Source organism: Arenicella sp. 4NH20-0111, from assembly GCF_040366405.1.
In the GTDB taxonomy this organism is placed as follows: Bacteria; Pseudomonadota; Gammaproteobacteria; order Arenicellales; family Arenicellaceae; genus Arenicella.
Map to the genome: position 1 here is coordinate 115,343 of NZ_BAABWF010000006.1, position 115,343 is coordinate 230,685.

97 protein-coding genes and 1 pseudogene (2 of these 98 running past the window's edge) are annotated in these 115,343 nt (G+C 45.5%); 69 read left to right on the plus strand and 29 right to left on the minus strand.

Going from position 1 to position 115,343, the window contains the following annotated elements:
* A protein-coding gene (gspL, locus tag ABWW54_RS13390) for a type II secretion system protein GspL (RefSeq protein WP_353412849.1) crosses the window boundary here: on the plus strand, positions 1–576 show its 3' end. It extends 594 nt beyond the left edge of the window; only the last 576 of its 1,170 coding nucleotides appear in the window; the start codon falls outside the window, past its left edge; its stop codon occupies positions 574–576.
* 11 nt (positions 577–587) lie between these two features.
* A complete protein-coding gene (locus ABWW54_RS13395) occupies positions 588–1,091 on the plus strand; it encodes a type II secretion system protein M (protein WP_353412851.1) in 504 nt (167 codons plus the stop codon).
* Between the two features lie 248 nt (positions 1,092–1,339).
* On the opposite strand, the gene ABWW54_RS13400 is transcribed toward ABWW54_RS13395, so the two are convergent.
* Positions 1,340–1,513 (minus strand): hypothetical protein, encoded by a 174-nt coding sequence (locus ABWW54_RS13400; RefSeq protein ID WP_353412852.1) that lies wholly within the window; start codon positions 1,511–1,513, stop codon positions 1,340–1,342.
* 300 nt (positions 1,514–1,813) lie between these two features.
* Here ABWW54_RS13400 and ABWW54_RS13405 point away from each other — a divergent pair, with 300 nt between their 5' ends.
* Positions 1,814–5,215: a S8 family serine peptidase gene (locus ABWW54_RS13405; RefSeq protein ID WP_353412853.1), complete on the plus strand. Its 3,402-nt coding sequence runs from the start codon at positions 1,814–1,816 to the stop codon at positions 5,213–5,215.
* 214 nt (positions 5,216–5,429) lie between these two features.
* Here the strand turns inward: ABWW54_RS13405 and dksA are convergent, their stop codons facing one another.
* A complete protein-coding gene (gene dksA / locus ABWW54_RS13410) occupies positions 5,430–5,867 on the minus strand; it encodes an RNA polymerase-binding protein DksA (RefSeq protein ID WP_353412855.1) in 438 nt (145 codons plus the stop codon).
* Positions 5,868–6,454: 587 nt separating this feature from the next.
* Here dksA and ABWW54_RS13415 point away from each other — a divergent pair.
* From ABWW54_RS13415 to ABWW54_RS13450, 8 genes are all read left to right on the plus strand, one after another.
* The gene (locus tag ABWW54_RS13415) at positions 6,455–7,123 is read left to right on the plus strand and encodes a hypothetical protein (RefSeq protein ID WP_353412856.1); all 669 of its coding nucleotides are present in this window, start codon (positions 6,455–6,457) and stop codon (positions 7,121–7,123) included.
* A 118-nt stretch (positions 7,124–7,241) separates the two neighbouring features.
* A complete protein-coding gene (locus ABWW54_RS13420) occupies positions 7,242–7,562 on the plus strand; it encodes a DUF2288 domain-containing protein (RefSeq protein ID WP_353412857.1) in 321 nt (106 codons plus the stop codon).
* Positions 7,563–7,711: 149 nt separating this feature from the next.
* Positions 7,712–8,845, plus strand: a complete 1,134-nt coding sequence (locus tag ABWW54_RS13425) for a substrate-binding domain-containing protein (RefSeq protein WP_502907818.1) — start codon at positions 7,712–7,714, stop codon at positions 8,843–8,845.
* A gap of 280 nt (positions 8,846–9,125) precedes the next feature.
* Complete coding sequence (gene pstC, locus ABWW54_RS13430) at positions 9,126–10,553, plus strand: phosphate ABC transporter permease subunit PstC (protein ID WP_353412860.1); 1,428 nt, start codon at positions 9,126–9,128, stop codon at positions 10,551–10,553.
* Positions 10,546–11,838, plus strand: coding sequence for a phosphate ABC transporter permease PstA (pstA, locus tag ABWW54_RS13435; RefSeq protein ID WP_353412861.1), 1,293 nt, complete (start codon positions 10,546–10,548; stop codon positions 11,836–11,838). Before pstC ends, pstA begins: the two co-directional genes overlap by 8 nt.
* Before the next feature lie 31 nt (positions 11,839–11,869).
* A complete protein-coding gene (gene pstB / locus ABWW54_RS13440; RefSeq protein WP_353412862.1) occupies positions 11,870–12,700 on the plus strand; it encodes a phosphate ABC transporter ATP-binding protein PstB in 831 nt (276 codons plus the stop codon).
* Positions 12,701–12,724: 24 nt separating this feature from the next.
* Positions 12,725–13,438 carry a phosphate signaling complex protein PhoU gene (phoU, locus tag ABWW54_RS13445; RefSeq protein ID WP_353412863.1) on the plus strand — a complete coding sequence of 238 codons (714 nt, stop codon included), beginning with the start codon at positions 12,725–12,727 and terminating at the stop codon, positions 13,436–13,438.
* A 101-nt stretch (positions 13,439–13,539) separates the two neighbouring features.
* Positions 13,540–15,201, plus strand: a complete 1,662-nt coding sequence (locus ABWW54_RS13450) for a DUF8508 domain-containing protein (RefSeq protein WP_353412864.1) — start codon at positions 13,540–13,542, stop codon at positions 15,199–15,201.
* Between the two features lie 208 nt (positions 15,202–15,409).
* Here the strand turns inward: ABWW54_RS13450 and ABWW54_RS13455 are convergent, their stop codons facing one another.
* The gene (locus ABWW54_RS13455; RefSeq protein ID WP_353412866.1) at positions 15,410–16,264 is read right to left on the minus strand and encodes a PDZ domain-containing protein; all 855 of its coding nucleotides are present in this window, start codon (positions 16,262–16,264) and stop codon (positions 15,410–15,412) included.
* Between the two features lie 858 nt (positions 16,265–17,122).
* On the opposite strand from ABWW54_RS13455, the gene bfr reads away from it, so the two are divergent.
* Positions 17,123–17,587 carry a bacterioferritin gene (gene bfr, locus ABWW54_RS13460; protein WP_353412867.1) on the plus strand — a complete coding sequence of 155 codons (465 nt, stop codon included), beginning with the start codon at positions 17,123–17,125 and terminating at the stop codon, positions 17,585–17,587.
* Between the two features lie 140 nt (positions 17,588–17,727).
* Here the strand turns inward: bfr and ABWW54_RS13465 are convergent, their stop codons facing one another.
* Both ABWW54_RS13465 and ABWW54_RS13470 read right to left on the minus strand, forming a co-directional pair.
* On the minus strand, positions 17,728–19,167 hold the full coding sequence (locus ABWW54_RS13465; protein WP_353412868.1) for a PepSY-associated TM helix domain-containing protein: 1,440 nt from the start codon (positions 19,165–19,167) through the stop codon (positions 17,728–17,730).
* A 10-nt stretch (positions 19,168–19,177) separates the two neighbouring features.
* On the minus strand, positions 19,178–19,732 hold the full coding sequence (locus ABWW54_RS13470) for a hypothetical protein (protein ID WP_353412869.1): 555 nt from the start codon (positions 19,730–19,732) through the stop codon (positions 19,178–19,180).
* A 90-nt stretch (positions 19,733–19,822) separates the two neighbouring features.
* Between ABWW54_RS13470 and ABWW54_RS13475 the strand changes: the two genes are divergently transcribed.
* The 9 genes from ABWW54_RS13475 (at position 19,823) to ABWW54_RS13515 (ending at position 31,846) form a co-directional block, all read left to right on the plus strand.
* Positions 19,823–21,970 carry a TonB-dependent siderophore receptor gene (locus ABWW54_RS13475; protein ID WP_353412870.1) on the plus strand — a complete coding sequence of 716 codons (2,148 nt, stop codon included), beginning with the start codon at positions 19,823–19,825 and terminating at the stop codon, positions 21,968–21,970.
* Positions 21,971–22,062: 92 nt separating this feature from the next.
* Positions 22,063–22,407 carry a hypothetical protein gene (locus ABWW54_RS13480; RefSeq protein WP_353412871.1) on the plus strand — a complete coding sequence of 115 codons (345 nt, stop codon included), beginning with the start codon at positions 22,063–22,065 and terminating at the stop codon, positions 22,405–22,407.
* Positions 22,408–22,719: 312 nt separating this feature from the next.
* The gene (locus ABWW54_RS13485; RefSeq protein WP_353412872.1) at positions 22,720–23,970 is read left to right on the plus strand and encodes an imelysin family protein; all 1,251 of its coding nucleotides are present in this window, start codon (positions 22,720–22,722) and stop codon (positions 23,968–23,970) included.
* 28 nt (positions 23,971–23,998) lie between these two features.
* Positions 23,999–25,495 (plus strand): di-heme oxidoreductase family protein, encoded by a 1,497-nt coding sequence (locus tag ABWW54_RS13490; protein WP_353412873.1) that lies wholly within the window; start codon positions 23,999–24,001, stop codon positions 25,493–25,495.
* A 403-nt stretch (positions 25,496–25,898) separates the two neighbouring features.
* A complete protein-coding gene (locus ABWW54_RS13495) occupies positions 25,899–26,270 on the plus strand; it encodes a response regulator (RefSeq protein ID WP_353412875.1) in 372 nt (123 codons plus the stop codon).
* 24 nt (positions 26,271–26,294) lie between these two features.
* Positions 26,295–28,598, plus strand: a complete 2,304-nt coding sequence (locus tag ABWW54_RS13500; RefSeq protein ID WP_353412876.1) for a response regulator — start codon at positions 26,295–26,297, stop codon at positions 28,596–28,598.
* 25 nt (positions 28,599–28,623) lie between these two features.
* Positions 28,624–30,408 (plus strand): response regulator, encoded by a 1,785-nt coding sequence (locus tag ABWW54_RS13505; protein ID WP_353412877.1) that lies wholly within the window; start codon positions 28,624–28,626, stop codon positions 30,406–30,408.
* A gap of 126 nt (positions 30,409–30,534) precedes the next feature.
* Positions 30,535–31,281 (plus strand): DNA alkylation repair protein, encoded by a 747-nt coding sequence (locus tag ABWW54_RS13510; protein WP_353412879.1) that lies wholly within the window; start codon positions 30,535–30,537, stop codon positions 31,279–31,281.
* A 160-nt stretch (positions 31,282–31,441) separates the two neighbouring features.
* Positions 31,442–31,846, plus strand: coding sequence for a hypothetical protein (locus ABWW54_RS13515; protein ID WP_353412880.1), 405 nt, complete (start codon positions 31,442–31,444; stop codon positions 31,844–31,846).
* A 305-nt stretch (positions 31,847–32,151) separates the two neighbouring features.
* Here the strand turns inward: ABWW54_RS13515 and ABWW54_RS13520 are convergent, their stop codons facing one another.
* The 5 genes from ABWW54_RS13520 to ABWW54_RS13540 are packed head-to-tail and all read right to left on the minus strand — an operon-like array spanning position 32,152 to position 36,037.
* Entirely contained in the window at positions 32,152–32,418 is a 267-nt protein-coding gene (locus tag ABWW54_RS13520; protein WP_353412881.1) for a hypothetical protein, read from the minus strand.
* Positions 32,411–33,223 carry a HugZ family pyridoxamine 5'-phosphate oxidase gene (locus ABWW54_RS13525; protein ID WP_353412882.1) on the minus strand — a complete coding sequence of 271 codons (813 nt, stop codon included), beginning with the start codon at positions 33,221–33,223 and terminating at the stop codon, positions 32,411–32,413. The genes ABWW54_RS13520 and ABWW54_RS13525 overlap by 8 nt, the downstream gene beginning before the upstream one ends.
* A 42-nt stretch (positions 33,224–33,265) precedes the next feature.
* A complete protein-coding gene (locus ABWW54_RS13530; RefSeq protein WP_353412883.1) occupies positions 33,266–34,057 on the minus strand; it encodes a heme ABC transporter ATP-binding protein in 792 nt (263 codons plus the stop codon).
* Positions 34,054–35,124, minus strand: coding sequence for a FecCD family ABC transporter permease (locus ABWW54_RS13535; protein WP_353412884.1), 1,071 nt, complete (start codon positions 35,122–35,124; stop codon positions 34,054–34,056). The genes ABWW54_RS13530 and ABWW54_RS13535 overlap by 4 nt, the downstream gene beginning before the upstream one ends.
* Positions 35,099–36,037: a heme/hemin ABC transporter substrate-binding protein gene (locus ABWW54_RS13540; RefSeq protein ID WP_353412885.1), complete on the minus strand. Its 939-nt coding sequence runs from the start codon at positions 36,035–36,037 to the stop codon at positions 35,099–35,101. Before ABWW54_RS13540 ends, ABWW54_RS13535 begins: the two co-directional genes overlap by 26 nt.
* A 153-nt stretch (positions 36,038–36,190) precedes the next feature.
* On the opposite strand from ABWW54_RS13540, the gene ABWW54_RS13545 reads away from it, so the two are divergent.
* The 3 genes from ABWW54_RS13545 (at position 36,191) to ABWW54_RS13555 (ending at position 40,493) form a co-directional block, all read left to right on the plus strand.
* Entirely contained in the window at positions 36,191–38,473 is a 2,283-nt protein-coding gene (locus tag ABWW54_RS13545) for a TonB-dependent hemoglobin/transferrin/lactoferrin family receptor (RefSeq protein ID WP_353412886.1), read from the plus strand.
* An 18-nt stretch (positions 38,474–38,491) separates the two neighbouring features.
* Complete coding sequence (locus ABWW54_RS13550; RefSeq protein ID WP_353412887.1) at positions 38,492–39,628, plus strand: DUF6607 family protein; 1,137 nt, start codon at positions 38,492–38,494, stop codon at positions 39,626–39,628.
* Between the two features lie 76 nt (positions 39,629–39,704).
* A complete protein-coding gene (locus tag ABWW54_RS13555; protein WP_353412888.1) occupies positions 39,705–40,493 on the plus strand; it encodes a fatty acid desaturase in 789 nt (262 codons plus the stop codon).
* Here the strand turns inward: ABWW54_RS13555 and ABWW54_RS13560 are convergent.
* Positions 40,477–41,508: a serine hydrolase domain-containing protein gene (locus ABWW54_RS13560; protein WP_353412890.1), complete on the minus strand. Its 1,032-nt coding sequence runs from the start codon at positions 41,506–41,508 to the stop codon at positions 40,477–40,479. The two genes, ABWW54_RS13555 and ABWW54_RS13560, sit on opposite strands and share 17 nt — an antisense overlap.
* A gap of 109 nt (positions 41,509–41,617) precedes the next feature.
* On the opposite strand from ABWW54_RS13560, the gene ABWW54_RS13565 reads away from it, so the two are divergent.
* From ABWW54_RS13565 to ABWW54_RS13575, 3 genes are all read left to right on the plus strand, one after another.
* Complete coding sequence (locus tag ABWW54_RS13565; RefSeq protein WP_353412891.1) at positions 41,618–43,003, plus strand: helix-turn-helix domain-containing protein; 1,386 nt, start codon at positions 41,618–41,620, stop codon at positions 43,001–43,003.
* Between the two features lie 123 nt (positions 43,004–43,126).
* The gene (locus ABWW54_RS13570; protein WP_353412893.1) at positions 43,127–44,101 is read left to right on the plus strand and encodes a Vgb family protein; all 975 of its coding nucleotides are present in this window, start codon (positions 43,127–43,129) and stop codon (positions 44,099–44,101) included.
* A gap of 121 nt (positions 44,102–44,222) precedes the next feature.
* Positions 44,223–45,854: a serine hydrolase domain-containing protein gene (locus ABWW54_RS13575; protein WP_353412894.1), complete on the plus strand. Its 1,632-nt coding sequence runs from the start codon at positions 44,223–44,225 to the stop codon at positions 45,852–45,854.
* A 90-nt stretch (positions 45,855–45,944) separates the two neighbouring features.
* On the opposite strand, the gene ahpF is transcribed toward ABWW54_RS13575, so the two are convergent.
* Together ahpF and ahpC are read right to left on the minus strand one after the other, a co-directional pair.
* Entirely contained in the window at positions 45,945–47,525 is a 1,581-nt protein-coding gene (gene ahpF / locus ABWW54_RS13580; protein WP_353412896.1) for an alkyl hydroperoxide reductase subunit F, read from the minus strand.
* Between the two features lie 68 nt (positions 47,526–47,593).
* A complete protein-coding gene (gene ahpC / locus ABWW54_RS13585; protein WP_353412897.1) occupies positions 47,594–48,157 on the minus strand; it encodes an alkyl hydroperoxide reductase subunit C in 564 nt (187 codons plus the stop codon).
* Positions 48,158–48,366: 209 nt separating this feature from the next.
* On the opposite strand from ahpC, the gene ABWW54_RS13590 reads away from it, so the two are divergent.
* Complete coding sequence (locus ABWW54_RS13590) at positions 48,367–49,263, plus strand: hydrogen peroxide-inducible genes activator (protein ID WP_353412899.1); 897 nt, start codon at positions 48,367–48,369, stop codon at positions 49,261–49,263.
* 129 nt (positions 49,264–49,392) lie between these two features.
* On the opposite strand, the gene ABWW54_RS13595 is transcribed toward ABWW54_RS13590, so the two are convergent.
* The 4 genes from ABWW54_RS13595 to ABWW54_RS13610 all read right to left on the minus strand — a co-directional run bounded on the left by ABWW54_RS13595 (position 49,393) and on the right by ABWW54_RS13610 (position 54,100).
* On the minus strand, positions 49,393–50,838 hold the full coding sequence (locus ABWW54_RS13595; protein WP_353412900.1) for a flavin-containing monooxygenase: 1,446 nt from the start codon (positions 50,836–50,838) through the stop codon (positions 49,393–49,395).
* An 80-nt stretch (positions 50,839–50,918) separates the two neighbouring features.
* Positions 50,919–52,142 (minus strand): kynureninase, encoded by a 1,224-nt coding sequence (kynU, locus tag ABWW54_RS13600; protein WP_353412901.1) that lies wholly within the window; start codon positions 52,140–52,142, stop codon positions 50,919–50,921.
* Between the two features lie 28 nt (positions 52,143–52,170).
* The gene (locus tag ABWW54_RS13605) at positions 52,171–53,061 is read right to left on the minus strand and encodes an alpha/beta fold hydrolase (protein WP_353412902.1); all 891 of its coding nucleotides are present in this window, start codon (positions 53,059–53,061) and stop codon (positions 52,171–52,173) included.
* Positions 53,036–54,100, minus strand: coding sequence for an AraC family transcriptional regulator (locus tag ABWW54_RS13610; RefSeq protein WP_353412904.1), 1,065 nt, complete (start codon positions 54,098–54,100; stop codon positions 53,036–53,038). The genes ABWW54_RS13605 and ABWW54_RS13610 overlap by 26 nt, the downstream gene beginning before the upstream one ends.
* A 159-nt stretch (positions 54,101–54,259) precedes the next feature.
* On the opposite strand from ABWW54_RS13610, the gene ABWW54_RS13615 reads away from it, so the two are divergent.
* The 5 genes from ABWW54_RS13615 to ABWW54_RS13635 all read left to right on the plus strand — a co-directional run bounded on the left by ABWW54_RS13615 (position 54,260) and on the right by ABWW54_RS13635 (position 60,476).
* On the plus strand, positions 54,260–56,602 hold the full coding sequence (locus ABWW54_RS13615; protein WP_353412905.1) for an enoyl-CoA hydratase-related protein: 2,343 nt from the start codon (positions 54,260–54,262) through the stop codon (positions 56,600–56,602).
* A gap of 85 nt (positions 56,603–56,687) precedes the next feature.
* Positions 56,688–58,412 carry an amidohydrolase gene (locus tag ABWW54_RS13620; RefSeq protein ID WP_353412906.1) on the plus strand — a complete coding sequence of 575 codons (1,725 nt, stop codon included), beginning with the start codon at positions 56,688–56,690 and terminating at the stop codon, positions 58,410–58,412.
* A 70-nt stretch (positions 58,413–58,482) separates the two neighbouring features.
* Entirely contained in the window at positions 58,483–59,286 is an 804-nt protein-coding gene (locus ABWW54_RS13625; RefSeq protein ID WP_353412908.1) for a sulfite exporter TauE/SafE family protein, read from the plus strand.
* 443 nt (positions 59,287–59,729) lie between these two features.
* Positions 59,730–59,972, plus strand: a complete 243-nt coding sequence (locus ABWW54_RS13630; RefSeq protein WP_353412909.1) for a TIGR02647 family protein — start codon at positions 59,730–59,732, stop codon at positions 59,970–59,972.
* 138 nt (positions 59,973–60,110) lie between these two features.
* Positions 60,111–60,476 carry a hypothetical protein gene (locus ABWW54_RS13635; protein WP_353412910.1) on the plus strand — a complete coding sequence of 122 codons (366 nt, stop codon included), beginning with the start codon at positions 60,111–60,113 and terminating at the stop codon, positions 60,474–60,476.
* Between the two features lie 50 nt (positions 60,477–60,526).
* Here ABWW54_RS13635 and ABWW54_RS13640 read toward each other — a convergent pair whose 3' ends face one another.
* The 4 genes from ABWW54_RS13640 to ABWW54_RS13655 all read right to left on the minus strand — a co-directional run bounded on the left by ABWW54_RS13640 (position 60,527) and on the right by ABWW54_RS13655 (position 66,183).
* A complete protein-coding gene (locus ABWW54_RS13640; RefSeq protein WP_353412911.1) occupies positions 60,527–61,732 on the minus strand; it encodes a M48 family metallopeptidase in 1,206 nt (401 codons plus the stop codon).
* Positions 61,701–62,918 carry a YjgN family protein gene (locus ABWW54_RS13645; RefSeq protein WP_353412912.1) on the minus strand — a complete coding sequence of 406 codons (1,218 nt, stop codon included), beginning with the start codon at positions 62,916–62,918 and terminating at the stop codon, positions 61,701–61,703. The genes ABWW54_RS13640 and ABWW54_RS13645 overlap by 32 nt, the downstream gene beginning before the upstream one ends.
* Positions 62,919–63,055: 137 nt before the next feature.
* Positions 63,056–65,176, minus strand: a complete 2,121-nt coding sequence (locus ABWW54_RS13650; RefSeq protein ID WP_353412913.1) for a molybdopterin-dependent oxidoreductase — start codon at positions 65,174–65,176, stop codon at positions 63,056–63,058.
* Between the two features lie 68 nt (positions 65,177–65,244).
* The gene (locus ABWW54_RS13655) at positions 65,245–66,183 is read right to left on the minus strand and encodes a helix-turn-helix domain-containing protein (protein WP_353412914.1); all 939 of its coding nucleotides are present in this window, start codon (positions 66,181–66,183) and stop codon (positions 65,245–65,247) included.
* Between the two features lie 104 nt (positions 66,184–66,287).
* Here ABWW54_RS13655 and ABWW54_RS13660 point away from each other — a divergent pair, with 104 nt between their 5' ends.
* Together ABWW54_RS13660 and ABWW54_RS13665 are read left to right on the plus strand one after the other, a co-directional pair.
* Complete coding sequence (locus ABWW54_RS13660; RefSeq protein WP_353412915.1) at positions 66,288–66,680, plus strand: rhodanese-like domain-containing protein; 393 nt, start codon at positions 66,288–66,290, stop codon at positions 66,678–66,680.
* A 296-nt stretch (positions 66,681–66,976) separates the two neighbouring features.
* Complete coding sequence (locus ABWW54_RS13665; protein WP_353412917.1) at positions 66,977–67,714, plus strand: 1-acyl-sn-glycerol-3-phosphate acyltransferase; 738 nt, start codon at positions 66,977–66,979, stop codon at positions 67,712–67,714.
* A 48-nt stretch (positions 67,715–67,762) separates the two neighbouring features.
* Here the strand turns inward: ABWW54_RS13665 and ABWW54_RS13670 are convergent, their stop codons facing one another.
* Genes ABWW54_RS13670 through ABWW54_RS13680 form a run of 3 tightly spaced genes read right to left on the minus strand, consistent with a single transcriptional unit; the run spans position 67,763 to position 71,835 of the window.
* Positions 67,763–68,377, minus strand: coding sequence for a histidine phosphatase family protein (locus ABWW54_RS13670; protein ID WP_353412918.1), 615 nt, complete (start codon positions 68,375–68,377; stop codon positions 67,763–67,765).
* A 10-nt stretch (positions 68,378–68,387) separates the two neighbouring features.
* Positions 68,388–70,802 (minus strand): glycosyltransferase, encoded by a 2,415-nt coding sequence (locus tag ABWW54_RS13675; protein WP_353412920.1) that lies wholly within the window; start codon positions 70,800–70,802, stop codon positions 68,388–68,390.
* Positions 70,803–70,821: 19 nt separating this feature from the next.
* Positions 70,822–71,835, minus strand: a complete 1,014-nt coding sequence (locus ABWW54_RS13680; RefSeq protein ID WP_353413028.1) for a GNAT family N-acetyltransferase — start codon at positions 71,833–71,835, stop codon at positions 70,822–70,824.
* Between the two features lie 248 nt (positions 71,836–72,083).
* On the opposite strand from ABWW54_RS13680, the gene ABWW54_RS13685 reads away from it, so the two are divergent.
* From ABWW54_RS13685 to ABWW54_RS13745, 13 genes are all read left to right on the plus strand, one after another.
* Positions 72,084–72,791, plus strand: coding sequence for a winged helix-turn-helix transcriptional regulator (locus ABWW54_RS13685; RefSeq protein WP_353412921.1), 708 nt, complete (start codon positions 72,084–72,086; stop codon positions 72,789–72,791).
* A gap of 21 nt (positions 72,792–72,812) precedes the next feature.
* Positions 72,813–73,865: a dTDP-glucose 4,6-dehydratase gene (gene rfbB, locus ABWW54_RS13690; RefSeq protein ID WP_353412922.1), complete on the plus strand. Its 1,053-nt coding sequence runs from the start codon at positions 72,813–72,815 to the stop codon at positions 73,863–73,865.
* An 87-nt stretch (positions 73,866–73,952) separates the two neighbouring features.
* A complete protein-coding gene (gene rfbA, locus ABWW54_RS13695) occupies positions 73,953–74,843 on the plus strand; it encodes a glucose-1-phosphate thymidylyltransferase RfbA (RefSeq protein WP_353412924.1) in 891 nt (296 codons plus the stop codon).
* A 40-nt stretch (positions 74,844–74,883) separates the two neighbouring features.
* Positions 74,884–75,675: an ABC transporter permease gene (locus ABWW54_RS13700; protein WP_353412925.1), complete on the plus strand. Its 792-nt coding sequence runs from the start codon at positions 74,884–74,886 to the stop codon at positions 75,673–75,675.
* A complete protein-coding gene (locus ABWW54_RS13705; protein WP_353412926.1) occupies positions 75,665–77,068 on the plus strand; it encodes an ABC transporter ATP-binding protein in 1,404 nt (467 codons plus the stop codon). The genes ABWW54_RS13700 and ABWW54_RS13705 overlap by 11 nt, the downstream gene beginning before the upstream one ends.
* Complete coding sequence (locus ABWW54_RS13710; protein WP_353412928.1) at positions 77,065–78,312, plus strand: class I SAM-dependent methyltransferase; 1,248 nt, start codon at positions 77,065–77,067, stop codon at positions 78,310–78,312. Before ABWW54_RS13705 ends, ABWW54_RS13710 begins: the two co-directional genes overlap by 4 nt.
* A gap of 9 nt (positions 78,313–78,321) precedes the next feature.
* Positions 78,322–80,349 carry a glycosyltransferase family 2 protein gene (locus ABWW54_RS13715; protein ID WP_353412930.1) on the plus strand — a complete coding sequence of 676 codons (2,028 nt, stop codon included), beginning with the start codon at positions 78,322–78,324 and terminating at the stop codon, positions 80,347–80,349.
* A gap of 90 nt (positions 80,350–80,439) precedes the next feature.
* Complete coding sequence (locus ABWW54_RS13720; protein WP_353412932.1) at positions 80,440–81,399, plus strand: glycosyltransferase family 2 protein; 960 nt, start codon at positions 80,440–80,442, stop codon at positions 81,397–81,399.
* A gap of 43 nt (positions 81,400–81,442) precedes the next feature.
* Positions 81,443–82,414, plus strand: a complete 972-nt coding sequence (locus ABWW54_RS13725; RefSeq protein WP_353412933.1) for a glycosyltransferase family 2 protein — start codon at positions 81,443–81,445, stop codon at positions 82,412–82,414.
* A gap of 10 nt (positions 82,415–82,424) precedes the next feature.
* Positions 82,425–83,315, plus strand: a complete 891-nt coding sequence (locus ABWW54_RS13730; protein ID WP_353412934.1) for a glycosyltransferase family 2 protein — start codon at positions 82,425–82,427, stop codon at positions 83,313–83,315.
* Positions 83,312–84,163 carry an NAD-dependent epimerase/dehydratase family protein gene (locus tag ABWW54_RS13735; protein ID WP_353412935.1) on the plus strand — a complete coding sequence of 284 codons (852 nt, stop codon included), beginning with the start codon at positions 83,312–83,314 and terminating at the stop codon, positions 84,161–84,163. Before ABWW54_RS13730 ends, ABWW54_RS13735 begins: the two co-directional genes overlap by 4 nt.
* Positions 84,160–85,197, plus strand: coding sequence for a glycosyltransferase family 4 protein (locus tag ABWW54_RS13740; RefSeq protein ID WP_353412937.1), 1,038 nt, complete (start codon positions 84,160–84,162; stop codon positions 85,195–85,197). The genes ABWW54_RS13735 and ABWW54_RS13740 overlap by 4 nt, the downstream gene beginning before the upstream one ends.
* Positions 85,198–85,281: 84 nt before the next feature.
* Positions 85,282–87,144 (plus strand): polysaccharide biosynthesis protein, encoded by a 1,863-nt coding sequence (locus ABWW54_RS13745; protein WP_353412938.1) that lies wholly within the window; start codon positions 85,282–85,284, stop codon positions 87,142–87,144.
* Positions 87,145–87,214: 70 nt separating this feature from the next.
* Here ABWW54_RS13745 and ABWW54_RS13750 read toward each other — a convergent pair whose 3' ends face one another.
* Complete coding sequence (locus ABWW54_RS13750; protein WP_353412939.1) at positions 87,215–88,963, minus strand: ABC transporter transmembrane domain-containing protein; 1,749 nt, start codon at positions 88,961–88,963, stop codon at positions 87,215–87,217.
* A 333-nt stretch (positions 88,964–89,296) separates the two neighbouring features.
* Between ABWW54_RS13750 and ABWW54_RS13755 the strand changes: the two genes are divergently transcribed.
* The 6 genes from ABWW54_RS13755 to ABWW54_RS13780 all read left to right on the plus strand — a co-directional run bounded on the left by ABWW54_RS13755 (position 89,297) and on the right by ABWW54_RS13780 (position 94,494).
* Entirely contained in the window at positions 89,297–89,806 is a 510-nt protein-coding gene (locus ABWW54_RS13755) for a 6-pyruvoyl trahydropterin synthase family protein (protein WP_353412941.1), read from the plus strand.
* Positions 89,796–90,566 carry a queuosine precursor transporter gene (locus tag ABWW54_RS13760; protein ID WP_502907817.1) on the plus strand — a complete coding sequence of 257 codons (771 nt, stop codon included), beginning with the start codon at positions 89,796–89,798 and terminating at the stop codon, positions 90,564–90,566. Before ABWW54_RS13755 ends, ABWW54_RS13760 begins: the two co-directional genes overlap by 11 nt.
* Complete coding sequence (locus ABWW54_RS13765) at positions 90,563–91,276, plus strand: SDR family NAD(P)-dependent oxidoreductase (RefSeq protein ID WP_353412943.1); 714 nt, start codon at positions 90,563–90,565, stop codon at positions 91,274–91,276. The genes ABWW54_RS13760 and ABWW54_RS13765 overlap by 4 nt, the downstream gene beginning before the upstream one ends.
* Positions 91,273–92,199 carry an alpha/beta fold hydrolase gene (locus ABWW54_RS13770; RefSeq protein WP_353412944.1) on the plus strand — a complete coding sequence of 309 codons (927 nt, stop codon included), beginning with the start codon at positions 91,273–91,275 and terminating at the stop codon, positions 92,197–92,199. Before ABWW54_RS13765 ends, ABWW54_RS13770 begins: the two co-directional genes overlap by 4 nt.
* Before the next feature lie 133 nt (positions 92,200–92,332).
* Positions 92,333–93,997, plus strand: coding sequence for a pyridoxal-dependent aspartate 1-decarboxylase PanP (gene panP / locus ABWW54_RS13775; protein ID WP_353412946.1), 1,665 nt, complete (start codon positions 92,333–92,335; stop codon positions 93,995–93,997).
* Between the two features lie 44 nt (positions 93,998–94,041).
* Positions 94,042–94,494, plus strand: a complete 453-nt coding sequence (locus ABWW54_RS13780) for a chemotaxis protein CheX (RefSeq protein WP_353412947.1) — start codon at positions 94,042–94,044, stop codon at positions 94,492–94,494.
* Here the strand turns inward: ABWW54_RS13780 and ABWW54_RS13785 are convergent.
* Complete coding sequence (locus tag ABWW54_RS13785; protein ID WP_353412948.1) at positions 94,491–94,979, minus strand: Lrp/AsnC family transcriptional regulator; 489 nt, start codon at positions 94,977–94,979, stop codon at positions 94,491–94,493. The two genes, ABWW54_RS13780 and ABWW54_RS13785, sit on opposite strands and share 4 nt — an antisense overlap.
* Before the next feature lie 214 nt (positions 94,980–95,193).
* Between ABWW54_RS13785 and ABWW54_RS13790 the strand changes: the two genes are divergently transcribed.
* The 11 genes from ABWW54_RS13790 to ABWW54_RS13840 all read left to right on the plus strand — a co-directional run bounded on the left by ABWW54_RS13790 (position 95,194) and on the right by ABWW54_RS13840 (position 108,682).
* Positions 95,194–96,426 (plus strand): 3-methyl-2-oxobutanoate dehydrogenase (2-methylpropanoyl-transferring) subunit alpha, encoded by a 1,233-nt coding sequence (locus ABWW54_RS13790; RefSeq protein ID WP_353412949.1) that lies wholly within the window; start codon positions 95,194–95,196, stop codon positions 96,424–96,426.
* A 2-nt stretch (positions 96,427–96,428) separates the two neighbouring features.
* The gene (locus tag ABWW54_RS13795; RefSeq protein ID WP_353412950.1) at positions 96,429–97,442 is read left to right on the plus strand and encodes an alpha-ketoacid dehydrogenase subunit beta; all 1,014 of its coding nucleotides are present in this window, start codon (positions 96,429–96,431) and stop codon (positions 97,440–97,442) included.
* A 2-nt stretch (positions 97,443–97,444) separates the two neighbouring features.
* Positions 97,445–98,767: a dihydrolipoamide acetyltransferase family protein gene (locus ABWW54_RS13800; protein WP_353412951.1), complete on the plus strand. Its 1,323-nt coding sequence runs from the start codon at positions 97,445–97,447 to the stop codon at positions 98,765–98,767.
* Positions 98,768–100,132, plus strand: a complete 1,365-nt coding sequence (gene lpdA / locus ABWW54_RS13805; protein ID WP_353412952.1) for a dihydrolipoyl dehydrogenase — start codon at positions 98,768–98,770, stop codon at positions 100,130–100,132. It abuts the gene before it with no gap.
* 15 nt (positions 100,133–100,147) lie between these two features.
* Positions 100,148–101,206: a Leu/Phe/Val dehydrogenase gene (locus tag ABWW54_RS13810; RefSeq protein ID WP_353412953.1), complete on the plus strand. Its 1,059-nt coding sequence runs from the start codon at positions 100,148–100,150 to the stop codon at positions 101,204–101,206.
* Positions 101,207–101,547: 341 nt separating this feature from the next.
* Complete coding sequence (locus ABWW54_RS13815) at positions 101,548–102,990, plus strand: rhomboid family intramembrane serine protease (RefSeq protein WP_353412954.1); 1,443 nt, start codon at positions 101,548–101,550, stop codon at positions 102,988–102,990.
* Entirely contained in the window at positions 102,987–104,336 is a 1,350-nt protein-coding gene (locus ABWW54_RS13820; RefSeq protein WP_353412955.1) for a B-box zinc finger protein, read from the plus strand. Before ABWW54_RS13815 ends, ABWW54_RS13820 begins: the two co-directional genes overlap by 4 nt.
* Before the next feature lie 198 nt (positions 104,337–104,534).
* Positions 104,535–106,436, plus strand: coding sequence for a DUF885 domain-containing protein (locus tag ABWW54_RS13825; RefSeq protein WP_353412956.1), 1,902 nt, complete (start codon positions 104,535–104,537; stop codon positions 106,434–106,436).
* Positions 106,437–106,502: 66 nt separating this feature from the next.
* On the plus strand, positions 106,503–106,916 hold the full coding sequence (locus tag ABWW54_RS13830) for a hypothetical protein (RefSeq protein ID WP_353412957.1): 414 nt from the start codon (positions 106,503–106,505) through the stop codon (positions 106,914–106,916).
* 112 nt (positions 106,917–107,028) lie between these two features.
* The gene (locus ABWW54_RS13835; protein WP_353412959.1) at positions 107,029–107,829 is read left to right on the plus strand and encodes a LytR/AlgR family response regulator transcription factor; all 801 of its coding nucleotides are present in this window, start codon (positions 107,029–107,031) and stop codon (positions 107,827–107,829) included.
* A 151-nt stretch (positions 107,830–107,980) separates the two neighbouring features.
* Positions 107,981–108,682, plus strand: a complete 702-nt coding sequence (locus tag ABWW54_RS13840; RefSeq protein WP_353412960.1) for a DJ-1/PfpI family protein — start codon at positions 107,981–107,983, stop codon at positions 108,680–108,682.
* Between the two features lie 86 nt (positions 108,683–108,768).
* On the opposite strand, the gene ABWW54_RS13845 is transcribed toward ABWW54_RS13840, so the two are convergent.
* On the minus strand, positions 108,769–110,010 hold the full coding sequence (locus ABWW54_RS13845) for a PQQ-dependent sugar dehydrogenase family protein (protein WP_353412962.1): 1,242 nt from the start codon (positions 110,008–110,010) through the stop codon (positions 108,769–108,771).
* Positions 110,011–110,129: 119 nt separating this feature from the next.
* Here ABWW54_RS13845 and ABWW54_RS13850 point away from each other — a divergent pair.
* The 3 genes and pseudogenes from ABWW54_RS13850 to ABWW54_RS13860 form a co-directional block, all read left to right on the plus strand.
* Positions 110,130–110,201 (plus strand): annotated as a pseudogene (locus tag ABWW54_RS13850) (SEC-C metal-binding domain-containing protein); the annotation flags it as partial.
* 3 nt (positions 110,202–110,204) lie between these two features.
* A complete protein-coding gene (locus ABWW54_RS13855) occupies positions 110,205–110,528 on the plus strand; it encodes a YchJ family protein (RefSeq protein WP_353413031.1) in 324 nt (107 codons plus the stop codon).
* A gap of 369 nt (positions 110,529–110,897) precedes the next feature.
* Positions 110,898–112,802, plus strand: coding sequence for a carboxylesterase/lipase family protein (locus ABWW54_RS13860; protein ID WP_353412964.1), 1,905 nt, complete (start codon positions 110,898–110,900; stop codon positions 112,800–112,802).
* A 26-nt stretch (positions 112,803–112,828) separates the two neighbouring features.
* Here the strand turns inward: ABWW54_RS13860 and chrA are convergent, their stop codons facing one another.
* The gene (gene chrA / locus ABWW54_RS13865; RefSeq protein ID WP_502907819.1) at positions 112,829–113,992 is read right to left on the minus strand and encodes a chromate efflux transporter; all 1,164 of its coding nucleotides are present in this window, start codon (positions 113,990–113,992) and stop codon (positions 112,829–112,831) included.
* A gap of 311 nt (positions 113,993–114,303) precedes the next feature.
* On the opposite strand from chrA, the gene ABWW54_RS13870 reads away from it, so the two are divergent.
* Positions 114,304–114,960 (plus strand): cyclic nucleotide-binding domain-containing protein, encoded by a 657-nt coding sequence (locus ABWW54_RS13870; RefSeq protein WP_353412968.1) that lies wholly within the window; start codon positions 114,304–114,306, stop codon positions 114,958–114,960.
* 132 nt (positions 114,961–115,092) lie between these two features.
* Here the strand turns inward: ABWW54_RS13870 and ABWW54_RS13875 are convergent, their stop codons facing one another.
* On the minus strand, positions 115,093–115,343 hold the 3' portion of the coding sequence (locus ABWW54_RS13875; protein WP_353412969.1) for an S-(hydroxymethyl)glutathione dehydrogenase/class III alcohol dehydrogenase. It continues 862 nt past the right edge of the window; 251 of the gene's 1,113 nt are visible here — the last part of the coding sequence; its start codon lies off the right edge, out of view — the gene reads right to left on this strand; the stop codon is at positions 115,093–115,095.

The following is a 115,343-nucleotide window of genomic DNA, read 5'->3' on the forward strand; positions in this document are numbered from 1 at the left end:
AGGCATTGGCCTTTTGGGGAAAAGATGCGTCATTGGCTCGAGTATGATGTAAAGTCTGCGGTAGATCTGTGGGGAGACGTTTATCGACCAAGTGTGTCTCAGTTGAGCCTTAGTACGTTAATACGCCCATTGTTCCTCGTGTTAATTGCTTTGGGCTTGTACGTCGGATACGACGTCTATCGATATTTCTCTCTTACTAAGGAAATCAACCACTTAGAAAATCAAATGGTTGAAATGCTGGGAGAAACCTTTCCAGAGGCCCAAGGAATTACCGGTGATGGTGCCAGAGGCTTTATGGAGGCCGCCATCAGTCGAGGGCAGGCTAGGGCGAACGAAAAGAGTGTGCACAGCGCCATGGCCGATGCAGCGAAAGTGTTGAAGAGCATGAGAGCATCCCTGCTGGAGATAAGCTATCAGAATGAGGAGCTAGTATTAACCTGTGTTCTTAATGACTTTTCACAGGTGGATGCCCTTTCTAGACAGTTTAATGCTCGTAAGTTCTTGAGCGCCAGCCTTCAAGGATCTAGTGCTGAAGATGGGAAAGTACTAGCTACTTACAGTATTCGACAGCGCTAGGGGACAATAAGATGAATAACACTATTAATAATTATTGGAAGTCTCTAGAACCTCGAGAGCGTTTAGTTCTAGGGTGGGGAGGCATACTCGTTTCAGTTATTTTGCTTTACGCCTTCGTTTGGGAGCCTTGGAAGTCGGCGTTGACCGATCGCGATAATGTCGTTCACCAATTGCGGCTCGATTCCGTTTGGATGAAGCAACAAACTGAAGCTCTCAAAAGAGATAGTTCCGGAGCGCGTAAGAAGCAATATCGCGGTGCTGATCAGTCACTGTTATCGGTCATTCAACAAACCGCCAAACAGATTGATGTGAATGATGCCATCCAGCAAATGGTGCCCAATCAATCCAATGATGAGGTTCGAGTGGCTTTAGAGGGAGTGGATTTTAATAAGTGGGTACGATGGGTTGATAATCTCTATAAAAACTATGGAGTAGACATTACCTCGATTAATGCTGAAAAAGACGATGAAAAACCGAATGTCGCGGAAATTCGAGTGACATTTGTCCGTTCCTAGGTGCTGTCTATTCGACTCTGAAAGCAAGCTGATTTAGACAGGTTTTGTATCGTTAAAATCTATAAGTACGCAGAGCAGCTCATGCTGCTAACGATGTTGGTCTGGTCTTAGCATCAATTTTTACTGAAATTTAACATTTCTTTTCTCACAACTTGTCTCTCAGGAGACACTAATATATGCTCGCCGAGTGAATAAGTTTTGATTATTGATTAAGGCGTTTATGCGCTATGGGTAGCGGGCCTTAATTATCACGTTGGGTAGGGGAACAAGTTGCTGGGAGCGTAGTTTCCTGCTTTGGCCAATTGCGATTTCGTGATAGGGCTCAGCTCGATGATTGCCTTCATTAACTCTATTTGCAACTTACCGTTCCCCTCACTAACGTTAATATACGTACTTATGGTTGCATCGGTAGACGCAATCATGAACAACCGACCTAAATGCGAGTGTCGTATGACCAACACTGCATGCAAAGCACAATTTTGTGCTTGTGTGTTTCAGCTTGTTGGCGTTTTGTCGCTCGTGCCAACGTCGGTTTCTTACACGCAGATAGTGCGTGCTTTGACGTTGTTTCCGTAGCCAATAGCTATCGTGATACCTTCATGACTTGCCCAGTCACACTTAGGAAAGCCTTTTCTCTACTTCCACGAAACTTAGTAGAACATTTGTAGAACAAAGGGCATATAACAAAAACAACCACCACTACCTGTGAAGGAGGCTCGTCCATGAAACGACGATTTCCCACGTTGCGCTCAACGAAAGTGTGTCTGTCTGCACTTAGCTTGAGTACGGCGTTATTAGCTGGCACTGCTGCCGCACAAAACGAAAGTTATTTTTCCACCCCTGCCAACTCCGGCAATCTAGCCAATTTTGCGGCTAAAGCCAGCGATCTTAAAAATATCTCAACTGATATCTACATCGTTGAGTTTGAAGAGAAGCCTGCGATGGAGTATGAAGGTAACCTTCAAGGTATGGCTGCGACTAAGCCATTAGAAGGCCAGAAACTCGCTATCAATAGCTCTTCAGTGAGTACGTATAAATCGTTTTTGAGTAGTCAACACGATTCAGCGTTGCGCAACTGCGGAATTGAGGGGCATCAGAAAATCTACAGTTATAATGTGGCGTTTAACGGTATGGCTGCGAGAATGACGGCTGAACAAGCCGCCTTGATGCGCACGGAGAAAAACGTTAAGTCCGTACGCAAAGATACGATGCTTCAAATGCAAACTGACAGCACTCGTGAATTCATGAAGTTAACCAAGCGAAGAGATGGTGCGTGGCGTAACGGAATAACAGGCGAAGATGTGATCATTGCGGTTTTAGACTCAGGCATACATCCTGAAAACCCAAGCTTTGCCGATGTCCCTACACCTAAAAGAGGAGATCGAGGTCGTAAAATTGCATACGGACAAGCTCCTGAAAGGTGGGTAGGTGATGAATGTGATTTTGGTAATACTGCCTTCAACCCTGAAGACGTTCCGTTTACATGTAACAACAAATTATTAGGTGCCAGAGCTTATTCTGCAGGCTTTTTGAACGGCGCTGACCCAGCTGTGAGGCTGGCAAGTGGCTCATCATTATCTGCTCGTGATGACAATGGGCACGGTTCCGCCGCCGCATCTAACGCGGCTGGTAACTACGGTGTACAAGCTGTTATTGGTGGAGAAAATGTTGGCGAAGACGTTATGTCTGGCGTCGCACCTCGCGCGCGAATAGCGGCTTATAAGGTATGTTGGGATGGTCCTTTGGTGGATGATCCAGCGACTCCTGCCAACGAAGACAATGATGACGGTTGCGCAAATTCAGATTCCATGGCCGCTATCGATCAAGCGGTTGCTGACGGCGTGGACGTTATCAACTTCTCAGTCGGTGGAGCGTCGGTCTCATTCGGCGCACCCGATGCAAGAGCGTTCTTGAACGCGGCAGGGGCGGGCGTGTTCGTTGCTTCTTCTGCTGGTAATTCAGGTCCAGATAGAGGAACAGTTGGGGCTCCCGCTGTCGCTCCTTGGATTACGTCTGTCGGTGCAGTGAATGATGATCAAAACTTTGCGTTAGCCATAGACGTAACGGCGCCAGCGAGTGTCGCTGGACAAAAAACGGCGATCGAAGGTGCCGGCCCGGTTCAGCTAGAAGATATAGCAACAATCGCTGGTAATGTCGTTGTTGCCGAACCTGCGAACGGCTGTGATGTATTAACCAACCCAGGCGACGTAGCCGGTAATATTGCCTTAGTTATTCGTGGTGGTTGTGGCTTCAACGATAAGTATCTACAAGCTGAAGCCGCTGGCGCGGTAGCCATTGTTGTTTACAATGACGGAACCGCTCCTGATCGTCTAAACCCCTTTGTAATGGGAGGCTTAGATGCTGCACGGACAATACCTGGTGTAATGATTGGTTTTACTGATGGAGATTCCTTAGCTGGTAGTGCTGGAGTTGCTGTAACAATTGACGCCGCGAATGAAGTCTCTTTAGCCAATAGGGTAGTTGATTTTTCATCACGAGGACCTAATCGTGGTGCTTTGGACATCATTAAGCCAGATGTTGTGGCCCCAGGGGTAAATATCCTAAGTGCAGAAACGCCTTTTGAGAATGCTGATGCAGGCTCAGGTGGTGAATCACAGCAGTTTATCAGCGGAACATCGTTCTCTGGACCTCACGTGGCCGGTGCACTAGCATTGATCAAGCAAGCTCACCCTGATTGGAGCCCAGCTATGGCTCGATCAGCGTTAATGACCAGCGCACGTCAAAATGTGATGACTCAGTTTGACGACGCTCAGGCAACTCCGTTTGATATGGGGGCAGGGCATATTGTTCCTAACAATTCGTTTGATCCGGGTTTGGTGTATGACATCACGTTGGATGAATACAACGCGTTCAGCTGTGAAAACAACGCTCAACAGGTGTCGGATGAAACGTGTGATGAACTCGCATCTCAAGGCTTTTCGTTTAAGGCAACTGAGCTAAATCTACCATCAATTGGTGTTGGTACATTGGTCGGTCAAGAGACGATTACTCGAACCGTAACCAGCGCTGAAATGCGTAATCCTTATCGATATTATCAAAAGCGTGCCTTCTACAAAGCTGTTATTGACGCCCCTGAAGGTGTGAATGTTACGGTCAGTCCTCGCTATTTGGCGTTACGTCCTGGTCAATCAAAAGACTATTCGGTAACGTTTGATGTGCAAGATGGTACAAAGTTTGATGAATTCACCTTTGGTTCAATTACATGGGTGGAGCTTGGCAAGCGTCGTAAGGGGCAACGTAAGAAACGTAATAAGTATCATTATGTCGTTAAGCACAATCAAAACTATGGCTATAACTCTTATGGCTATGATTATGATGATTACGACTATGGGTACGGTTATGGCCGGAATCACGGTTGGGGTCATGGAAGCTATTTCTACTTCTTCGATGATCTATTTTCGTACCTTTTCGACTACGCTCGCGAAGCGTATAGCCCTATTGCCGTTCGACCAGTAGCCTTGTCGGTTCCTGACTCGGTTAATGCGTCAAGCGATTCTATTCAACCTGGTACAGGCGAAGCATCCGTTCCTGTTACGTTTGGTTACACTGGAGATTACACGGCAGGGTTACTAGGACTGGCGCCGTCTATCGCGTTCCCGAACTCGATTACCGCGGCGGATGGCTTAAAGTTTGATTGTTTTGACCTTCCAGCTTTCGACCATCTACGTGTGGCAACTTACGATGATGAAACGTCTGCACCCGGGATCGACGATATAGACCTCAGAGTGTTTACAACTGATGACTGTGCTTCGTTTGCTAATCTTCAACAGGTCGCAGCATCCGCTAATGGAGGGTCTACTGAGTCTATTGATTTGGCTAATCCTACAGCCGGTGGCTATATTTTCGTTGTTGACTATCGAGATGCCGCTGCAAGCGATACCGTTAACTATGTGGTAAACATAACGCCAATTGTTGGTGATAGTGGTAATGCTGTTCTGGCTGCTCCTGCCTCTGCCGTTCGTGGTGAAACGCAAAACGCGATTATCAGTTACGCAGGTCTAGCTCCAGCTCGCTATACTGGAGTAGTAACTCACAGTGATGCGAATGGCGAGATCGCGCGAACTACCATCGACGTAGAGGTGCCTGTCGCGGCTACTCCGTAGATAGTTTGCTGTTTGGTCTAGGAGCCGCAATGCTGGCTCTTAGACATAGAAAAGCCAAACGTCACTTCTGCGTTTGGCTTTTTTAATGGGGATGCTGGCTGCTGCTAGCCAAAAAAAAGGAGGCTTCTAGCCTCCTTCTTTTAGCGATTTTTACGACTTTATCTAAGTGAATTAGTTCAATGTCGGATATTCTTCTGAGCCGACTTTGACTGTTCTAGATCATTTGCCGTTCTTTAATTTCGTTCAGCGTCTTACAGTCTACGCACAGCTCAGCCGTAGGGCGGGCTTCGAGTCGGCGAATGCCAATCTCGATGCCGCATCTGTCGCACCATCCATAGTCATCATTATCAACTCGAATGATAGTCTGTTCGATTTTTTTCAAAAGTTTACGTTCTCGATCTCGATTACGTAGCTCCAAAGACATGTCAGTTTCCTGGCTTGCTCTGTCATTTGGGTCGGGGTGATTGATATTTTCATCCTGCATCAAATGAATTGTGCGTGACACTTCTTCGAGCAAATTTTGCTTCCAAGCAACCAAAATATTACGAAAGTGATCAACTTGATTAGGGTTCATGTATTTTTCACGTGCCTTTTCTTGATAAGGCTCAATTCCGTGAATTAAATTGTCAGCCGAGTTATCGGCACTATTCATTGTTTTTTTCGTCACTTTTAATACCAATTCACTTAAATAGTAGATTCTTAGATTAGACTTTTGCAACCTGTAGTGCGTTAGCCGCCAAAGTCGTTCGATTAAACCATCAGTAATTTACGGTCTAATTTGCATGCTTAGAATCGTCTGAAAAATGGAGCAGCATTCTTACATGAAAGACACACTCTAATCAACATCAACGCGAACGTTAATGCGTATTACTCGTGTCAGTGAATGAGCTGATGAAAACGCCACTACTAAACTATCTGTCTATATGTATAATCGTTGTGTCAATCAGCTTAGTAACTATGTGGGTTTTACTCAGTTGAGTGACTTAACAACCTGTGAAAAGTTGGGGGTATTTTGAAAAATATCAAGCCGAAAGGGGGGCTAATTTTTCTCGACGCTTCCAACAAGTCTAGAGTGATGCCCATCGTCACTTTAAATAAGTATAAAAAATTGTGTCATAGGGGTGACAGGCCTAGTTAATTTACCTAGTCTGTTACGCTCTCAACGCAATTTTTGTATCAGACAAATAAAATTAATAAAATATGACCAACGTAAGTTGTTACGGATAAAGAGGTTCAAGTATGAAATCATCAGTAAAATTAGCAGCATCCATCGCATTAGCTCTTGGCTTAGTAGCGTGTGGCAATCAAGAAGAAGGTTCATCAATCGGTAATGCAATTGATGCGACCAAAGAAGCGGCATCGACTGCAGTAGACGCAACATCAAATGCCGTTGATTCTGCAGCGGACGCTGTGGCTGAAACAGCGGGTGATGCTGTCGATGGTGCGAAAGACATGGCTTCTGGTGCGGCGGAAGCGGTAGGCGATGCAGCCGAAGGCGCAGCAGACATGGCTAAAGATGCGGGCTCTGCCGTGGCAGAAGGTGCCAGTGACGTTGTTGATGGCGCGAAAGATATGGCTTCAGGTGCGGCGGAAGCCGTGGGTGATGCCGCTGAGGGCGCGGCTGACATGGCCAAAGATGCAGGTTCTGCTGTTGCGGAAGGTGCTGGCGACGTTGTCGACGGCGCAAAAGAAGTAGCTGGTGATGCGGTAGACGGAGCTAAGGAAATGGCGTCGGACGCTGTTGATGGCGCAAAAGAAATGGCCAGCGATGCTGTTGACGGAGCGAAAGAAATGGCAAGTGACGCTGTTGATGGTGCTAAAGATTCAGCAAAAGACGCTGTCAGTGACGCCGTTGACGAAGCAAAAGAAGAAGCCACAGAAGCGGTTAAAGACGCTGCTGAGAAGTAGGGTTAGATTAACGCTTTTGTTGTTCTGACAAAACGAGGCCCCGCTGCTCGATGAAAGCAGCGGGGCCTTTTTTGTTGTTATAGAATTAAGAATCACGTTTAAACACAGTTTGATATTTATGAATGATGAGCCCGTCACCTTCAATACAGTGACTGAAAAACTATTGTCTGAAACAGCCCTTTTCCATTGGCATGATTTGCAGAAATTTTTTGCCCAAGGTGTCGTTCTATGGGTTGATGAATCTCTTGACCTGGTTAGTGTTGCCAGCATGTTTGCAAACGATGATTCAAACCAATTGGAACCTTTACTTGAAGCATTGAAAATTCGGCAACCTACTAATGACCAGGCAAGACAATGGTACGGAGATGACGTTGAGTTATGGTCTGTGGTCGTCGCGCCGTATGTATTGGTTCAAGAGTTCGCGGAAAACAAGAAATAGGCCCAAAAATAGTGAAGGCTATCAATGACTTATTTTGGTCTGACTGTCTCTTTTAGGATTACGGAGGGTTTGTAATATTTCTGTCACAACCGGATCGTAGGATATGCACAGTTTTTAGATAACCCCCAAATCATCCTCAATAGGAGATAATTGTGAAAAAACTTGCATACGGCCTAGTGGCTGCAGCAACAGTTGCGAACATTTCAGTAGCCTCGGCTCGTGAGACAATCAGCGTTGTTGGATCTTCAACAGTATATCCTTTCGCTACTGTGGTAGCGGAACGGTTCGGTAAGTCATCAGATTTTAAAGCGCCAAAAGTCGAATCAACTGGTTCTGGTGGCGGTTTGAAGCTTTTCTGTAAAGGTGTTGGTGAAGCTAATCCTGATATCACCAATGCGTCTCGTCGTATTAAAAGCAGTGAATTTGAAAAATGCCAAAAGAATGGCGTTACGGACATCATCGAAGTTCTTATCGGTTATGACGGTATCGTTTTAGCAAACGCTAAAGGCGCGGCTCCTATGGAGCTTAGTCGTAAAGATATCTACCTAGCGTTAGCGAAAATGGTTCCTGGTCCAGATGGTAAGTTGATCGACAATCCTAACAAAACTTGGAAGGATGTTAACGCAGCACTACCAGCGACAAAGATTGAGGTATTGGGCCCACCACCAACATCCGGAACTCGTGACGCGTTTGCTGAACTGGCTCTTGAAGGCGGTGCTCGCAAAATTGAAGCAATTGCTAAGTTGCGTAAACTCAAAGCTGATCAAGGCGATGAAATCGCTGCATTGGTTAAAACCTTAGGTGCAGAGGCCGCTTGGGCAGCTGCCGTTAAGAAGAAAGGCGAAAAAGCAAAAGGTAAAGACGTCGTTAAGATCATTGGACGTTCAGTTCGTGAAGACGGTGCGTACATCGAAGCCGGTGAAAACGATAACTTGATTGTTAATAAGCTTGTTGCTAATCCAAGTGCTCTTGGTATTTTTGGTTTCAGCTTCTTGGATCAAAATTCAGATAAAGTTCAAGGCTCTGTCATTGACGGTCAAGCGCCTACGTTCGACGCCATTGCCGGCGGCGACTATAAAGTAAGCCGTCCGTTATACTTCTACGTGAAGAAAGCTCATATTGGAGTGGTTCCTGGAATCGAAGAGTATTTGAATGCTTTCGTTTCTGAAGACGCGATTGGTCCAGACGGCTACTTGGTTGACAAGGGTTTAATCCCGCTGGGCGATGAAAAGTATGAAGATATGTCTTCGTCGGCGAAAGCGCTTAAGAACCTTGAGCTGTAGAGCGTAAAATTGAAAGTGAATTACTTTCTCCTCTCGAATAGGTTTTCTGCTTAGTATCCGCTAAATTTTAACGAAAACCGGATTTGAACTTAACGGGTGAGTAAAATACTCACCCGTTTTTTTTATGTCTATTGCAATCTTACTGTAAAATCTAGCTGTTAAAGTTTATGGTATTGACGCTGTTGAGGGGTTGGTGGCGAGTTCGCTCGTATGGTCTCAATAGTTTTTGGTTTGTCAGTTCAAATCATCACCATAAAAAACAAAAACATAGAAATAGCGAATGTCATTATCTACCTTATTAATTGTTGTGTTGGCCGGTGCCGCTTCGGCGTACTTTTTAGGCCGCACAAGATCGCACCAAATTGCAAAGCCCGTGGGTGGGGTTCGCAATTTGGCCGCCTTACCGAATTACTATGCCAGTTTGATGGGGTTATGGGCGTTGTTACCTGCGTTGCTGCTTATTGGCCTGTGGTCTGTGTTCGACGGTGCCATTATCGATTCATTGGTCCAAGCCAGTCTGCCCAATGATGCAAAACAGTTGAGCAAAGAGGACTTGGGCCTGGTCATGAGCCAAGTCAGCAACGCCGCTCAAGGAATTGGTGGCGTTGGAAATCTAGGTGAGGAATACTCTCCAGCGATACAACGGCTTACGAGCCTCAATCAGGCCAGCGAAAAATACATGCCGATATTGGCCCTTATTATTCTCGTTGTCGGAGGGTTGTTAGGTTTTAGAACCATCAAGGCAGACAATAATGCGCGTTACCCTGTAGAGCGCGTGTTTAATGCCTCGCTGATAATTTGTTCGAGTATCGCTATTTTTACAACGTTTGGAATCGTCTTTTCGGTACTCTTTGAATCGATTCAATTTTTTCAGAAAGTGCCTTTCACTGAATTCCTCTTCGGTACTCATTGGAGCCCTCAGATCGCGATAAGGGCGGATCAAACTGGCGCATCTGGGTCCTTTGGGGTGATTCCACTGATCGTTGGTACCTTGCTAATTTCATTTATCGCTCTTCTGATAGCCGTTCCAGTAGGGTTGATGTCGGCAATTTATCTGTCTGAGTACGCATCTGCTCGTGTGCGAGGGGTGGTTAAGCCTGCGCTTGAGATACTTGCCGGTGTACCTACGGTTGTTTATGGTTTTTTTGCCGCGCTCACAGTCGCACCAGCGATAAGAAATATCGGTGACGCAGTAAGAGATTGGGGGGCAGAAAATGGATATACGATGTTAGCGTCTTTGAACGTTTCCTCTGAGAGTGCTTTGGCCGCTGGCATTGTTATGGGCGTGATGATCATTCCTTTTGTGTCTTCTCTGTCAGACGACGTTATTAATGCGGTGCCTCAAAGTTTACGCGACGGCTCATACGGTTTGGGTGCCACGCAATCTGAAACAATTAAAAAGGTGATTTTCCCTGCGGCCTTACCTGGCATTGTGGGAGGGATCTTACTTGCTGCATCGCGGGCCATTGGCGAGACAATGATCGTCGTCATGGCCGCAGGTCTGGCGGCGAATTTGACGGTAAATCCATTGGAAGCCGTAACAACGGTAACTGTACAAATCGTTACCTTATTAGTGGGTGACCAAGAATTCGACAGTGCTAAAACGCTCGCTGCATTCGCATTAGGGCTGTTTTTATTCGTAATCACATTAGCGCTTAACGTCATTGCGTTGCGTGTTGTTAAGAAATACAGAGAACAATATGACTAATTCTAAAAGCACCGCTGAACGTCGTTCGGCGCAACTGGCAAAGCGGCATAGAGCTGAGTCAAGATTTAAATGGTTTGGACGCATTTCGATAGGCTTTGGCTTAGCGTGTGTGCTCTTTCTTTTTACCGATATTATCAGTAAGGGTATCGGCGCTTTTACGCAAACCTACATCAATATCGAAATCCCATTTGATGAAACTCAGTTGGGTTTGAATCAGAACAGTACTGAAAAAGAGATTAAGGCTGCATCATTTAACTCATTCTTTCGAAAGGTTTTACGTACGCAAAACCCTGAAGTGACAGGTCGCAAAGATAAGCGAGCGCTTTACGCTTTGTTTACCAGTGACGCCCCCCTTATCTTAAGAAACATGGTGTTGGCCGACCCTTCAATTTTGGGTACCACGCAAAAAATTTCGATCGTGGCTGATGATGACTTTGACACGTACTATAAGCACAGCTATGGGCGTGATTTGGCTGAAGGTGAGGTCATCGGTAGATTAAGTGACTCTCAAATAGCGTTGGTCGATAAGTTTGTTCAAGCGGGTAATGTAGAGAAACGTTTTAACACTATATTGTTTAGTAATGCGGATTCGCGTGAGCCAGAACTGGCGGGAATAAAAGGGGCGATCATGGGGTCATTGTTGACTTTGTTCGTGACGTTAATTCTTTCCTTTCCAATTGCCGTGGCCACCGCTATTTATTTAGAAGAATTTGCTCCTAAAAATAAAATCACTGATTTCATTGAAGTAAATATTAACAACCTTGCGGCCGTCCCATCGGTAATCTTTGGTTTGCTTGGTCTCGCTGTGTTTATTAACTTCTTTGGAATGCCAAGGTCAGTGCCTCTTATCGGTGGCTTCGTTCTCACCCTAATGACATTGCCGACCATTATTATTTCGAGTCGGGCTGCTATTAAGGCAGTTCCGCCCTCAATAAGAGATGCGGCGCTGGGTATGGGCGCATCTAAAATGCAAACAGTGGTTCATCATGTACTACCATTGGCTATGCCTGGGATGTTGACCGGTACCATTATTGGGATGGCCCAAGCTCTTGGAGAAACGGCTCCATTGTTGATGATAGGCATGGTAGCCTTTATTGTAGATGCACCCGCGAGCATTACTGACTCCGCTACGGTGTTACCAGTACAGATCTTTTTATGGTCTGATAGCCCAGAACGTGCCTTCGTAGAAAAAACCTCTGCGGCAATTATGGTACTACTGGCTTTTCTAATCTTTATGAACAGTTTGGCGGTGTGGTTGCGAAAGCGACTTGAACGCCGCTGGTAACCCGCAAATAATGTCTCTTGGATAAATATAAATGAACACTGCACACAATCCTATGTCTGAAATTGCAAAAGAAACTTACGAAACGGTCGGTCAGCCATTGTTGAAAGACCCCAAAATGCACGTTCGAAATACCAATGTATTTTACGGTGAAAAGCAGGCGATTTTCGATGTGAATTTGGATATCGGACGGAACCAGGTGATATCTATGATCGGGCCATCCGGTTGCGGAAAATCAACTTTCTTGCGTTGTCTTAATCGAATGAATGACACCATAGATATTTGTCGCGTTGATGGCGAATTGAAGTTAGGTGATCTGGACATCTATGATAAAAAAATTGATGTCGTCGAGCTAAGAGCGCGTGTTGGAATGGTTTTCCAGAAGCCTAATCCATTTCCAAAATCGATCTATGAAAATGTGGCATACGGAGCGCGTATTCACGGTTTAACTGACAATAAAGTTGAGCTAGACGAATTGGTAGAAAAGAGTTTGCTTAGATGCGGTTTGTGGAAAGAGGTTAAAGATCGATTAGATGAGCCAGCGACGGGCTTATCTGGTGGGCAACAGCAACGCCTTTGTATTGCGCGTGCCATTGCGGTAAACCCGGAGGTTATTCTGATGGATGAACCTTGTTCGGCGTTAGACCCTATTGCCACGGCAACAGTAGAAGAACTGATTCACGAACTGAGCGAGAATTTTACAATATGTATTGTGACTCACTCGATGCAGCAAGCAGCTCGTGTTTCAAAGCGTACGGCGTATTTTCATCTGGGTAAACTCATCGAAGTCAATGACACTTCAACGGTGTTTACTAACCCTCAACATAAATTGACAGAAGAATATATTACTGGCCGGATCGGCTAGGGATAATTAGATTCGGAATAAGATATGAATAATAATATTAAAGTCGGCGGTCATATTTCCCGCCAGTTCGATGAAGAACTTGATGAGATTCGTTCCCGCGTGTTGAAAATGGGAGGTCTTGTTGAAGTTCAGTTAGACAAGGTATTGGATGCCTTGCGCGACGGAGATAGTGCCGCAATTGTTGATGTTGAGACATTGGATGATGAAATCAATGATCTTGAAATGCAGATTGATGAAGAGTGTACTCAGATTCTAGCTAGGCGGCATCCTGCGGCTGGGGACCTTAGACTCATCATCGCAACAACCAAGTCCGTCCGAGACCTTGAAAGAATTGGCGATGAAGCTGAGCGTGTGGCAAATATGATTCGTCATGCCATGGATCATGACGCGTCAAAGAAAGCATTTAAAGGTCTTCAGTCCCTGACTGAGCATGTGAAAGAATTGCTTCATGAAACACTTAATGCATACGCCCGCATTAAAACCAGGAGCGCCGTAAAATTGATGCGCAAAGACCAAGAGATCGACGATGAATACTCTCGGGTTGTTGTTAGGCTCATCGAGTTCATGAAAAAAGATCCCAATAATATTGCAGATGGGCTTGATGTTATGTGGGCTGCACGATCGTTAGAAAGGATTGGAGACCACTGCATTAATATTTGCGAGAACGTAATCTATCTGGTCGAAGGCCAAGATATTCGTCACATTGATTTGGATGAGGTTAGTGAGCAACTGTCCTAGTTAGTAGTTAGTCGAATTTATAAGGCTAATCGATTCACGTCGATTAGCCTTTTTTCGTTATACTCATGGCATTAAGAAAATCATTGTTATGAGGATTTCAGGTGGTCAGTATTCGAGAAATACAAGGTGATTCGCTGAACTCACCTTACGCAGGGCAACCAGTTGTTACCAGGGGTGTTGTTACAGGGATTGTCAGAAAGGGGTTTTTTATCCAAACCCCAAATAAGGAATGGGATGGAAAAGGGTCAGATGCGATCTTTGTGTACAGTCCTGACTATACGACCACAGTCGGTGCTGATGTAGAAGTGTCAGGTACCTGTGTGGACTTCTTAAAGGACGATGATGCGAAGCCGGTTACTCAAATACACCTCGAATCGCTGAAAGTTAATCGGTTGTCTGGTGAGAAAATCACACCGATTGAATTCACCTCAGAGTTATTGAAAGTCACCAATCTAACGCTGTCTCTGACCTTGAACAGTATGGAGGGAATGCTGATGACGATAAAGAGCGGAAGTACTTTCATCGCTCCCAGCAACGCTTATGGGGACTATGTTTTAGCGCTGCCGGAACAACTGCAGGAGGCAGATGTCATCACAACCGACGATGGCGGTGTGATTGTCGAAGGTTCAAATCCATTGCGCTGGTTCCCTGGGTTCAGGGTTACTAGGTATGATTTCGCAAGGCGAGTGAATCTGGGTTCAACCCTCAGAACATCGGTGACTGGTCCGCTAAACTACAGAGTTGGCGCCTACCAAATGGCAGTGAGTCAGGACTTTGAGTTTGATCAAAATTATGTTGATATAACGAAATCCAACTTGGTGCCAGAATCAGATTCTATAACGGTAATGACACTTAATTGTTTTAACCTAGATCCGCATGTTGAGTCTGAGAAGAGCGTCACAAACCCTAGACAAGATGTGGACGACGACTGGGGAGAAGGTCGGTTTCACACCTTAGCTCAAGCAGTAGCACTGCAAGCTAATGTGCCTGACATCGTTGCGTTACAGGAAATTCAAGACAACGATGGCGCTGAGCTAACGGAAATTACAGCCGCGAACGAAACCTATGAATTGCTCATAAAAACGATTGAGCAGTTGTCTGGAGTGGAATATCACTGGGTTGATGTTAATCCTGAGCTGGGTATGGATGGAGGGCAGCCGGGCGGAAATATTCGAAATGGTTTTCTTTATAATCCAAATAGAATCGAGTTGTTGGCTCATAGCACTAGAGTATTGGGGAAAGATAACGCCAGCTACGAGGACTCTAGAAAACCGCTTGTGTGCGAATTCATTGAGAAAGGGACGGACAATCATCTCACCATCATTAATGTTCACTTGGCTTCTAAGCGGCATCAATCGAGTATTTTTTCTCCATCAAACCCAGGTGTGGATGGCAAACTGAGTGTTCGTACCGAGCAGGCACGAGTGATCTTGGAGGAAACGATTAGAATCGGTCAGCGAGGGCAAGACTATTACGTAACCGGAGATTTTAATGACGGTGAGAACAGTGAGCCATTGCGCATACTGGTTGGAGAAAGCAGTCACAATCTTGTCTTTGACTTAGATCCGCAAGAACGATATGACTATAATCACCGCGGAAAACTCCAGGTATTAATGCACGGCGTTGTTTCTAAAGAAATGCATGTAAAGGACAGAGCAGAATACGAGATTATTCATGGCAATGAGCTGATCGGTATAGAACCAGGCACCGAGACGGATAAACCCAGTGATCACGCCTACGTTATTGCGAAGATATCGTTTTAGACATTCAGTTTGATTTGTCGGCTCTATCCAGCGCGCAGTCGTAGATTAGGTCTTTTCTCTTAGTTGGTGAATACGTTTCTGGGGAGGCTCATCAGGGTTGTGACCGCCGCTAGATGCCGCGCTTAAAAGGCGTTAAACACAACGAGTCAAAGATGCTTTCGAATTGCAATATGGCCGCTAATCGTCTCTGCTTCTTTTTGTCTGTTTGTTAAAATCGACCGCGTCGACTGGTAATACCAATGGGGCCTCTGGGGATTGTGATTTGTTGCGGATTACCGTTACGTTCTATTTCCAATAATACACTTTGACCCTGATCACCCAAAATCGTCATTTGATTGAGTTCTCGAATGTTAAACACTCTGTTTCCGTTGTAGGACAAGATTCTGTCTCCTGCTTTTAAACCAGAATTGAACCCAGGCGAACCCTCAAGGACGGAAGACACGCCCACCGACGTTGGTAAGCCATTTGCTTCAAGATACCGCTCATAATAATCCACTCCCAATGCTTCTTGCAGTTGCTGAGCCTGGCTCTTCTGCAATGTTCCTTCTGCTTGCTGACGCAAAGCTTGTTTTCGCCTCGCATCATATTGAGCTTGAAGCGAATCCAGTTGCACTTGGCTTTCGGCTTGGAGAACCCAGTTTGCTTCATCCTCAGCGAAACCGTTTTGCAGTAAATGCTGCTTCCTCGGGTTGGATCCTCTGCTAACTTGAATTTGCTCACGAAACGCTCGAGCTTGTTCTGCCCGAGCATTGTCTTCTAGCAATTCGTTGGGAGATTGATCCTCAGCGGTTACGGTCGGTGCGTGCTGTGTGGTTTGTGACATTGGCAAGGGCGTGATGCTTAGGGCTAAAGACTCCAATTTTTGCTCAAGCTCTCTTCTTGCTTGAGTTTCACCTCCCAGCCTTTCTGTTAGGTTATCAAGCTCTTCGATGAGCTGTGCGTTCGATTTATAACCATCACCATTAGTGCCGATCCCTGAAAACTGGCTTGATAATCCAATAGTTAAAATGCTCGCAAACAATGCCGCTAAAAAAGCTATCACAGTAGTCTGTTTTTCTAGCATGCTCTTCCTCCAGGAAATAGTGACTTTCTTGACTATTGTAGACCAGAAAGTGTGGCGTTCGATTACAGTGACAACATAGTTAAGAGGAGGATGTAGGAAGCTGTGCTTGCATTCGTGCCTGAGGTAAACATTCGGCGAAGTTAAATCAAAACCCCATGCTGTAATCGAGCGTGAACCTCTTTTCTTCTCTCTCTTTTTAATGCCGGCGATACTCATTGATCTGTCCATATTGTAGTCGCGATAGCACCGTCTGGCTGATGTGTTTTTACTCCAATTCCCTCCAACCCATATTGACGCTTTTAGTCCAGACAGAGGGTTGACTTGAGAGGCTTGTGCGTGGCGAAATTTTCCTCAATCCTTTTAATGTCTGAGCAGCTCTGAAGTTTGAGTAGCATTTATTCTTTGGGCTTGCCAAGATCGAGCCAAAGCTGATGGTCGGAGTTTTACTTACACCCTTTACAGTTGACGGCTGGATCCATTGTATTTCCTTTTTAGGAGAAGCAGCACGCCCGTAACAATCACGATAGCGATGGAGATCTCGCTCACAAGAGCTTTCAAGCAATGCATTTTTCGGCTTGTTCTTTTCCCGTTCAAATAACGAGGTAACCGTTTCAACCCCTTTTGACGTTGTTGATGACCATTTTATGCTCGGCGTTGTAGCCCGATTTATTGCTTATTTAAATAAGAGTAATTCTTATTGGTGCCATTATTAGCATTTACAGTCGTGAATGCTAACGGGAATGAGAATTGTTGTATTTAAAAATACACTTAAAAAACAATGGCTTATGGATATTTTTGTGGTTTTTCAAGACAATTTCATGTATTCTTCAGTTTTAGAATTTCCATATAGAGAAGGCCATGAAAGCGCAAGAAGGCGTTATTGAACTGTTAAATCAGGCACTTAAGCTAGAGCTCACTGCAATTAACCAATATTTTTTGCACGCTCGGATGTATAAGAACTGGGGCTTGGAAAAGCTTAACGAGAAGGAGTACGAAGAATCTATCGATGAAATGAAGCATGCTGATATGTTGATAGAGCGTATTCTGATGATAGAAGGGTTGCCTAATCTTCAGGATCTTGGGAAGTTGTACATAGGCCAAAACGTATTAGAGATGTTGGAGTGTGATTTACGTTTAGAGGCAGAGGCGATTCCGGTGTATCGTGATGCGGTTGAGCACTGTGAAAAAGTTCGTGACTACGTCACACGAGATCTTTTCGCTTCTATTTTGGATAACGAAGAAGAGCATTATGATTGGTTAGAGACTCAAATTGAGCTTTATCACAAAGTGGGTGAACAGAATTATTTGCAGTCGATGATGTAATTCTAATCAGCGAATTTGATATTAAGGGCGACGGTGATTAACCGTCGCCTTTTTTTATGGTGATGTGTAAAAACATAGGACGCTATTCCTATGTTTTCTTCAATAGGGTCATTTTTGCTGGCTTAAGGATAAGCTCCCTTTTAACTCACTATCGAGTTACTGTTTAGTCTTCCCTTTGCGACCTTAAAGGCAATCGCAGCAACTAATGAAGTCACTAGAACGTAAGTTACATTTAGAGAACTGGCATTATTGAATGACTCTTGAGCGTAGGAAAAATAGGCGGCTAGTAAACCTAGAATGCTAATAAATAAAGCGGCTTTTAGTGTCATTGATACTTTCGATTCATTTTTAACAACAAGCCCGTAGCTGCAACACGCGACAATAGTGGCCCAGAAAATCCAGTTTTCAATATAGCCAAATGCGAATCGTGAAATCCCGGCTACGGCGATGCCCATGGGCGCTCCCCAGACGAATCCAGGCCAGATAAAATTGAGGCTGTCGACGTGTTTGCGTTTGGCTAACCAGATATTTATGCCGGACACGGAGATCACAGTGAGCGCGAGTCCGAGAAGCGCATAGAGAACCTTAACACCCCAGCCACCAAAGTGACCAAAATGTAGACGATACATAGAGTAGACAACCTGTTTGCTGAAATCACCCTCGGAAAAATTGCGGCTGCTTAAAAATTCGCCTGAAGGGGAAAATACAAAATTGTCTGAATAAATAAGTCTATTTGGGTACTGAGTAAATACTTCGGCAAATTGTTTTGGTGTACCTGCGTCATGAACGATCACAAAAAGAGGTTTCGTACCAGGAGCTAACTCTGGCATTTGTTCTAACATTGAGCCGATTGCAATTCCGTTGACGGGTAGATTCAACTCGGGTTCGCTGCCAAACACTTGCTTGGTTAAATCGTTGACATCGCCATCGTTAAATAATTGGCTGTAAGCGACAAGCACGATCATGGCCAGGCCAAAATAGGCGCCTGTAATCGCAATCATAATGTGGAATGGAGCTCCCCATACGCTCAGTCGGTTGTGTAAATCCGTTTGTTCTAATTGCTTGCTGCCAAATATACGAAACTTGAAGGCGTCCTTGACAATGGTCCTGTGAGAACAAAGCCCTGAAATAATTAACCCAAGTAGCATCGCGCCAAGCGCGCTGACCACAATTACACCCCACGCTTCTGGTAGGTGTAGATAAATGTGTAAATCAGTGATGAGGTCTGTAAAGGGGTGTGCTGTAGAAGATCCCGTACTACCGTCTTTATTGAGGTACCAGCCTTGCTGCTCGGTTGAAATGCCCGCTCTGGGCACAACGTCGGTTGGGAGAGTCAGATACATGTGCGGCGTGACGAGCTCGTTCTGTTCGATGAGAAAGCGATTGAACGCTTCATCGAGCACACGCGGATCGTAATCTAGGTATTCTTCGGCGTGAGGCTGTTCCCAGCGTTCGAGCTCTTCGAAATAGACGGCGAGAGTCCCGCTCAAGCATATGAGGTACATTAATGCTCCTACAAGGAGGCCTAGCCATTTGTGTGCATTAAGAGACTGACTAAAAAAACGTTTGGCGACTGACATGACTTTCCTTTTACTGTATGTATGCGGTGGCGATGAATAGACTAGATAATGTGGTGAGGGCGGCTGATGCAAGGTTGCGTTTTCGACCTTCTAGCATCAAAAAGACGTAGGCTAACGTTCCCCAAAGGATCGGGAAGATGATAATGATACTTGCTAGCTGAGCAACGGTGCCTTGAATGAAAAAGTGAGTGGCATAGATGGTGACGAATAGAGAGCTGGTTAAGCACATTAAGATAACCACAACAAAATTCCACGAATGATGCATCGCGCTTTTTAGTGATGGGTTTACGGTGTGTATGTCCTTTGGTATCACTCGCTGGACCGTCTTAAGTTGGGTGTTTAAAGCTACTATCGTGAGCGCCAAAGCTGACGCAATTAAAAAAAAGTAGATAACTCCGAATTCAACGCCGTATTCTCGGATGGCTAAATAGCTACTTGATAGAAGTAGACCGAAGATAGCGGCTGTGATCCGCAATGATGAGCGAATTTTCTGTCGCCAAAGGCCGAAAACCAAGTAAATGGCTATGCCCACTAGCAATGAAATTAAAGTGAGTGTTAGTATCATGTGTAAATATAAATGAGAATTGTTTGCATTTGCATTTATAGTTTACTATATTTCTGCGCGTCATGTTACATATTCAATTATTAGGTAGTTATGAAATTAATTAAAACACCACGCGCAATGCGCAGTATCTCGATGAGCGTTGTTGCGCTGTTGAGCGCATCACAGTTAGGTACTGTTAATGCGCAGGAAAAAAGTAGTGAAGATTTAGAGGAAATAACAGTCGTTGCTAAAACGTCTGCCTATTCGGTGATTAAAACTGATACGCCAATACTCGAAACTGCGCGCTCGATTTCAATCGAAACCGAGCAAGATTTGCTTAACATGGGGGCATTGGAACTGGCGGATGCTTACACTTACAGTGCTGGCGTCACAGGTGAAACGTTTGGATTCGCTACTCGGGGCGACTATGTCCGAGTTCGTGGTCTTGATGTTCCGCAATATCAAGACAGTTTGCAGTCCTTGTTTGGAAACTTTAACAACACGCGGCCAGAGGTGTACACACTAGAACAAGTCGAAATTCTTAAGGGGCCCGCATCCGTTCTGTATGGGCAAGGGTCGCCTGGCGGCATCGTAAATGTTGTCTCAAAATTGCCGGTAAATCATGAAAAGAATGAGATAGTGGCGTCATTTGGAAGTCATGATTATCAGCAATTGGGCGTTGATCTTGGTGGCGCGATTGATCAAGCTGGTCATTGGTTATATCGATTCGTTGGTCTTAAACGAGAAACCGACACGCAGGTTGACTACATAAGCGACGATGCGTTGGTCATTGCTCCGTCTTTGACGTATGCACCGTCAGAGGACACTCAAATCACCGTACTTTTAAACTATCAAGATTCAAAGGCTGATCCTGGCGCGCAGTTTTTGCCCGTAGTGGGAACCTTGTTACCGGCCCAAAACGGTCAGTTTATTGATAGCGACTTCTTCGCAGGCGAGCCTGGGTTTAACAATTATGATGGTAAGACGGAATCTATTACGCTGTTAGCCGACCATCAGATTAATGATGTCTGGGGAATGCAATTGACGGCGCGTCATACTGAAGGCGAGCGCGATTATGAGCAAGCTTGGGTATCGTTTAGCTTTAGTGCTGATCGATTTGTGAGAAATGCGGATGGCAGTCTGTACGAAGGTGGCAGTGTCCCTCGCAGTTTTTATCAGAGTGCAGCAACGTCAGAACAAGATGCCATCGATTTGCGCTTTAGAGCCTCGTTTGACACCGGTGCGGTAGAGCATCAGTTAATGATGGGTGCGCAGTTGCAGGACGTAACTACCGATGATGATTTCACTTACCTTTATGGCATTGGTTACGACTTCACCACGGGTGGGCCTGATGCCACGGTAGGAGACACTTTTTGGATTAATGTCTTTGATCCGTCTTACGGAGCGGTGCCTCCACAGTCGGTCTTCGATGCTAACTTAGTCGATGGGCAGGAGGTCAATATAAAGGACTTAGGACTTTATATTAACGATCAAATGACACTAGGAGCATTGCATTTAAACTTAGGTCTTAGAATAGATGATACGGAAAACCGTGTAGGTACTTCGTTACAGGAAGATGATGCTACGAGTATTGCCGCTGGGCTTTTGTATCAGTTTGAAAATGGTTTGTCTCCTTATATAAGTTACGCTGAATCGTTTGAGCCAATTGTCGGTATTGATGCCGTGACCGGAGCCTCTTTTAAACCACAAGAAGGAGAACAGGTAGAAGCGGGTATTAAATACGAATTACCGGGCTCTGTTGGACTTATCACCATGGCGTATTTTGATATCGAGCAATCGAACCTGCTCACTTCCACACCTATTGGCCAAACCCAGATTGGTGGTATTGATACAGTCAAAGGCTGGGAGCTTGAAGCAAAGTTCAGATTTTCAGAGTTTAGCTTAGAGGCCAATATCAGTGATTTAGAAACTGAGACTGATGCAGGCTTTCAGTTTCCCTCCGTTCCCGAATCACAGGCTTCTGCCTGGCTGGGGTACGGTCAATATCGTGAGACTGGCTTTCGTGCTGGGTTAGGTGCTCGGTACGTTGGAGAGTCTTTTGGTGGCGCAGATACTATCGAAACGCCGTCTTACACGCTATTAGACGCAATGATAGGTTTCAAAATGGAAAACTGGATGTTTCAGCTAAACGCTAGAAATTTAGCGGATGAAGAATATCAAGCCACTTGTCTCATTCGAGGCGATTGCTTCCAAGGCGAACGAAGAACCATCGTGGGAACCGCTCGCTACAATTTTTGAAACCAGGATGTGTAACTTTATTCTGATTTAGCACGAGTGTGCGCTCAATAGGGTCCTTATCGTATTGAGCGTAACTCACTCTGGGGGAAAAAATGCTTAAAAATGCACTTCGTGACTATCCGCTTAGCCAGGCCGTAAGGCATGGCAAGTGTGGAACATGCCCGAAGATACTTACTCGTTTTATTAGAGCGGCGAACAGTGCGGCTCAAACTTTGTCACGCGAACAAAATCGTCGTGTGCAAATAGAAATACTCGAAGTTATCTCTGACACAGTTTGTGATCCATTGATAGCAAGTTGTTGGCGAGGTTGGTGTTTAGATAACTGCTACCTGCCTCTCAGTAAAATCAGAGAGTTGTCGTGGACCCAGCAAGAGAAGCGCGAGCTTCATCGATTGGAAAGCGAGTTGAGAACGTTGACTCATTATTACTTAAAGTGAGTTGTTCCCTCACGCATCACGCCCGTGGATATAGCGTAAACAAAGCCCCAGCGTCATGTGATCAAAGGATAAATAGGAATCGCCTTATCAGTGAAGTTAGCGGTATTGCGCCCGAGTGAGCAAGGCCCGCACTTTCTTATAAGCTCGGTGTCAAATTAAAATATAGTGTTATGTCAAAGTGATCTATTATTGGCTTAATAATCCCACAAACCCTCTTTTCTGTTTTCCCTTATTCCCATGCCAAAGTTAGCCATCGTTTCAATTCTCTTGTGCTCTATACTTCTTTTTTCATGCCAGACACTCGAGCAATCAGTGCTCGAGCAAAAAACAAGTGTAGCCGACTCTGAAGTCTCTAACCTTCAGGTGGTTATTCAATACGGGACGATCGCAGCGCAAGTGTACGAAGACAGCTTGATACGCGCGAGAGAGCTTGACCGATCGATCCAAAACTTGTTGGAAAACCCGACAGAAACAGCATTAAACGACGCACGTCGTATGTGGGTCAGAGCGCGGGAACCTTACCAGCAAAGCGAAGTATTTCGGTTTGCTAACCCAATTGTCGATGCGTGGGAAGGTCGGGTGAATGCATGGCCTCTGGATGAAGGATTGATCGATTATGTTGATGTAGGTTCATACGGCACTGGCACTGACGATAATGCGCTGTATGACGCGAACATAATCAGTAATAGTTCAATTACGGTCGGTGGTCGCCTGCTCGATGTCTCTGTGTTGAGCAAAGAATTACTTTCTGATTCACTGCATGAAATCGCTGGTATAGAAGCGAATGTGGCGACTGGTTATCACGCTATCGAATTTCTGTTGTGGGGGCAAGATCTTAACGGTACTGGTCCAGGAGCCGGTAATCGACCTGTGACAGATTTCGATCTTCAAAACTGCACCCATGGTTTTTGCGAGCGCCGCAGAAAGTACCTTGCGCTGTCATCAAAGATATTGATAGACGATCTGACCTGGATGGTTTCTCAATGGCGCGATCATCAAGGCAAAATTGGCCCAGCTTTTCAGCGGTTGATAGAGGATCCAGACAGTGCTATCAGGGATATGTTGACGGGAATGGGCAGCCTTTCGTACGGTGAGCTTGCCGGAGAACGAATTAAGCTGGGCTTAATGTTGAATGATCCCGAGGAAGAGCATGACTGCTTTAGTGATAACACTCATAACTCTCATTACCATAACATCGTAGGAATCCAAAATGTCTATTTAGGCACTTACGAAGCAATCAACGGCAATACGTTGAAAGGCCCAAGTATTCAGGATTTATTGGCGCAGAGAAACTCACAAACTTCCGAAGAGCTCTCGCGAGCAATTGGTGCGTCCTTGGCGATGGCAAAGAAAATGGTTGAATCCGCCGAGAGCAATGGAACGTCATTTGACCAATTGATAGCGAAGGGAAATGTTGATGGCAACGCGCTGGTTTCTTCTTTGGTGGAAGCGCTTTTAAATCAAACTCAAGCAATTCAAGCGGCGTCTGCTGCGCTGACGTCGAATCAAATTAATGTGCAGGGCGCTGATTCCTTAGATTCTCCTGATGCAGTATTCCAATAGTATATCGACATTCTGTTAGGCACCCTAAATGAAGTTCTCTAATTTAATTGTAGTAGTGGCAGTTTTAAGTATTGGGCAATCTTTCGCTTCTGACCTGAGCCCTAATTCAACAGAGCGTCAAACGCCAGAGCAAAGACTTGTAGCACCGACACTCGATTTTGTTCGCGCTGAGCAATACGAAAATAACCCCGGCGGCGCCACAACGCATGACCGGGTTATTAATGCCGATGCTTTCTCGTTCCCGTCTCGGAACATGTCTTTTGACCGGCAGTTAGATTTTCAGATAGGCAATTCGATTTTCACCAGGCTCTGGGTAACCGCGCCTTCGTCAACGAAAACGAATGACGGCTTAGGTCCATTGTTTAATGCCAGAGGGTGCCAATCATGTCATGTGAAAGATGGCCGGGGACATCCGCCTGAAGGTGAGCACGATGACCGAGTATCGATGCTTTTTCGACTGAGCATTCCGCCTAAAACCGCAGAGCATCGCAGGCTTCTTAGTCAAAAGCTCGTCAACAGTATCAATGAACCCACCTATGGAGGACAGCTCCAAGATGTCTCCGTACCTGGGCTTAAGCCAGAGGCCAGGGTTCAAATCGATTACGACGAAACAGAAATAGCGTTAAATGGCGGGGACGTAGCAGTATTACGCAGGCCAACTTATAGGATTACCGACCTGAGCTATGGCGAGATAGATGAAAAGGTGATGATATCTCCGCGGATAGCTCCCCAAATGATTGGACTCGGGCTGCTTGAGTCCATTGATGCGAATGACATCATTCGGCAGGCAGACCCTCACGATAAAAACGGCGATGGCATCTCAGGAAAAGCGAATGTGGTCTGGAATTCCGAAACCAACAGCATAGCGTTAGGCCGCTTCGGACTTAAAGCGGGTGTGGCGACGCTCAACCTACAAAACCAAGGTGCGTTTAACGGCGACATCGGATTATCCACACCGTTGGTGCTAAACCACCATGGCGACTGTACTGATAATCAACCCGATTGTTTGAAAATGCCCACCGGACAAGAAGCAAACGAACCAGAGATCAGCCAAGAGCTTGTTTCGGCGTTGCTTCATTACACAAGAAACTTGGCCGTGCCCAAACGCCGAGGTGTGAGCGATCCCGATGTATTAGAGGGTAAGAAACTCTTTTATCAAAGTGGGTGTATTGGGTGTCATACTCCTAAGTACATCACGGCAACTAACGACGACTTGCCAGAGCTGAGTCACCAGCTTATTTGGCCCTATACCGACATGCTACTGCACGATATGGGCGAAGGCTTAGCCGATAATCGTCCCGAGTCGTTAGCGAACGGGAGAGAGTGGCGTACGCCGCCGTTGTGGGGTGTTGGTTTAACCGAAGTGGTAAACGGGCATACCTATTTTCTTCATGATGGTCGCGCTAGAAGTATTTTAGAGGCAATTTTGTGGCACGGTGGCGAGGCCGAGCAGGCCAAGGATAAAGTCGTTCAAATGACGCCCGATCAACGTAAAAAGTTACTCACGTTCGTCAACTCTTTGTAGCGTTTTACAGCACTACTCTGTGAGTCATTAGGGCCTGCGGGAACGTTTAGGTGGTCTTTTTTCAATTCATTGTTGTCTATCGCATTACGTTATTGAACGCGAGAACGTGATCGAATTCTCCATTTGGACTATATCGAGAAATTTGATTGCGAGGCTATAATGTTAAATAATGTTACAAAGCCCGTCTTTGGGTCGAATAATAATTAAAAAGTTGCTGCTACCCTTTCTTATTTTCCTGTGTTGTAACGTTTGCTAACTGATTCTGTTTCATTGAAATTGGTTGGTGATACGTCTGTATATTTCGGATGAGGTCAAATATGAAGGTTAACTGGTTTTATTGGGGAAAGATCTATTCGGCAATGGAATAAAGATTAACTGCCTTTCTAGGAGAGCTGTAAGGGTTATGACTAAGATTTTATTGGTTGAAGATAATGAAATGAATCGAGACATGCTATCTCGGCGATTACTTCGAAAAGGCTTTGAGATGGTAATAGCCGTCGATGGTGCTCAAGGCGTTGAGATGGCGAATAGTGAACGCCCTGATCTGATTTTGATGGATATGAGTCTGCCGGAGATAGATGGCTGGGAAGCGACTAGATTAATCAAATCTAACGATCACTTAAAACACACACCCATTATAGCGCTTACTGCACACGCCATGCCATCGGATAAACAAAATGCATTGGATGCTGGTTGCGATGATTATGATACCAAGCCCGTCGAGCTTCCTAGGTTGTTAGATAAGATGGCGCAGCTGCTGAATGCGAATGACTAATTTGACTTGGGAGTTGGGTGCGCAATGATTGACGCGAATGAAGCATTGAAGAATGAGGGGCTCGAATCATTAACGAAGTCGTTGCAACTATTGTTGTCAGGGCTGGAACTTATGCAATTCGGGTTTGCGGTTTTTGATCAAGATCTGAAACTGGTTGCGTCCAATAAGCGATTTTCGGAAGTGCAGGGTTTCGATACGTCTTTTTGCAAACCGGGGGCGTGTCTAGAGGAATTGTTTCGCTTTCGTGCAAAGAGAGGAGACTTTGATGTTGAGAACGATGATGTGGAAGCATTGATCGCAGAGCGTCTTGATCGTATTGCCAAACTTGAGCAGCATGAAGTGGAGCACAAATTTGCCGACAATACTCACATTGTTTACCGCTATGAGCCGATTTCACAGGGTGGTGTTTTATGCACGTTAAACGACATCTCAGAAATTAGGAGAGCAGAGACGCGAATTCGCCAGTTAGCGAGAATGCCCGAGGAAAACCCTAATCCAGTATTAAGGTTTACCAGAGATGGCACGATGGAGTACGCAAATCAGGCGAGTGAAGTGCTCCGCGCCAGTATTAATTGTCAATTAGGTGAAAAGGGGCCGAAAGACTTACAAAAATTGTTCGTCTATGTGCTGAAAACCAATGAGCATGTGGAGTTTGAATACGATCATGCTGGTCGTACCTACGCCATCATGTTGGCTCCTGTGGTGGATGAAGATATCGTTAACGTCTATTGCCGGGACATCAGTCAACAGAAGCAAGCACAAGCAGAAACAACCAGAGCCCGCGAAAAAGCAGAAGAAGCAAGTAATGCAAAAAGCACGTTTTTGGCGAATATGAGCCATGAACTTCGCACGCCGTTAAATGCCGTGATTGGCTATAGTGAACTCCTGCAGGATGAAGCGCTGGAGCTTCCTGATATTAGTGATATTTTTGTTCCAGATTTGGAGAAAATCCACAGTGCCGGTCGACATTTGTTGGATCTGATCAATGGTGTTTTAGACATTTCTAAGATCGAATCTGGCAAAATGGAAACGTATTGTGAGTCTTTCGATGTCTATAAAATGATCGAAGAAATTCCAGCAACGGTTGCCCCTCTGGTAGATAAAAATAACAACACTCTTCGAGTTCGTTGTGATCAAAATATAGGCACTATGCACTCAGACTTACTGAAGATACGTCAGTCTATATTTAATTTTTTGAGCAATGCTGCCAAATTCACGGAGCAAGGCAATATAGAGCTCCGTGTAGAACGAGGGCAACTTAATGGCGAGCAAGCCATGGTGTTTACGATAAGCGATACTGGTATAGGAATGACACCAGAGCAACAAGAGAGAGTTTTCGACCCCTTTAGTCAAGCCGATGTCTCTACCACCAGAAAGTACGGTGGAACGGGGTTGGGGTTGAGTATCACACAGCAATTTTGCCATTTGCTTGGGGGCGAGATTGAAGTAGAAAGTCAGCCGCAAAAAGGAACTTCATTTGTGATGCGCTTACCGGTTTTCTATCAGCAGCAAGATGCTTCGAGTGAGGATCAGCTGGTTGCTGACGAGTTGCATCCAGTTCAAGTTGACAATAATGCGCGCAAAGTCATGGTCGTGGACGATGATCCGGTTGCTAGGGATTTGTTAAAGCGGCATTTGGAAAAAGACGGTTACAACGTGACGACGGTGGCCGATGGAAATGACGTTATCGACATTGCGTTGGACTGGCAGCCAGACATTATTACGCTGGATGTGCTGATGGCTAATGTGGACGGATGGACCGTTTTAAGCCAAGTGAAAAATGATGACAGAGTGTGTCATATCCCAGTGATCATGGTCAGTATTGTTGATGAAAAGAAAATGGGTTATACCCTAGGCGCAGCCGATTACATTTCAAAACCGGTGCAACAAAGTATACTCAGAGAGGTTGTGGCCAAACATATTCCTGAGAGTAGCGCGGCGCAGTTCGAACTGTTGGTCATTGACGATGACGAAGCAACTCGAACGGTGGTGCGGCACACCTTTGAAAAGCTCGATTGTAATGTGACCGAAGCCATTAACGGGCAGGCAGGTTGGGAGCGTATCGAACAATTGATTCCAGACATCATTTTACTTGACCTTATGATGCCTGAAGTTGATGGTTTTGAGTTTCTTGATAGAGTCAAGAAGACACCTGAGTGGAAGGACATTCCAGTTATCGTGTTAACGGCCAAGACTCTCACTAAAGCGGACTATGCGAAGTTACAAGGGAGGGTCGAAAATATTTATGAAAAATCTGAAGCACCTCTTACTCAAATATTGGGTTCAGTCAGTGAGCAAATCCGATCAAACTTAGTCGCTCCTTCTTAGATTTGGACACGTTGATGATTGAGCAATGTTAGACAGTCGAATTCAGCGGACAAGGCTCGCTAACATTAGGCAGCAGCTTTCTGCTCCGGTTCAAGCTTTGGTGGAATACAGTGATATTTTGCACGAGCAGGCACGGACTCTGGGCGCCGATGACATGATTGATGACCTTTCTAGGATATCTATTGCGGCCAATCAAATGACCTCGGTGGTGGACACATTACTTGGTGGCACTACGATTAAAGGTTCTAAGTATTCAGATGCCAGTACCGAACAGATGATTCGGCATGATCTGCGAACCCCGATTAACGCCATTAAAGGATACGGGGAAATGCTCGTTGAAGACCTAGCGGATTTTGGAGCAGAATCGCTATTGCCCGACTTTGAAAAACTGTTAGGTCTTGCGAACCAGCTCTTGAAGGACATAAACAAGTACGTAAGCTTTTCTGAGGCAGATGAGTTCGATAGTGAGAGCGACACGGTAAGTGCGGAACTCTCAAATGATATAGTGAGCAGTATCCAGGCTCTTGATTCAGGCGAAAGTCAAGCCTCATTGGAGTCCAATGATAGAGGTATTACTGGGCACATACTTGTTGTCGATGACATTGAAAGTAATCGAGACTTGTTGGCAAGACGACTGCGTCAGCAGGGCCATGCGGTCTCGTGCGCAGAGGGCGGCTTTGAAGCGCTTGAGCGCTTGAGGATTGGAGATTTTGACTTAGTCTTGCTTGATTTGATGATGCCTGAAATTAATGGCTACGAAGTATTGCTTGAGATTCGAGAAGATAAACATTTACGAACTATTCCGGTCATTATGATATCGGCCTTAGAGGAAGCCGATAGTGTAATCCGGTGTATTGAGGCTGGTGCAACGGACTATTTGCAAAAACCCTTTAATCCTATTTTACTCAAGGCTCGAATTAATTCTGGGTTGCGAAACAAGCAGTGGTCTGATGATGAGCGTAATCAGCGACGCTTTATAAAGCAGGCTTTTTCTAGGTTTGTTTCGCCAGCGGTCGTGAACCAGTTATTGGAAGAGCCGGAGAAGCTTAGGCTCGGTGGAGAGCGCGTTGAATTGAGTTGTGTTTTTACCGATTTAGCGGGTTTCACGTCGGCAATTGAAGGCGCAGAGCCTTCGGAAATAATGCCTGTGCTCAATCAATACTTGAGTGGATTATGCGATATCGCAATTAAACACGATGGAACCATCGATAAAATTATCGGTGATGCGGTTTATGTTTTCTTTAACGCGCCGTTGTCTCGAGATGATCACGCAGAGGCTGCCGTTAGGTGTGCTGCCGCCATGCACCGCTGGTCTCAGGAGTTTTCAAACTCTGCAGATGCGAAAAGGTTTAACTTTGGAAGAACTAGAATAGGCGTTCATACAGGCACTGCCATCGTGGGTAATTTTGGAGGAGATTCTTTCTTTAATTATACAGCCTACGGAGACACAGTTAATACAACGGCCAGGTTGGAGGGCGCTAATAAATACTTAGGCAGCGATATCTGTGTTTCTGGTGAAACGGCAATGCGTTGTTCGTCGTTTAGTTTTAGGCGAATTGGTCCGCTTTTGTTGAAAGGCAAAGTTCAAGCTGTTGATACCTATGAGCTTGTAGATCATGATCGCTATGCTCTGGAATACCTTGCTCAGTATTCTCACGCAATTGAGAGTATGATGGACGGTAATTCAGAGGCCGAAAATCTGTTTCAACTCTTGATCGCAATGGAGCCCGATGACCCTCTGACCAACTTTCATCTAAAGCGCCTTAGGTCAGGAAAAGCCTCTCAAATTATTGTTTTTGAAGATAAATAGTGATTCAAGAGCACTGCGCAACGACTTTAGAAATAATACGCGCCGTGTGTAGCCTTTATATTAGATAGTGCTGTATTTCTAGTGTGGATCAGGCGTAAGTGAGAACGACTAAAATGGTTTCCGTCCATGCAGAAATATGTGCAAACATTGAAAGCTGATCTTCGTTTGCTTAGCTCCCAACAGAAGGCTGAGGCATCTCAGCGATATTTCCCAGAAGGCGTCAAATGTCTGGGTGTAACGGCAGCGGATATTCGAGGGGTGACAGAGACCTTCCTAAACGCCAGAGTAGAAATGCGCCCGGAAGAGGTGCTTATGCTTACTGAAAAAATGTTGGAACATGCCGAGTTCAGTGAAGAAGTTATGGTTGCTTTTGGTTTAATCAATAAGCTGGTAAAGCGACACTATGATGAAACATTACTGCAGAGATTTGAGTTCTGGTTAGAGAACTATTGCACTAATTGGGCATTGGTAGATGATCTTTGTATTAAGACGGCCTACCAGTATCTGTTAGCCAGACCACATTTAATCGAACAGACGCAGCATTGGTCTCATTCTGAAATACCGTGGTGTCGTCGAGCGAGTAACGTCGTATGGGTCAAATTTGTTAAGCGAAAAATTGGTCGAACCACCTACTACCTTGATAAGAAACGGTTATACGAAAACTTTGAAACACTAAAGTCAGATCCAGACCCCTATGTACAAAAAAGCGTTGGATGGCTGCTCAAGGCGACTTCTGTTGTTTATCCGACGGATGTCGTAAGGTATGTGCAACAAAATGCGCATCATTTGCCTCGTTCGACGATACGATACGCGCTTGAAAAAGTTGATCCTACGGTGCGAAAAAGGCTCTACGCGGAAATCAACGGCTGCTAAATATTTGTACTTGCTTTTTGGATAACTGGGGTAAACGCAAGTACTAAATTTGAGCGATGCTGGTAAACGAATGTTAACCATAGCGATGTATTATTTTACTTTTTGATAACTTTAGTTAATATCATGTATGGTCAAAAAGAATATCAGGGTTGGGTTGATAATGAAGTTCTATAAAGTTTTATCACTGTTGTTTGTTATTACGTTGTCTCAAGTGGTGTTGGCGCAAGGTCAGCTTGACGATGAAATACAATATCAAGAGGTAGTAGGGTATTGGCAAAAAGAGGGCAGTTCCACGATTTTGGAGTTAAAGCGTGCTGAAGATGTTATCCAGGGCGTAATTACTCGTGCTGACTGGGAGCCCAACCTGATCGGAAAGACCTACATTCGAGAGTTGAGCGCCGATAAAAAGCCTAAGACTTGGGTTGGTGAGGGATATGATCAGAAGAAAGATCGTTATCGTAAAGTGTCGATCTCGGTTAAAGAAGTTAATGTTATTAAAATAAAGATCAAAGGCAGACGATCTGCACTTTGGCGCAGGGTGGAATCCAAAGATAAAGTAATGTAGGAAAAAAAGGCAGGGAGTGCCGTCCTGCCTTATATCAATTGCCGAGAATATTATTATTGTTATTAGGTTTATAGCTTTTAAACTTTATTGAGCGAATCCAGTACTGATTGGGTTTTGCCACGATAAGTCATTTGCGAATTTCGCGTTAAGTGACTAATTCACAAAATACAAATAAGAATCATTCCCGTTTGCATTATTTGAATATACGGGTAAATTGGTCGATTATCAAGAGTTAGGATGCTATTGAGTCATTTATTGAGAAAATCGTGGAATTCATTTGAGGACAATAAGCTAATCGGTTCAACTTAATGTCTTGTGACATTATTCTTTATTTTTGCTGATCGCCTTCGATCTAAGGATTCTAAGCCGCACTCGTGCAGTCGAGCGGTCTGGACCCAATGAAGAGAGAGTTTAGTAATGGCTTGCTTATAGTCAGCTGACCGAGTTCCATTTTCGTTGCTAATCAAGGTGAATAAGCCGGCAATTCGATTGGCTAAAATTAAGCTCGGGCAATCATGATAGCGTGTTAGGGATTGAAGCAGCTCAATTAGGTATGAGTCATTTTTAAACATGCTTAACCGCTCTATCAATTCCTAAGGCGGTGCGCGCAATGGAGGTTTGTTCCACTAATATTTTACGAACATCGACGCTCTCTATCGCTTTACGAGGGAATGCAATGAACACGGGTTTATCTTTATTGCACTGATAAAATGCGCCATCCGGATTTATAGCCAGCATTCTGACAGTTGAGGTTTTTACGCCCGTAAAGTAAGTGCAGATTGCTTGCATGGCATCGACGTGATCGCTATTCATGTGGTGGATCATGCTTTGTTCTGAAGAACTCCAAACCGGTGTGGTCATTCGCCAATCATCTTCGTTTATCCAATGTATATCGCCAAAGCCTCCGATAAATCGTACTCGCTCCGTATGCATTTTATAGAAGGCAAAGTCATGCGCATTCTGATATTTACGACTGTCTGGGTACAGGTTAAAGAATCTCTCGGAAATAGCAGGCTCGAGTTCACGTTGCACGGGTTGGATTTGTCCCAAAAGGCTAAGACGAGCTCCGGCGTTTGGGTCTTTGAAATCTTTCGGTCGAACGCTTGGCGACGTGTCCTGATTGGCTTTGAGCAATCCACCGCCATAGGGTGGAAAAACAGTTAAGCACATTTTTTGATTATGAGAGAAGTTCTTCGTGTGTTGTGCCAGATCACTGACGTAGAAAATGACGTCACCTTCGTGAGTGCTCATGTAAGTGGATACTGATCCGAAAGGGTAGCCGTCACAGGCCTTAGAATGGGTGGATAGTACGCCAAGTTCACAGGTGCGAAGTAGTAGTCGCGCGTTGTCTATTGATTGTTGCTTTGCAGGTTTCATAGATGAGTTTGTATGTAATATTTGACGAGGTGCTTTAATCAATTAAAGCAGTCGAGGTGTTAAAAATGGGGTGCGGGTGTCAGGGTGCAATGCGATATCGACATCGATATCAAACGCCTGATTGATTGTGTTTGTTGTTATCACTTCGTGCGGAGTGCCCTGAGTGAGCAGCGTGCCTTCCTTTAATATGATGAGGTGGTCGCAAAACATCGACGCCAAGTTTAGGTCATGAAGAATAACGACAACGCCAATTCCATCTTTAGTTAGCTCACGAATGTGTCTCATTGTTTTAAACTGTTGATGTAAATCTAAGGCAGAGATTGGCTCATCAAGTAATAGAAACTGATCATCAGTGCGCTCATTCGATGAGTGACACTTTAGTTGTGCCAAAACCCTTGCAAGTTGTATTCGTTGTTTTTCGCCCCCGGAGAGGTTTGGATAACTTCGATCAGCAAGATGTGATACGCCGAACTGATTCAAGCAACGCATTAGTAATGCATCCTGCTTTTGGTGGGGATATGACGCCATACTGAGTGCCAGCCGAACGACCTCAATGGCGTTGAGCGGAAAAGACAGATCGCTGCTCTGAGGCAGCACGGCCCGCCGTGATGCAAGCTCGGTCAAACTGTAGCGTGACATAAGGTGATCACTTAAGGTTACTCTGCCTGCATCGGGCACGTTAGCCCCAGATAGCGAATTCAAAACGGTACTTTTTCCTGCACCGTTTTCGCCAAGAATTCCAACGACGCTCCCCGTTTCACATTCCATTGAGATGTTTGAGATTAGCCTTACGCCTGAAGCGTAAACACTGACTGAACTCATTTTGAGAGTCATAAGTGAAACCCCATATTGCGTTTTTGCTTTATCAAAAGTGCGATAAAAAAGGGCGCTCCAATCAAGGAAGTAAGTATGCCTATTGGTAATTCCGCTGGTGCAACTGCGAGCCTTGAAACCAGATCTGCGAGCACGAGCAGCGCGGCTCCTAACAGGGCGGAATTAATGATTAGATAGCGATAGTTGGTATCAGAGTAAATACGCAGAATGTGAGGCACGACGAGACCGATGAAGGCGATAATGCCGCTGAATGCGACGGCAACGCCAACGATCAGAGCGTTTATCCAGAGAAGCTCCAGTTTTATTTTGTCAACATCCACGCCTGAAAAGCGGGCGTTTGCTTCGCCCAATAAGAGTAAATTAATTGCGTGCCTTCGTTTGAAAATCACCCACAGAGCGAAAGAAAGAGCGGGTGCTAAGATTGAGACAGTCTTCCAGCTTGCGCCGCCTAAACTTCCCATCAACCAGAATGTGATCAACCTTAGAGCTTGATCGTCGGCCAGGTAATTAAAAGCCCCAATAATAGCGACCCCTAACGCGTTTATTGCTACGCCGGCAAGTAACAAGGTTGGTATTTGTAGTTGCCCATCAACTTGAGCCAAATGGTACACCGCGAAAGCGGTGATTGCTGCACCGGCAATGGCTGAGATAGAAATGCCATAGGTCCCAAAGAATGAAAGGCTAGGAAAGTGTTGGGACAGCAATATCATCGCAACCGCGCCAACGGCGGCCCCAGAAGAAATACCTAAAAGACCTGGGTCGGCCAAAGGGTTTCGGCAGACTCCTTGGAGACTGGCTCCGCTGACGGCCAATGCCGCCCCAACCAGAACGGCCATCATGACTCGTGGTGCTCTAATATTAGCCACGATGTTCTCTATACCCGACATCTGCGTTGGAGATAATATCCCCATGAGTGTTTGGAAAGGAAGCCATAAATCCACGCTCGCTGCACCGAAAGAAGCTCCGATCCAAAGTGAGGTAAGAAGAATGATTCCTAGGCTAGACACCAGAATCAGTCTTTTACTCTGTAAAGCCTCAGTATTAATTGTCATGGTGATGAATTTCATTCGCTTGATCAATCAACTCTTTGACTGCTTGGTCAATTCTTGCTCCCAAGCCAAGTAGCAGAAGCGCATCCATAGTGTAAACATGACATTTCTCAGCGGTTGCGTACGCGATAGACCTGTTCGCACAAACGCCTTCTTTACCACCCATGGCCTCAATCGTGTGATGTGGAACCAAAATCAGATCGATTTTTTGAGATGCCAACGACTCTTGGCTAAAGGGCTTATAGCCATCTATGTTCGAGGCAAGGTTTTTTACCTCCGCGAGTTCAAAGAGAAAGTCGGGCATGGTGTTTTTGCCGGCCGCGGTTAGCCCTCTTTGGCCGGAATTGAGTAATGCGATTGCGTTAAGGGAATTCGGCTGGTAGCGCCTGCTCTTACGATGTGCCTGAATGTTCGAGATGGTTTTTTTTATCAGAGTTTTTGCCGCCGGAACAGTGTTAAAAAACTCACCTATTTCCATGACCAGGTCTCGCCAAGAATCAAGAGTGTAAATTGACTGTTCGAACTGCTTCACTTCGACGCCCACATTTGCGATCTGTTGTAGCACCTTCTCTGGTCCAGCCCCTCGTGCGGCAACCAAAAGATCTGGGTTCAATGAGAGTACACCTTCAGCGCCAAGACTCCTGAAATACCCTACTTGAGGTAATGATTGGGCTTTTAAAGGGTAAAGGCTGGAGCTATCGACTGCGATGACTCGATCTATGAGTCCCAGAGCATGAATGATTTCGGTAATGCTACCGCCAGCAGAAACGATGCGCTCGAACGAACCGCCAACGGAGGGTTGTTCTTTAATGCTCAGGTGAATCGGCGCTGGACTATTTGAGTCATTAGCTAACGCGATGAAAGAGGTGAATGATAGGCCGACAATCACGACCTGGCGTATATAGGCTTTTACTGACGTTACTGAAATCATGAGAATGTGTGAACGATGTGTTTTTAAGAATGATAATGAGAATGATTTGCATTTGCAAGAAATGTTGTTATATTTGCTTCGATCTTCATCAATGAGCCCAATTATGTGCCGTGTTGGGGTGGGCTTGTTACACACTTAATTGGTTGAACTATTATGTTTTCTAAAAAAAATACACCTTCTTTGCAAGGTTTTACTGGGCTTTCTTTAACCGCCGTTGCGTTTTCCACACTGTTGTGCGTGGATGCAGTAGCGAAGGAGGCGGTCTCTGCAAGCGCTCGCGATGATCTGGATACATTGATCGTGACGGCGACCCGAACTGAAAAAGCGCTGTCGGATGTTCCTGCGACGGTATCTGTGATCGACGCCGATCAAATTGAACATCAAATTTCAAATAATATACGTGATCTGGTTCGTTACGAACCCGGTGTATCGGTAGCTGGTGGCGGCCGTTTTGGGTTGAGTGGGTTTACAATAAGAGGAATCGGGGGTGACCGGGTCCTCACTTTAGTCGACAGCACTCCAACAGCAGATGAATTTTCATTTGGACCGTTTCTATCATCACGACGCAATTCAGTTGATGTCGACGCTTTAAAATCGGTGGAGATTGTTCGAGGCCCAAGCTCGAGTAGTTTTGGTAGCAATGCTATCGGTGGAGTGGTGAATTTTGTCACCAAGGATCCCATTGATTATTTGAATGGTAAGTCGTTTGCTGGGTCTGCAAAAGCGAATTACAGTTCCGTAGACGATGGCAGCAACGTAACGGTGTTGGGTGCGATGGGTAACGCTAAGTTGTCTGCGATGTTTGTTGTGACACAGAGAGAATTTTCGGAAACTGAGACCTACTTCAGTGACGACCGTCTAGGGTCTGATCGCCAATCACAAAACCCTCTTGATGGTGACAATACCAATCTGTTTGCTAAAATGGTTTACAGTCCTTCAGACCGGCAAACACTCTCCTTGGTTGCTGAACGTTTTACTGGAAAGTCCGACACGGAAGTTTTAAGCGCAGCAAACACGTTTTCACGTGGTGTACTGACGCAATCTCAGCAGGGGCTAGACGACAGAACCCGCGAACGGGTGAGTCTGGATTATCGTATTAGATGGGATCAAGGTCTATTTGATGAATTTTCAGTGCTGGGGTATCTCCAAAATAGTGATGCTGAGCAACTCACGTTAACTGAAAGAGTCTCGCCTTCGTCTGGCATTCAAGATCGAGAACGCAGTTCACTTTATTCCCAAGAGAATGTCGGTTTACGATTGCAGTTTGATAAAAAATTCGAACTTGGTAGTAGCCAGCACCTTGTTAGCTATGGCCTAGACTATGATAGGAGTGATTCTGAAACGCGGCGCGATGGCAGCACTGTTAACCGAGCAACAGGGGGGCAAGCTATCGAGTTCAGTAACTTTCCGACCCGTGATTTCCCGATATCGGAATACACCAGTCAGGGTTTTTTCATTCAAGACGATATTAGCTTGATGCACGGACGATTGAGCGTCATTCCTGCTTTACGATACGACAGTTTCGAGTTGGAGCCAGAAGCTGATGCGATCTATCTTGCCGGAAACCCCGGTTCGCCAACCCCTGAAGGGTTTGATGAGTCTGAGGTGTCCCTGAAACTCGGTTTGCTGTACAACCTGACGGATTCTTGGTCGGCATTTGCTCAGTATTCTGAAGGATTTCGAGCTCCCTCTCTGGACGCTGTAAACGTGGGTTTTACTAACTTCGCTGGAGGTTATACCGCGATTCCTAACCCGGACCTTAAACCTGAAAAAGGCGAGGGAGTTGAAGTTGGATTCCGCCACAATGGAGAGTTTGTGAAATTCGATGCGGTGATTTATCAAAATAAATACACCGATTTTATTGAGTCTCTGTCAGTACGTGGATTTAACCCCGTTACTCGACTCCTAGAATTTCAAGCTCGGAATCTACCCGAGGCGGAAATAGAAGGATTGGAACTTAAGCTATTAGCCGATCTGTCGGCAATTTCAGATAGATTGCGCGGTTTCCAGGCACGAGCGGCATTTGCCTATGCGAGCGGAGAAAACACAGAAGAAGACAATCCAATAAACTCAATAGATCCTCAACAACTAGTCTTTGGCGTAGCGTATTCTGCTATCAATGATCGATGGGGCCTGGAGGGTATTTTGACGGCATCGGGGCGTAAGGATTCATCGGACATTGACGCTAGTTCTCTACAAATTGCAGGTGAGACGCCTGTGTCTCCGTTTGAAACTCCGGGCTACACAACGTTCGATATGCTTGGTTATTATAACGTCAGTGAATCATTGAGGCTAAATTGGGGCATATTCAATGCGACCGATAAGCGCTACTTTTCCTGGAGTGAGGAGTTCGTACAAGATCCTCGGACGGCTAACTTCGATCGTTTGAGCGAGGTTGGCCGTAACTATTCAGTCTCTGTAAAGTACACATTTTAGACACCGATGAGATTAATAATGAGTATTGTAAAAAACACGCTGACCGGTTTGGTCAGCGTGATGCTATTGAGTTCGGTCAATGCCTATGAATCAAAGCAAGATTGTGAAGCGGGCGATGCAGAACAATTCACCTTCAGCTGGCCAATCGACGCAGATTGTGACAGCAAGCCGAGAGGGGGGACCAGCCGTGGCGTAGAGGTTACTTTGGCCGAGGAACCTTCACAATTTTGGTTGGCTTTACAAGAAAGCAATTTGAGTAAGTTTGAGCAAGACCGGCGGGCTATCCTTGCAATGCAAGGTGGCTACAAGGTTAACTTTGATTTCCTGGAAACCATCGGCTTCAGTGACCGGTTTGAGCGTGATCGACCGTATCAATCTTGGGGAACCGAATACGTTTACGTGGTTGAAGACACACCGACGTTTATCAGTCTACAGCATGTCATGGTTATGTTCTTTCAAAAGGAAGATGGCGGTGTGTCTGACCCGATGGTCATGAAGCATTGGCGTCAGGATTGGACGTATGAAGATACGAATCTACTTGAGTATAACCATGAACGCTCATGGGTTAATCGGCCTATCGAACTTTCACTAATGCGCGGCAGGTGGAGTCAAGCCGTGTTTCAGGTTGATGACTCACCGCGTTATGAGTCTATTGGCGAATGGGAGCACAACAGCAGTTTTTCCAGCTGGAAAAGCGCCAAAACACGTCGTCCGTTGCCCAGACGCGAATACAGCATCAGACAAGATTATGACGTGCTGGAGGGCTTTAATACGCATGTTGTTAACCGCCATGGCTGGGTACAGGTAGAAGAGAACTGGAAGCTTGTGACTGACAGTGACGGTCATCCTGATCGAAAACAGCCCTACGTGTCGAAGGAACAAGGCGTGGCTAGGTATCAGCCAGTGGTTGGGTTTGATTTCTCTGCAGGCGATGATTATATGGCGCGCTCAGCTCAATTCTGGCGCGATGTCAGATCAATATGGACGATGAGGACATCGGCAACCAAAACGCTCACCTTGAATGATAAGGTCGAGGGAAAACCGCTCTTTATGAGTTTGTTTTCTTATGCCAGCAACATCGCTGACAATAAGGCTTACAATTCACAAGACGGTAAAAGGTTTGCCTCTTCAGAAATCGATAAGTATATTCAATGATGTATTAAAGCAAAGGGCTTCAACTGCGCGTTGTTGATTGCTCACGTATACGAGAGCAATCGGGACTCAAAGCACGATGAAACTGCCTGCAAGCAAAGAGATTATCAAGCAATACCCAGCTGAGCAGGCAAGCAAATACGATCGGGCGGCATTGGGATGGTCGATCGTATTCTACTTAACTGTACTACTAACGGCGGGTGGATCGTTACCCATCAGCGTCTTTATCGTTGTTGGCTTCTTAGCGTTGATTCGTAACTTTAATGCGTTGCATGAAGCTTTTCATGCTGATGAGCGAGGGCAGAGCCTATGGAGGTTGGGGCGATTTTTGCCAATCGTTGTCGCTCCGTGGCAGCTCGGTTATTACGAGTTGAAAAATAACCATATATATCATCATCGTTTTGAAGGTGAGAGCGGTGACCCGGACCGATATCTCATCAAAGGCACAGGGGCTTGGACGCTGTTAATGGCATTTACTCAGCCAGAGCAATCCGTGATTCGTTACCTTAAGCGAAAGGGGCTAGACATCCGTTTGGCGTGTATTTTGACAATGAATGCTGTAATTTGGGCGCTGTTGCTACTCATCTTGCCTTGGCACGTTTTTATTATCTATACGCTGGTGGCGCGTTTTGCAAATGCGGCCGTTTGGTGGATATTTGACTACTGGTTACATCATGAATTGGCTTATCGGATTCCTAGCGCGGTACGCTTCAACAGAGTAGCGGAACTGATTTGGAGTGGCTTGTTTAGTCAATCAAATTTCCAAGGTGTGGCGCACCACAAGTTGCACCATAAATATCCGTTTGTACCGGATAGTAAATTGAGAGAGTTAGAGCGCGAACTCTCTGACTTTAGGTCATTGAGCTAGCTTTCTCTAGTAGGCTGATGGCGAAGCTTTCGCTGATTTTAATGTCAGGATCATTGGCCGTGACGGCTATGACCGTATTTGATCTAGGAATGATTCCAAGGAACGCATACCACATTGTATTTGAACCGTTATGCCAGAGTATTCCATTGTCATTGAGGACCCACCCGCATGCATAAGATTCCAAGCTTGCTTGGTGCAGTATTTTGTAAGTGCCTTTTTTGAGAAGGCGGCCGTTACCATGTTGACCACTAAGGTGTTCATGACCGAATTGGGCTAAATCATGTAGATTCATATGCACGCATCCAGCGGGAGCCATTATGGCGGTATTATCAGTGTCTGCTGGAACGCTTGTTTTACCTCTTCTTAGAAAACGATATTTGTGGCCATGTGGTTGATTGGGCTCGTTTGGTGCTCCAAACCCGGCGCTATGAAGATTTAACGGATCAAACACTTCTTCTTGAACAAGACTTTCCCAACTTTTCCCAGCGACGGTTTCTGCCGCCAGTCCAGCTATTGTATAGCCGACATTTGAGTACAAAAAACGGGTCATTGAGGAGCTCAACGGGGGCTTCTGGAGTTGCTTGTAGACTGCATTTTGTCGGGTGCTCAGTATTTCTTTCTCTTGCGTAGGTCTCTTTAGTAAAACAGAAAGAGGGAAGTTGGCTTTAGCGCCAGACGTGTGAGTCAGTAAATCTAAAATCGTGGTTTTCTTCCAGTCGTCATGAAGTTCTTCGTGGCGTTGAAAAATGGTTCCTAAGTTCGTGTCCCAATTTAGTAAGCCTTTTTCTATCAGACGTCCGATCATGGTTGCGGTTATTGATTTAGTGATCGAACCTATGTGCCATTTATCATCGCTCTCAATCAGTGAACCGGTAGATCGTTCTCGTTCCCCCGCCACACCGTGGTCACTCAGTTTGCCGTTTTTCCAAATTGTCGCGCCTAAGCCTGCCAATCCGTTATCCGATTGGAAGGTCGACAACTCGGCTTGGAAGCCCTGCGGGTTTTCTTTGGTCATACTGATGGCTTTCTCGAATTAAATTTTATGCGCGAACAACGGCAAATATAGCGGGATTGGGTTGGTGACACTGATACCGTATCAAAGCTTAAGTTCCTAAATATATTTGTTGTGGTCAGGTTTTCAAGGGTGTGCGGCTAAAATATCATGCGGCGATGGCGATGGCGATGGCGATGGCGATGGCGATGGCGATGGCGATGGCGGTGCACGGAGGACGCCTCGCATCATCCCGTCCTATTATTGCGTATTCAAAGCAAGTAGACTCAGGTCATTCAATGCTTGCGGTATAACCTGTAGATTAATGGCGACATTCAGCTTATTTGACCTTTTTCTCTTACTTGGAATCTCCCAAGGGTTACTCATCGCGGGTGCATTGCTACTGGGTAACAGACAGCGCTTTTATCAACACGGATTGTTCGCCGTTGTTATGTTGTTGGCCGTGATTATGTTGGTGGGGCGTATGGGCTACGTTCGTTATTACGAATCTGCACATGTATTTCGTCTTGCTACTATGGTAGACAGCGTCGTCTTCCTTTTTGGACCTTTGCTATTTACTTATAACCGCCGGCTTTTGTTAGCGGGGTATGAGTCCTTTAGATTAAGTTGGCGGCACTATATACCGGCGGTTTTACACTTTACGTTTGTGCTGTCGACGTTTCAATACAGTATCTCGGACTATCAACGATTGTCATTGTCAGGAGAATTTAGGCTTCACTATTTTGCCATTGAAATAGGAGGGCTAGTCAGCAATACGTGTTACTGGTTGATGTCGCTAACGTCATTAAATGAGTTTGATTTTAGACAACGCGCAGAAAACTCGTTTGAACAACCTGGTCCTAAGTTTATTCGGTTTGTGTTTTGGCTTTATGGGTTAATTTTAGCGGCGTGGTTACTTTCCATTTCATTGACTTATGGTTTAAACCATTATTCTCGCCTCTTTAACTACGATGTCGTGTGGGTTGCCATTCCGCTCTCTATGTATGTAATTGGTTTTTACATACTAATGTCGCCTGTGCTAATTCAGTCGTTGCCAGATAGTACCCAGCCTTATAGCGAGCCTAATAGCGAGCCTAACAAAAATGAAAAAGGTCAACGTGGTGACCAAAGGGCAAGACTGTCTCAAGACAGGGTCGAATTACTCGCTAAGAGCCTAGAGAAGGTGATGCTTACTCAAAGGCCGTACTTGCAAAGTAATTTGAAACTTAAGGACTTAGCTGACTTGGTTAACAGTTCCCAGAATGATCTGTCCTGGTTTCTTAATAACCATCTTAAAACCACTTTTTATGAGTTCATTAATCGAGCGCGCGTTGAAGAGTTTGTTCTAAGGTTGAAAACTGGGGCGCTTGAATCGCGAACCATATTAGAGCTGTCCTATGAGGTGGGTTTCAATTCAAAGTCGAGTTTCAATAAAGTGTTTAAACATGAAATGGGATGCACTCCTAACCTGTTTGTTAAAACGCTTGAGTCAAGACGGCAACCCAAGAAAGTCAACTAGGGAAACGGTGAACAGGGTTAATACATCTAAATTTTACTAGGATTGGTGCGTTTGGTCCCAAAAAGTCGACCATGAGCTGATGGATCGCTAGATTTCAGTTTTGAAAATCACTTGGACCCACTTATGAACAACCGTACCATCCTCTTAATCATACTTTTTATCGTAGGCGGATTTTATTCAAACTCACTCTACGCCAACCTTGAAAATTTATCCGCGAGTCAGCTTGATGATACCAACCGATCAGTATTGGTAAAGTCGCCGGGGAAAACCGTGAGTAGCTTTCGCGAAAAATTTCCTGCAAACGGGGCCATTTCTATTGGGGTAGACGGGACTGTATTTATTTCTGAATACGGTAGTTATAGCCAAGGCAGAGGTACGGGAACCAGGCTCTTCATTCTTGGTAAAGACGGCAAGGTTGCAAAGACCCTTAAAGGGCTATCAGGGCCAATGGGGTCAGTCTCAGATCGAAAGGGTAATCTATTTGTCGTTGACGCTAACAACGGCAAGAGCGGTAACATCGTCAAATTCGATCAATTTGAAAACAAACAGATTTTGGCAAGCCTTCCTGGTTGGCCTTCTGGCATGGCCATGGGAGCGGATAATCACCTGTATGTCACTAATTATAACTCCCCAGTTATACACCGAGTCAGCCCGAGTGGCGACGTCAGTGTTTATGCGCAAGACGAGCGGTTAAATGGGTGTGTGGGCATTGATTTTGATAGCGCTGGAAACCTCATAGTCGGGAATTTTTATACGGCCAAATTATTGTCGATTTCTGAGGATGGAACCGTTAGTGAGATTGCAACAGTCCCAAACGTTGTTGTTCAAGGCTGGGGTCTTGGCTATTTGACCGTATTCGATGACACCATTTATACGACCGCAATTGCAAAAAATAAAATATACAAAGTTGAGCTCAATGGCAATGTCAGTGTGTTAGCGGGTACGGGTGAGTTTGGCTCCGACAATGGTGAGCTGGGCAACGCCATGTTTAGAAATCCAAATGGTATCGCTGTTGATAAGCGTAATCGTATTATTTATGTGTCTGAATTCGGTGCGGACGGAGGCATTCGTGCAATCGACCTGAGTTCCGGTCAATGATCTCAATGCCTTCATTTTTCTAAATTAATGATGACCGTTATTTTTAAACGAAAACCGGCTGCTTAGCGTCTTAGTTGAGCAAGTATTTGAATATTAACCCAAACACATCTTGAGTGAGTTCATGAAAGAGTTTCATAAGATAGCAAGAACCGTTCGCGTGCCTTATATGTTGGCATTGTTGGTCTTTTTCCTAGATTCGACGTATGCCGACGATGTAAATGATCGATTGGAGTTAAATGAAAGATTATCTAAAGTAATCAGTAACTCCGGTGTGCGTACTGCTGCGATAGGAGTGATTAAAAATCACGAATTGGCTTGGTCTAGTTACTATGGGCTTCAGTCTCCTGAAGTGCCGGCCAATAAAGACACTTTGTTTAATGTGGCTTCGATCGCTAAAGTTTTCACAACGGAGCTTACTCTCAAACTTGTCAGTCTTGGAAAGATAAGCCTAGATGAGTCAATGTCCAGTCACTGGGTTGACCCAGATATTCGTAGTGATGAACGGCATAAACGGTTGACACCCAGAATGGTTTTAAACCACACAACGGGGTTTCCGAACTGGCGATTTGAGCGACCTGATGGAAGGCTTTCGTTTGAGACGGAGCCGGGAGTTGCGTACGGATATTCTGGCGAGGGATTTCAGTATTTGGCTCGCTTTCTGGAGCAGAAACTAGGGGCTGGGTTTGAAGACTTAATGCAAGAGTACCTGCTGAAACCCAATGGCATACAGGACGCGTGGTTTTCTCCACGATCAGAAAATCACCAAAGTTTGGCTCAACCACATAATGAGGATGGTCTGTTTATCGGTCACTATTGCCGGCCTAATGGGTGGTGTCAACGAGAGGGGGTATGGTCGGCCGCTGATGATCTGGCGATCACACTCACGGGGTTGGTGACGTTTACAATCTCGTCGAGTTTGGCTCGCGGTTTGAGTCGCAAAATCATACAAGATCGAAAGCGAATTTTGTATGACTTTGGGTCTTCGATTGTTTGCGCAGAGAATACGGATGCAGAAAAAGAGCAAGCGGCGTGTCCCCTTAAGGCGGGCTTTGGCTTAGGATGGGAAGTATACGATTATGGTAATGATTCTGTACTCGCTCACGGAGGTAACGATTGGTCGGAGTTTGCGCAAGTATATTTCAATCCGCTTACGGGTGATGGGGTAGTGGTCGTGCTTAATGCGCTACCCGAATCCGGGTTGAGAGCCATGGTCGGGATTCTAAATGAAATTGATGCTGAGTCGCCTCTGGCTCAATCACATAGAAAGTCGTTCAATGATATGACTGCAGAGCTCGAACAAAAGAGGGCGTCTTTAAGACGCAAAGGGATGAACATCAGTGAATTGTCCGATGAACAATTAACTCAGCTAATTCTGGATGCCGATCGTAAACTATTTGATAAGGGTTTCAATGGCTGCTCGTTTGATCATTGGAACGAATCATTGTCGGCAGATTTAGAGTTCTACGATGACAGGACAGGTCTGAATAGGGACCGAAGCAAAGAAGTCCGCATGTTTAAGAATAAGTGTGCAGCTAAAGATAAGCTGACCAGAAAACTCATCGATTCTAGTGTCAATCGATTGGGTAATTATGGAGCGTTTCAGTTAGGCCTGCATGCCTTTTATCTCAATGAACGGCTTGTGGGTAAAGCAAAGTTTGCGAATGTGTGGGCACTAGGCGTTGGTAATCGTTGGGAGATCACGAGAGCAATCAGTTACGCACATGAATCAACAACAGAAAAAAGTGCAAATTGAAAAGGTTTTTCTCAATTATGATTACGCATTCGCGTAACAAAGCCGCACTCGGTTTACGATTGCGGCTCTGTTTTTCGCGTCACTGACTAGTCAAGCGGCTAACTCTTCCTCACCTTCAACGACATGCGTTAAAAGGTATTCAAAAGCAGCCAGCGATGCTTTTGACCCTTCACCCATGGATATCACGATTTGTTTGTAGGGAACCGTAGTAACGTCGCCACACGCGTAGATACCGTGTTCGGATGTTCTGCAGCGCTCATCTATTTCTATTTCGCCGTACTTGCTCAGGTTTACTACGCCTTCAGCGAACTGGCTGTTTGGGACCAAACCAATTTGAACAAACACTCCACTTAGCTCAAGGGTTGAAATCTCTTCGCTGTCTCGGTCTGTGTATTCAATTGAGCTCACTTTTCCGTTTGTTGCATGAATTTCGTTTGTCGCAACGTTCTTCACAATGGTGATGTTGTCACGTTTCTGGACTTGGTCGATCAATACTTGATCGGCTTTTAGGGTTGGCATGAATTCGAATACGGTCACTGATTTTACGATGCCCGCCAAATCCAGAGCCGCTTCGATACCCGAGTTTCCTCCACCGATCACCGCCACGTCTTTGCCTTTGAAAAATGGGCCATCACAATGCGGGCAATAGGCAACGCCGTTCCCTATGTTTTCTTTTTCGCCTGGCACGCCTAACTCACGCCAGCGCGCTCCGGTGGCAATGATGACTGTTTTTGTGTTTATGGTTTCGCCTGATGAAAGGGTCAATGTTTTGATATTGCCTTTCTCAATATTGTCTACTCTAACGTGTTCTTTAATGGTTATTTCGTAGTCGTCTAAGTGAGCCTGCATATTACCAACAAGCTCTGGCCCGGTGGTTTTTGAGACCGAAATTAGGTTTTCAATTCCCATCGTGTCTTTGACTTGGCCACCGAGCCTGTCTGCGACCATTGTGACAGCAAGCCCTTTGCGAGCGCTGTAAATTGCCGCCGCGACACCCGCGGGACCGCCACCGATGATGGTCACGTCCTGCAAGGGCAGTTGAGGCGCTTTAGTGCCTTGATTGAGCTCTGGAAAGCGTTCGATTAGGGTTTCTACCATGGTGCTGATATCAACTTTGCCATTCGCGAACTTCTCGCCGTTCAGGTAAACGCTTGGTACACCTTGGATATCTCGTTTCTCGATCATTGAGCGGAATAAACCGCCATCGATCATTTCAGTGGTAATGTCGGGGTTGATTAATGCGAATTGGTTTAGTGCTTGAACCACGTCGGGGCAATTATGGCAATCCAGGCTTATGAAAACTTCGAAATGTAATTTTGAAGTGAGTGGCGTTGCAAGCATGGACTTTAGGTTGGCATCGAGTTTCGTCTCAGTGCCTGATGCCCATAATACTGACAGAATCAGGCTATTGAATTCATGACCGCTCGGGATGCCTGAAAATTGAACGCCTGATGCTGAGCCATCAATCTCTAACTCAAAGGAAATGGGGCTTCGCAGTTCTGCGTTACGCTCCTCAAGCTGTAAGTGCTCGGAAACAGACGCCACTTGCGAAAGGAAGTCAACCAGCTCTGCTCGCTTTGAATGTTCACCTGTTTGTAAAACAAAGGTGACTTTGTTTTGCATGTTGGCTGTATAGCCTTTTAGTGCATTTAAAATGTCAGGAGTTAACATCGTGATTTCCTCTTTCGTTGATTTGGTGTTGGCCGAACCACGTGTTCGACCAACGAATGATTTAGGGCTTAAATTTTGCCAACTAGATCGAGTGACGGAGCAAGTGTTGCCTCGCCTTCTTTCCATTTAGCTGGGCAAACTTCACCCGGATTGTTTCGAACGTATTGAGCAGCTTTAACCTTACGTAAAAGATCGTCTGCGTCGCGCCCAATGCCTTCTGCTGTAATTTCCATAGCTTGAATAACGCCATCTGGGTCAACAATAAATGTAGCGCGATCTGCTAGGCCAACACCGGGACGCATTACTTCGAAGTTATTGGTGATCGTGCCATTTTGATCGCCAAGCATGTTGTATTCAATTTTTCCGATTGTCTCAGAAGTGTCATGCCAAGCTTTATGAGAGAAATGCGTGTCAGTGGATACTGAGTACACGTCTACGCCCATGCTTTGAAGTTCTGCGTACTTGTCTTGGAGGTCCCCTAACTCAGTAGGGCATACGAATGTGAAGTCGGCAGGGTAGAAAAAGAAGATCGCCCATTTGCCTTCTAAGTCTTTCTCTGACACTTCGCGGAATTCGCCGTTCTGAAAAGCTTGTGTGGTAAAAGGTTTAACTTGGGTGTTGATAACAGCCATGATATTTCTCCGGGAAAAAGTTATTGTTTAACGTTAAATTTGGTTTAGTGTTGGGCACTTTTAAATACCGTCACACTGATCGATGACGGGATAATACGTCAGCAAGCGATTTTAATAAATTAGATTGATTTGATCACTATGTTCTATTTTTTCGAATATACTTATCTGATCGATGAAGACCTGTTCAACTTAAATCCTAGCAAGGCTATATGATCTCACTTAAACAAATACGCTACGCCCTAGCCGTGGAAAAGCAGCTGCATTTTAGAAAAGCGGCTGAAGACTGCTCAGTCTCTCAATCCGCCTTAAGCACGGCGTTATCAGAGATGGAGCGCCAATTGGGATTCTCGGTGTTTGAGCGCGACAACAAGAAAGTTCTGGTAACTCCAGTTGGGCAACAGTTCTTAGACAAAGCCAAAAGCGTACAGCTTCAAGTTGACGATTTAATGAAGCTTTCTCAAACTCAGGGTGCGGTATTAAGTTACCCAATGGCAGTTGGAATTATCCCCACCATTTGTCCCTATATTTTACCCAAGGTCTTGCCGGCGTTGAATGATGAATATCCCAACTTTGAATTTAATGTTATTGAAGAACAATCAGCGCATTTATTGGACATGGTGCGTAGCGGAGAAATCGATACGGCGATATTGGCTTTGCCTTACCCAACTGAAGGGCTTTTGACTTTTGAGTTTTGGGAGGAAGACTTGTTTTGGATAAGCCATCAGGAAGAAGACTTAGCGGACGCTGATGTTGTCACGGCTAAAGAGTTAGAAAACAAGAAACTCATGTTGCTAAAAGATGGCCATTGTCTAAAAGACCAAGCGCTTAGTGCCTGCGGGATGGCAAGCGAAAAGGCCCAAAGTCTCAGCGCAACAAGCTTAAGCACACTAATACAATTGGTTATAGGTCGCGTCGGATCAACACTCATACCCGCCATGGCTTTAGAGCAGTTACTTACGCACAGCTCAGAGCTCCGCGCTAAAAGATTGAGTGAACCCGGGCCGCATCGGAGGATAGCGTTTGTTGTGCGGCCCAATTACACCAATTTAGGTAATATTGAGGCGTTAATGTCTTTGTTTAAAGAACGGTTAGCTAAGTCGGTTTGAAAAGCATGTTGATTAGAGCTAGGACGAGAGAATTACGGTGCGACATTAGGCCGATTCCGGTCCGTTACTTACTCAATGTGGCCTAAATAGAGCCGTTCTAATACGCATGAATCGTAGCGCACCATACCCTTAATCATGAGAAAAATTGTAAGCACTGCTATGACTGGCGTCCAACCTTCTTCGATATTCCCATGTACTGCCGGCCCAATTGTTCGTAATCTTGCCATTATCCATATACCAACTGGTTTCAATCGCGCTGAACACCATGCGGTTTAAACGGTCTTGGACCTCTGCATTGTAGGCGCATTCGGCCTCATGTTTAACGTCGACAGATGATTGACCTTGCTTATCTAATTGCCGAATGATTTTGCATATGTAGTTGGCTTGGGCTTCGATCATTATGATGATTGAATTGTGCCCTAGGTTTGTATTTGGGCCGTACATCATGTGTAGGTTAGGAAAGCCATTTGTATGCATGCCCAGATACGCTTGTGCGCCATTTTTCCAAGCCTGTGCAAGCGTTTGTGATTCGCCTTTGACTTCAATGCTTTTAAAGAAAGGGTTTGTAATGAAGCCCGTTGCGTAGACAATCACATCAGTCTCAATGCATTGACCTGTTTCAGTGTGTATTGAGTTGGCGTCAATTCCGCTAATTGGTTCGGTTTGCAGATCCACATTGCTGCGACTTAACGCATTGTAAAACGTGTGTGAAAACAGAATTCGCTTTGCCCCAATGGCGTAGTCCGGTGTTAGTTTGGACTTAAGGACTGGGTCTTTGATGTGCTTATTCAAATTGCGCTTTACTTTAAATTTAACAAACCAAGCGGCCACTTTGTTTCCCTTTAATGCAGGGTACAATACGCCATCAGCGAGTAAGTAGAGCAAGCCTCGATAGAGTTTGTTGAAAAACGGGACAGTCGCACTTAACCATCGTTCGAAACGAGTGTAGGAGCGATTGGGCTTTTCCATCATCCAATTCGGAGTGCGTTGGAACACCGTTAGGTGTTTGGCTATTTTTGCAACTTCAGGAATTAACTGAACAGCACTCGCGGCTGCTCCAATGACTGAAACACGTTTGTCACTCAGATCAACGCTATGATCCCATTTAGCGGCGTGAAATTGGTGCCCATTAAACTTATCAGACCCTTTAAATTGGGGTGTGGAAAGTTCATGCAGCTGGCCAATTGCTGAAATAAAGTGCTGAGCTTCGTGTGTGCCTGACTGTGTTTGAATGAGCCATTGTTTGCCTTTCCATTCGGCGGACTTAACGGTTTGCTCGAATCTAAAATGCGGCATCAAGTTATATTTATTGGCCACGTCCAGTTGATACTGAAATATTTGCTCTCTTTTGGACCAGACATGTTTCCATTCTGGATTCGGTTCAAACGAATAGCTGTAGAGTGCTGATGGAATATCGCATTCGGCCCCTGGGTAAGAATTCTCTCTCCATGTGCCGCCTAACTTTGACGCTTTCTCTAAAATAATGAAGTCATGGATGCCGGCTTTCTTAAGTTTTATACCGATGCAAATACCAGAAAAACCAGAACCAATAATGACTATTTTGTGTTTATTCATCGATCACTCCGTGGGGTGATCTTCATCATAATGGGTGCTAACTGCGGTGTTAATGTCTATTCAGGACAAAGTTTGTGTGATTAGGTCACCTTATTACGAGTTTGGTATTTGGCATTAAGGTAACTCCCGTCTTGAACAATATTGCGTAGTGTTTTTGCTGCCTTCTCGACCTCAGCGTGGCTTAAATAGAGTGGAGTAAATCCAAGCCGTAAGATATCCGGAGCTCTGAAGTCGACAATGATTTGCTTGTCGATCAGTGCCTGTGCGATTGCGTAGGAATGTGGGTGGCTAAAACTTAATTGGCTTCCCTGTCTCTCTTCATCTTCTGGTGTGACCAGTTTTAGATCTGGGTTTGTCTGAAGAATCTCGGTCACGGTCGCGAGAAAATGAAGCTTAAGCGAATTTGATTGAGCTCTGACTTGCATCATGTCTAATCCCTCAAATGCATTTAATGCGCCATCTAGGGCCGCAAATGAGAGGATGGGAGGCGTGCCGCACAGCGCTTTTTCGATACCTTCAGCTGGACTGTATTCAGGCTCAAAACTAAATGGAGAGGCGTGCCCCATCCAGCCAGTGAGTGGTTGCTTTAAATGCCTTAGGTGTCGTTTTGAAACGTACATAAAGGCGGGAGAGCCTGGACCTCCATTTAGATATTTGTAACCACAACCAACGGCAAAATCCACGTTCCATCTGTCTAACTCCAATGGTACGGCTCCAGCGCTATGGGCTAGATCCCACAGAACCAAAACCCCATGTTGATGAGCTAGCTTAGTGATTCTTTCCATAGAGAGCATTTCACCCGTTCGAAAATCAACGTGGGTCAACATTAAAATGGCTACTTCGTCGTTTAGAGCATCTTCGATTTCATGTTTTTCAACCTGTTTCAACTCGCATTTATCTTTTCCAAGTAATTCAGAAAGTCCTTGAGCTATATACAGATCAGTCGGAAAATTTTTTTGCTCACTGACTATTATTTTTCGCTCATCGTTTATCTTAAGACCCGCGCTGAGTAACTTAAACAGGTTAACCGAAATGGAGTCACAAGCAATCACCTGGTCGGGCGCCGCTCCCAAAATGGGGGCAATTTTTGAGCCTACTTTCTTGGGCAGATCGATCCATGAATGAACGTTCCAGCTCTTTATAAGATCTTGTTCCCATTGATTATTTAATACGTCTTGGGTTGCTTTGTTGGATGCTAATGAACTGGGGCCAAGGGAATTACCATCCATGTAAATAGTACCTTTGGGAAGCAAAAAGTCGGATCGGCGAAGGATATTTGGATCGTCCAAAGGTGTATTAGTCATGTCAGCTTAGGTGTGAATGGTTTTGATATCAAAACAATGTTGCCAATTGTCTTAGTAGCGCCTGAAAACTCTCGGTTCCAGGGTGAATCATGTCGAAATGGCCCGCTCCAGTGATTGTAACGCTAGACGCAGAGGGTAAATATGAAGAGTGGGCAATGGGGACGATGTTGTCTTTAGAGCCATGAATTAGAATGGTGTTGTGATGATTTTTCTTTTGTGCAGGGTTGGCTAACTTGTAAGTATTGGGGGCGTCACTTGGCATGGCGTCAAAGAACTTAGAAGTTGCTGTTTGACAGCTGTTATTTCCTCTAGCGTATTTTGTTACATCGGTAATGGCAGCGAGACCGATAACGCCTTTGATTGAGGGGGTATCAGTCAGGGAGGAACCGGCCAACAGAGCTAAATGCCCTCCGGCAGAGTGGCCAACTAACGCTACATTGGTGGCGTCGAAGTCTGCGCTCTTGATGTTCATGATGTAAGATATGGCTTTCTCTATATCTCTTAGGCTTCCAGGCCATCCACCTCCGTCATCTCCTGTACGCCGGTATTCTATCGACCAAACGGCGTAACCCACGTGCGCCAATGCCGTACTAAGGGCATGGGTATGATTGATGTTATATGTATTGAGCCAGCATCCGCCGTGGATCAGTACTACCAGTGGTGAGGCACCGGGGTGTTGGTTTTTAGGCAACCAGAGCTCACCGAATTGCAACGCATTATCGCCATACTCCAGAATCTTCGAGGGGCGTTGCACCGGCAGTTCGATTACGTCTGCGTAAGCGACATTTTGTTCCGTTGGTAGATAGCAAAAGTTCGCTGTTTCAGCACCAATGGCACTGCGTGTGCAAAGAGTAACTATTTGAACGACGAACAGTAATACAACCACTCTGGTTTTATAGGACATTGGTGTGATTTTCATTGTTTCTAAAATGAGAGGGAGACACGCCAGACCAGCGCTTGAATGCATGAGAAAAATTCGCTGCTTCGCTGTAACCTAAAAGTTCTGCGATTCGTTCAATACTCATATTCGATGCTAAATACTCTTGTGCAAGTTGTTGGCGAATCTCGTCTAAGAGACCTTGGAAATTGCAGCCCTCTTTAGTTAAATTTCTGCGCAAGGTGCGAATTGACATATTTAGCTGGCTGGCCGTTTCTTCAATACTGGGAAAGCTCCCAGGCCGAGCGACCAATATCTTTCGGACTTGCTCAACTAAGCCGCCTTGTAACCCAAATTTACTTAAAAGTCTTTTGCATTGGGCTTGGCAATATTCGGAAGCTAACCTGTCTCGTTGAGGAGAGCGGTGATCTAATATTGATCTGTCGACCAAGATCTCATTTCGATGATGACCAAATTCCACAGGGCAATTGAAGTATTGTTCATATCTATGTCGATTGCGATCATCGGTATGCATCAAGCGCACAATGGTGTTTCGGGCATTGAACTCGATGCCAGATGTTTTCACACCTGTAAAAGCAGCCTCTAAGTCACGGTCGCAATAGAGTTGAAGTAAGTCTGGCGCTAGCTCGTACTTTAATGTGTAGGCAACGCCCGCGGCCTCATCGCTATCCAACAATCGGATGGTAAAGTGAGTGAAAGTGAGAACTGAAAAATCAGCCGCAATGGCAATGGTATCTCTGAGCGTTTGCGCGCTCATCATTGCGTAACCTAGTAAGCCATACGATTCATACCGGAACGCTTCACCAATTTTCAACCCTATTAGGGGATCCTTTGAAATGTTGAGTAAGTTACGATAGAAACTAAATTCTTGATCAAGGCTAATGACCTTCTCGTTCTTATTGGCGACCGCTTCGCTCACGGAGGAGTCTTCGAGCATGTGTGCTTGAATGCCTGTTCCTTGAAGACAATCTTCATCGTTATAGCCTAAAGAACGCATGATCCTAAGAGCACCGCGAATGCCAACGAGATGGTGGTTAAGCAGAGGCTTTATTTGGGGCATTGGGTGCTCACGATATCTGGCCGAAAATCACAGGATTGAGCACCAGTGTACCTCAAAACTGCTTTGGCCGAAAATGACAAAAGTGACCTCGAAGAGCATTTGGTGTAACGATAATTGTCTATATACTCATCTCAAATAATATCAAATAACAATTTTGTAATGGACCTAGCACCTAATACTCCGATTATCGTCGGAGTCGCTGATCGAACTCAGCCCACTCCTACGACTATCGAAGACGCTAAATCTCCTGTGGACTTAGCGGCTCAAGCGTCTGAGCTTGCATTGGCCGATGCAGGTCTCAGCGCTGACAGTGTCTCAGCGCTGGTTGTCGTTCGAACCTCAACGGATTCCGTTCCAATGGCCCAGCCGCCACTTGGGACAAGTAACAATCCTCCAGCAAGCGTTGCGAATAGAATTGGAGCGAGTCCAGCTGTGCTGATACATTCGCCGAGCGGAGGCAATACACCTCAACAGCTTGTCAACCAATGGGCTGAAAAACTAGCGGACGGGTTTGCCGGCTGTGTGTTGTTGACCGGAGCAGAAGCATTGGCAACGGTGAAAGCAGCACCACAATTAGAGGGAGCCTTGGACTGGAACGAAAACTTGGGAGCATCATGTGAAGATCACGGATCTGAAATTGAAGGCATGATAGCAGTAGACGATATGCGTCATGGGATGAGTAAACCAACCACGCAGTATGCAATTGCGGAGAATGCCCGTCGATCTGAGTTAAAACTAAGTTACAAAGAGCATGCATTAGCTGTGGGTAAATTACTCGCACCGTTCTCAGCCGTCGCACAAGAGAACGAGTATGCAGTATTCAGTAGAGCGTATTCGCCTGACGAGATAGCGACTTTAAGTGAGCGTAATCGCTATGTGGACTTTCCGTATACGTTTCGGATGATCGCAAAGGACACCGTTAACCAAGCCGCCGCCGTTATTATGACGACTGTTGGTCGAGCACAAGAATTGGGCATTTCTAAAAGCAAGTGGGTGTTTTTGCATTCCTATGCTCAAGCTAAGGATCTGCCAATACTTAAAAGACAAAAGTTAGGCCAGTCTAAGGCGCTAACCCTTACGTACGCAAAAGCTCTCAAAGACTCTGGTTTGAACATTGACGACATATCAATTTTTGATCTGTACAGCTGCTTTCCGATCGTCGTGGAGTTAGCTAAATCCGCCTTGGGTTTAGGGGACGACGTACAATTAACGCAGACTGGGGGGCTTCCCTATTTTGGAGGGCCTGGTAATAACTATTCCATGCATGGAATTACGGCCGTTGTTCGTAAGTTGCGCGAACGGCCGGATCAATACGCATTGGTTGGAGCAAATGGAGGCATGATAAATAAACACGCGGTCGGAATATATTCGTGTATTCCTGGCTGGAAAAAGTGTGACTCCCGAAACATACAAGCGGAGGCGCTTCTCCAAGACGCCCCTAAGATTGACCGAGCGCCTCGTGGCGAAGCGAGCATTGAATCCTATACCGTTAGTTATTCCAAAGGCCGGCCTGTGCATGCAGTAATCATTGCTCGGCTAGCGTTCAGTGGTGATCGTTTCGTCGCCTGCAGTGCGCCCGGAGACAGTCAGCTGATTAGACGCTTGTTGGCTGAAGATTGCATTGGACTAACGGTTTTCGTTGCGCCAACCCCAAAGGCTAATATTGTTGTTTTAGAGGAACATCAGTTGAGTCAACTTATTCATGAGCCGGAAACTCAGTTTCGTTTGAAGTATCAATTTTGCAGCTTGGAGATTAATCAGAGTGTCCTCGAGATTACGATAGATCGCCCTGATTGTTTTAATGCATTGCATCCACCTGCGAATGATGAGCTGGCGCAGATCTTTGATGTCTATATGAAGAGAAATGACCTTCGAGTCGCGATCATCACCGGCAGTGGGCAGAGCGCGTTTTGTGCCGGAAATGACTTGAAGTACTCTGCCAGTGGCAAACCGTTTTGGGTTCCAAAGTCGGGATTTGCCGGTATTACCTCTAGAGAAGGTAGAAACAAGCCGATTATTGCTGCAGTCAATGGTGTTGCCGCGGGAGGAGGCTTCGAGGTCGCGATGGCGTCAGACATTGTGGTTGCAGGTAGTCATTCGGAGTTTTCACTACCTGAAGTTAAGCGTGGGCTTATTGCCGCGGCCGGTGGGGCAGTTCGGTTGCCTAGACAAATCCCTGAAAAGTTGGCGATGGAAATGATACTTACTGGCGAAAGTGTGAGTGCGGAAAGGGCATTAAGGCTTGGTATTGTTAATCACGTTGTTGCCCCAGAAAACGTAATGAGTAAAGCTCGAGCGATAGCGAAAAAGATTGCGGCTAACTCTCCGACCTCAGTCAGACTTACGTTGGAAATGCAGTCAGAGATGGCTAATCAAGGCGATGCAAATATAGCATCAGGGGGCATTCCCGAGGTGCTAGACAAGCTAATTTGTAGTGAAGATTTTTACGAAGGCCCTAACGCTTTTTCCGAGAAGCGAGAGCCGAAATGGACGGGAAATTAAGCCACGCGCAAATTACCTGTTAAATTGTGATAAAAAAGGTACATTGTCGGTATTAGAGTGAGGGAGATAATAGTTCGAGGTTCATTTGAAGAGGTTGTTAAAGGTAGGGCGGTTTTTGTTATTGCCGGTGATGATTGCGGTTGGGCTTTTGTATTGGAAGTTTCAGGCCCCTGAACCACCGGAGTTACAGGCGTTTATCAATGGAAATGTTCTTACTGTCAATTCGACTAATGACAGAGCCGAAGCGTTACTTGTCGAAGGTGAAAAAATCATTGCCGTTGGAACGACGGTAGAGATTACTTCCTTGATTCAAGCTCATGAATCGAAACGAACCGTTGTGGTGCATGACCTGGCTGGAAAAACACTCGCTCCAGGGATCATTGACGCGCATTCGCATTTCCCAGGGTCTGGAGTGTATCAATTTGCAGCGGACCTAAATGCACCGCCAATTGGCGATATCGCTAGCATCGATGAAATGCTGGCGGTTTTACGGCAATTGGATTCGACGACAGAGGAAGGGCAGTGGCTGTTTGGGCTAGGCTATGACGATTCACAAATGGCGGATGGGAGGCATCCCTTTCGTGAAGAGCTTGACGCTATTTCGACCACTCGGCCTATTTTCATCTTACACATATCTGGCCATATGGGAGTCGCAAACAGCTTGGCAATGGAAAGGATGGGGATTGCGAAAGACACGCTTGCTCCGAGTGGTGGCGACTATGTTAAGAACTCTGAGGGCGAATTGACTGGGCTGATATTGGAAACCGCCGTCTTCCCATTTTTACACAAAGCCACGGATTTTTCCGTGTCGGAAATATGGGACGTGATTACTACAGCTTCACTCGATTATGCTCGCCAAGGGATTACCACGGCTCAAAATGGAGCGGCTGATAAACGATATGCGACTGGACTAAAGTGGGCGTCAAGATTGGGTGCGGTTTCACAACGCTTAATTATCTGGCCTCTCCATGATGCATTGAGCCCGTCCTTGCTGCGGAGTTTGAAGAAAGATACGACGGATCGGTATGAAGTGGGTGCGTTAAAAATAGTGGCTGATGGCAGCATTCAAGGGTACACAGGGTATTTAAAAGAGCCATATCATGTGACGCCGGATGGGCAAGAGTCAAACTTCAGAGGTCACCCAGTTATCGCTAAAGGGGAGCTCGAAGCGCTGGTTAAACGTTATTTTTCAGCAGGCCAGACACTCGCAATTCATGGTAACGGTGATGCGTCAATCGATGATATTTTGTTTGCGGTGGAGTCAGCCCAAACACAATACCCCGATAAACAACGAAGGACGGTTTTGATTCACGCGCAAATGGCGCGTAAAGATCAATTACTAAAGATGAAAGAATTAGGCGTAACTCCTTCGTTTTTTAGCGCTCACACTTACTATTGGGGGGATCGGCATAGAGATCTTTTCATGGGATTGGAGCGAGCTCAAGGAATGAGTCCAGCCCGCAGCGCGCAAAAATTGGGGTTGCGATACAGCCTACATTTGGATACGCCTGTGGTACCTATGAATACTATGCGTTTACTTTGGTCGGCCGTAAATAGAACCACATCCTCTGGGCGTACCTTGGGGAGGAGCGAACGAATTTCCAGAGAACACGCTTTGAGAGCAATAACTATTGATGCGGCATACCAAATCTACAAAGAAAAAGAGTTAGGGTCGATAGAAGAGGGGAAACTTGCAGATCTGGTGATCTTTAATCAAGATCCAACCGATAAATCCGTTGAACTGTTAGATACTCAAGTGGTTGCCACTTACGTGGGGGGGATCGAAATTTATCCAAATCGACGTCTTTAGAGTAAATTTGATGGATAATTTGCTGGATATTTATTAATGTCGCCGAACTTTAACTTACCTCTTTTCAGTTTTGATTGATTTAGATTTTTGGCCATTTTTCTTTCTGGCCATATTTGGTGCCATCGTGGCCAATGCAACGGGTGCGGGCGGCGGTGTTGTTTTTGTACCCGCGTTCAATCTACTGGGCATCGGGAGTGACTCAATCATTGCGACCAGTTTTGCGATTCAGTGCTTTGGTATGACGGCAGGGTCAATTGCTTGGAGAAGACACGCTAACAATCAACTCCAGATTAGCAAGGGTGCACTGCAGCAGGCGTGGGAGCAGTATGCAAATTTGATATTGCTGTTTAGCGTTCCGGCGTTAATTGGCATCTGTTTTGGCCAGTATGTGTTGGTTCTCGATCAGGCCAGCGAAGTGAAAGCCATATTCAAAGGTTTTTCCGCTCTATTTGGTGTTTCTATATTAGCCACCAGCATTTTTATGGCACGCCGCGGTTCGCTTTTACTGGACCCCGTTGCCTTTAATGGTTTTGGCCGAGGCTTGGCTGTGATAGTCGCCTTAATTGGTGGAATGATCACAGCATGGCTTTCGATTGGGGTGGGTGAGTTGATTGCTGTTATGTTGATTTTGATGCGTTACCCGGTACGCCTAGCGATTGGCGTGGCGGTCAGCGTAAGCGCGATATGTGTTTGGGCTGGCGCTCAAAAATATCTGTGGATAGAGCCTCATATAAGTTATGACGTGCTCGTATTTGCGGCTCCTGCTGCAATCATTGGAGGCACTGTCGCCCGTCACATTGTTTCTATTTTTAGTCCTCTTCAGGTGAAAGTATTTATTGCTGTTTGGATTCTAATCAGTGCACTAGCAATGTAAGGACGATTGTCTTGTGCTGTTAAATGCCGTGGCAAAGGCTTGGCGCTATGACCTCGAAATCGAGGTTTTATGGCTGATTAAATTTTAATCAATGGGGCCAAAAGTAGTAATAATCCTGTCATATTTGATTTATACACAAAGTTATCCACAGGAATTGTGTGTAACTTTTCTCATTGTTTATTCTCGATCGTGAATTGAGCTTTCGGACATCTAACTGACCCTACGCTTTTGCCTAATATTCACGGAACCTTGGGGTATTTTGCTTATCCTTGAGTCAGTATTTGATTCAAGGACGCAGACCACCCGCTAGGTTTTTGCTTAGACTGCTAATGAAAACTATTTAAACATGGGTGTGAACTAGTATGGCTCATGGCCAGTCTTTTGCAGTCCGTTAATAATTGTGCTTAACTGGAGGCAACAACCAACCTTACTCATGGAGTAAAATGCCATACACAACTGATGTAGTCGAAGAGCTTAAAATTCTTTCTCTTTTTAATTTGGATACCGGGCAAGAGGGCATTAAAGTGCACTCCACCGCCGCTCCAGAGGCGATTTCTGCAGCGCAACGTTTGCACACCAAGGGTTTGATATCGCAAAGCGATGGAGGCTATTTGACTAGCTTGGGGAGAACAGCATCCGAGCACGCCCAGGATCTGTTGCGTATACTTGATGCGGATACAGCTTAAGTGAGGGTTGGGTTTGTATTTTTAGTGTTTGTCAGCTCGTTAGTTAATGCTAACGAAGATCTTAATAAATGCGATGGTGCTGACCATAAAGCGTTTGATTTTTGGCTATGACGCTGGAAGGTAACTGAAAACGGAAAGTTGGCGGGCACAAACCATATTCAGAAGGTCCAAGGCGGTTGTGCGATTCAAGAGACGTGGGTAAGTGCGACGTCTAATTTTACTGGTACTAGCTACAACTTCTTTAATTCAGAGTCTGGGCAGTGGCAGCAACTTTGGCTTGATAATCAAGGAAAAAATTTGCAATTGTCTGGGAACTTGATTGGATCCCAAATGGTGTTGAAAACTCATCAATCGGTTGACGGCAACGGGATGCCTGTCGTTAATCAAATTACTTGGTCTCTTAACGAAGATGGCACGGTTAATCAGCGTTGGCAATTGTTAAGTAATGGCCGTGTTGAAAAAACGTTGTTTAACGGCTTGTATCAACGGGTCGAACCGAAATAGGCCACCGCGAAGTGTGGTTCAAGACACACTGCGCGGCATTTAGGGCAAATCTAGAGGCAGTGACGATTGATGTGAGTCTCAAAGAACTGCTTTCTGTTTTCAGACAAGGGATGTGTGCTTAGGAATCGCGACAGGTTCGAGTGGTTTTTATTCTTTGGTGTTTTCTCAGAGCCAGTGCCTGAATTGGATTGGGTGCCGGGCGTGCTTTTCGATTGCTCAGGTTTTTGCTCGTGGGCTTCAGTTTTGACCGGTAATGACTCCAGGTTTTCAGTATTTCGAGTGTCAAATGAGCCAAAAAAAGCGGCCATTTGATCAAGCCCTTCAATATCGCATTCAAAATACCTTAGCGCGTATCCGTCTGCATCGCTTTCGAATTCGCGGGAGTATTGAAGTTCCATGAGAAGGGCTGGCGCGCTCAATATGGCGGTTGAAGCACCAGAGACGTCGCCCAATATAAAAGCAATAGCCAGTGAGAAAATTGAGCCTCGGACCATTTGTCGAAGGCTGTGTTGTTCGGCAATGTGGCCAATTTCGTGAGCGATTATTCCCGACAATTGCTTGTCTGAAGTCACGACTTTGGTTAATTGGTCTGTTATAACAATGGTTCCTGAAGGAAATGCGAGAGCGTTAGCGCCTATGTCGTCGTTGCCTTTTCTTATTTTCAACTGAGTTTGGACATCGTCAAGCTCAAGCTTCTTTAGAACGCCATTATAAATGGATAAGATTTCTTGTTGTCGTTGCTCCGGTAGTTCGCTCGGTTGAAACATTTCTGATTCGAGATGTTCGAGTAACTTTCGCTCTATGAAATCAGACGTTTTTTTAGGAAGTGCATCCACAATCGTGTCCGCTGCTTTGGGAACACCGTAGACCGAGAAGGCCCAAATAAAGGCTATCGTAACGATGCTCGCCATTACTATCAGCCAAAGATTGGACTCCAATTTGTGCGGGAAACCTTGTTCGGTGTTTTTGCCTAACATTCCGAGAAGTGAATCTACACCCTCGTTGTCTCTGGTCTCAAACCTTCCGTGGCCTTCTATTGATATGTATCTTGCCGAATTGCCAATTCGGGAGCTTGGCTCAATAGAATCAATGGTGAGATTGAAGGTGGAGTTTTGTGTCCGCAATAACAGGGTGTTGTCGACACCCACCTGCAATTCGGCTGGACTCAGCTTACTCGAGTTACCATCAGAAATGACCCCATCTATCGTCAGCATGCTTTGCTTGCTATAAGGCAATGTCAAGGTCAAATACTTCACCGATTTGCTCGCCAACCGCGCTTTGATATTCGTCTTGTGTGGCAACGAAGCTAGAGAGATCTCCAAATACTTGAAGGGCCGTATTATTCGCGAAAAAGTGCGCGGTACGAACCTTTGCCCATGGTATGAATAATCCGAGGGTGAGAGCGATGCCCAGTGTGTTGGTGAGGTACAACATGGTGAGATCAGTGGCCTTCAATTTCGCTCTTAATTTGTGGTTTCCAACCATTGTCTTTTGGTAGATCAAATTGTAAGTACGAGCTTTTACGAACGCAATGATGAACGCGTAAAGGCAACCGATAGCAAGATAGACCAATAAGATCGAGAGTAACCCTTTAGTTCCAGTGGTTGACGCGTTTCCTGACTGAATTGCCTCAAAATCGAACCCGGTACCCAGTACCGCCGCTGATATTAAGCCTGCGAGGAACATACAAGCCACACCGAGACCGAGCGCTTTTAGGTAGATGGTAAAAACGGGCGTAGGAGAATATAGCCGTAACTTGAAATCTTGGTTGCCGAACGCGTGATTACCAACCACATAGCGGTTGGCAACGTAGACCATGTAGGGGTACGCCAAGAACAGTAAAATTAGGAATGCGGCGTAGCCTACAAAGAAAAACATAATATTGCCTGATTGATCCGAACCCTTATTTTCAAGGAAGAACATGGTGCCAAATAACACTAAGATTGCGGGCAAAATGGCAAGTATCGGAACAATGAGAAACGTCTTTATCGAGTCGACAATGTTTTGATGAAAAGTAAAATGGATATTTCGGTAATAGCTATAATGAGCATTGAAAGCGAGCGATTTCATAATTATCCATGGCGATGCAATAAATAATAGAATCGCTAAAATAAACCCTATGGTCGGCAGAAAGCTTGATGCAAATAGGTATACAGCGAAGAGTACGATGGCAACGAGTCTTCCGCGCAAAATTTGCCATGGTGTGGCTTTGTATTCGAACGATGCGCCATCTAAATAAGTGTTTCCATAGAAGTATTGCTTGTTTCGAACTTTAGCCCACGCTGAATAAATGCCTAAGGTTACGATGGTGAGAAGAATATTGACTATCCAAATCCCAAAATATTCACCGCCCTTGCCAGTGAATTTAAAGCGTTCAATATGTGGCTTTATTGATGCGTTTGAAGACTCAACTTGCGACGCATCGAACGATTCCGAATCCATTTAAACCCCTGTATTTTATTTATTATTCTTCAGCTTCTTACGATTGCAGAGCTGTGGTGGGTAATGATACTCGAATTTTCTGGCTGTGGAAAATGGATCGCCTGTTGTGCATCCCTTCGCAACAGGCTTTCGTCTAACTAGGCTGCTTCAACGGTTACCGGAACACCATTAAGCGCGGCATTCCCACAAAGCTGATCTATGAACTTATCATCTGTGAGTTCATTGCAATTAACCCCTTGTTGTTGAACAGCGATATTTAGTTTCACTCCCTTTTTGTTGTGCCCCCATCCGTGCGGTAAACTGACTACTCCAGGCATCAGCTCGTCCGTTGCGATGACGATGGTTTTGACTTCCCCGACTCTGGATTTAATGATGACCTCGGATTGATCGTCAAGCCCTCTCGAGGCCAAGTCGTCTGGGTGCATCATGAGCTGCCAGCGCGGTTTTCCTTTTACCAGACGGTGATAGTTGTGCATCCATGAGTTGTTGCTTCTGATGTGTCGTCGGCCTATCAATAGTAGATCATTTTTACCCGTGACGACGTTGCGATCAGCGAGACGGTTAAGGTCGTTAATAAGAAACCCAGGAGCGCAATCAATCAACCCATCTTTTGTTGCAATTCTCGTGGTTAAGCTGGGTTTCAATGGCCCGAGGTCGATCCCATGTGGGGCCGCTTTAACTTTAGCCATGGTGAGCGACATAGTTGGGTTTTGGGCTGGACCATAAACGTCATTTTGAATCCCATGGTCAACAAGATCTGCGGGGGCGGGGAGGGGTTTAAAGTCGATGTTCTTTAGCTCAGCGAGTCGTTTGCCAACTAGATTAAACGCTTCCCAATCATGTAGATGGCCCTTTTGGGGTTCAAAAATCGCTGGATTTAGTCGAACGCTGTTGTGCACCGCAAAGCGTAAGAACGCAATATCAAAATGGTCATGCTCTAGTGGGCTGGTGGGCGGTAGAATTAGGTTCGCGTGCCTGGTGGTCGCATTAATGTAAAAGTCAAAAGCGACGTAAAAGTCCAAACTTTCAAACGCTCTTTCCATGTCACTTGAATTTGCGCTGGAAATAACAGGGTTTCCCGCGATGGTGACCATTGCCTTAATCTGACCATCTCCCGGAGTTAAAATTTCCTCAGCCAGCGTGACTGCGGGTAATTCTCCGGAAAACTCTGGTAGGCCGCTGACCCTAGATTTAAATCGGTCGAAATGGCCCGCACCCGGAGCGCCATTTGTTACGTAAGCGAAAGCCGGAGAGGTGAGCATGGCTCCGCCAACAGAATCTGTTGCGCCGATAAGAATGTTAATGACTTGTATCGCCCACTGACATAAAGCACCAAACTCCTGTACCGATACCCCCATTCTTCCATACAGTACGGCCTTATCGGTGTTCGCCAGTTCTTCCGTCAAATTTTGTATTTGCTTGACCGAAATTCCGGATTCCGCCTCGGCACGCTCAAGAGTAAACCCGGATACCGCAGCACGAACTGTATCCAGCCCTTTTGTGTAATCGCTTAGGTGAGTCTCCTTTACTAGCTCGTTCGTGAACAGCGTATTGATCATCGCCATCAACACATAAGCGTCAGCCCCAGGTTTAATGAATAAGTGTTGGCTGGCAATATTCGCGGTTTCTGTGCGCCGCGGATCAATAACCACCAGTTTTCCACCTCGATCTTTAATTGCCTTTAACCTTTTGGGGGCGTTTGGCATGGTCATAATACTGCCATTAGATGCCAGGGGATTGCCTCCCATGATGACCATCATTTGTGTCTGATCTACATCCGGAATGGGGAGCGCGAACTGATGCCCATACATTGCCCATGAGGTCAGTTGGTGCGGGAGCTGATCGAGTGAGGTTGCAGAAAAATGGTTCTTCGTTCTTACGACACGTCGGAATGCGGGACCGTGGGTTAAGTTTCCGTAGTTATGAACGCCTGGATTTCCTCCAAAAAATCCCACGGCGTCGTTACCGTGTTCCTGTTGAATGCTGGCTATGTTTTGGGCCGCGATTTCTATGGCTTCGTCCCAAGTTATTTCGAGCCACTTGTCTCCTTCTCTCTTGTGCGGCATTCGCAAACGGTCTGGGTCGTTGTGGATGTCAGCGATAGCCGTTGCCTTTGGACAGATAAATCCGTGACTAACGGGGTCATTTTTATCTCCTTTAATGGAGATAATGTCATCCCCTTGGGTTTTTATTTCCAACCCACAAATTGCCTCACACAGATGGCAGGCGCGGAAATGAGTTTGAATTGAATCTGACATAGTTTCTCCAGTCGTAAAATTGGGCGCTTCGTAATCAGCGTTCAGGTTACCTTATGAAATTTTACTTGTCAGTGGCAAAAATTATCGCGGTATTGACGTGGAGATACGCCTAAGTGTTTTCGAAAATGGTGGCGTAAGTTACCAGCGCTGGAAAACCCTGTTCTACTCGCCACTTCTTCTATGTTTGCTCCGGACTCTTCTATTAATCGCCGGGCTAAGACTATTCGTTGTGAAATGAGCCATTCTTGAGGGCTGACGCCAAGCTGTTTGCGAAACGTGCGGTCAAAGTTACGTCGCGACATCGTTGCTTGGTCAGCCATAGAATCAATGCTGATTTCTCCATCAAGTTTTGCCAGCGCCCACTCAATCGCATCAGACACGCGGTTTGGTCTCACTTCCACTGGCGTCTCGACGAATTGTGATTGTCCGCCTTTACGATGCCCAGAGAGCACCAGTCTGCGGGCGATGCTGTTGGCTCTAGCACTGCCATAATCTTCTCTTATTACAGCTAGACCTAGGTCGATGGCTGCGGAGCTCCCTGCAGAACAGCCGAGGTGTTGGTCTAGGGTATACAACACATTGGGTGCGTAATGAGTGGAAGGGAAGATTGACCTGAACACACTCTCGTATCGCCAGTGCGTGGTGGCCATTCGGTTGTTCAATAATCCTAAATAACCGAGTAAAAATGAACCAGAGCAGAATGAAAGTATGCGTTTTTTCATTTGCTCAGACTCTTTAATCGCCTTTGCTAATGTGGCGGGGATTTGCGATTTTTGAACAGGCCAAGATGGAATTACTAACATATCAAACTCTTCTAAAGTTGTGATTTGTCTAGCCGTTATCTGAACGCCAGCGATTGTTTTAAAGGGGCCTGATTCAAAACATACCACCTCGGCCGAATAGCCGTCACTAAACTCCGGTCGGTGCAATCCAAAAAGTTCGGTAGCGCAGCCTAATTCAAACAAAGCGATATCTGGGTGAGCCAAGATGGCGACTTTTACATTCATGGCTGGATATTATCGTAAACTGTCCTTTAAGCCAATTGTCGAATCTAGGTAAATGCAACAAACTGGTACTCGTACTAACCAATTCATCATCACCGGAGTAAATCATGGTATCAGCTGTAGCAAGACCGCCAGCGGCGGCAAGTAAAGAAGCACTGGAATATTTTAGTAAGTTATTGGAATTCGAGACAGATTGTTGGGACACGCATCATGCGATCACTAATGATAGAAAAGACTTTGTGTTAATGGACGTTAGGGGGGAAGAATTGTTTGCATCTGGTCACCTTCCGTCTTCGATTAACCTTCCGCATAGCCGTATGAATAAAGCCTCGTTGGCTTCATTCAGTGAAGACACACTCTTCGTGGTTTACTGCGCTGGCCCACATTGCAATGGCGCAGACAAGGCGGCCATTAAACTGGCCAAATTGGGGCGGCCAGTTAAAAAAATGATTGGTGGAGTAACTGGGTGGATTGATGAAGGGTTCGAACTGGCGACGTGACCGTCTTTTGGTTTGATATCGAGCTGGTTGGCGAGAATCGGCATTCAACTCAAAAGGCTATCTCCGATGCAAATCCATCGTCTACTGTAATATACTTCTCAGCCTAGGAGGGTGTGGTAAGTTAGGTTGTTCATAGGGTTTGCTATGATCACCATCAACACCGAGTGTCTCAGCGGTTAGATTATAAGCAGTAGACAAGCTGCAAATTAAAGGGGGAGTGGGTTCTGAACATAGTCATCAGTATCGTATCGGCTGTATGGGTCACCGTAAATCTGCTTGTTGGGTTTATTATTCTATTGCCTATTGCCATCATTGGCGCTTTGTTCCCGTTGGCAATGGTTTCCCAGTTTTGCACATGGGCAGTAGATCGAATTTATCGAAATGCCGTAAACCTGAATAGCTTCTGGATGCAAAAAGTTGTCGGTATTGAGCTGGATATTCAAGGAGATGTGGAGTTTAGTCGCTCACCGGTCGTTATCTGCAATCATCAATCATGGTTTGATATTCCATTGGTCCAAGATATCGTGACTCGAGATGGTCCGATAGTGAAATTTTTGGTAAAGCGTGAAATTATTTGGATACCTATTATCGGATGGATATGTCTGGCTCTAAATTTCCCTAGGCTTTATCGAAACAAAGGAGGCGCGACGAGAGAGAATGATTTTTCGATCATTCAAAAGGCTTCTAAGGAGCATGGAGACGAATCTGGTGCGCTATTGATCTTTCCTGAAGGCACTCGATTTACTGAAGCGAAAAAGCAAAAGCAGAACGTCGGCTACGATCATTTAGTGAGGCCACGATCTGGAGGGCTCAAAATGATTCAAAACTTCGTCAGCGCGGATACACCTCTCGTGGATATCACAATCGATTATCATCAAAGCAACGTTAATATTTTGCGATGCTTGCATGGGGATCCTCGAAAAATAACCATCACCTTAAAACAGTACGTGTTTTCTGAAATAGACAATGTTGAAGATTGGTTAAACAGGCGTTGGAGTGAAAAAGATAAGCTTCTTTCAAAAGGGGCGAGATAGTTTTTATCACTAACCCACCCCAGTCATGCCGGTTGTTCGCTGTTTGAGTTAGGCCGCAGGTTTGCGCGAGGCAAGTTCAAGCTTGGATAAGCTGCGGATATCAGCGTTGCCGATACTGGATAGGCTTCGATGAAATCTTGGGTTTATGTTTTGATGGTGTGATAACAGTATCTGCAATACGTCACCATGACCGACGAGCAGTATGGTTTGGTTTCTGTGGGTTTTCTCGAGTGATTCAATCGTTGCTAAACCTCGTTTTAGCACATTTTCAACGGTTTCGACTCCGTTGATGCTCTCATCCGGGTTTGTTACGTCGTTTTGCCATACCGTCTCGTAGTTTGAATGGTCGGATAACTCATAAGCTCCGAAATCTCTTTCTCGCATTCGAGTATCAATAAGAACGTCATTTGAACAACTCAATACACTGCTCATAATTTCTGCCGACTCTCTTGCGCGTTTGTAGTCAGAGGTGATGATGGTGATGTTGGCACTGAGTCTGGTGTTTAGAGCTGAGGCCATGACTTGATCGGCCCCTTTGCTGGTAAGCCCATAATCATTGAGAGCATTATCTGGTGCACTAACGATGAGGCCTCGACGGTTAGCCAGGCTCTCCCCGTGTCGCATCAAATAATATTGGTTGTTGCTTCGCGTAAATGCTTTCATAAATTTTTAACTATGCTGCTTGTAGAGTGGTAGGGTCAGAGGAATGTTGATGGGGCAGTAGGCATTGAGAGCCTAGTACCGAATCAAATATTGGTTGCCAGTTGTTTTGTTGCTTAACGTGATCAAAGCAGGCCGACTGCATGGTGGAGTACTGATCGGGTAGGTGTTGCTTCATCTTATGGTACTCAATTATATGATTGAGCCAATTTTCCGCGCTGTCATCGTCCACGATGCTGCCTGTTTCATTGGCAATAATGATCTCCTTTGGGCCTCCGCTTGTTGTCACCAGGCAGGGTAGGCCGCAAGCCTGAGCCTCCAAAACCACCATTCCAAATGTGTCTGTATGGCTTGGAAATACAAATAGGTCCGCAGATCGATAGCATTCGACTAACTCTTTTGCGTCTATACGCCCTGTAAAATGAACATTACTGACAGTGCCCATTGATTCTTTGAAAGAAGTTAGGTCAGGGCCGTCACCGGCAATGATCCAGTTAAACCTCCCTTTGTGAGTTCGTTCGGCAAGCCTTGCTACGTTAGTAAGTAAGGTTAGGTTTTTATCTGCTGAGATTCGACCCGCAAACATCAATGTAAACTCGCCGTGTAATTGCTTGCGACGAGCCACGGAACAAGTGGCGGATTTAGGATGATATAGGTCGAGATCGAGACCGCGTGGAAAGATCGCTAATTTTCGATCATCAATGCCAGCTTTAGATAGTTTTTTGATGTAGCTATTACTGGGTACAAATACTTGATCTGCTTGCTTATAGAAAGCATTTACCAGCCCATCTGAGAGCTTCGCGAGCATGGGTTCATTGGTCATTCGAATGATTTGCTCAGCAAAGTCAGTGTGGTAAACCATTTTGACTGGGAGATCCATTAATTTCGCACACAGCAGCGCACCCAACCCTAGCGGCCCTGGAGTTGAAATGATGATTTGGTCTGGTTGTTCTAGGCTTATTTTTCTCATCATCGACAATAGCGAAGGAAATCCAACTGTCTGTTGTTCGTATCCAGGCACTTGCACTTCTTTGATGGGAGGTAAATTGAGTGTGTTTTTTGGTAATGCTGTCTTTAGGCTTGCTTGGTCTACGCAAGTCACAAGTTTGAGTAAATAGCCGCGATTTGCTCCATGAGTTGCGATCTGCCGTAGAGAGACGGAAACGCCATTTAAGTCGTCGATGGTGTCGGTAAACCAAAGCGCTTTTTCAGTGTAGTGCTGCTTAGTACCCTCTAGTAAACGACGTTTAATGTTTGATTTTAGGACTTGATGGCGCATCGAGCCGATGAAGGGCGCCGCCAATAGCGTCATGGGGAACAGTGTAGCGAGTCTTTGGAAGCCCTTGAAAATATCACCGCCGGGTAGGTGTTTGGTCAATGCAGTGACAACCGATGAAAACATCTCATCATGCAATTCGTTGATGTGAACGTAAGCATTAGGAATCTTACGTGCCATGTCATGATCTGCGTCTTGGCTAATCTGTTTGAGTAGACGATGCAGTGCATTGTGAGTCTTGTTGTTTTTCTTTTTAAGGTATCTCAGGGACTGACTTTTTTTAAATCGCTTCATTAAGTTTCCCTCTTTGCCTGAGTAAAAAAGGTCAAGGAAATCACTCATTTTTGTGCTCGAGTAACGTTTGTCTCTAGCAAGTCGATAGTCATGAATGTGCTTAATTACCCCAGTAGCGTACGTTTCAAAGCTTCCATGCATTCCGTTACCTAGGCTTTTCTTATTTCGAATGGATTCTAGAAACGTATCCGGACTGTCACTCACACTTTGAGTATAGGCACTGCCAATCAGTATCCCACAGTGGTCGTCAGATCCACCAGTAAAACCCTTAATCCAAGGGTCACTACTCATTGGTTCTAAACCGTGTTTTGATTGTAATTCGTTGAATGAAGATTGACTTAGGTTTTGCAAGTAACGATGCAGTAGAAGGTTGTTCTGAGAATCAGATCCGCCATTAATTATTTCGAATACGTCGAATAATATGACCAGTTTTTCAATATGCTCAAAGCCTAATTTACCATCTTGATCGTAGGTTGCATGAGCGACAGAATAGGCTAGATTTTGCTCTAATATGTAATCTCTTAGCCGGTAGATGTTCATGCGGATGTCCATGATTTCTAGGTATTGCTCTTCATCTAGCCCGTAAACAAGCACGTGAACCTTACAATTATCTTCTGGGAAGAAGGTGGTAACCTCGCAGGACATGAACGTGTCGTTTGGGTACGACTGAGTCAGCTCAAGTGAGCCTCGAATATCATCATGATCGGTCAACGTGACAAAATCCATGCCTCGGCGTTTTGCTTGCCGATACACCGTCTCAACCTCAGTGAAACTTTCCGGCGATTGGTAGACCTTGTGGCCCCATGTGCTGGGGTGGTCTGAATACTTGGAGTGAACGTGTAGATCTGCTTTGGCCATTTTGATATTAGCCTATTGGCTATGCATTAGGGGTTAGGTAGCGACGTTTCTTTGAGTCTTTTATTTTTGTTAGGTCGACTAGGATTAGTCCGTCGATACAATAAGAGAACTCAGGGTCAATATTGAAATCCATGAATTTGACTCCGTCGGAATGACATAGGCTAACGTAATGTTTGAATAGGGTGGGAATACTAAGATCTTGACTCGCGAGCTCTAAGCTCAGTTCTCTTTGAGCTTGATCGAATGTCTTCCCGCGATAGACTTCCGTAACGGCTCTGTTGCACTGATAAGGCATGCGTGATGAGGCATACTCAGCGGCGTTTTCGGGTCTAAAGAAATATCGATATAGACCGATGATTTGTTGTTTAGCAAGCTCTGGGTAGTCATTTGACAGGCTGACTCCACCAAATAGATAGCGGACATGAGGATGCATTCGTAGGTAAGCACCAATCCCTTGCCATAATAGATCCAATCCGCGTTTGCTCCAGTATTTTGGTTGAATGAAGCTTCTACCAAGCTCGATTCCGTACGGGTAAATTTCAGAAAACTGGTTTTCGTACTTGAATAATTCATGAGTGTAAAGTGAGGCAGGTGTTTTGTGCTCCTTCAGTCGAAATGCTTCTCCAATGCGGTATGCCCCCACAATTTCTTGGGCACGTTCATTCCATAGCACGATGTGGCGATAAGTTTTATCGTAACTGTCTATGTCTCTGGGCTTATGGGTACCTTCTCCAACCGCCCTAAAGGTAAGTTCTCGTAATCTGCCAAGTTCCCGTATTACACTGGAATTGATGTGATAGTCGAACAGGAATATTTGTTGGCCGTTATTCGTGGTGCCCAGAAGCTTGGATTTATTCAGTTCCTTTTGTAATGCCGATGGATGTTCAGGAAAGGCGATCATTTTCGGCTTTTCTGTTTTTCGAGCGGTGTGACAATGATGCGCGTAATGTAAACGCGCAGCTAAGTAACGAAGTCTACCCAGAGGCGCGGATGGCAGTTCTGTTGATGCATAGGTTTTTTGCGCATATCCCATATTCAAAAGCCTCTCTTGAATTACTCAGTTTATGTTTTGCTGAGAGTAGGGTTGTATTGTTACTACTCTGTTACTCCTTTGTTATGGTTTCATGACAGACTTATCAGAGCGGCGATGATTCGATCATTGCGTTTTATAAACTGCGGTTTCCCGGTCATCCGTATTTGACTCATTAATTGCTATAAGGAGCCAGAAATCTTGAAAAAATCTTTGACGTTCCTAGACTGACTCACTATAGTGTTCACCCCATGAACGCTACTCCCAAAAAACACCAGGCAGAGGCTGCTGCTCAAAGCAAAGAAAGCCAATTGACCTTGGAATTATTGCAAGCTATTGAGTCCCGTGATGACATAAGTCAGCGGCATTTAGCGCAACAGATGGGTGTCGCACTTGGTTTGGCAAATTCTTATTTAAAGCGTTGTGTGAAAAAGGGGTGGATTAAGGTGTCTTCGGCGCCGGCTAATCGTTACTTTTACTACCTTACTCCCAACGGTTTTGCAGAAAAAGCCAGGTTGACCGCGGCGTTCTTTAGCACCTCGTTTGCCTTGTTTCGTCAAGCTGGCGATGAATATACATTACTCTTACAACAATTAGCTGAGCATCAAAACCCGCGGTTAGTCTTTGTCGGCTTGTCTGATTTAACGGAGATCGCTTTATTACGTGCGTTACAAGCTAACCTGTCAGTAATAAGTATCTACCAACCAAACGCTTCTCGTGAGGAGTTTTTTGGTGTTTCAACCGTCGATAATTTGCCATCGCTAGATGAATTTGATGTGGCGGTGTTCACGTCTATGGAACAAACAACAATATTATTAGAAGAGGTCGAGGCCGTACTGCCGTCTTCTTCTATTTTGGTGCCGCCGATGTTGTTAAAAATGAAGTTTCGTGAACCTGAGCCGCTGTTTGAGCAAGGTCAAGAAAAATCTTTACTCGAGAAGCGAACAAAAGCCTCGTAAACTTATTTTGAAAACGTAAATATGAAAAAGACAGTACTTCTCACTGGCGGAGCTGGTTTTATCGGCTCAGCCCTAGTCCGGTATTTAATTAACGAAACCGATGCAACCGTTATCAATATTGATAAATTAACTTACGCAGGAAGTTTACATTCACTGGGTGGGGCGGATGCCAATGAAAGGCATCATTTTCATCAAGAAGATATCGTAGATGTCGACGCTATGCGTCGTTTAGTTAACCAGTATCAACCTGATCTAATCATGCATTTAGCGGCTGAGTCGCATGTTGATCGTTCGATTGATGGGCCTGGAGAATTCATTCAGACTAATATTATCGGAACATACAACCTATTGGAGGTTGCGCGTGAATACTATGAAGGATTGGATGGAGAAAAGAGAGAGTCATTTAAATTCCATCATATCTCGACCGATGAAGTTTACGGCAGTTTAGGTGAGTCTGGTTTGTTTACCGAAACCACACGATACAAACCCAACTCGCCGTACTCCGCGAGTAAAGCGAGTTCTGATCATCTTGTAAGGGCTTGGAATAAAACCTACAAGTTACCGGTTGTTATCTCAAACTGTTCTAATAATTATGGGCCCTTTCAGTTCCCGGAAAAATTGATTCCTTTGGTGATTCAGAAAGCAATTTCAGGAGAGCCACTACCCATTTATGGAAAAGGCGATAATGTTCGTGACTGGCTTTTCGTTGATGATCATGTCAAAGCTTTATGGCAGATTGTAACCACCGGTGAAAACGGTCAGGTGTACAACGTGGGTGGGCATAATGAAAAAACCAATATTGATGTGGTTAAGACGATTTGCGGCATTCTTGATGACGTAAAGCCGAGAGAAGATGGCGTGCCGTATGAGCAGCAAATAACGTTTGTTGCTGATCGGCCTGGGCACGATCGACGCTATGCTATCGACGCCGCTAAAATTGAAAAAGAGCTTGGATGGACGCCGGAGGAGACCTTTGAGACTGGTATTCGTAAGACCGTTGAATGGTACTTAAGCAGTGCTGAGTGGGTGGCGAAAGTGTCTGGTGAGTACGACGGTGGCCGCTTAGGGGGTTAATAACCCTTTGCTCACATCAGTGTATAACTCACTTAATGTTGTTTCGTTTTTGAACAAGTTATCTTATATAGATAAAGGATAAGAAAAATGCGTGGAATTATTCTTGCAGGCGGGTCGGGCACTAGGCTTCACCCCGTTACTCAAGCCGTATCAAAACAGTTATTGCCTGTGTACGACAAGCCCATGATTTACTATCCTCTGTCTTCGCTTATGCTGGCGGGGATAAAGGATATTTTGATCATCTCAACACCTCAAGACACTCCTCGTTTTCAGCAATTAATGAAGGATGGCTCGCAATGGGGAATTAACATTTCTTATGCCGTGCAACCGTCTCCTGACGGCCTTGCCCAAGCGTTTATTATAGGATCAGAGTTTATCGGTAACGACGATTGTGCTTTGGTGTTAGGCGATAACGTGTTTCATGGTGCTGACCTAAGCAAGAGTCTCAAGGCGGCGGGTGAGTCTAAGAAAGGGGCTACTGTATTTGCTTACCCCGTTCATGATCCAGAACGTTACGGTGTTGTTGAATTTAACGACAAATGGCAAGCTATTAGCTTAGAAGAAAAGCCCGAGCAGCCTAAGTCTAATTACGCCGTTACCGGACTGTATTTTTACGATAATCGCGTTGTAGATGTTGCTAAGTCTATTAAACCTTCACCGCGAGGCGAGCTGGAAATCACCGACGTTAATAAACAGTATTTGGAATGGGGTGATCTCTCGGTCCAGGTATTTGGGCGCGGTCTAGCTTGGTTGGACATGGGAACTCACGAGTCGTTGTTACAAGCATCCATGTTTATCGAAACGATTGAGAATCGCCAAGGATTGAAGGTTGCCTGCTTAGAAGAGATTGCCTACCGTCAAGGATACATTGGCGACGAAGAATTAGCTAAGGCGGCAAGTCAGTACAAGAAAAGTGGCTATGGTAAGTATCTTCAAATGATTCTGGATAATAAACATCAGTTCCCAGAAATCGATTAATCAAACCTAGAATACAACCGTATTCCCATTAGATTCAATTATGTTATCCGATCTATTAAGTCACAAGTATCTGTTTTTGCAGATGTTAAAGCGTGACATACAACAACGTTATCGTGGGTCCCAACTTGGTTTTCTTTGGGCATTTGTGTACCCCATTCTAATGTTGATGGTCTACACCTTTGTGTTTGGCTTCGTCATGAAGGCAAAATGGGGGGTTGCGGGTCAAGATAATTTGGCTTTTGGGGTGATTTTGTTTGCAGGCCTGCTTTGCCACACCTTATTGGCCGAAGTAATGGTCGGCGCGGTTGGGTTGATTACCGGTAATTCTCAATACGTGAAAAAGGTGGTGTTCCCGCTGGAAATTCTGAGCGTGGTTAGCTTAGCTAACGCTCTGTTTCATTTGTTACTCGGGCTGATTATTTTGGTTGCAATCAATCTGCTTACGGGAAACCAGCTCTATTGGACCATACTACTCGTGCCCGTGGTTTTGGCCCCTCTTGCGATATTTTTGCTGGGTGCCTCGTGGTTCATATCGGTGCTGGGTGTTTACGTGAGGGATCTCGGTCAAGTCATGGGTGTGTTCATGACCGTATTATTATTCATGGGGCCGATTGTGTATCCGCTGAGTCTGATCCCAGAACCGATGCAGCCGTATGTTTATTGGTTGAATCCGTTAACGGTGGTGGTCGAGCAATTTAGAGCCGTTGTTTTACTTGGTCAAATGCCGAATTGGACTGACCTTGGAATATACACGTTTTTTGCCTTCCTAATGCTTTTTGTCGGGCAATGGTTTTTTAAACGAACTCGAGAGGGCTTTGCTGATGTCATCTAGTAAATTAGGCCCCGTCGAGAACCCAAAAAACATCGAGGCGAGGTCGTTTGGAGAGTCCAACTCTGCCGTGAGTAAGTTTGCGGATTCTGAGCCTGTGATCAACGTTTCCCAAGTCACGAAATGTTATCAAACCTATAAAAAACCAATTCACCGACTATGGCAGAGCTTTAATAGCGATAAGCAATATTATCAAGAGTTCTGGGCTTTGAAAGGCGTGGATTTGGTTGTTCGTAAAGGCGAGACCGTGGGCATTGTCGGAAAAAATGGATCTGGAAAATCCACGTTATTGCAGATTATCGCTGGGATCTTGCAGGCGACTTCTGGTGAATTCCAGACTCATGGCCGTATCTCCGCTCTTTTAGAATTAGGCGCCGGATTTAACCCTGAGTTTACGGGAATGGAAAACGCTCGGCTTAACGCTTCCATTATGGGGCTTACGCGCGATGAGTTTCATGAAAAGCTTCCTGATATCGTTGAATTTTGTGGGCTCGGAGAGTTTTTGCATCGCCCCGTTAAAACCTATTCGAGTGGTATGTTCGTTAGGCTTGCATTTGCCGTGGCAATCAACATGAATCCCGACATACTTATTGTCGATGAAGCGTTGGCGGTGGGTGATGTGCGGTTTCAACAGAAGTGCTTTCGCCGACTGGACCAATTGAAAGAACAAGGGGTGTCAATTTTGTTTGTAACCCATTCAACTGAAAGCGTATTAAAGTATTGTGATAGAGCGATCATGCTCGATGGCGGCGAGCTTAAGTTAACGGGCTCACCCAAACAGGTTGTACAAGCCTATTTGGAAATGATGTTTGAGTCTGATGCCGTCGTTAAAGAGTCGATATCGATTGATGCCCAATCCTACAGTGTTGAATTTGACCCAACCGTCGATAATTGCGTTTCTCAACCTACTTACAATGTGAACGAACACCGTTGGGGCGACGCTCGTGCAAAGATATGTAATTACGAGGTGCTACAAAACGGCGCCATAACCAGCGGTCTTATGCAGCGCGGAGATGAGATGGTCGTGCGTGCGTCGGTTTTGTTTGAGCACGACATTGATGATTTGATTTACGGCATTACCGTCAAAATGAATGACGGTAATCAGATTTACGGGACTAATTCTCGACTGAAAGGAAATTTGGCTACCTCCCAGAAGGCGGGAGATCTAGTGTCACTAGAATTTAAATTAACCCTGAATCTGCTTGCCGGAGACTATTTCGTTTCACTGGGTGTGGCTCAGGATCACAGCGTCAAAGACAACATTGCCATTGATCGACGTTACGACATGATTCACATTCATGTTAGCGAAACTCTAGATGCCTTTGGCGTGGTAGATCTGAATGGAGAACTTGCGTTAATCGATAACACGGACGGTGAGTCCGAAGAGAGTAAATGATGAGTCGAAATTCGATCTCAGTAGCCGCTTATAACGAGTTTGTTGAGAACTCTCAAGGTGTTTATCAGCGATCCAGTGATGCGCGCGATTTTAATTACTCTGATGGTGAAAGTTCTGAGCGGATGCTAGATGACATTCTCGAGGTCGCACAAGACCTGAGCAGCGAGTCGACTGAACTTCAAAAGCACATTGTAGATTGGCCTACTGAATACCATTTGTCATCCACCAGAGCTAATTTACTGCGCGCTCTGAACCTTGATGGCGTGACTCGGGTACTAGAGTTAGGGTGTGGTTGTGGTTCAATTACGCGTTACCTTGGAGAGCAGGAGGGCATGCGGGTGGATGCAATCGAGGGTAGTCCTGTTCGCGCGGCCTTAGCTAAAAAGAGATGTCGTGATTTGGATAACGTTGAAATTTGCAGCGCGAATTTTAATGATATTGAGCTTCCGAAAGATGAGTATGACTTGGTGTTGTTTGTTGGCGTCACCGAATACGCGGGTCGATTTTCGTCTGCCGAGACAGATGAAGAGGCGTTACATGACCTATTGGCTATGGGCAAAGCAGCGTGTACCGAGAACGGCGTTGTTTTAGTTGCGATCGAAAATCGTTTAGGAATGAAGTACGCGCTCGGCGCCAACGAAGATCATTATGCTGTTCCGTTCATTGGATTGGATAATTATCCTAATTCAACTGGGATCAAAACATACAGTAAGCACGATTGGCTGACCTATATTCGCGACGCCGGTTTTGATAATCATTCTCTTTTATTGCCCTTCCCAGACTACAAAATTCCTCATTTGGTCATGCACGAGTCGTGCGATGACGAGCAAGTCGGTAACGCGCTAAAAGAGGTGACGTCGCGAGATTATAATCGCCCGTTTTCTTTAGGAGAAAATGAGCACCGCTTATGGGAGTCTCTACTGCAGGCGGGCACTTTGCCAGAACACAGTAATTCCTTTTTATGGTTGTTGGGCAGCGGTGAGAATGCATTACAAAAGATGGTTAAAAAGACTTGTACGTCGTTTGATATCCCCCAATTGACCTATGATCTACCTTCTGAACCAAAGCCTGTAGAGGTGATGAGAGAGCAAGATGTGAAGCTTGTTGAGCATCTTAACGCTCAAATTACCCAGCTACAGACTCATTCAACAAATTTGGAAAATAAAGTGCAGTTAATGAGTAACTCGATTGGTTGGAGGATCTTAAATGGTCTACGGCGCTTGCTTCGAAAAAACACACTTTGATCCGTTTTTATGAATATTTTAAAAACGCTTGTTAAATTGAATAACAAGCTAGAAGCAACGTGGTCCAAGGTCGATTTTTTGAAGATACCAGTCGAAATACGGACTGGGTGGTACGTTTGTGAATTCACCGTTCCGGGAACCTTAGACCATTTGCCTCGTTTGGTGGTCACCAACGATGAAGGTAAAGAAGTCAGTAGACATTTAGTTGGTGTACACGCTGGCAGAAATCGGATGATGTTTTATTTGCCTGAAGGCAATTTAACTGCGCATAGCCGCTCTATAAATTTTGAACGTTTGGCTCGTGTGTCGAACATCGAAGCTCGATGTCGAACATGGCTGATTTGCGCTCGTTATTTACGTGACTTTTTTAGTATACGCTCAGCCCTGAAAATGATTGCGCTCCAGTTTCAGGCGCCGTTTGAACGGTCAAACAGTCTTTTACGATTCTATGCACCGGATGCAGGCACACAACACTATCTTGAAAATGTCAGTTCATGGAATCGTTTTAAAGGCTTTAGCCCACGACTCTTTGCTCCATTTGTAGGGAGCGCCAAAATTGCAGTTCTAATCGAAGATCAATGCCAGCGAGAGTCACTTGACCTACAAATAATCAGTCCAGATTGGATTCTCTGCCTGAATGAAGATAACGTTATTCCGCAAAACGCAGATTACATTTTGCCATTGCGAAAGTCCGAAATCCTTCAACCGGCCGCCATCCTAATGCTTAAGCGAGCGATAAAAAAGGCACCTGAATCACCTGATTTAATCTACACGGATCATGACTATGCACCCAGAGATATTGCTAATGAGATAGAAGGTCAGACGCAGATAAGTGCCCCCTTGCCTCCTGTGTTTAAGCCACAACCGAGCCGGGTCTATTTAGCTTGTTTTAATTATCTAGGAGCCAGCACGCTTTACTCAATTGACGCCGTCTCAGGTAGATTACTTTCCGAATTATTAAATGATGAGCACCGCTACTTCCTGGCATTGGAGTTGTTTAAAGACCGATCTAAAGTGATGCATATTCCTGAGGCGTTGTTTCGAAGCGATAGGGTAACCGAGGAGCTCACGCCTGAACCGAGGTCGAGTGAGTCTGCGTGGCCTGGTATGCAATGGCTGCGCCGACATAATTACAATGTTCTGGTTGCGGCGCCAGACGCCAATGAAGGACCTTCGGTTGACTTGGTCATTCCCACACGTGACGGGTTATCTGTGCTCAAGCCCTGTATTGATGGAATCCTTGAGAAGACCGAATATCGTAATTTCAAGGTTATTGTTGTCGATAACGGCAGTGAGAAGTCTGAAACGTTTGACTATTTCAAATTGATCGAAAAAGACCCTAGAGTGACCGTCGTTACCTATCCTGGGGAATTTAATTACTCAGCGATTAATAATTTTGCGGTCGAGCATGGTGATTCCAAATATGTGGGCTTGATTAACAACGATATTGAGGTCATTAAGGGTGATTGGTTGACTCAAATGATGGGATGGGCTCAGCAACCTGAAGTGGGTATTGTCGGAGCGAAGCTCTTGTTCTCAGACGGACGCGTACAGCACGCCGGCGTTACAATAGGCATGGGGAACGCGGCAGGGCATATTCATCGCTTAGAAGACGGGCAATCGCCGGGTTATCAGATGCGTTGCTTGGCCACTCAGAATATGATGGCGGTGACGGCGGCTTGTTTGATTACGCCGAGAGATCTGTTTGAGAAGATTGGAGGGTTGGATGCCCAAGCGTTTAAAGTTGCGTATAACGATATAGACTATTGTCTTAAGGTCGAAGCAAGCGGTAAAGACGTAATTTGGACTCCTGAAGCGATTTTGTATCACCACGAATCGGTGAGCCGCGGAGACGATATGTCGGCGCCGCATGTGGAGCGGTATTTCCGAGAATTAGGGACACTGCAAAGCCGTTGGAAAACGAAAGGCTTTGTCGATAAGTACTACAGTAAGCACCTTAGAGTGGGTGACGAAGGGGTTTACCCAAAGGTTGAAGCTGAGCAATCAGATCAATTGATTTATCTCTCCGAGCAATAGCGCGTCGAATCTCGTATAATTCGCCGATCAACATGAAAATGGCGTATTCGCCTTTAATAAAACTTATTTCAGCTAAATCAGGGTAATCCGATGGACGTTTCAATTGTCATTCCATTTTTGAATGAAGAACCAAATTTAAAGCCATTGTGCGAAGAGATAAAGGGTGCAATGGACACCACTGATAAGAGCTACGAAGTTCTTTTTATCGATGATGGAAGCACCGACGGCGGGGTTAAGGTATTAGAGGACTTTCGCAGTGAAATGCCTCAAATTAAAGTAGTGAGCTTTCGCCGCAACTTTGGGCAGACCGCCGCCATGGTGGCAGGCCTAGACTACGCTGAAGGTGATATTGTGGTTACCTTAGATGCTGACCGACAAAATGATCCAGCTGACATTCCTAAGATGGTGGCTAAAATCGAGGAAGGGTATGATATGGCGTGCGGTTGGCGTTTTGACCGTCAAGATACTTACCTATCCCGTAAGCTGCCATCTATGCTGGCGAATCGATTGATCTCGAAAATAACCGATGTCAGCTTGCATGATTATGGTTGTACCTTGAAAGCAATGCGCAAGGAGTTAGCCAAACGTGTCACTCTATATGGTGAGATGCACCGATTTATTCCAGCCGTTGCCAGCGGTGTTGGAGCGAAAATTGCCGAAGTGAAAGTGAATCATCGGGCGCGTACAGCCGGTGAATCTAAATATGGAATATCCAGAACATTCAGAGTGGTTCTGGATTTAATTACGGTGAAGTTCTTGCTTCGTTACCATGCTAGGCCTTTGCATTTCTTTGGCATGCCTGGGCTGGCTCTAGGAGGCGTTGGCGGTTTGATGCTTACGTATTTAACGGTAGAAAGGTTGTTTTTTGGCGTTCCTTTGGGCGACAGGCCGCTTCTTATTTTTGCCTTTTTGCTTATTGTAATTGGGGTTCAGTTTATCTTATTTGGATTGATAGGCGAGATGCAGACGCGAACCTATTACGAAAGTCAGAATAAGCCAATTTATCACGTCCGACGAACGGTTGGGATTGACGCTAACGAAATCACCTGAGTCACCTTAGGCTTCGCCGATTGCGTGACATTTGATACCGACCATGACAAAAACGAGTGCCGTCAAAGACCGTTCGACGAAGGAGGTTTCAACGTCATCAGATAGTTCACGGCAAGTGTTGGCGGTGATAGTCACGTTTAATCCTGATCTTTCGGCACTGTCAAACCTCGTCAGCGTCTTAAAGTCTCAGGAATGCGAGATTCTGATTGTAGATAATGGTTCCTCAAATCAGGTCAATATTATTGACGCTGGATTTGACGTCAATCTAATTTGTAATGTCGAGAATTTGGGGCTTGGTGCTGCGCATAATCAGGGTATCGACTTTTGTGAGCAAGCCGGTTGCCCGTATCTATTGATACTCGACCAAGACAGCGTTCCGCTTGATTCTATGGTGCAAAAACTGATTGTTGTTCATCAAGAGAAGTCTAAAGAGGCTAAGGTGAGTGCTGTTGGCGCTTGTTATCTTAATAGTCAGAATAATAGCGAATCGTTCTTTGTTCGATTTGGTTGGCTAAAGTTTCAGCGTGAGTACGCTTTGAGGCCCATCGTACCGGCCGATTTTTTAATATCGTCCGGTAGCTTGTTCAGTATTGATACATTGCATTTGGTTGGACGGATGGATGAAAGCCTGTTCATTGACCATGTTGATACCGAGTGGTTTCTAAGAGCGGCAAGTAAAGGTTATCAGGCGTTTGGTGCGAGCGAAGCACGCATGAGCCATGGTCTAGGAGAGCAAACTCATCGAGTCAAAGTGGGCGGGCGTGAGCGAAACGTTCCTCAACATAAGCCGTTTCGTTATTATTATATTTTTAGAAACAGTGTCTGTTTGTATCGACGGCGATACGCCTCATCGCTCTGGAAGTGGAATGATCTGCAACGGCTTGCGATGATTTTTGTTATGTTCGGCCTATTGAGGACTCCTCGTTGGGCTAATTTGAAGATGATGTTTCTTGGGGCATGGCATGGTTTTAGCGGAAAATCCGGAAGAACGGACTTTTCGGAACCCCATAATTAGGCAACCATCGATGTTAACAACGCACATTATTATCGTTAATTATAATTCCGGTGATTGGTTGCAGCGGTCTATCGCTTCCGCACTTGCGCATAGCGATGCATCAATTTCAGTGGTGGATAATGACTCCAGTGATCTAAGTATGGAAAATGCCCAGCGCAACATCGCGTCTGAGCGCGTTGAATGGATTTATAATAACGAGAATGTTGGTTTTGCAGCCGCCAATAATCAAGTGTTGAAGTCAGTAGATCATGATTACGTTGTCCTGATGAATCCTGACTGCGAGTTGACCGAGGGCGCATTGAGGCAAATAATCCAAGCCTTCAGTGACAACGACGCCATTGGAATTGCCAGTTGTCGAATTCTCAATGAAGATGGATCTCTGCAAAAGACCTGCCGTCGTCGGTTTCCGACGCCTTGGTCTGCGTTGGTGAGGATGCTTATGCTGAATAGAATCTTTCCGAATAGTGCTATGTTCGCAGATTTTGATTACGGGGAAAACGTAGAGCCGAGCGAGTCGCCGCAGGCCGTCGAAGCCATTTCAGGGGCCTTTATGGTCGTCAAGCGAGATGCATTGACAGAAGTAGGTTTCCTGGATGAAGGGTACTTTATGCATTGTGAAGACCTTGATTGGTGCAAGCGATTTGCGTTGGCAGGTTTGCAGGTTGGTTTCGTTCCGGCCGCTGAGGTTGTGCATGCCAAAGGGGTGAGTACTAAGAGCCGCCCGCTTGGCGTGATGTGGACCTTACACAAGGGTATGATTCGTTTTTTCGATAAGTTTTATCATGATGACTACGCATGGCCTGTTCGATATTCGATTAAACTGGGCATACTGTTGAGTTTTTCTGCAAAGGCCGTTGGGTCGTTGATCAAGTCAGGATTGGGAGTGTTTAATCGGTCATGATATTGGTTACTGGTGCCAATGGCGTTGTCGGCCGACCTCTTGTTTTAAAGTTGGCTGAGCTAAACACGAATTATTTGAGTGTGTCACGAAAGCAGCTCGAAAATCATCTTCAATGGGATTTAGGCTCAGACCTCAATGCTGAACAACGAGCCGGTTTAATTGGCTGTACCGAGTTGCTTCATTGTGCACCAATCTGGCTTTTACCAAGACATTTACCCGTCTTGTACGACAGAGGAGTACGCCGGGTGGTTGCTTTCAGTTCAACCAGCGTCATTAGTAAACGAGAATCGAGTAGCCCTGAAGAACAGTGTCTCGTATCACGGTTAAGTGAGGCAGAATCAGACTTAAAGAGATTTTGTTCCGAGCATGAGGTTCAGTTGACGATACTAAGGCCAAGTATGATTTATGGATATGGGCAAGATCAAAATGTGTCGCACATAGCAAGATTCATTAAGCGGCGCGGGTTCATGGTGTTAATTGGGGGCGCGTATGGGTTACGCCAGCCTGTCCATGCGGACGATTTGGTTTTCGCTATGTTGGCCGTTAGAGATAATCGCGCGTGTTTCGGTAAGACCTATAATTTAGCGGGGGGAGAGGCGTTGACATACAGAGAAATGGTTAAGAGAATCTTTTCAGGATTAAATCGCCGAGCCAAGTTTATTTTGGTCCCGCTTTGGTTTTTACGAATAGCGTTGAGAGCAGCTCGCTGGTTTAAGGTCTTTGATTACACGCCTGAAATGGCGGATAGAATGAATCAAGATCTATCCTATTCAAACGAGGCCGCTGAAAAAGACTTTTCATACCATCCCCAAGCATTTTTAGTAAACCCAAACAGAGATCTTCCATGAACGATCCGTTGTCGATACACATCATCATGATTGTGGTTGTGGCTTTGTTGGGCTTTATCACAAGCTGGTGTGGTATCCGATACTTAATCGATTATCTGATTCGTAACGACATCGTTGATAGGCCAAATGATCGAAGTATGCATAAAGGTGAAGTGCCTCGCGGTGGGGGCTTGGTCATTGTCGCTATCATTATCATCACACTTCTTGGTTTAGCCGCGACCACGTCTCGCCCCACATTTTTCCTAGCGCTGATGGCTTGTGTATTTTCATGGGCGCTCTTAAGTTGGTGTGATGATAAATTAGATCTCAGTCCAAAATTGCGGTTTATTGTGCAAGGGGTAATTGGGGTTTTCTCCGTGGCAATGTTTGGCTGGGTCGGATCTTTTCTACGAGTTGAGTTATTGTGGGCTGGCCCCATCCTGACTGTGATAGGCATTGTTTGGATGGCTAATTTGTATAACTTCATGGATGGTATGGACGGGCTTGCGTGTTCTCAGGCCATCGTTGGCAGCCTAACTCTAGGGGGGTGGTTTCTCTATTTGGGAGACCATGAGCTTGCGATTTTATGCGGTGCTATAGCTTCCTCTAGCTATGGATTTTTATTGTGGAATTGGCAGCCAGCTAAAATTTTCATGGGCGATGTTGGGAGTATTACTCTGGGCGGAGTGTTCGCTACCCTGATCGTTATTGCTGAAAATAGGCACAATATACCCATTTTGAGCTTGATATTGGTTTTCAGTGTGTTTGTTTCCGACGCGACGTTTACTATTTTGAATAGAGTCCGAAAAGGTGAGCCTTTTTGGCTTCCACATCGATCACATTTTTATCAACGTGCTGGATTAGCTGGATTAGAGCATAGTAAGGTTGTGTTTGTGGCAATAATATTGATGGTGTTATGTGCTTTGATTGCCACGCTCAGTATTCTATACCGTGATATTATTGCTCTATTAGTGATATCAGTTCTTGCATTGCTGATGTTGGCAGCCTGTTTGGTGAAGAGGCAAGAGCGCGGAGCTGACGCTAAGGAGTTGTAATGCTCAATAGCGTGTATCTGAAATTAGGGTTGGTCCTAAACTTCATATCGAAGAAATGTATATATTTGGTTGTGGCACACAGTAATGATTAGAGCTTTAACAACACTCCTGTATCGATGGAGAATCGTCTTGCATGATCTGCTTGCGATACCAGCTGCTTGGTTGCTGGCTTATTGGTTACGCTATAACTTAGAAGTTATTCCAGATATTTTTCTGACCAGCGCTATCTATGCGTTGCCTGTTGTGATTACGGTACAGATCGTGGTCAATTTGTTTATGGGCGTGCATAGAGGAGAGTGGCGGTTTGTGTCATTACCTGACCTGTCGCTAATTGTTAGATCTGTCTCTATTGGTACCGCCGCGGTGGCGTTGACGTTGTTTTTAGTTGCAGACCGATTGACCTACGTTCCGAGGTCGGTTTTTATTCTTTATGCGCTGGTGCTATTAACGATTATGGCCGGTTCGAGATTGTTGTACCGCCTGTATAAGGATAGACATTTCTCTACGCGTTCTGGTCGTAAAGTTGTCATATTTGGCGCTGGTGCAGCCGGAGAACAGCTGCTAAGAGACTTAACGAGAAACCATCCTAATCGATATAACATCGTTGCCTTCTTGGATGATGATCCACATAAAATTGGCCGGCAAATTCATCGGATTCCAGTGGTTGCTTCTCCCGATGTCCTGCAAGACCTAATTTATCGATGGGACATAGATTTGGTGTTGATAGCCGTCCCTTCGGCAAATGAAGATCAAATGCAACGTCTAGTGGGCATATGTGAGGCCTCGGGTGTTGAGTTTCGAACCTTGCCTGGAGCTCATGAGTTGGTGAGCGGGCGAGTTCGATTGTCTGATCTTAGGGAAGTCAGGATTGACGACTTACTCGGGCGCGATCCGGTCAAGCTCGATTGGCATCGAATTAAGCACAGCTTGTGTGATAAAACGGTACTAGTCACCGGTGCGGGTGGTTCTATTGGGTCAGAATTGTGCCGTCAATTAGCATCCGTGTGCTCAGCTCACTTGGTGCTATTCGACCAAAGTGAATACAATTTGTATCGTATTCAAGAAGAAATGTCCGAACGTTTCCCAGACAGTAAAATTACCGCTGTCTTGGGTGATATTTGTGACTCGGCAGCCACGTTGAATGTTTTTCAACGTTTTACTCCTGCCGCTGTTTTTCATGCTGCTGCTTACAAGCACGTGCCTCTACTCGAAGGGCAAGTCAGAGAGGTAGTCAAAAATAATGCCATGGGCACTAAAAATATCGCCGATTTGGCGCATAAGTTTGGGGCTGAAAAATTTGTTCTCATCTCTACTGATAAAGCGGTAAATCCAAGCAGCCTTATGGGGGCTTGTAAACGGGTGGCGGAAATTTATTGTCAGCAACTAGCGAGTCAGAGCCAGACGAAATTTATTACAGTGCGATTTGGGAATGTACTTGGCTCTGCCGGCAGCGTGGTTCCTAAATTTCAAAAACAAATTAAAAAAGGCGGCCCCGTCACGGTTACTCACCCTGAAATGACGCGCTATTTCATGACCATCACTGAAGCGACACAGCTAATCCTTGAAGCCAGTGCGATGGGCGAAGATGGTCGTATTTACGTACTGGAAATGGGGCAGCCTGTGTTGATTTCAGAGCTTGCCGAAAAGCTGGTTCGTTTATCTGGCATGGAACCACACGAAGACATCAAGATTGTCTACACGGGGCTTAGAAAAGGTGAAAAATTACACGAGGAATTATTTCATACTGACGAGAGCCTCTCGGATACTGAGTATGAAAAAATTCAGTTGGCCGCGACTCGCTTTGTAGAGCCAGATAAAGTCAACGCGGTGTTTGATCAGATACAAATAAAGCTAGACACATTCGATGAAAGTTTATCTCATTGTCTCGAAGAATTAGTGCCGGAGTACAGTTCAATCGCAAAAGTTACTAAACAGCTTTCAGCTTAACTTTCTAGTATTTTTGAGACGTCATTCAGCGTTTGACTGATCGGTATTTAATGCTTGATAGCTTGTTAATCTAGCTGGCTTTTTGAAATTGAAGCTCAGAAAGTCGGCGGTACAATGGACTCTGCTCTAGTAGTTCGTTGTGGCGCCCTTGGGCGAGTAACTTACCGTTTTCTAGCACCGCTATTTGATCGGCTTGCCTGATGGTGGCTAAGCGATGAGCGATAATGATCGTTGTTCTGCCTTTCATCAGGTGTTCAAGTGCCGATTGAACTCGGTGTTCGCTTTCCGCATCCAGAGCCGATGTGGCTTCATCTAAAAGTAAGATGCTTGGGTCTTTTAGTATGGCTCTTGCGATTGCAATTCTTTGTTTTTGACCGCCGGAAAGCCTGACTCCATGCTCACCCAGATAACTGTGATAGCCATCAGGTAGGTCATTAATAAAGTCATGAGCGTTCGCTGCTTCAGCGGCGGCATACACTTGTTCATCAGAGGCATCTGGGTTGCCATAGCGAATATTGTGCATCACATCTGCGCTGAAAAGCGTGGGTTGTTGTGCAACGACGGCCACTCTTGAGCGTAAATCTTGCGGCGACAAGTCTCTGATATCGGTGCCATCGTAGGTAATGGTGCCGCTTTGGGGGTCATAAAAGCGTTGGATTAGTTCAAAAACGGTGGACTTTCCGGCGCCAGAAGGGCCCACTAAGGCTAGGCTTTTTCCTTCGGGAATTGTTAAATCCAGGTTTTCCAGAGCCGGCAGATCAGGACGAGATGGGTAGTGAAAAGTAACGTCCTTAAGCTGCATAGTGGGCGCATTTCCTGCCGTTGAGCTTGCTTGAGAAGGTGACGTAATTAGGCTTTCTATACTCAACAATTCAAATAAACGCTCTGCGGCACCGACGGCCCGCTGTACATCGCCTATTACCTCAGAAATAGTAGCAACGGATCCAGCGACAATGATCGCGTAGAAGACAAAAGCGCCCAGATCACCCGCGCTCATAGTGCCATTAAGCACGTCATTGCCTCCAACCCAAAGCATAGTGGCTATCGCACTAAAAATGAGCGTGATAACCACCGCAATGAGTGTGGCTCGTTGAGTAATGCGACTTTTTGCCACATCGAAAGCCCCCTCAACGTAGCGTCGAAAAGCGGCGCTTTCCCTAGGTTCCTGAGTGTAACTTTGAACCGTTTTAATTTGCTGAATGATCTCGCCTGCGTGCGTGCCAACCTCAGCGATGCTGTCTTGGCTTTTGCGTGAGAGAGTTCTCACTCGTCGCCCAAATAACATTATTGGGATTAATACTAAAGGAACGCCCATGAGGACCATTAAACTGAGTTTTAGGTTGGTCACCAACAATAAAATCAAACCGCCAATGAACGTTAAAAATGAACGCAAAGCCATCGACGCAGATGACCCGATCACCGTCTGCAGTAGTGTGGTGTCCGTTGTTAGACGAGACATTATTTCGCCACTGCGGTTCTCCTCAAAGTAGTTCGGGTGCAAGGTTAAAAGGTGGTTGAAGACAGTTAGTCGAATGTCCGCAGAAACGCGTTCTCCGAGCCAGGAGACCAAATAGAAACGCATGAATGTCCCGACGGACATCAGTAGAGCTAAAGCAATGATAAACAACGCTGCTTGATTGAGTTTTTCAGGCGACCCGGCCACAAAACCGTCGTCAATCAGTATTCGAACGCCTTGGCCAAGAGCTAACGTTACGCCGGCGGTAAAAATCAAGGCGACGGATGCTGCAAACAGCGTCTTCTTGTATGCCGCTAAAAAAGAGAGCAGTTTTAGTAGGACAGTTCGGTTTTTTACTTCCATAATTCCGGAGTTGCTAACGCATCATTGTGAGGTGAAGCCTAATAAAGTCTTATGGTTTGATCTTGAGTTGACCTCTGCACAAGTAAGAAAAAAGGCTTATTTTCTATCATTGAGGTGCGTCCTTTGAGTGGTTATTCAAGAGGCGGGCTGAAATTAAAGTGCGTTGAGGTTCCATAGATCTGAAATGCTTAGAGTAGAGGGGGTAAGGATTGTCGTCCTTACTAGTGCCTAAATATAGGCGGGATCAATTTTTGCTCTTCGCAACACTATTGCGCTTACTTGATTATAATAGCCAATCAAATAATCTCTTAAGCCTACTGGTTTATCGAATTTATGGCTCAATTAGCATCCATTGACATCGAAAAGTCATACCTACACTTTTCCGCTGCTCACTTTACTATTTTTTCCGCCACCAACCGGGAGCGCTTACACGGCCATAATTGGCGAATTGCAGTTCAAATCACGGGAGAAGTGGATGAGAACGGTCTCCTTTTTGACTACGCAATTTTCAAAAAAATACTCAAGGATCTGTGTGCAAGGTACGATGAATACACCTTGATTGCCGAGGAGTCACCTTACTTGAACATTGAAAGTGATGAGCAGTATCATTTTATTACCCACAATCGAATTACTCAGCCGCTATTAAAAACTGATACGATCTTACTTCCGGTAAAGAACGTCACTATTGAGTCACTCGCGCACTTTTTGCTTGACCAAGTTGTTGGCGACGAAAGTCGCTTAATCGAGTTGGGGATTACCGAATTCGAAATGAGAGTATCATCCGGCCCTAATCAGTGGGGAATTGCCAGATGGAAAAAAGGGGGGACGTCGTTTGATAAATAATCATCTGGCTATCACCGATAGCCAGCTCCAGGAAAGGCGCGAAAGAGTGTTTTTGGTTCTTGCTGGATTTTTCCTGTGTGCCATGACGCTTTTGAATGTGATCGGAATCACGAGATTTATTCAACTTGGCCCAATGCAGCTGGCGATAGGCGTGCTGGCGTATCCTCTTACTTTCTTGTGCACAGATTTGATTAGCGAACTCTATGGTAAGGCGCGCGCTAATTTCATGGTGTCGGTTGGCTTGTTATTGAATGGATTTATATTGCTGGTGATGTGGCTTGGCAATACATTGCCAGCGGTCGACCCAATAGCCCAGCCGCCTTGGCAAACGTTACAATTGGCCCAAGAAGTGGGGCTACCCAGTGGCGAGACAGTGGTGGGTTCAGTAGAGCTTTTCTATCTGCTTTACGCGAACACATCAGGCGCTGTGTTCGCGTCGATGCTAGCTTACGTGTTTGCTCAGTATGTGGATGTTTATCTATTTCACTGGATTAAAAATAAAACTGGCGGCAAACATCTTTGGCTTAGAAACAATGGAAGTACCATTGTCAGTCAGCTTGTCGACTCAATTACGGTGATAGGCGTTACGTTTGGCGCCGCAGTCATGGCGGGAAGTATGACGTTAACCGTGGCATTAGGACTTCTCATTAGTAATTATCTGTTTAAATTAGTATCCGCATTGGTGGATACTCCGATTATCTATATTTTAATAGCGAAACTTAGGCCTTACTTGGGCCTGACGGATGCGAGGTCACAGTGAAGAAACTACTGATTGTTACTGGAGCAAGTAAAGGCATTGGCTTGGCAGCGGCCAAAAAATTTCTTGAGAGTGGGTATGAGGTACTAAATTTATCTCGATCATCGTGTGAGTTGGCTGGTGTGAATAATATCTCTCTGGATTTATCGTCTCCTGAATGGAGGGCTAAATCCGAAAAACACGTTCTTGATGGCGTGCGTCGCTTTGGCGAGCTGGAGAGTGTAGTGCTCCTTCACAACGCAGCGATGATGACTAAAGACTCTGTGGTCGATATTGAGGGAGACAGTCTGCGCTCAGTGATGCAGCTAAATGTTGTGGCAGCGGCAGAGTTAAACACACTGCTAATTCCATTTATGAAGCCGGGCTCGTCCATTTTGTACGTCAGTTCTACTTTAGGAAAAAAAGCCGTTAAGAACACCTATGCGTATGTCATCTCGAAGCATGCCGTTATTGGACAAATGAGAGCCACATGTCAAGACTTAGCGGGAACTTTAATTCACACGGCTGCTGTTTGCCCTGGTTTCACTGAGACAGAGATGTTAGGGGAGCACTTAGGTGCAAATCCTGAGATCTATCAACAGATAACACAGGGTATAGCTCATAAACGCCTTGCCCAGCCTTCTGAAATAGCCGATACGATTTTATTCTGTGCTCGAACGCCGGTTATAAATGGCACCGTAATCGATGCTAACTTAGGGCAAATTGAAACATGAGGCTGAGCCCGGAATTAGAGCATTGGAACAAACTCGGGCAATATTTTCAGGTTGCTCCTCTCGCCTGTAACGTGTTCGCGATAGATCTGGGAGATTGCCATGCATCGAGTAAGGACACGTGCTTGCTGATTCACGGGTTCCCAGAATCGTCTTTTTCATTTCATAAGGTGGTTCACGGTCTATTGGGGCAGTTCAAACGATTAGTGTTGATAGATTTGCCAGGTTACGGGTTTAGCGACAAGCCTGAGGATGACCACAGTTACTCACTTGTCGCTCAGGCCGATGCAATGCTTAGCGTTTGGCATCAAATGGGCGTTCAGGGAGGGCACATTATTTGTCATGATATGGGCACGAGTGTCGCCACCGAATTGTTGGCGCGTTCAGTGAATAAGCTACTACCGCATTGGATTCAAGGCGGTATTAACAGCGTTACTTTTACCAATGGCAGTATGGTCCTCCGATTTGCCAAGCTTAGGCTTATGCAAAAATTACTATTAAATAAAACATTGGGTCCTACGATCAGTTCTCTGGCAGGTTCGGCCGCCTTCAAAAGGACCGTGTTAAGCGCTCATGGCGCCAGTGGTGAACACGCTCTCGATGAGCAAGATGTTCGATTATTGTGGGAAAGTTGCTGTTTACAACGTGGTGAGAAGAAAAATCACCACTTGATTCGCTACCTTAACGACCGTCGACGTTTCGAGTCAACGCGCTGGCTTCCTAGTCTAAAAATCGCTTCTCGAATTATCCCGACGCATTTCTGCTGGGGGGATGCTGACCAAGTTGCAACCATAGAAATGGCGAGACACCTGCAAGAGGAAATCTGCCCCGATTCTCTGCTGACTGAAATGAAAGGCGCAGGACATTTTTGCCAATTGGGTAGCCCCGAGCTATGGTTAGACAGTGTTGGCCCTTTTTACGATTGATCGAACACTAGAAACTACATTCTAAGCGATTTGTCCACTAAGGGGCTGTCACTTATAATCCGCTTGTCGTGGTGACCGTTCAAGTAGACGAAGCGCCATGTGTCAAGCCACGCTTTTTTAATTAGGTTTAGATTTGAAAAATACTAACGCAGTAAATCAACACGATGACGACTCTCAGTTGCTCGCCACGGCCAGTTTAGAGAATCTCTATCGAATCTTTACTGTACCTGAGGCCCCTAACAGTACACTGGGGTCAATTGATAAGGAAATTTCGGCTAACCTGATGGGCTTTTTGACTGATCGAATTGTTGCTAGGGAAAAGTCACTCCCGGCTATTGAACAGGATTTTTCTGATTCTCAGGTGCCAGAAGTTCCTCAGTTTGTGTCTGATTACACTGATTTTGTAATGAAAAAATTGGTGGCACACTCAGTACACACAGCGGCTCCTGGGTTTATCGGGCATATGGCGACCCCTCTGCCGCATTTTATGCTACCTCTCTCCAGGATTATGGTGGCGTTGAACCAAAATTTGGTAAAAATAGAGACATCGAAAGCGTTTACTCCTTTGGAACGTCAGGTATTGGGAATGCTACATAACTTAGTTTATGAGCAAACCAATGAGTTTTATCAAGAAAACCTTCACAATGCTCGAAGAGCTCTCGGCACGTTTTGCTCTGGAGGCACGACAGCCAATATAACGGCTCTTTGGGTGGCTCGAAATCAAATGTTCGCCCCCAAAGAGGGGTTTTTAGGTTTAGCCCAAGAAGGGTTGCCTGCTGCTTTAGCGAGTTATGGTTACGCGGGTATCGCCATCTTGGTTTCTGAACGTGGTCACTACTCGCTTGGCAAAGCGGTTGATGTATTGGGCATTGGGAGAGCCAATTTAATATCGGTTGCCACCGATGAAAAATCAAAAATCAAAATTGACGAGCTCAGAAAAAAATGTGAAGAGTTGAAAGCGAAGAATATCGCGATCATGTCAATTGTAGGGATCGCTGGAGCGACAGAGACGGGTCAGGTTGACCCGTTGGATTCGATGGCTGACATAGCCCGTCGATACAATGCGCATTTTCACGTTGATGCAGCATGGGGTGGTCCGACGCTACTTTCAAATACTCACAAGTCCATACTTAAAGGTATAGAGCTTGCCGATTCGGTGACGATTGATGCACATAAGCAGTTATACGTTCCTCAAGGCGCAGGTATGGTGATTTTTAAGAGTCCATCCATGCTTGGCGCAGTTGAGCATCATGCGGAATACATACTAAGGGCTGGTTCTAAAGATTTGGGGCAGTATTCGATTGAAGGTAGCCGACCTGGAATGGCGATGTTGGTTCATGCCGCGTTTCATATTATTGGTCGAAGTGGCTATGAAATTTTGATTGATCAAAACATAGAAAAGGCGCAAACGTTTGCTTCTATGATCGACGCGCACCCCGATTTCGAATTGGTGACTTACCCTGAGCTAAATATACTTACCTATCGATATGTGCCTGAAGAGCTGCAGTTGATTCTTAACGTGACAGACCCAAAGACCCAGTTCAAGATCAATGAAAAATTGGATCAAATCACTAAGCGTATGCAAAAACAACAACGAGCCGCCGGTAAGACATTTGTTTCCAGAACACGCTTTTCGCAACATAAGTATGGTGGAAATCCAATATCCATGTTTCGCGTCGTTTTGGCAAACCCCATGACCACATTAGAAACGCTTGGGTCTATTCTAGCGGAACAAGTTAAGCTGGCTGAACGAGAGGGAACACAGAGTATACTTCGTGAAATAAATGATTTATTGTAAAGAGGGGTTGTAATCAGGGGTTGAGTTGGTGAGTAGGTCGTACTATGGACGAAGGAAAATTAGCTCTATTTGTTGAAGTAACGCAACGTTACTTTGAGAAGATGGGCGAATACAATGTTGAAACTGACACACCGTATTTAACGCGTGATATTAATGCCAACCTGTATGAATATACGGGCATGATACATATTTCGGGAAATCATACTGGCGTCGTTTTCTTTTCCACTATGGCGCTGACGGCGATCAGGTTGTTGCATGACATGGATGTGCCGTCATCTGATCCCGAAAAGTTATTGGACTTGGTGGGAGAAATTTCTAACACAATTGCCGGAAACACGAGAGTTAAGTTTGGCAAAGATTTCTTGCTAAAGCCTCCGGTGTTGATTCATGGTGAATACCATCATGTTGAACCGTCAGTCGTTGTAGATACTTACGTTGTCCCTCTCTCTTGGGCAAAATACAAGTCTAACCTTATTGTTCAGTTAAATACGGCTTAGCTTGATTTTTCGAGCTGAGATTTTAGCGGTAGCTTAGTAGAATTCTTGATCTCGGTTACCGCCATATGAGAATGAATTTCACCGATATTGGGGACTTTTGCTAACAGTTGATTTCGCACGAAGATTTCGTATTGTCTGATGTCTTTGACAACCACTTTCAGCATATAGTCCCACGCGCCAGTCATGGTGTAGCACTCCATAACTTCATCTAGTTGGATTACGGCGGCCTCGAAGTTTTCCATGTTCTTTCTGCCTGCCTGGCTTAAATTGATGGTCGTGAACGCGACTAAATCCATTCCGATGGCTTCTCTGTTAACCAAGGCAACGGTATTTGTAATTAGCCCGTCTTGCTGAAGTCTGTTAATACGTCGCCAGCAAGGCGATTGACTCATGTTCAATTTTTCAGCTATTTCATTAGTGCTTCTTGACGCGTCTTGTTGCAGGAGTTCAAGTATCTTTACGTCTTGCGGATCTAAGTCGATCATTTTATTCTAAATTTAATCTATTTGGGTCTAATTTAGACTAATAATGTCCTTGAAGCGAGGGGCAAAGCATAAATTTTGCGTTTTATCATGGATATAATTTAGAAATTAAAATAAAGAAGTGAACGCGATAGTCAGTTTGGTAATACGCCCGAATCTGAAACTAGAAAATCGTGAGCTTCAAACTAAAAACTTGCCACTGAGGAGATCCAATCGCATGACTACGATACGCCCGTTAAGTCTTAATGTGCCTGAGCCCGAATGTCGTCCCGGCGATGAGCCAGACTTTTCTGATTTCGTTATACCCAAGGCTGGCGAGGTCGCTCGCCCCCCAATCGATGCTGATCCAAATGACATCACGGATATGGCCTTTTCAATTATCCGTGTTCTAAACGCAAACGATGAAGCCGTAGGACCCTGGGCAGATACTTTAAACAATGATGAGTTAATAGAAGGGCTGCGGCACATGATCACGTTAAGAACGTTTGATGCTCGCATGATGACGGCTCAACGCCAAGGTAAGACAAGTTTTTATATCCAACATCTGGGTGAAGAGGCAATCGGATGCGCCTTCAGAGTGGCTTTGCGTGATGGAGATATGAATTTTCCAACGTATCGGCAGGCGGGGTTACTGATTGCCGGTGGCTATCCGATGATTGAAATGATGAATCAGATATATTCGAATTCTCAAGATCCTCTTCATGGAAGACAGCTCCCAATAATGTACTCATCTAAGGAGCATGGCTTTTTTAGCATTTCTGGAAATTTAGGAACTCAGTTCATGCAATCGGTAGGCTGGGCAATGGGCTCGGCCATATCTGGCGACACAAAAATTGCGACCGGATGGATCGGTGACGGTTCGACTGCAGAAAGTGATTTTCACGCCGCCATGGTGTTTGCCTCGACATACAAGCCGCCGGTTGTTTTAAACATTGTAAACAACCAATGGGCGATATCTACCTTTCAAGGAATCGCTCGTGGCGGAGTAGGAACCTTTGCTGCCCGTGGCCATGGTTTTGGAATTCCATCAGTCCGGGTGGATGGTAATGATTATTTGGCCGTACATGCAGTAGCAAAGTGGGCAAGTGAGAGAGCTCGCGCAGGACACGGCCCGACATTAATTGAGCACGTTACCTATCGAGCGGGTGGGCACTCTTCGTCTGATGATCCATCCGCCTATCGGGCGAAGGAAGAAAGTGCCGCTTGGCCATTGGGCGACCCAATTGAGCGCTTAAAGAAGCACTTGATTGGCCTGGGAATTTGGTCCGAAGAAATACATGCGAAAGAGCAACAGGCGATCTTAGATCAAGTGATTGCAGTCCAAAAAGAAGCCGAAGCCATAGGTACGCTCGGCGCTGGAAAAATGCCATCGCCACGCGACATGTTCGAAGGTGTTTATGAGACTATGCCTCCGCATCTAGTTAGGCAACGTCAGGAAGCGGGGTACTAATCATGACTAGAATGACAATGATCGAAGCCATTCGAGATGCTCACGATGTGGCTATGGAGCGCGACGATAGGGTCGTGGTCTTTGGTGAGGACGTGGGGTATTTTGGTGGCGTATTTCGATGTACAGCTGGTCTTCAAGAAAAATACGGAAAAACGCGTTGTTTCGACGCTCCCATAAGTGAACTAGGCATCGTTGGCGCCGCGGTTGGCATGGCTGCCTATGGGCTAAGACCGGTGATTGAGATTCAATTTGCTGATTACGTCTATCCAGCCATAGATCAAATTGCGTCAGAAGCCGCGAGATTAAGGTATCGTTCAGCGGGTGATTTTACATGCCCCCTTGTTATTCGAATGCCCACTGGCGGCGGTATTTTTGGCGGTCAAACACACAGTCAATCTCCCGAAGCTTTTTTTACTCACGTAGCGGGTTTAAAGACGGTGATGCCGTCTAGCCCGCAAGACGCCAAAGGTTTGTTGTTGGCGGCGATAGAAGATCCTGACCCGGTCATCTTTTTGGAGCCTAAGCGATTGTATAACGGCCCTTTCGATGGTCATCACGATAAGCCGATCGTACCTTGGAAAAAACATGAACTGGGTGACGTAGATGAAGGCTACTATTCGACAGACCTGGGTAAGGCAGTGATTCGCCGAGAAGGAGCGGATGTCACGATTTTATCTTATGGAACCATGGTGTACGTCGCTGAGGCCGCGGCTGAAGAAGCAGGAGTAGACGCCGAAATTATCGATTTAAGAACCTTGTTACCTTTGGATTTAGAGACAATAAAGGCGTCAGTAGAAAAAACGGGACGCTGCCTTGTCGTGCACGAAGCAACGAAAACGAGCGGCTTCGGTGCAGAGCTAATGTCGCAAGTACAGGAAACGTGCTTCTATCACCTTGAGACACCCATTGTGCGTGTTACGGGTTGGGATACTCCCTATCCTCACGCACAAGAGTGGGACTATTTTCCTGGACCGAGTCGGGTGATTGACGCGTTACATCAAATGATGGAGAACTAATTATGGGTATTTTTACGATTAGATTGCCTGATATCGGTGAAGGCATAGCTGAGGCCGAGTTGGTTGAGTGGCATGTGCAATTAGGCGATCATGTTAAAGAAGATGATTTGGTTGCGGTGGTCATGACTGATAAAGCGGCCGTCGACGTACCAAGCTCTGTGAATGGGACGGTGACGTGGTTAGGGGGAGAGATCGGAGATCATATTGCGGTGGGCGAAAGACTCATTCAAATTGAAGTAGAGGGTGAGGGTAATGACTCCCCCGTCTCTGAAAATGAGACGGACTCGGCTGAGGTGGTCGAAAATGAAGAAGGCGACGTGGAGACCAGCAAACCCAGTGAAAATACCATTGGCGCTAAAAATGTGGCCCCAACAGTAGATACCCGTAGTGCTAATGTTCGAACGCGTTCAGAATTTAAGGCCAACCCTAAAAATATGGCCTCGCGCGTAAATGGAGCTAAACCGTTGGCGGCGCCTTCTGTACGAGCTCGCGCTAAAGAGGAAGGGATTGACCTGAGGAATGTAGCTGGTACAGGCCCCGCCGGGCGTGTCAGCCATGCCGATCTTAATGATTTCATAGAGAGCGGAGGGATGGTTCATCGTCGTGGTGCGCACTCCAAAAACACTAAAATTAAGGACGTTAAGGTTATTGGGATGCGACGAAAAATCGCCGAGAAAATGGCCTTATCCAAGTCGCGAATACCTCACATTACGATTGTCGAAGAAGTCGACATGACCGAGTTGGAGGAGTTAAGAGCTGCATTGAACAAAAAGCACAATGGCACTCGAGTAAAGCTAACCTTATTGCCCTTCATGATGCGTGCGATTGTCGAGGCTGTGAGAGAACAACCTGAGCTCAATGCTCGATATGATGATGATGCTGGAATCGTCCACCAGTTTGGATCCGTGAACATAGGAATAGCCACTCAGACCGACAACGGATTGAATGTGACTGTTGTGCAACACGCAGAAGCTGCAAATCTATGGGACAACGCGGAAAAAGTGACTGAGTTAGCTGAGGCCGCACGCGATGGCACGATCAGGCTTGAGGATTTGACCGGAGGTACTATTACGATCACTTCACTGGGCGCACTGGGTGCGATCGCGACGACGCCGATTATTAACCATCCTGAGGTTGCCATTGTGGGAATAAACAAGATGCAAACGAGACCGATGTGGGATGGGCAACAGTTTCAGCCCTGCAAGATGATGAATATTTCGTGTTCGTTTGATCACAGAGTGATCGATGGTTGGGACGCTGCCGTATTTGTACAGAAAATCAAATCATTGCTCGAAAGCCCAGCAATGCTTTTTGTGGAGGGTTAAATGTCTGATTTAGAGTGTAAGTTATTAATTATTGGTGCCGGGCCTGGCGGTTATGTGTGTGCCATCCGCGCGGGCCAATTGGGTTTAGATACCATTATTGTAGACCCTCAAGCTCCGGGCGGTACCTGCCTTAATGTAGGCTGCATTCCCTCCAAAGCACTTATTCATGCCGCTGACGAGTTTCACAAAATGGCGTACGCGAGCCGTGGCCCCTTAGGCATTAGCAATGATAACCCCAGTATCGACTTGGCAAAAACCGTGGTTTGGAAAGACGGCATTGTCAAACGATTAAACGACGGCGTCTCTGGTTTAATAAAAAAAGCCAAAACTAAGCTTGTTGTTGGAGAGGCGCGCTTTATCGATGGTAAGAATGTGTCTGTAAGGACCCCTGACGGAGAGAGGAATATCCGTGCTCAAAACATCGTCATTGCCACCGGCTCCGCGCCAGTAGAGCTACCATTTTTACCGTTTGGCGGTGACATATTGTCATCGACTGAAGCCTTATCGTTGGGATCTGTACCGGATTCTCTGGCGGTAGTGGGCGGTGGGTACATAGGTCTGGAAATTGGGACAGCGTTTGCCAAATTGGGCTCTAAAGTGACCATTATTGAAGCGACTGAAGCCATTTTGCCTCAATACGATCAAGCATTAACAAAGCCGATCTCAAACCGTCTTGCTGAACTTGGCGTTCAGGTGATGCTCGAAACCAAAGCAGAAGGTTTTCAAAACGGCGTGTTAACCACAGACCAAGGCGAGGTTGTTGCCGAGAAAGTGCTGGTTACCGTAGGGCGTCGCCCTCGCACTAGCGAGGTGGGAGTCAAAGACCTGATGTTGACAATGGATGACGACTTTATCCGTGTTAACGACTGTTGCCAAACATCAATGAAAGGAATATATGCGATCGGAGATGTGACCGGAGAGCCGATGCTTGCACACCGTGCCATGGCGCAAGGCGAAATGGTCGCGGAGCACGTTGCTGGGCATAAAGTTGCGTGGGATAAGCGTTGCATACCTGCTGTGTGTTTTACAGATCCTGAGATCGTAATCTGTGGCTTGCTACCGTCGGAAGTTAAACCTAATACCGCTTTGGTTTCGGAATTCCCATTTGCTGCTAATGGTCGCGCCATGACGACCGAGCGCGAAGACGGGTTTGTACGAATCGTCGCTCGAAAAGAGGATCACGCTGTGATTGGAATTCAAGCCGTGGGTGTTGGCGTATCCGAATTGTCAGCCGCGTTCTCTCTGGCTATCGAGATGGGCGCAACGTTAGAAGACATTGCGGCGACGGTTCATGCGCACCCAACACAATCTGAAGGTTTTCAGGAAGCGGCACTTCGTGCCCTTGGTAAAGCGCTACATATTTAAATTGAGGTACAGATAATGAATTTCAAAGATTCTAAGTCGTTCGACAATCATGAGGTAGTCGAGTTTTGCAATGATCCTGAGACTGGATTAAAAGCAATCATAGCGGTTCATAATACGAACCTCGGTCCAGCCGTGGGCGGATGTCGAATGTATCCTTATGCCGATGAGGGGCAAGCTTTGGAGGACGTTTTAAGACTAAGTCGAGGAATGACCTACAAATCGGCAGTGGCTGGATTGCCAATGGGTGGAGGAAAGGCGGTGATTATTGGTGATCCCGCTAAAGATAAATCACCCGAGCTGTTTGAGAGGATGGGGAAGTTTATTGAATCCTTTAATGGTAGGTACGTAACGGCAGAAGATTCGGGAACGAGTGTCAGTGACTTAAAACAAGTGGCCTCCCAGACTGCCCATGTACTGGGTGTGAACGAAGCACAAGAGTTTGGTGGTGACCCATCACCCCTCACTGCCTATGGTGTTTTTTGCGGTATCGAGTCCGCTGTGAACTACCAGCTCGGGCGAGATAACTTGTCCGGTGTCAGGGTGGCGGTCCAAGGGGCAGGGGCTGTTGGACGTTACCTTATCAAGCTATTGCATGAGGCCGGAGCTAAAACATCAGTTTGCGATGTAAATCTGGATAATTTGAATAGAGCTCGCGATTTGGGATCGGATATTGTGGACGTTAATTCCATTATTTCTGCCGAGGCCGACGTGTTTGCACCTTGCGCGATGGGTGCAATTCTCAATGACGACTCCATATCTCAACTAAAAGCGACCATTGTCGCTGGTGGCGCTAATAATCAATTGGCCCATTTGTCTCACGCCACAACGCTGAAAAATAGAGGTATTTTGTACGCGCCCGATTTTGTAATTAATGCTGGTGGCATCATTGAAATCTGTCGGCAATTACACGACGACCCCGTTTCAGAAACAAAGGAAAAAATCAGCCATATTGGGGCAACCTTAACCGAGATCTTTACTCAGAGTCATGCTTCTGGCTTAACCACGGCGCAGGTAGCCGAGCGGCTGGCTGAACAACGTTTTTTGTCGAAACAAGATTCATCAAATGTGGCCTAGAGCGCAGCGTGTGAGGTCAAAAAGGAATAGACCTCCTTTTTCTTTGCCTTAGATGAGTAGGGCAATGCGTGTTTTAAGCGCTTTGAGTTAACGCAAGTTCGAGTCATTATTTGTGCGCAGTTAGATGAAATATATGGCCATGATTTACATCCAGCACTGGTGTGTGTGATACCAATAAGCTAACATCTCGAGTTGGTGACGGAGTTCCTCATTAACCAGGATGGTAAAAGCCGTTTAGGGCGCTTCTGAGTAAGTTGAACCTTAGTTTGACTAGAGGGTTTAGTGTTTATAGTTAAGCTTGTGTTTATTAAAGTGGTGGGTATCCGCGCATGGATTGCTAAATGATTGTAGTACCTGTAGAAAAGAAGATTGATTGGCGTAGGCCCCCGGTCGTATTGATAATGTTGGTGATCATCAATGTATTGGTGTTTGCTTTTTATCAAAGCAACGATCAGACGCTGATTGAGTCCGCGGTGAAGCACTATCAGCAGCATCGTATGTTAGACACCGAATGGCGCGCCTATAAAGCTTACTCTGAGGCTTCAAATTCCCCTTATGAAATGCATCGAAACACAGAGTACATTTCACACTATATTGTTACCGATCCGTCGTTCGATCGATTTATGGCGGAGCGCGGAGATCAATATATTCCTAAGCCCAAACGCGATCGTTGGCGACAATCAAGAGATCAGCTTGAAGATATTTCCGGAAAGATAAGCAGTACTGCATTTGGGTTTCACGCGAATAGTATTTCCCCAGTGCAATTAGTTACGTCACAGTTTTTGCACGGTGATTTAATGCATTTGATTGGCAATCTTGTGTTCTTGGTACTGGTTGGTTTCGCGGTTGAGGCCGCTTTAGGCAGTGGATTGTTTCTGTTCTTTTATTTAGTGTCTGGAACCGCTGGCGGGTTATTTTTTGCCATTTTTGCGAGTGATTCTTCAATGAGTTTGATTGGGGCCTCAGGTTCTATATCAGGCGTTATGGCAATGTATGTCGTTTTGTTTGGCATGCGTAAGATTCAATTTTTTTACTGGGCGTTTATTTTCACAGGCTACTTCAGGGCTGCTGCGATCATCATGCTGCCAGTTTACCTACTTATGGAAATCTACGGAATGATCAGCAATGAGGGCTCCAACGTCGCCTTTACCGCTCATATTGGAGGTTTTATAGGTGGGGCAGCGCTTGTTTATTTAACCCAGAAGTTTCGAACCCAAGCGATCGATCAACATTACTTGGATGACCAGCCCAGAGAGGTGGATCCTACGGCCAGTATCTTACAGAGAGCCTACGATGAAATGGCGAAGTGCGAATTCGATAAAGCTTGGACGGTACTCAAGCCGCTAAGGCGGCGTAGCCCTATTCGTGCTGATGTTGTTGAGCTTGAATATAATTTGGTGCGAGCGCTTCATCCCCAAAAATTAACCGACTATCTCATTCATCGAATGGATAAGGCGGGCAATTCTCAGAGCCTTCAGCATGCTCAGCTTCAATACTGGAACAAGCTAGCTCCTGAGCATCAAGATGAGTTGAGTAAGCGAAAAAAAGAGGTGCTGCTACAGAATGCGCTTGAAAACGACGCCTTAAACGTGGCTGAGCAAGTTTTTGATAGCCTCCGTGCTTCTACTACGGATGACACCGAGATGGCAATTTGTGCGAGACAGATTTCCTTTTACTGTACGCAAAACAATAAAGCAGATAAGGCGCAAAAATATCAGGAATTAGCTCAGCGGCTAGCGGACGCAAAGCCGTTTAGTGATTTTCAAGGTCGGGAGGCGTTGTGAATTGCCGGTTTCACCCCGTTAAATCCGCACAGTATCATTGTCACTATTGCCAAATCCCTGTTTGCAGTGAATGTTGTGATGAGTCTTTATCCACTCGGCAGGGTTCCGTCATTGCTCGTTGTTTTGTGTGTGAGGGGGAAGTAGATGCCCTGGGCGATGCTACTCAGATTGAACCATTTTGGTCACGTATTCAGGAAGTGTACACCTACCCACTTAGCACACAGGCGTTGTTATCGATTTTTATCATTGCGATGTTGAGCGTAATGCTGGACGGGTTTGGGCTTTTGGGACTACTCCCGGTGTTTGCTATCGCGCTTTATGCGTTTTCTTGCTTAAGGCACACGTCTCGCGGGGAGCAACAGGCTCCAGGCGTTGAAGCGTGTTTTGAGGGCTCAATTGGGCCCGTATTCTATGTTGGTATCAGCATGTTTTTAGCAACACTTCTCGCGTCTTTGTCTTTCGCGAAGTTTGGGTACGGTGTCGGTATTCTTGTTGGGTTGAGCTTGTCTCTCGTTGTACCTGCGATCATCATCATTATTGCGATCGAAGAAGAACTTACACCCGCACTAAACCCTTCTAATCTGTTGAATATAGTGTCAACCACTGGGTCGTCGTACTTTGTAATGGTTCTGTTTATTGTTGTCATGCTGTCTTCGATGGAGGTATTGGCCGGCTTTATCGGTAACACGAACTTCAGAGGACTTAGCGTATTTATATCTTCGATAATCGCCAACTATTACATCATTGTGATTTACCACATTATGGGGTACTTGGTGTATCAAAATCACGCTGCGCTAGGCTACAAGGTGACCGGCACTCTAGGCGTTAAAGATCAACGTAAAAGAGCGAGTTTGGGTGATACACAGAACGCTAAATTGGACGTGTTGATTAAAGCTGGTAAGTTTGATGCCGCACGCGAAATAGTACGCCAACGGTTGCAGGCGGAGACACCCATTTGGGAATGGAAACGAGCATTTATGCTGTTTTGTGCAGGCGTACCAAGTAAGGACGTAGGGTCGTATTTTGAACGTTACGTTTCTAAACTTGACGAGCGAGGTGATACCATTGCCATTGCTCAAGCGTATGCTGTGATACGGCGCTGCTCACCCTCCTATGAACTAGAAGATGATGTGAGAAAGTTAATGGTGGCGGGCGCGCTAAATGATGCGGGAAAATACACCGCTTCGGTTGGGCTAATCGGGAAGTTAGCGAAAGAATCTACTGATTCAGCGCATGTGATCTCAGCGCTCAACTTATTGATTAGCGGGTTTCAAAATATTCCTAATGGCGAGAAATACGTAGCACATTATCGAAAGCTTCTTAACAGGGAGAGCCAACGGCGATAGCGAAGTCTGTGTGTGGGCTTGACGGGCTTCTCGAACGGCTTCTCGAACGGCTTCTCGAATGGCTTCTCGAATGGCTTCTCGAATGGCTTCTCGAATGGCTTCTCGAATGGCTTCTCGAATGGCTAGCCGAATGGCTTGCTACTCCTTCGTGCAGGCACTATCATCTCGGTACGATTAATTAAATGACCGAGGACCGCTATGCGTCACACCCTAATTGCCCTAAGTATCGGGCTAACGCTTACTGCCTGTGGTGAGCAATCCGTTGCTCCTGAAACCACTAATACACAAGCCAAAGAAGCTGCGGTAGAGCAGGTAACGCAAGAGGCTGTAAAGTCTGAGAGCGAAAAGCTTAACGAGTGGTTCGAAGTTAAGTACGAAGAGCAGGTCATGATGAGTCCGATTCAATTGACGTTCTTGGGTCGAAAGGAGCGCTTTGATGAGTTGGATGATATGAGCGAGGCTTCAGACTTAAAACAGTTTGAGTGGAAAAAGCAGACCGTCGAGGAAATGAAAGCGTCGTTTGATTACGCAAAGTTGGATGACGCTGCGAAGTTGTCATACGATCTATGGGAATATCAATACAGTCGAATGGAAGCGGGTAGAAAATTTATTCGACACGCCTATATCTTTGAGCAAATGAACGGTACGCATTCCTTTTTGCCAACCTTAATGATGCAATTTCATAAGGTTGAAGAAGAGTCAGATATGACGGCTTACGTGTCAAGGTTAGAGGCGATCGGCCGTGGAATGAATCAATTGATTGATCGAGCAAAGGTGATTGCTGAAGGTGGAGTCAGACCCCCGAAGTTTGCTTATGAAATTGTAACTAAAGAAGCAAAAGAAATTATTTCTGGCAAGCCATTTGATGACAGCGAAGAAGACTCGTCGTTGTTGAAAGATGCAAAAACAAAAGCCGCGGCATTAGTTGAGTCTGGAAAAATTGATCAAGCGCGAGCGGATGAATTGATCTCGGCGGCTAGAGAAGCGCTTACAAAGAGCTTTGGTCCTAGTTATCAAAATTTAATTACCTATTTAGAGTCGGACATCAAAAATACTTCTGAGACTCCGAATGGAGTACACGCTTTACCGAGCGGCGGTGATTTGTATTCTTACTTGTTAAAGCAAAATACAACGACATCGATGACCGCTGATGAAATCCATGAGTTAGGCTTGTCCGAAGTAAAACGGATTCGCACCTTAATGGAAAAAATTAAAGAGAAGGATGAGTTTAAAGGCACGCTGCAGGAATACTTCGCCTACATTCGCGATAGCAAAGACAACAGTAAATTTTATTTCGAAAATACCGATGAGGGTCGTCAAGGGTATATTGATGAGGCCACCGCGGCGATCGAGAACATCAAAGAAGAGCTGCCAAACTATTTTGGAATATTGCCGAAGGCTGATTTGGAAGTAAAACGGGTTGAGTCGTTTAGGGAACAGGATGGCGCCCCACAACATTATTACCCTGGAACTCCTGACGGTTCTCGTCCTGGTATTTATTACGCGCACCTTTCGGACATGAGTACGATGCCGAAAAATGAACTTGAAGTGATTGCGTATCACGAGGGGTTGCCTGGTCACCATATGCAAATAGCAATTGCCCAGGAACTGGAGGGCATTCCTACTTTTCGAACACAAGCCGGGTTTACCGCCTATGCCGAAGGTTGGGCGTTGTACAGTGAAGCATTGGCTAAAGAAATGCCGGGTACCTTTACAAGCCTTAATTCCGATTTTGGTCGTTTAGGCAGTGAAATATGGCGAGCTATTCGCTTAGTCGTAGACACCGGCATGCACCACAAAGGGTGGAGCATGGAGCAAGCAGTGGAGTTTTTCTCGGCGAATTCGCCAGCGCCACTCGAAACCATTAAAACCGAGATACGTCGATATCTTGTTATCCCTGGGCAGGCGACATCTTATAAAGTGGGTATGATTGATATTCAAAGATTGCGAAAGCTGGCTGAAACGGAGTTGGCGGAGAAATTTGATATTCGAGAATTTCATGACACCGTCTTAGGTGGTGGAGCTTTGCCTTTAAGTCTTCTTGAACGAAAAGTGAAGACTTGGATTTCAGAGAAAAAGGCAGCAAAAAAAGCAGCATAGTGAGTAATTGCGATTGAGTGAAAGAGGCTGATACCTTGGGTGTCGGCCTTTTTTATTGGAGAAAGTATGATTAATTTTCGTTGGAGGTCTGCTGATCAAATCATCGGCCAACGTTATCTAAAACGATGGCATTTGATTCGTAAACCAGGCATTCGCAACCTGTATTTGCATTTGTATTTAGGAAGTGATGATGATCGAGCTTTGCACGATCATCCATGGCCATCCATGAGTATTTTGCTTTGGGGGCATTTAATAGAAGTGACAGATCAAGGCGAGAGGCGTATCTGGCCACTGATTCCCAAGGTTCGATCTGCGGAATATAGTCACCGTTTGATTCTAAAAAGCAAGCGAGCCCTGACCTTGTTTTACACTGGAAAGAAATGCCGAGAATGGGGATTTCATTGCCCCAAAGGTTGGGTACACTGGACTGAATTTACAGACTCTGCCGGCAATCAAACCGGAGCCGGTTGCGGCGACTAGGGCGCTTTAGGCGTTATTGCAGTAGTATTGGTGTTTTTGGGCACTCGGTGAGGCATCAAATTGATAGGTGCCTTGTCGTATATTAGGTATATCGATCTATAAGGTTCTAACGATGATAATCACGAGTCAAGAGTTCAATCAACGAACCAAATTACCGGAATTTAGATTTGCAGCGTTTTGTTGGTTAGGATATCTCTCGTATGCTTTTTTCTATTGTTTATTGTACCAGCATTGGGTTCTTGGAAATAGTTACGCGTTGATCGAGTCATTGATTTGGGTCGCTAAAGAGTGGGGAAGTTGGCTAATCATCACGCCATTAGTTGTTGGCTGGATGATGAGTAACGGACACCTCAAAAGCAGCATTCTCATAAATCTGTATTTAGTAGCTGCGCTGACTGCTGCCGGCACGATCGGGCGAACTGGGTTAGAGATCTTTTGGGAAAATGCAACTCTGTTAACTAGTGCGGTAAAATTTGTGACACCAAATTTGGCCGCCTCCGTGATTACGCTTTTGGTATGGCACCTTATTTCAAAGCCTGTTAAGCAGGAGCACGAATCAACGCTTGATTATACGCGCCGAAGTACCAAAAAATCGATTTTAGTGTTCAAAGGTAGCACTAAGTTTATCGTCGATGTAGTGACGATAGATTACCTTAAATCCGCAGGTAATTACGTTGAAGTGCATGCTGGAGGAGAAGAATATATTGTTCGCAGCTCCATCGTCAGTTTATTAAGCAGGCTGCCTACAGGCGTGTTTATTCAGGTTCACCGCTCTTACGCCATAAACATTCATTCTTTGGAACGGGTTACGCCCAACAATTCGGGCAATGCCACGCTCACCCTCACTAATGGGGTTGACGTTCCATTGAGCCGAGGTAAGCGCAAACAGTTCGATGCCCATTTCGTGAATTGAGTCGTATCCATTCATAACAGTATTTGTTCATTCATCCCCGACTGGCTTACGCAGACTTCTCCTTAGGCTAAATTACCTAGATCAAAGCGGTCTGCGAGACCCGTATCTTGTCAGTCAGTTAGAATGAATTAGGTTACTTGAGGGAATAGATATGAATAGAAAATTGTTTCGATACAAGCTTAGAGCTATGTTGATATTGCTGGGCTTTACGGCATTTAGTTCGGCCAGTGCAGTTGGCGCTAAGATTGGTATTATTGTATTTGATGGTTTTCTCACCAGTGACGTGACGGCCGCCGTTGAAGTATTTGGAGCAGCGTCTAAAAAGGCTTGGTTTTCGTCCTACGAAGTATTGCTTGTTTCAAGTGAGGGAAAGCGGCAAGTCACCTCAGAGGAGGGTTTAACCATTGTGGCTGACGCGCTGATAGATAAGACAATTGAGTTCGATGCACTGATCGTTCCCAGTGCTTACAAAATGAAACCACATCTGCGTAATACAGCGCTGATTGACTTCATTAAAAGACAGCATAAGCATGGTGCCTGGATGTCGAGCAATTGTTCTGGTGCTCTGCTTCTAGGTGAAGCTGGTGTGCTTGATAATAAACGAGCGACTACATGGGCCGGAGGCGAGAAAAAACTTGCTCGGTTATACAAAAAGGTAAAGGTCGTGGTCGACCAAAACGTGGTTGTCGATGAAAAATTGGTTACCACTAACGGTGGCCCTGTAAGCTATCAAGGCGCCTTAACTTTGCTAGCAAAACTGAGCTCCTATGACTATGCATTAGAAGTAGCCGATGCTATTCAGTTTTCGCGCCTAACTCCGTTTGTAAACTCTGAGTTCGAGCCAGAGGGTTAGCTCAGTTCTTGACAACCAATCTAAAAACGTCCGCTCAAACGACACGATGTGAACGGTGTAAAAACGGCGATCTACTTGCAGCCGTATTAGATTTTTTCGTTTAATATGATTTTGATCAAAAGATGATTCCAATCATCAGTAAACAATAACTCCTTGTTGTTCAAGGCAGCGATTCCAAATGGTCGACTTATCTGATTGTTTGCATAAACCCATTTAATGAACTCTTTCGGATTGTTTGAGGTTTCCCGAGTGTGATCCATTTCTAGCCTGATTGTTTTACGGCCATTGAGGCCTGGCCCATGCAAGTTTACCAACACCGTATTGTTTATGCTTATCAGGGCCAGAGGAGCACTGTGCGCAGGCAACTCAGAATAGGGTTTTGAATAGCCATCACAGTTTGAAATATATTTTGCGTAGGGCGGGCTTACTGTATTCTGGTTGTAACAGTATGGCCAGCCGTAGTGTTTGGGGCTTCTGGAAGAGCTTGACTCTAAGTCGATGACATTAAGTTCATCAGATGGAGTAGTTTGGTAGTCGAGACTATCTGTTTCTAGAGCAACGTTATCCCAGCCATTGTCACTGACCAGCAAATGCTCGCCTTGATTGATCGAAGTCATTCCCGATGACGACCTTAATCCATTAGCAATGGTTTTGAATTCTTGATTGACCTCTCCTTGAGTAATAGTGTGAACTCTAATAGAGGCGGTACCGTTTGATGACTCCGGGCAAGGGAAGTGCACGCTGTTTATGTCCGTTGAGGATTCACAATGATCGGATGCAGATGGGATGTGCACGAACAAAGAATCGCTAAAGATATGCATTGATACTAGTTTGTGCCAACCGTTGGTTGGAAGGTTTGTGAGCACGGCTTCGGTAACGATGTCCGTCAGCGAGGACGATGCTTTGAATCGAAAAACTCCTGTTCGGGCGGTAAAATAGATCCAAATCTGCCCGTTGTCATCCGTATGAGAATCTATGTCGTTAGGATCATCCAATTGTTCTATTATGGTTTCTCTATAATACAATCCCCCTTCCCGCTTATAGCGGTGGATTGCACCAGATCGTTCTCCGTATGTGAATAGGTCGGAGCCTTTGTCGATAACATAAATATCTTGATCGATAACAAGAATATTTCTTGGAAACTTAAGGTCATCATCAAGCAAAATGGCGCATTTAATTATGGGGTTGTTTTGCTCTAGCAATGGAAACCTAGTCCCATCACAGTCGTTTCCATGAGTAAGCTTTGAATTGCCGAATACCATTATCAGTACCCAGAAACACCGTGACCAAGGAATTACTCTGCGATGTACCTTCTTAGATGCTGCCATTTTTATTGCGATACCGATAAACTCAGAATGAATTATTAATATGTGGGGTATGTGTGTACTCTTAGTGACTTTATTGTTGCCAAGTATTATCCAACATTACCCTGTGGTTTATAGACCCGATGAAGCGAGCTATCCATACCAAAATTTGTCCATGCGGAACGGGCAAGCAATTTGAAAATTGCTGCGAACGTTTTTTGAGTAAACGTGAGATTCCTGATAGTCCTCTATTGTTAATGCGTTCACGTTACAGTGCCTTCGCTTTAGGGGGGTATGGGGACTATTTAGTAGAGACTTGGATACCTCGTCTACACGCAGGTTTGAGTTCAGCAGAACTGTCTGTCCGAGACGTAAATTGGGTCGGATTGACAATTCACTCACATCGGAGTTCAGCTGACCTTGGCGAAGTAGAGTTTAGCGCTTACTTCACCGACTTAGAACATAATGTCCAAGAGCATAGAGAGCTTTCCTCTTTCTGCCGTGAAAACGGGCGTTGGTTTTACGTAGAGGCATTGCGGTGAAGTGAGTTCCAAATTAATTGAAAGATCAATCGTCATCCATCGTTCTTAAGTTGTAGAGTTGCAATAAGGTTTTGGTGGCCTAGCAACTTAGTCGGTGCGGCGTTTTGGTGAGTCGCCAGGACACTCAATGGTGGTTGTTGTAAATTGTAGGTGGTTGGGCAATTTATGTCGGTTTAGCGGCCTTTGGTGTGATTGCGAGCAAAATAATGTTTAGGTGTTTTTTGTGCGGCCGACGTTTTTCTCAAATTATTTGTTCATGATCGACAATATTGTCTTTTCTGGTTTCACTTTATGTTGGATGACACTCGTTATACTTCAGCGCTTGTTTCCTGATTCCATCAGGCGACTCTTTATCTAAGAGACACATCAATGATTAAAAAGGTTTTTCTAGGCGCTATGTGCCTGTTGCTGTTGTTGGGCTTAGCCGGGTTTAGTATTTATCAATACAACAAGTCGCCGACTATTTTTGAAGCCAGTAATGCGGGATTGTATCAAAAACACGTTCGAGCCCCTTCATTGGCGTCTACTCGAATCATACAGTCTGGTAAGTTGGTTGGGTTCGATGATAGCTACGAAACGCACGCTTGGTTGGGAATTCCCTACGCTGAGCCTCCGATTGGGGTCATGAGATGGCGTGCTCCTCAACAAGCGAGCCCTTGGAAAAGCACATTCAAAGCCTTGAATTATGGTGAGCCTTGCGTTCAATATTGGGGAGTCCTAGCTGGCGTCGAAGGTTCCGCCGGAGAGTTGGTCGGAAATGAGGACTGTTTGACATTGAATATTTGGGCGCCTAAAAGTGCATCCAAGGATCGAAAAGTACCAACGATGGTTTGGATACACGGAGGCGGCAACGATTCAGGAAATAGCGCAATCTATCAAGGGCATCACTTGGCTGGGTCGCAAGATGTTGTCATCGTCACCATTAACTACAGACTCGGTTTTTTGGGGTGGTTTAGTCACGACGCAATCAGATCAACCGCTGGATCAGCTGAAGACGCATCCGGAAATTTCGGCACGTTGGATATCATTCATGCGTTAAAGTGGGTCAAAGATAATATTGAAGAATTTGGTGGTGATCCCAATAATGTCACGATCTTTGGTGAGTCGGCAGGGGCAAAGAACGTTTACTCGATGATCGCGTCACCGTTAGCTAAAGGGCTGTTTCATAAAGCGATTGCCCAAAGTGGAACCGTGGATACCACCTTGCTGACCTTGGCCGAGGATTTTCCTGAACAGCCCAACATCAAAGCTGTTGCAGGTCTTAGGAACAGCTCCAATGGATTGATAGAGTTAGTATTGAAAGACCAAGCCCCTTTACAAAGCTCAGATCAAATACGTGACCGAATGGCTTCCTTAAACGGCTCGGAATTGTTGAGTATTTTGAAGGCAGTACCGCCCCAAAAGCTCATGACACTGGCATCAGAAAACAGCGGGTCTGACTTGAGTTATATCCGAGTTGCCAGAGTACTCCGAGATGGGTACGTGATTCCCAAAGAGTCCTTATTGACTTTGTTTAAAGACCCGAGCCGATACAATAGCGTGCCTTTAATGACTGGGACCAATCGAGATGAGCAAAAGGTGTTCATGGTGCGAAATCCAGAATACGTCGAGATGAAGTTTGGTGTCTTACCGAGGATCAAAGATCCAGAGCGATATCAGGTGGTTTCTGATTACGTTTCTAAAAACTGGAAAGCGGGGTCAGTAGACGAGCCTGCGAAAGTTATCTCGAGAAATGGCGGTGAATCGGTATTTGCTTACCGTTTTGATTGGGATGACATGATGTCAAATTTCATTGCAGACATTAAAGGAGGGCTAGGTGCAGCCCATGGCATGGAGATTAATTATGTGTTTGGTGACTTTCAGGGTGGCCCACCGTTTCATATAGCCTACAACCGAAAGAACTCGGAAGGTAGACGGCAGTTAGCCAAAGCGATGATGAGTTATTGGGGAGCGTTCGCACATTCATCGTCACCCGGGTCTGGAAAGAATAAGGACTTGGTCAACTGGAAACCATGGCAATCTCAAGGGAATAATATATTGATCCTTGATGAAGTACAGGACGGTGGAATTCGAATGGAAGAAGTAAGAACAAACGTTGTTGATCTAAAGGAGGAATTGTACCAAGACGACATTATTTCCAGTCTTAAGGATAAATGTCAGGCCTACGCCTCCTTGTTTCTACATGGCTATCAAACCAGTGACTTTTGGGATGAAGAAGAGTACGAAAGCCTTGGCTGCACGTCTTTTCCCGTTGGCGCCTTTAGGCAAGGATAATAATATGCTTGTATTTCAGGTTGCCATCAATTCAGAAATGGCACGATCACTACTCCGTGGATAAGGAAAGCAAGAATTATGGCAATCAGCGGAATTTTGGTCAGGCGCAATGCGCTTAGCCCAGCCGCACAAAATATTAAGTCATACCAATTGCTCACGGCATTGGTGAGAACGGGCTGATAGAACGCTGCAATTAGCAGGCCTACTACGCAGGCGTTAACTCCAAATGTCGCGCCGTAGAATCCAGGCCTAGTGAGAAGTTTCCCCCAACTGTGTTGAAACGCTAGAATCAAGAGAAATCCTGGCAAAAATATAGCCAGTGTCGCCGTTATTGCTCCGCCCCACTGTGGTTCGCTTAAGCTTGCACCTAAGTATGTGGCCAGTGTAAACATTGGTCCAGGAACCGCCTGTGCAGCCGCGTATCCGGCAAGAAATTGATCGGCACTCAAATCTTGCCCCGCGGTATGTTGAAGTAGAGGCAATACGACGTGGCCTCCACCAAACACCAAGCTGCCAGCATGGTAAAAGTCGCTGAATAGATTCAAATTTTTTGATGCGCCTGCGATCACAGGCAAGCACACAAATAGGCAAGCAAATAGTATGAGTGCAGGCCAATTTATCTGAGTTGTTTCGGCTGGCCGTCCCTGTTTTGCTGACGATAGGTTTGATCTGTCGGCAAAGGCGCTCCCGAGCAGCGCAGCGCAGATAAGCGTAACTGTTTGTACGAGTATGCTTGGGGCGAGAATGAGTGAGGCAGCGCTCAAGACCATAATTAACTTGGTCAGCTTATCCATGCAAAAGGTCTTGAACATGGTGATTATGGCATCCGCGACCACCACAACAGCAACTAATTTAAGGCTGCTTATGACATGTTGTGTAAGCTGGTTGGGTTGTTCGTGGTCCAAATTCAAAGCAAGAGAGATCATGATGAAGAACGAGGGCAGCGTGAATCCTAAAAACGCGGCTATGCCACCGGCCAAGCCTGCTTTTTGCAGTCCAATCGCAAACCCCAATTGACTGGAACCCGGCCCAGGAAGAAACTGACTTAATGCCGTAAGTTGAGCGAATTTTTCCTGCGTGAGCCATTGCAGTCTTTCAACGAATGTCGTTTGAAAGTATCCGATATGTGCCGCCGGCCCGCCAAAACTAAGGCAGCCTAAAATTATAAAGCGCCAAAAGACTTCCAGAATGTTAACCATGGATTTGTGAGCTCAGTACAACGATTATTTCGATATGAAAAAGGTTCATATAGAGAGGAGTGGCTTATTGATCAGTGTGTGGAAAGTTGTCAAAAACAACCTTCCCAGTAAGAGGCCCTAATAGTAATATGAATCTTCACTTTAAGGAATTTAGACACAGTGTTATTTTCTTCTTACAGTCAGCGCGCGGCAAGCGAATTAGAGTACGACGTTTCTATGCGTATTTAAAAATTTGCTATATCGACGGTTCTCTGGCAGATTGAAGCGGGATAATACAATTTAACTAGAGGATGGCGATAAGAATGAATTCCCTGTCAACGCTAGCATTTATTTTAATTAACTTGGGATGCTTATCTGCATTTGTTGGCCTGTTGATTAAAGATGAGGTCAAAATGCGCTTAGCTCTGATGATTGGGGCTGTATTGTTTTTAGTAGGGTATTTGGATAGTAGTCCTACATTAGAACCTTATGGAACTGGCTGGGCGGCACTATTTGCATTGCTTAACTTAGTGTTTTTCATTAAGTTAAACATGGCAAATTCCACGGCAAAGTTTACTCAACGGGAGAAATTTCTGTATTCCGCATTTAGAGGAATGGAACCGGATGAGTTTAAGGAGCTGCTAGCAATAACCCAATGGCATGAAGCAACCGAACACGTCAAACTGACTTCTGAGGACCAAGTTTGCACTAACCTTTACTATGTTCTTCAAGGGAAAATTGAAGTAAGTAAAGACGAAAGCATGTTTACGCTCAATTCGAATACCTTTATCGGCGAAGTGGGGTACTTCTTACGGTCTGGAGCGAGCGCAACGACGATCGTTGAAAAGGGCGCTCTTTACGTTTCGTGGAAGGCGAAGGAGTTGAGAGAACTGGAAGCTAATGTGCCAGGGTTTCGAGCTACAATATATGAGCTGCTAAACAAGGATATGGCATTGAAGGTTGCTGCAAGTATGCGGTAACACAACAATGGCGCGCTAGGTAGCGTAGCAACTCCCTTACTAATACCTAAGCCAGCAGTATGATTCTAGCTGGCTTAGTGTTTTCAATTTTGTTAGTTCTGAATTTTATTTACCGTGGTCAGGTAAGAAGCCTTAAGTTGAATAATCGACTACGCTTCGAATGCTGGCTCCTTCATGCATTAGATCGAACGCGCTATTGATTTCAGTCAAAGGCATTTTGTGTGTGATAAGGTCGTCAATGTTTATTTTTCCGTCCATATACCAATCCACTATTTTGGGTACGTCGGTTCGGCCTCTTGCACCACCGAATGCCGTTCCTCTCCAGACTCTTCCAGTGACTAACTGAAAGGGGCGTGTAGAAATTTCTTGACCAGCTCCTGCAA

What these genes read in the sequence shown, in the direction of transcription:
- pstA (WP_353412861.1), top strand. Translation starts at nt 10,546, where the DNA reads ATGACTAATTCTAAAAGCACCGCTGAACGTCGTTCGGCGCAACTGGCA.
- ahpF (WP_353412896.1), bottom strand. Translation starts at nt 47,525, where the DNA reads ATGTTAACTCCTGACATTTTAAATGCACTAAAAGGCTATACAGCCAAC.
- ABWW54_RS13505 (WP_353412877.1), top strand. Translation starts at nt 28,624, where the DNA reads ATGTTAGACAGTCGAATTCAGCGGACAAGGCTCGCTAACATTAGGCAG.
- ABWW54_RS13480 (WP_353412871.1), top strand. Translation starts at nt 22,063, where the DNA reads ATGCTTAAAAATGCACTTCGTGACTATCCGCTTAGCCAGGCCGTAAGG.
- ABWW54_RS13610 (WP_353412904.1), bottom strand. Translation starts at nt 54,100, where the DNA reads ATGCCCCAAATAAAGCCTCTGCTTAACCACCATCTCGTTGGCATTCGC.
- ABWW54_RS13730 (WP_353412934.1), top strand. Translation starts at nt 82,425, where the DNA reads ATGTTAACAACGCACATTATTATCGTTAATTATAATTCCGGTGATTGG.
- ABWW54_RS13550 (WP_353412887.1), top strand. Translation starts at nt 38,492, where the DNA reads ATGAGTATTGTAAAAAACACGCTGACCGGTTTGGTCAGCGTGATGCTA.
- ABWW54_RS13675 (WP_353412920.1), bottom strand. Translation starts at nt 70,802, where the DNA reads ATGGCCAAAGCAGATCTACACGTTCACTCCAAGTATTCAGACCACCCC.
- ABWW54_RS13400 (WP_353412852.1), bottom strand. Translation starts at nt 1,513, where the DNA reads ATGATTGCGTCTACCGATGCAACCATAAGTACGTATATTAACGTTAGT.
- ABWW54_RS13815 (WP_353412954.1), top strand. Translation starts at nt 101,548, where the DNA reads ATGATTGTAGTACCTGTAGAAAAGAAGATTGATTGGCGTAGGCCCCCG.
- ABWW54_RS13725 (WP_353412933.1), top strand. Translation starts at nt 81,443, where the DNA reads ATGACAAAAACGAGTGCCGTCAAAGACCGTTCGACGAAGGAGGTTTCA.
- ABWW54_RS13570 (WP_353412893.1), top strand. Translation starts at nt 43,127, where the DNA reads ATGAACAACCGTACCATCCTCTTAATCATACTTTTTATCGTAGGCGGA.
- ABWW54_RS13535 (WP_353412884.1), bottom strand. Translation starts at nt 35,124, where the DNA reads ATGAAATTCATCACCATGACAATTAATACTGAGGCTTTACAGAGTAAA.
- ABWW54_RS13660 (WP_353412915.1), top strand. Translation starts at nt 66,288, where the DNA reads ATGGTATCAGCTGTAGCAAGACCGCCAGCGGCGGCAAGTAAAGAAGCA.
- ABWW54_RS13555 (WP_353412888.1), top strand. Translation starts at nt 39,705, where the DNA reads ATGAAACTGCCTGCAAGCAAAGAGATTATCAAGCAATACCCAGCTGAG.
- ABWW54_RS13705 (WP_353412926.1), top strand. Translation starts at nt 75,665, where the DNA reads ATGTCATCTAGTAAATTAGGCCCCGTCGAGAACCCAAAAAACATCGAG.
- ABWW54_RS13630 (WP_353412909.1), top strand. Translation starts at nt 59,730, where the DNA reads ATGCCATACACAACTGATGTAGTCGAAGAGCTTAAAATTCTTTCTCTT.
- ABWW54_RS13795 (WP_353412950.1), top strand. Translation starts at nt 96,429, where the DNA reads ATGACTAGAATGACAATGATCGAAGCCATTCGAGATGCTCACGATGTG.
- ABWW54_RS13560 (WP_353412890.1), bottom strand. Translation starts at nt 41,508, where the DNA reads ATGACCAAAGAAAACCCGCAGGGCTTCCAAGCCGAGTTGTCGACCTTC.
- ABWW54_RS13645 (WP_353412912.1), bottom strand. Translation starts at nt 62,918, where the DNA reads ATGGATTCGGAATCGTTCGATGCGTCGCAAGTTGAGTCTTCAAACGCA.
- ABWW54_RS13670 (WP_353412918.1), bottom strand. Translation starts at nt 68,377, where the DNA reads ATGAAAGCATTTACGCGAAGCAACAACCAATATTATTTGATGCGACAC.
- ABWW54_RS13720 (WP_353412932.1), top strand. Translation starts at nt 80,440, where the DNA reads ATGGACGTTTCAATTGTCATTCCATTTTTGAATGAAGAACCAAATTTA.
- ABWW54_RS13715 (WP_353412930.1), top strand. Translation starts at nt 78,322, where the DNA reads ATGAATATTTTAAAAACGCTTGTTAAATTGAATAACAAGCTAGAAGCA.
- rfbA (WP_353412924.1), top strand. Translation starts at nt 73,953, where the DNA reads ATGCGTGGAATTATTCTTGCAGGCGGGTCGGGCACTAGGCTTCACCCC.
- ABWW54_RS13650 (WP_353412913.1), bottom strand. Translation starts at nt 65,176, where the DNA reads ATGTCAGATTCAATTCAAACTCATTTCCGCGCCTGCCATCTGTGTGAG.
- ABWW54_RS13470 (WP_353412869.1), bottom strand. Translation starts at nt 19,732, where the DNA reads ATGATACTAACACTCACTTTAATTTCATTGCTAGTGGGCATAGCCATT.
- ABWW54_RS13840 (WP_353412960.1), top strand. Translation starts at nt 107,981, where the DNA reads ATGAATAGAAAATTGTTTCGATACAAGCTTAGAGCTATGTTGATATTG.
- ABWW54_RS13685 (WP_353412921.1), top strand. Translation starts at nt 72,084, where the DNA reads ATGAACGCTACTCCCAAAAAACACCAGGCAGAGGCTGCTGCTCAAAGC.
- ABWW54_RS13700 (WP_353412925.1), top strand. Translation starts at nt 74,884, where the DNA reads ATGTTATCCGATCTATTAAGTCACAAGTATCTGTTTTTGCAGATGTTA.
- ABWW54_RS13605 (WP_353412902.1), bottom strand. Translation starts at nt 53,061, where the DNA reads ATGAAAATCACACCAATGTCCTATAAAACCAGAGTGGTTGTATTACTG.
- ABWW54_RS13800 (WP_353412951.1), top strand. Translation starts at nt 97,445, where the DNA reads ATGGGTATTTTTACGATTAGATTGCCTGATATCGGTGAAGGCATAGCT.
- ABWW54_RS13415 (WP_353412856.1), top strand. Translation starts at nt 6,455, where the DNA reads ATGAAATCATCAGTAAAATTAGCAGCATCCATCGCATTAGCTCTTGGC.
- ABWW54_RS13510 (WP_353412879.1), top strand. Translation starts at nt 30,535, where the DNA reads ATGCAGAAATATGTGCAAACATTGAAAGCTGATCTTCGTTTGCTTAGC.
- ABWW54_RS13860 (WP_353412964.1), top strand. Translation starts at nt 110,898, where the DNA reads ATGATTAAAAAGGTTTTTCTAGGCGCTATGTGCCTGTTGCTGTTGTTG.
- ABWW54_RS13740 (WP_353412937.1), top strand. Translation starts at nt 84,160, where the DNA reads ATGAACGATCCGTTGTCGATACACATCATCATGATTGTGGTTGTGGCT.
- ABWW54_RS13490 (WP_353412873.1), top strand. Translation starts at nt 23,999, where the DNA reads ATGAAGTTCTCTAATTTAATTGTAGTAGTGGCAGTTTTAAGTATTGGG.
- ABWW54_RS13525 (WP_353412882.1), bottom strand. Translation starts at nt 33,223, where the DNA reads ATGAAACCTGCAAAGCAACAATCAATAGACAACGCGCGACTACTACTT.
- ABWW54_RS13595 (WP_353412900.1), bottom strand. Translation starts at nt 50,838, where the DNA reads ATGAATAAACACAAAATAGTCATTATTGGTTCTGGTTTTTCTGGTATT.
- ABWW54_RS13835 (WP_353412959.1), top strand. Translation starts at nt 107,029, where the DNA reads ATGATAATCACGAGTCAAGAGTTCAATCAACGAACCAAATTACCGGAA.
- ABWW54_RS13520 (WP_353412881.1), bottom strand. Translation starts at nt 32,418, where the DNA reads ATGTTTAAAAATGACTCATACCTAATTGAGCTGCTTCAATCCCTAACA.
- pstC (WP_353412860.1), top strand. Translation starts at nt 9,126, where the DNA reads ATGTCATTATCTACCTTATTAATTGTTGTGTTGGCCGGTGCCGCTTCG.
- ABWW54_RS13465 (WP_353412868.1), bottom strand. Translation starts at nt 19,167, where the DNA reads ATGTCAGTCGCCAAACGTTTTTTTAGTCAGTCTCTTAATGCACACAAA.
- ahpC (WP_353412897.1), bottom strand. Translation starts at nt 48,157, where the DNA reads ATGGCTGTTATCAACACCCAAGTTAAACCTTTTACCACACAAGCTTTT.
- ABWW54_RS13790 (WP_353412949.1), top strand. Translation starts at nt 95,194, where the DNA reads ATGACTACGATACGCCCGTTAAGTCTTAATGTGCCTGAGCCCGAATGT.
- ABWW54_RS13575 (WP_353412894.1), top strand. Translation starts at nt 44,223, where the DNA reads ATGAAAGAGTTTCATAAGATAGCAAGAACCGTTCGCGTGCCTTATATG.
- ABWW54_RS13405 (WP_353412853.1), top strand. Translation starts at nt 1,814, where the DNA reads ATGAAACGACGATTTCCCACGTTGCGCTCAACGAAAGTGTGTCTGTCT.
- ABWW54_RS13500 (WP_353412876.1), top strand. Translation starts at nt 26,295, where the DNA reads ATGATTGACGCGAATGAAGCATTGAAGAATGAGGGGCTCGAATCATTA.
- ABWW54_RS13515 (WP_353412880.1), top strand. Translation starts at nt 31,442, where the DNA reads ATGAAGTTCTATAAAGTTTTATCACTGTTGTTTGTTATTACGTTGTCT.
- ABWW54_RS13825 (WP_353412956.1), top strand. Translation starts at nt 104,535, where the DNA reads ATGCGTCACACCCTAATTGCCCTAAGTATCGGGCTAACGCTTACTGCC.
- ABWW54_RS13455 (WP_353412866.1), bottom strand. Translation starts at nt 16,264, where the DNA reads ATGCTAGAAAAACAGACTACTGTGATAGCTTTTTTAGCGGCATTGTTT.
- ABWW54_RS13590 (WP_353412899.1), top strand. Translation starts at nt 48,367, where the DNA reads ATGATCTCACTTAAACAAATACGCTACGCCCTAGCCGTGGAAAAGCAG.
- ABWW54_RS13710 (WP_353412928.1), top strand. Translation starts at nt 77,065, where the DNA reads ATGATGAGTCGAAATTCGATCTCAGTAGCCGCTTATAACGAGTTTGTT.
- ABWW54_RS13785 (WP_353412948.1), bottom strand. Translation starts at nt 94,979, where the DNA reads ATGATCGACTTAGATCCGCAAGACGTAAAGATACTTGAACTCCTGCAA.
- phoU (WP_353412863.1), top strand. Translation starts at nt 12,725, where the DNA reads ATGAATAATAATATTAAAGTCGGCGGTCATATTTCCCGCCAGTTCGAT.
- dksA (WP_353412855.1), bottom strand. Translation starts at nt 5,867, where the DNA reads ATGAATAGTGCCGATAACTCGGCTGACAATTTAATTCACGGAATTGAG.
- ABWW54_RS13395 (WP_353412851.1), top strand. Translation starts at nt 588, where the DNA reads ATGAATAACACTATTAATAATTATTGGAAGTCTCTAGAACCTCGAGAG.
- ABWW54_RS13830 (WP_353412957.1), top strand. Translation starts at nt 106,503, where the DNA reads ATGATTAATTTTCGTTGGAGGTCTGCTGATCAAATCATCGGCCAACGT.
- kynU (WP_353412901.1), bottom strand. Translation starts at nt 52,142, where the DNA reads ATGACTAATACACCTTTGGACGATCCAAATATCCTTCGCCGATCCGAC.
- bfr (WP_353412867.1), top strand. Translation starts at nt 17,123, where the DNA reads ATGAAAGCGCAAGAAGGCGTTATTGAACTGTTAAATCAGGCACTTAAG.
- ABWW54_RS13745 (WP_353412938.1), top strand. Translation starts at nt 85,282, where the DNA reads ATGATTAGAGCTTTAACAACACTCCTGTATCGATGGAGAATCGTCTTG.
- ABWW54_RS13655 (WP_353412914.1), bottom strand. Translation starts at nt 66,183, where the DNA reads ATGAATGTAAAAGTCGCCATCTTGGCTCACCCAGATATCGCTTTGTTT.
- ABWW54_RS13750 (WP_353412939.1), bottom strand. Translation starts at nt 88,963, where the DNA reads ATGGAAGTAAAAAACCGAACTGTCCTACTAAAACTGCTCTCTTTTTTA.
- rfbB (WP_353412922.1), top strand. Translation starts at nt 72,813, where the DNA reads ATGAAAAAGACAGTACTTCTCACTGGCGGAGCTGGTTTTATCGGCTCA.
- ABWW54_RS13845 (WP_353412962.1), bottom strand. Translation starts at nt 110,010, where the DNA reads ATGGCAGCATCTAAGAAGGTACATCGCAGAGTAATTCCTTGGTCACGG.
- ABWW54_RS13680 (WP_353413028.1), bottom strand. Translation starts at nt 71,835, where the DNA reads ATGGGATATGCGCAAAAAACCTATGCATCAACAGAACTGCCATCCGCG.
- ABWW54_RS13735 (WP_353412935.1), top strand. Translation starts at nt 83,312, where the DNA reads ATGATATTGGTTACTGGTGCCAATGGCGTTGTCGGCCGACCTCTTGTT.
- ABWW54_RS13770 (WP_353412944.1), top strand. Translation starts at nt 91,273, where the DNA reads ATGAGGCTGAGCCCGGAATTAGAGCATTGGAACAAACTCGGGCAATAT.
- ABWW54_RS13495 (WP_353412875.1), top strand. Translation starts at nt 25,899, where the DNA reads ATGACTAAGATTTTATTGGTTGAAGATAATGAAATGAATCGAGACATG.
- ABWW54_RS13420 (WP_353412857.1), top strand. Translation starts at nt 7,242, where the DNA reads ATGAATGATGAGCCCGTCACCTTCAATACAGTGACTGAAAAACTATTG.
- lpdA (WP_353412952.1), top strand. Translation starts at nt 98,768, where the DNA reads ATGTCTGATTTAGAGTGTAAGTTATTAATTATTGGTGCCGGGCCTGGC.
- ABWW54_RS13780 (WP_353412947.1), top strand. Translation starts at nt 94,042, where the DNA reads ATGGACGAAGGAAAATTAGCTCTATTTGTTGAAGTAACGCAACGTTAC.
- ABWW54_RS13545 (WP_353412886.1), top strand. Translation starts at nt 36,191, where the DNA reads ATGTTTTCTAAAAAAAATACACCTTCTTTGCAAGGTTTTACTGGGCTT.
- ABWW54_RS13475 (WP_353412870.1), top strand. Translation starts at nt 19,823, where the DNA reads ATGAAATTAATTAAAACACCACGCGCAATGCGCAGTATCTCGATGAGC.
- ABWW54_RS13870 (WP_353412968.1), top strand. Translation starts at nt 114,304, where the DNA reads ATGAATTCCCTGTCAACGCTAGCATTTATTTTAATTAACTTGGGATGC.
- pstB (WP_353412862.1), top strand. Translation starts at nt 11,870, where the DNA reads ATGAACACTGCACACAATCCTATGTCTGAAATTGCAAAAGAAACTTAC.
- ABWW54_RS13540 (WP_353412885.1), bottom strand. Translation starts at nt 36,037, where the DNA reads ATGATTTCAGTAACGTCAGTAAAAGCCTATATACGCCAGGTCGTGATT.
- ABWW54_RS13530 (WP_353412883.1), bottom strand. Translation starts at nt 34,057, where the DNA reads ATGACTCTCAAAATGAGTTCAGTCAGTGTTTACGCTTCAGGCGTAAGG.
- ABWW54_RS13615 (WP_353412905.1), top strand. Translation starts at nt 54,260, where the DNA reads ATGGACCTAGCACCTAATACTCCGATTATCGTCGGAGTCGCTGATCGA.
- ABWW54_RS13810 (WP_353412953.1), top strand. Translation starts at nt 100,148, where the DNA reads ATGAATTTCAAAGATTCTAAGTCGTTCGACAATCATGAGGTAGTCGAG.
- ABWW54_RS13755 (WP_353412941.1), top strand. Translation starts at nt 89,297, where the DNA reads ATGGCTCAATTAGCATCCATTGACATCGAAAAGTCATACCTACACTTT.